We start from the raw sequence: 115,343 nt of genomic DNA on the forward strand, positions 1-115,343 counted from the left end.
AACTTTTTGAGTATTTAAAACTTTGTTTTTAATAGAATTTGATGAAAAATTCTATTAAAAAATTTAAGTTCTTTTTATACACCCCTTGTCAAATATGAAGACTTTTTAAGTATAAAAAATTATAACTGAAATACGGTATTTATAAATATTTTTAAAAAATTCAAACTAAATAAATCAATGTTTCAGTATCGTTTCAAGTTGTTCTATAATATGCACTCCAATAGGTAAAGCAGAAGTGGCGGCAGGAGATGGGGCGTTACAAACATTAACAGTTCTTTGAGTATTTACAAATAAAAAATCCTCTATTAAGTCTCCGGAATCACTAACAGCTTGAGCTCTTACCCCAGCGGGATAAAAAGTTAAATCATCAAGTTTTAAAGAAGGACAATATTTTTGCACCAAACGCAAATAAGAACTTTTACTAAAAGAATTTTTAAACTCTATTAAACCTGTTTTAAAATTTTTTGCGATCACCTTTCTAATACCCTTGTGAAAAAGCATTTCTTTTACATCAAGTAAACTAAAATCCTTTTTTGTATAACCTTCTCGTTTCAATGCTAAAACCGCATTAGGACCAACGGTAACACTCCCATCAATCATTCTAGTCAAATGCACTCCCAAAAAAGGTACACTAGGATCTGGGATAGGATAAATCAAATGTTTGACTATATCATTATGTTTGGCATTAAGTTGGTAATACTCACCTCTGAAAGGACAAATGATAAATTTTGGGTTAATGCCTAGCATTTTTACGATTTTATCAGATTGTAAACCACAGCAAGTAATTAAAAATTTACCAATAAAATTTGATTCCTGCGTTGTAACTTTTACATCGTGTGTTTGTTCATTGAGACAAAGTACTTCATTATTATAATAAATTGCACCGCCATTAGCCACGAAACGTTGAGCCATTGCTTTTGTTACTTCTGTATAGCTTACTATACCACTTGTTGGAAAAAAAATACCGCCTAGACCTACTATATTTTTTTCTTTTTCTTTTAATTCTGTAGCATTAAGTCTATACCGTTCAAGTTTATTTTCTTTTGTTCTCTCCCATAATTCCTCCATTCTCTGCATCTCAAGTTCATTAGTAGCTACAAGCAATTTTCCACATTCATCATATTTAATACCATTTTCATTGCAAAAATCTTTTGTTGCTTTATTTCCCTCATAACAAAAATGTGCTTTCAAAGTACCGGGCGTGTAATACACTCCTGCGTGTATTACACCACTATTATGCCCTGTTTGGTGCATTGCACTTGTCTTTTCTTTTTCAAGCAAGGCGATTTGAGAATCTGGATATTTATCAAGCAATTGCATAGCAACGGAATGCCCTAGAATACCTCCACCGACTACTATAAAATCATAAACCAAACAATGTCCTTTTTATACATTATGAAAATTTTTGTAACGACTAAAAGGATTCGTACCAAAAGAAAAATAACCTCTTTGCCTCATTAACTCTCTTCTTAATTCAGGATGGGGTTGAAATTTATCCCTACCGTGAAGCCAAAAAAGATTATTGATAAGCAAAAACTGCCCTATTGGTACAGGAAAAGAAATTTTTCCCTTACTCCTCTCTAAAGAATCTCCCATATCTGCCAAATAAGTACCTTCTTCATAGTCTTTAGGTTGAGCGAACTGATCAATATAAAGCATAACAGGTTGTGCAGAAGAGTCTGCTTCAAATACAGGATGATAAGCATCAACGGTGACATTTTTGCTTGGAGGTGCTGACCAACGCATAACTCTTTTAGCAAGATAATGATTGTAGAATTTGTCAAGTTCTTCCCAATCATCAATATGCAAAAGTTGAGAATCACCTCCTTGCATATTTTGTTCATCAATTTTATACATTAGAACATAATCAGTAATTTCATTCACATAAGTACCATCATTATGTAATTCTAAAGGCTTTTGCGGTTGTCTAAGATAACTGTCTGAATTATCTGTATTAACAACAGCCCATCTTGCATAAAATTTACCCGTCATCGAATCAAAATTTGAACGCCCGATTAAATGGACAAAAGCAGTGGCTATTTTAACCATTTCATCTCCTTGTTCCACTCTTTCAATACCTTGAGGGTTGATTAACAAGGCTCCAGTCTGTCTGTCGCTTAAAGCTTCTTGTAAAAAATCTTTAAGTTTGTTTCCACAGAGTCTATTTAGAATTTCAGCTATTCTAAAACGCAAAAATGATTTATACTCTAAGGCTTGCACAGGATATTTTTCAACCTGTTTTAAAAAGTCATCAATAACTTCTTTTGTCAAAGTTACTTGCAAAAGCCTTTTAGAATACTTTGTAGGCTGAACACTAAATTTATCTGCTGTAAAATGCATATGCGACATAAAAAATCCTTTCTTAAAGTAATTCTATTCCGTATTAATATTTTATTATACAAAAATAAAAAAATTTTCAGTTGGTTTCAAAGAGATACAAAATATAAAAAATAATTTATCATTTTGTTACTATATGTAACCTAAAATATCATAAAAGAGAAGATTAGCTCATTTAAAATTCCATAATGACTTAAAACAGAACCTAAAGTAGCACTTAAATAAACAATAATTATCAAAAATTTTACAAACCGATTTGTTAAAAATTTACTACAAATATATTTTGTTTTTTTCTCATTCATTTTTCTCGAATTATGCAGAAGTATTATAGGAAAAAAAGACAAAATGAGGGCACCAACGACCCCGGGCCAATACAAAGCTTGATCTACACTTTCTACCGCATTACAAAGTACGAGTACTAAAGGTGGAATTACAACAAGAAGCAATATAAAAAAACGGACAATTAAATTTTTATCTGCATTTACATTAATATAATTTGCAATATTTGTTACAAACATACCCCCCAAACCCCAATATGAAGTTAAAATTGCGCACAATGCAAAAAGATTTGCTAGATAATATGCCCATTGTCCTATTGCTTTACCCCAAGAAAGTGTTACCACATCAGAAATATTTTGCAAACCTTCTATAGATATAGCTGAAAGCGGGATCAATGCAAGCATACAAAAAGTGATGATATTACCAATAACAATAGCCTTTGGCAAAAGATCAGGTTTATGTGAAAAACCTTTTGCCATTTCAGGGACTATATATTGACTAGAATAAACAAATACAACAACATTAAAAATTGGAATTGATGCGATAACATAATGCTCTCCAAATTCAAACAAATGAGAAAAATTTGTACTTTCTTTAAACAAAGTAGCAATAATTAATACGCAAAGAATACCAAACATTACACCTACAATTTGTTTTTCACCTCTGCCAATAGCTTTTAATCCCAGCCACAAGACAAAAGCAGCTGGAAAAAAAAATACAATACTTCCAAGAGAATTTGAAATACTAAAAAGCTCATTTAATATCCTGCCGCTAGCTTGCTCATAAGCCACCAAAGCACCGATAGAAGTTACTGCTGTTGATAAAAACATCAACCATTTGGCACTTGTTCCCATATACTTACTGCACAATCCTGTAAGTTGCAAATGTTGTTTTGTTCTCATACTTGTTTCAGCAATGTAAAGCATTGTTATAGTTGATAAAATTCCAGCTAAAACTAACCAAAACAAAAGTGGAAAAAAACCTGCGTTTTTAGAAGTATAGGCTATGGATAGAATCCCTATACCTATATTTGTTCCAACAAGCATAGCTACACCTTCAAGAAAGGTTAATTTTTTAGTTTTAGGATGTCCTTTAAGTTCTGATAGAAATTCTTGCCGTACTTCTTTTAGTTGCATCGTATTCCTTTTGACTTTATTGTGTAAAATTCACACACATATATTTAAGCTCTAAATAATCATCAATACCATATTTTGAACCCTCTCTGCCTAAACCACTTTGTTTTATTCCCCCAAAAGGAGCAACTTCGGTTGAGATAATTCCTGTATTTACACCGACTATACCATACTCTAAAGCCTCACTCACTCTAAAAATTCTTGCACTATCATTTGTATAAAGATAAGCAGCCAAACCAAATTCGGTATTATTAGCCATTTGAACAACTTCATCTTCATTTTCAAAACAAAATAAAGGAGCTAAAGGACCAAAAGTTTCTTCCTTGGCAACAAGCATTTGAGAATTTACCCCACTAAGTAAAGTTGGCTCAAAGAAAGTAAATCCTAATTCACTTTCTTTTCCACCACAAAGAAGTTTCGCTCCTTTTGAAAGTGCGTCATTAATATGTTGTTTTACTTTTTCTACCGCCTGCGAATCTATAAGAGGACCTTGAGTAGTGTTTTCATCTATACCGTTACCGAGTTTTAAGGATTGTAATTTTTCTTTTAAAGCCTCACTTAACTCATCATAAATTCCACTTTGTATATAAATTCGATTTGCACACACGCAAGTTTGACCACTATTTCTAAATTTAGAAAGCATAATCCCTTCAACTGCTTTTTGGATATTTGCGTCATTAAAAACGATAAAAGGAGCATTACCACCAAGTTCTAAAGAAAGCTTTTTAATAGACTTTGCACTTTGTTGCATTAAAAGACGTCCGATCTCTGTCGAACCTGTAAAAGTGAGCTTTCGTATAAGATTGCTTTCACAGAGTTTTTTTGAAATCATATGAGTATTTCCGCTAACAACTTGCAAAACATCATTTGGAACTCCGGCCTTATATGCTAAAACAAGCATAGCATACGCACTAAGCGGAGTTTGACTTGCTGGTTTTACTATCATAGCACAACCACAAGCAAGTGCAGGGGCTACTTTTCTTGTTATCATAGCACAAGGAAAATTCCAAGGAGTGATAGCACCGCAAACTCCTATTGGCTGTTTTAAAACAAAAATTTTTTGATTGTAAGCTACCGGCTGAATAATATCTCCATCTATTCTTCTACATTCTTCGGCAAACCAACGCAAGAAATTTGCACCATAAATAATTTCTCCTCTTGCCTCATTAAGAGGCTTTCCCATTTCTTTTGTAAGGATAATCGCCAAATCCTCTTTATACTGAAGCATAAGCTCATACCATTTCAACAAAATATTTGCTCTTTCTAAGGCAAGCAAAGAAGCCCATTTTTTCTGAGCCTTAGAAGCTTGCAAAATAATGTGATCTAACTCTTGCTCACTTATACTTTTTACAAAAGCAAGCTCTTCTAAAGTAGCAGGATTGCTTACAACATTAAATCCTTCTTTTTTTCTTTCACTTACAAAGGGATGTTCTAAAAGCATAAAATTCATTGGGCAGCCTTTTTAAGAGAATCACAAATCAAGCTTAAAGCTTTATCAAACTGCTCTTGCGGTATAGTCAGCGGATAAAGAAAACGTATAACATTTCCATAAGAACCACAAGTTAAAAGCACAACCCCTCTTTGCATAGCCTCCTTTTGCACTCTTTTTGCAAATTCAGCACTTGGTACATCCTTTTCAAAAAATTCTACAGCCACCATAGAACCCAAACCTCTTACTTGAGCAATTTGCGTAATATTTTCTTCAATTTGAATTTTTTTTAATGTATTTTGAAGCTGTTCGCCTAATTTTTGCGCTCTTTCATTAAGCTTTTCTTCTTCTATAATTTTAAGCACTTCCAAAGCAGCAGTAGTAGCCAAAGGATTTCCTGCATAGGTTCCTCCCATTGCACCGGGATTTTGTGTATCCATAATATCAGCTTTTCCTACAATACCCGAAAGAGGAAAACCTCCACCTAAACTTTTTGCAATACAGATAAGATCAACACTTTCATCAAAGTATTCCATAGCAAAAGTTTTACCAGTCCTTGCAAATCCTGTCTGTACTTCATCAGCAATCATAACAATGCCATATTCATCACAAAACTTCCTTAGTTCTGTAATGAATTCTTTAGGGGCTACATTAAATCCTCCTTCGCCTTGTACAGGTTCAAAAATTATCGCTGACACATCATAAGGAGAAATAGAACTTTTACAAATATGTTCTATACTTCTTAAGGAGTCTTTTACGCTTATCCCATACAGTTTATTTGGATATAATGCGTGATACACTCCGGGCATTCCCATACCAATTTCAGATTTATAAGGCGCAACTTTTCCTGTCACACTCACAGCCATTGAAGTTCTGCCGTGAAAAGAACCTCCAAAAGCTATAACACCATATCTTTTAGTATAAGCTTTTGCTATCTTAATCGCATTTTCCGTTGCTTCACCCCCTGTTGTAAAAAAACATGTTTTTTTCTTTGAATGGATAGGTGCAATTTTATTGATGGCTTCTGCAAGTTCAACATAACTTTCATAAGGAGTAACCTGATAAGCACTATGAGTAAATTTATCAAGCTGCATCTTAACCGCTTCAACGACTTTTGGATGTCTGTGTCCAACATTTAATACAGCAATTCCTGAAGCAAAATCTATAAATTCTTTTCCATCTGTGCTAATTAAAGTAGCATTATTAGCTTCTTGTATAAACCAATCACAAGTTATACCTATAGCTTTTGGTGTAGCTTCTAATCTCCTTGAGGTTAAATCTTTCATTTTTACTCCTTAATAATTGAATATCATCATAAAGATACAAATCGTAACTTTTATTTAAATAATAACTATAAATATTAAAGAATGTTTTTTAAAACACATCAAATTTTTTCATAATGTTACTTTTTGTAAAAAATAACAAGAGAGATTAAGAAAGAATTTTTCAAGAAAAAAATAAAAAAATCTTGTATAATAAAAATACTTTATAAGTTTTAGGAAAAAAAATGAACACATTTATTAAAATACTCATAAGCTCTGTATTTACTTTCTTCTTAACAAGTTGCACAAAAACACAAAATGATACTGTTAAAGTTGGCACTTCACCAAACTATAAACCTTTTAATTATAAAGAAAACGCAAAACTTACGGGTTTTGATATAGATTTATTGAATGAAATTGCAAAAAGACAAGGAATAAAAATTGATTGGATTGAAATCAGTTTTGATGGCTTAATTCCTGCGTTAAAAACAGGTAAAATCGATATGATAGCATCATCAATGAGTGCAACTGAAGAAAGAAGACAAAGTGTAGATTTTACAGAAGTATATTACACAACAAAAAATCTCTACATAAAACAAAAAAACAACACTGAACTTACTACAAAAAATGATCTTCAAGGAAAAAACATAGGAATTATGCTTGGTACTTTGCAAGAACCTGCTGCAAAAGCTATCCCAAATTCAAAAGTGCAAAGTAATGAAGATTTAAATATTGCTATTTTAGGACTTAAAAATGGTAAATTGGACGCTGTTTTAGCTGATAAAGATGTAGCGAGAGATTTTTTAAAAGCAAATCCCGATCTTGTTGCTTTTTTTGAAGAAGATGATGGAAGTAGTGGATTTAGTTTCGCTTTTGATAAAGGCAAAAGACCAGAACTTCTACTGCAAATTAACAAAACTCTTGAGCAACTTAAAACTGATGGCACCTATGACACACTTTTAAAAAAATATGATCTTGAGTAAGAATTTATATTATTATCTGCGTAATTTTTGAATGCTTTTGTTAAGGGCATAAAAAAAATACTCAATATCTTCTTTGTCGTGCGTGTAATGTAAACTTACTCGCATCCATCCCGGTTTAAAATGAAGCTTTTCATTATCTTTAAGATTCAATAAATCGTGTCCATAAGGTCCCGCACAAGCACAACCAGCTCTTGTTTCTATATGAAATTTTTGACTCAATTCAAAAGCTAAATCAAAAGGCGAAATACCTTCTACATTAAAAGAAAAAATTGGTACTCTCTTTTTTAAATTCGCAGCATAAATCTTTATATTAGGTACAAGTTCAAGTTTTTTGAAAAAATACTCTTTCAAAATCTTTTCTTTTTTGTATCTTTGCAACTTTGGAATACTTTCTTTTACTTGAAAAGCCAAAGAAGCACGGACAAGCTGTAAAATTCCCGGAGTACCACCCTCTTCCAAAGCTTCTTCATTGCAAAGATAATGCTGATTTGTTCTTGATACATAACTTACAGTACCACCTGCTGCAAAACTTGGTTTGATACCACAAAGCTTTTTTTTAATTACCAAAATTCCACAACCTCCAACTCCTCCCAAAATCTTGTGTGAGCTTATAAACAAAGCATCATAAAACTGACAAGGAATATCTCTATAAGGAATAAAACTTGAAGCATCAAAAGCTACTATCCCTTTATAAAAACGTACAAGTTTGCAAATACGTTTAAAATCGCTTAAAATACCGGTAACATTCGAAGCTAAAGAAAAACTTGCAATAATTGAACGTTTTTGGTTTTGCTTTAAAATCTTTTTTAAAATGCTAAAATCAATCTCTCCTCTTGTATCTAAAGGAATGCGAATACACTCACAAAGCCCCTCCCGAAAGGAAAGCTCATTAGAATGATGTTCATACGGACCTACAAGTACCAAAGGAAGGGAACTTTTTTCAACATTGGAAAAATATTTTTCCTTTAAAACAGGTGGTATATAAATTCCCAAAAGCTCCTGAAATTTTTTAATCGCTCCACTCGAACCTGTTCCGCAAGCAATAAGTGCAAATTCGTCATTTAAACCTAAACTTTTTTTTATATCTTGACGTGCCTTTTCATAAATTTCTTGCATTAAAAAAGAATTTAAAGAACTATCAGAATGCGTATTTGCATAATTTTTAAGAATTTTAAGAATGTGTTTTTCAACGCTTTTTAAAGCTAAAGCACTTGCAGCAAAATCGAAATAGAGGATATTTCTTTTAAGAATTATATCTTTTTTCAAATCCGAAATTTTCAAACAAAATCCTTTAAAAATTTGCTAAAATTATACAAAAAATAAACTTTAAAAGGAACAATATCACATTTAACGAATTTAGAACTTTACACCCCAAACTTCAATTTAATGAACTTTTTGATTTTTACAGCGTTTTTGCAGGATTTACACTAGAACAGATTGATCCTCAAAAAAATCTTTTTGAAAATATAGAATTTGTATTACTTCAAAACTATGAAAACATTAAAAACATCTTTGAAATTGATTCTCACAGCTCTTACGCGCTTTCACTTTTTGCAAAAAACAATAGAAAAAGATATTCTATCAATAGAAGAATTCACCATTTTAAAGCTCTAACTCTTCTTAAGAAACTTCTAAAAACAGGAATTGTAAAACTCGAAAAAAGTAAGGAACAAAAGATCATTAGGAGAAAAGGACAAAAACTAAAAAAATATTTAAGAACATATACAATACAAGATAAAATCATTTTTAAAGATAATTTTACACGTTTTTTCTTCCGTTTTTTAAAACCAAATGAAACTCTGATTATTCAAGGCAAGCATAAACAACTCTTAGAATTAATCAAAGAAAACCTAGAACACTATCAAAGTTTTTGTTTTGAACAATTTTGCCGAGAATTTGTAGAAAAATATTTTAGTATCAAAGATGTACAAAGCTATTGGGATAAAAAAACAGAAATTGATTTATACTACAAAGATGAAAAATTGTGTCTCATCGGAGAGGTAAAATTCAAAAAGAAAAAAATTTGTAAAAATATTTTTACTCTTTTAAAGACCAAAACAAAAGTTCTTAATATCAAACCAAACTATTATATAATTTGTTCAAAAAATGGCTTTAGCAAAGAAATTATAAAACTTAAAGAACCAAATTTGCTTTTATTTGATATGAATGACTTTAAACAATTTAAGGACTTGTGATGAATGAAAATATTTTAAAAAGTTTGGATTCAAATGAAAAAGAAACCTTACAAAAAGGTCTTCAAAGCTTAATTGAACAAACCTATGTTATAGAAAACGAATACAAAATCCTCAATGAAAACTACAATTCCTTAAGAGCTATGGTAAGCGACATCATTGAAGTTTTACCAACTGCTCTTTGGATACTTGATGAGCAAAAGAACACTCTTTTACAGAACAAACAAGCTTTAAAAAATCCACAACTTCTGCATAATATAAAACTTGAAAAAAAACAAGATGAACTTGAATTTGACGGCAGCTTTTATACTGTTACCATCATAAAACACAATCAAAAAATAATCATTAGCGCAACAGATATTAGCCACGAAAAACATAAAGAGAGGCTCGCGAGTATGGGAAGTGTTGCGGCTCATCTCGCACACGAGATACGCAATCCTATAGGATCTATTTCTTTATTAGCTTCAACACTGTTTTCCAAAACAGAATTAAAAAATAAGCATATTGTTTTAGAAATACAAAAAGCTATTGCAAGGGTTGAACGTATAGTTAATTCTACCTTGCTTTTTACCAAAGGAGTGTATGTTAATGCAAAAGAGTTTAACCTTTTAGAACTCAAAGAGGAATGCGAACAAGCCATTTCTTCATATAATTTTTCTTTAAATATCAATTTTAAAATTGCTTTTTTTGATCTCATTATCAAAGCAGACAAAGCTCTTCTAAGTCTTGTTTTACAAAATCTCATTTACAACGCAATTGACGCACTCGAAGAATCTGAAAATAAACAAGCTCAAATTACAATAAAAGCTTTTCTTAAGAAAAAGAATCTTTGTGTTCAAGTTTTTGATAACGGTTGTGAAATCAAAGATAAAAAACTTGTCTTTGAAGCCTTTAAAACAACAAAGCTTAAGGGTAACGGTCTGGGACTTTCTCTTTCAAAAGAAATTATTCTTGCTCATAGAGGAAAAATTGGCTTTGAAACAAAACCGAAACACTTTTATTTCACTTTGCCTTTGTCTTAAAAAATAATTTTTATTTTACTATGTTTTGAAAAAATCAAAAGCTAACTATCCGGCGTATTTGTTTGAAATCTCCTCACCTATGCTATCAGAAATAACAAAACCAGTATGATACAACAAGCACGAACCTAAGCTTACAACTTTTAAAACAAGTTTTTTATTGTTTTTTTCATTTGGATTGTGAGCATTTCGAGCCAAATCGTGAATTTCATAAATAAGTTCTCTATTAAGCTTAGTCAAATCAAGTTCTATAATATTATTCTCAAATTCTTTAGGTTCAGCAAGATGATTGTGTGTTTTATTCGAATGAAATTTCTTTACTGCCTTAACATCTCCACTTTTTAGTTCATTTAAATCCTTAATAGCTTTTAAAGAAAAATTAATTTTTCCATCATCTGTTTTATAATTTAACAAAAATCCAAAAGCTTTATTCTTCATTGTCTCATCTCTATAAAGTTCTTCAATTTCATTAACATACGATTCAAAAACAGTTGCTTCAAATGAAGAATAAAAATCCAAAATTGTAAGTCTTCCATAGCGTTTATTATTTTTACTTATTAAAGACTTAAATTCCTCTATCTTTCCTATACTCAAAAGCTCTCCATTGCCTTTAAGTTTTGAAAAATCTATACTCTTTGTATAGTCTATATCTTTAAATTCCTCATAATATTTTTCAAGCGGATGTCCTGAAACATAGATTCCTAAAATCTCTTTTTCAAATCCTAGTTTGTCCATAACTTCAAATTCTTTTTCACTTCGTGGCAAAGAAATTTGGAGTCCTGAAGTTAAGTCCTCATCAGCAAATAATGAATTTGCTGAATTTTTTCGCACTTCAGACATTTTTCGAGAACTTTCTGCAAGTAATTCTAGATTATCAAACAAACATTTTCTTGTATAACCAAACTCATCAAAAGCTCCAGCTTTTATAAGACTTTCTAAAGTACGTTTATTAATTTTACTTGGTTCAATCTTATTCAAAAATTCCTCTATACTCTTAAATTCACCTTGTTCTCTTACTTCAAGCAGGTTTTCAACAGCAGGAATTCCAACACTTTTAATGGCTCCAAGCCCATAAACAATAGCATCTTTATTATTCTCAAGAGCTATGGCGCTGAATTCGCGCATAGCTTTGTTAATAGAAGGTGGCATTAGTTTAATATCCATTCTTTTCATTTCATCAATATACAAAGCCACTTTCTCTACATTGTTTTCCTCACTCGTCAACAAAGCAGCCATAAATTCACTAGGATAATAAGTTTTTAAATAGGCTGTTTGAAAAGTGATAAGTGCATAAGCAGCTGAATGGGATTTATTAAATCCATACCCTGCAAACTTTACAATAAGCTCCCAAAGTTCTTTAGCTTTAGCACGATTATATCCTTGTTTTTCAGCTCCATCTGCGAATTCACTTTTTAGTTTTTGCATTTTTTCTGGATCTTTTTTTCCCATAGCACGACGAACAACATCAGCACCACCTAAAGAAAAACCGCCGATAATTTGTACAATCTGCATAACCTGTTCTTGGTACACTATCACTCCGTAAGTAGGCTCTAAAACATTTTCTAAAACTTCAAAAGAATATTGAATTTTTTTCAAACCGTGTTTTCTGTCTATAAAATCGTCAAGCATTCCAGATTCCATAGGACCGGGTCTGTAAAGTGCTAAAACAGCAATAATATCTTCAAAACGTTCCGGTTTTAATCTAGCATTCAAGCTTTGCATTCCAACTGATTCTATTTGAAAAATACCTAAGGTATTGCCACTTTGTATAGTTTCATAAACCTTAGAATCGTCAAGTTCTATTGTCTCCCAAATAATATCTGTGTTGTATCTTTTTTTGATAAGTTTTATCGCATTATCAATTACTGTGAGAGTTTTTAATCCTAAAAAGTCAAATTTTATTAAATCCACATCTTCTAAATGATCTTTAGAATACTGAGTTACTAAATGTTTTTCATCATTTTTGCTTTGCCGAAAAAGCGGGGTTTTTTTCCATAAAGATTCATTTGAAATAACAACACCAGCAGCGTGCATACCTGCATTTCTATTTAAGCCTTCTAAAGCTTTAGCATATTCCCAAACTTCGTGACCTTTTGGATGTTTGTCTATAAATTCTTTTATTTTTGGCTCTTTTTTAAACGCTTCATCAAGTGTGATCTTAAGCTCCTCTGGGACAAGCTTGGCAAGTTCATCTGCATCAGCTATACTCATATCACAAACTCTAGCAACATCACGTATAACTCCCTTAGCAAGAAGTTTGCCAAAAGTAATTACTTGTGCAACCTTATCAGCCCCATATTTATCGATCACATAATCAATAACTTCAGAGCGTCTCTCTTGGCAAAAATCCACATCAATATCAGGCATAGAAACACGTTCGGGATTTAAAAACCTTTCAAAAAGTAAATTATAAGGAATTGGATCTAAATCGGTAATTTTCAAACAATACGAAACCAAACTTCCAGCAGCCGAACCTCTACCGGGACCAACAGGGATAGCTTTATCTTTTGCAACTTTAATAAAATCATGTACTATAAGCATATAACCTGCAAATTTCATATTTTTAATGATTTGCATCTCTGTTTCTAATCTTTGTCTGTATTCTTCGTGTTTCTTTCTATCAATAAACTGAAGTCTTTGCTCAAGTCCTTGTCTGCAGAGAAAATCAAAAACGACATTATCATTTTCAAAACTAAATTCTTTTTGCTCTTCTGGTAGCGGTATTTTGTACTCTCTTGCATAATCACGAGTAAATTTAAAATTTGGCGGAGTAGGATTTCCAAGATTAAGATCTAAATTGCATTTAGCAGCTATTTCTTGCGTATTTTCAATAGCTTCTGGAATATCGGCAAAAAGCTCACTCATTTGCTGGGGAGTCTTTACATAAAATTCGTGCACACTATGTCTCAATCTATTAGGGTCATTAAGCTTTTTTCCCATAGCTATACACATAAATACTTCGTGTGCAGCTGCTCTTTCTTTAAAAGTGTAGTGAGTGTCATTGGTAGCAATGATTTTAATATCAAGCTCTTTAGAAAGTTTAATGATATTATCATCAATAGCCCGTTGATCAACTATTCCGTGTCTCATAAGCTCTAAATAAAAATCATCTTTAAAAACTTTTTTATACCAAAGAGCGACTTCTTTAGCCGCTTCATATCCTTTAGCACCAAAACGAATATTTTTTTCACTGCGAACATTTAAATGCCAATTAATCTCCCCCTGTAAGCAAGCCGAAGAGCAAATTAAACCCTCACTGTATGTTTCTAATAACTTCTTATTGATACGAGGATAATAATACAAACCTTGTATATAGCTTTGTGAGCTAAGATACATCAAATTTTGATACCCCTTTTCATTTTTTGCATACAAGCACAAATGAAATCTTTGCCTTGAACTTTTATCTCCTATATCATCGTGATTATGCAAATATGCTTCAAGTCCTATAATAGGCTTAAGTCCGTATGCTTTCATAGTTTGATAAAAGTCAATAGCTCCAAACATATTACCATGATCTGTCATAGCAACGCTTGTAGCGCCTTGTTCTTTTAAAGTTTGAGCGAGTTCTTTTAATTTATTCGCTCCATCAAGCAAAGAGTATTCTGTATGTAAATGAAGATGGGTAAATTGACTCATAGTACTTCTTTCGAAACTTTATTTTTGATAAGAATTATAAATTCATTTGGCTGAATTTCAAAGAAATTTTCAGAGATTTTCTCAAATATGATTTCAAAATCATTATGAAATTTCTTCGAAAAGTTCTACAATAAATTTTGGCAAATCTATTTGCGATGAGTAATAAAAATACTTCGCCAATACTAAGATTCCTATATAAAATTCTTTCTTTTCATCTAAAAATTGACTAAGATAATTGTGTGCATTTTGAATGATTTCTAAAGCTTGTTTAGTATGTAAAGAATAATATTCCACTACCTCTTCTAAATTCGTCTCATCGATAAGGACAAAATGTTCATTTGGTTTTAATTGTGCTTCCATAAACCAACTTTCACATTTATGCTTCGTAGCTAAAACTAAAGAATTTGAGCTTAAAGCCCATTTAAAATTACTTGCAACATCATTGCCTTCTAAAGAAATAAGAAATTTGTATTGTAACTGTGCTTGTTTGCTTAAAAAAGGCTTTTTATACTGCTCAAATCCTTTTCCTGTATGTCCCAGATCACAGCTTTGGGAAGAAAAATAACATTGAAAAAAATCCTGTCTGTGTTGTTGATAAATAGCTCCTCTAAACAAAGCTTTATTTTTTTCTTTTCAAAACTTAATCTATCTTTAAGAAAGCAAAAATGCCTATTTGAATCAAGTTTTAAAAGTATATTGTTATAATTTTCATTTGTTAGAGGTCTGCTTTTACAAATGGTAGGTTTTTCAAAAACATAATTAACATCGTTGTAATCTTTCAACCACAAAAAAGTATCGTTAAAATATTTACTAAGCTTATAACCATCATAAGCCAAAGAAGTTTTTTTAAAAGGAAATCTCCCTATTATTTCACAATTACTCTCTGTTTTAATGTCAAAATCACTCATAATTTTATTGTAATAATTGACACGAAAAACTATTTCTTCTAAAAGCGAATCATTGAAAGTACCGATTTTATCAAAAATCCTAAAAAGTTTTCTTTGAAAAAAAAATCGCGGTATGAAACTTATACTAATACCTTTAATATTCATCATCAATCTAGAATCAGCCATTTTTTACTCTAACTCATTTCAAGACGCATAAGATACATTTGCTCGCCCTCAAGTACTTCAATATCTATACTTTCACAATAAGGACATTTAAAAATATTCTTCAAAAGAATGGATTTTTTTGCACAAGCTTTACAAAAAATCTCAAGTTCGGCAAGTTCAAGTTCAAGTTTAGCATTAGCGCATAATTTTGAATTGAGCTTAAAAGTATCAAAACAGCTTTGAAATAATTCGCTTTCAACTCCACTCAAACGACCTATTTTTACAAAAATTTTTTCTACTGAATTTGCATTGTGAGAAAGGGCATTTTCTTCACAAAGCCCTATTAAAGATTCAACTATACTCAACTCGTGCATTTTCGTAGCTTTAATTTATCAGCAAATTCTTGGTAATAACTCACCTTTAGGGACCTCTAAAAAGCGTTTTCCTCCAAAGGCATTTTGTAAAACCACCCGCGATCTTTTTTCACTCTTTACTTCACCTATTATGCTTGCATTTTGATTAAAATTTTGCAAAAATTCAAGAGCTTTTTTTTCATCCTTTTTTTCAACACAAAGCACAAAAGTGCCTTCATTTGCAAGTTCATAAGGTTCATAACCAAAAAGCTCGCAAAGCCCTAAAACCTCCTCTTGTACTTTAATTTGTTCCTCATAAATTAACAAATCATTTCCGCACTGCATTGCCCATTCATTTAATACAGCACTTAAGCCGCCACGAGTAGCATCTCGCATAGCTACAACCTTAATATTTTGCTGCAAGAGTCCTAAAACCTCTTTATCTAAACTTTTACAGTCGCTTTTAATATTTGCTTCTAAATGATTTCTTTTCACAAGCACACTTGCACCGTGTCTGCCTATATCTCCAGAGAGTAAAATACTTAATCCCTCTCTAATATCCTTTGTCTCTTTTTTTGTAATGATTTCGCCCAAAACCGTAGTATTAATATATATCTCATCGCCTTTGCCTTTTGGCACTACCTTTGTATCCCCGCAAACAACCAAAACATTCACTTTCTCACATTCTCCCTTTATACTTTGAAGAATGCTTTCGAATTTTTGTCTCTCAAAACCTTCTTCTATAATAAAAGCAAGACTTAAATATAAAGGTTTAGCCCCAACCATTAAAACATCATTAACACTTCCGCAAACACAAAGTTTTCCAATATTAATATCATCATCTAAAAACAAAGGATTTAAAGTAAAACTGTCTGTACTGAATGCTAAATTTCCTAAAATGGCTGCATCATTTGCCTTACATAGAATTTCATTATCAAAAAATTGAAATACAGTACTTAAAAGTTCATTCATTTCCTCACCGCCACCACCGTGTGAGAGTAAAATCTGTTCCATATATCTCCTTAAACAATTTTATTATATCACAGAATTTCCGCTAGCTTCATCATTCACTCTAAGAGTTTTTACAAGAAATTCATATGTAAAATTAGAACTTTTTTTACATAGTCCTAGCTACCTTCTAAAAATAAGTTTAAAACAATACATCTAGTCTTAGAAATTTTAAGTCATCTAAGTTAAACGAATCTGCTTTGACTATAATGAAAAAACAAAAATTTGTTACACAGCAACAATTATTTTAAGTGCCTCATACAAATATATACGAGTAAAGTGTTATTAGAATAAGAAACTTGCTCCGACATTCTTTTACACAAGCTATTTTTTAAAAAATTCTTAAAAATAACTATTGAGCTTTTGCATATTTATAGTACGCAGCACAAGCACCTTCTCCAGAGACCATACAGCTACCTATTGGATTCTTTGGGGTACAGGCTTTGCCAAAAACTTTACATTCATAAGGTTTTGCCAAACCTCTTAAAATTTGTCCGCAAATACAGGCTTTATTTTCATTTTTACTTTGTACTGAACAGTCAAATACTTTACTCGCATCATAATGACTAAATTCATCTTTAAGTTTTAAGCCACCATTCTTAATCAGTCCTAAACCTCTAAATTCAAAATCACAAAGCTCAAAATATTTTTTTATCAATTCCTGAGCCTTTATATTTCCTGAAAAACTCACAGCTCTATTGTATTGATTATATACTTCTGCCTTATCTGCATTTATTTGTTCTACTATATTTAAAATGCTTTCTAGTATATCAACAGGTTCAAATCCACTCACAGCAATAGGAGTATTAAATTTCTTAGACAAAGGTATGTAAATATGATACCCGGTAATCACACTCACGTGTGAAGGTCCTAAAAAGGCATCTATTTTTACATTTTCATCATTCATTATTGCCTCAACAGGAGCCGGTACTGTAATATGATTGATATGAAAAAAAATATTTTTTATATTTTGCTCCCTTGTTTTTTCCAAAAGTAAAGCCGTCATTGGAGTTGTTGTTTCAAAACCTATGGCAAAAAATATAATTTTTTTCTGTGCATTTTCTTTTGCAATTTGAAGAACATCAAGTGGAGAATAAAGTGCCCTTACATCAGCACCTCTAGCTCTTAAATCAAGCAAAGAAAAACTACTCCCGGGCACCCTAAGCAAATCACCAAGTGTACAGAAAATAACATCTTGCATAGAAGCAAGTTTGATTGCTACATCTATTCGCGATCTTGGCATTACGCACACGGGACAGCCTGGTCCGTGTATAAAATTAATCTCTTTTGGCAACAAAGCAGGTAAAGCGTATTTCATAATACTATGAGTATGTCCCCCGCAAATCTCCATAATATTAATAGTACGAGTAATTTTTTGAGCTATAAGCTTTTTTAAAGCAAAAAGAGTTTCTTTAGCCCTAAAATCATCGATGAAATTCATTTAAACCTAAATCTCCTTCATTAGCAGATATTTCCCCATTTCTCATCTTTTCAACTATATCTCTGTATGTTTTTATACTTTCAAGTGCAGATTCTTTATCAATTTTTTCCATAGCTACCCCAACGTGAATTAACACAAAATCGCCTTTTTCTAAAGGTTCGCTAATCAAATCTAAATTCACTTTTCTTTTAACCCCTAAGGTTTGAACTAAAGCATTATTGTTTTCATCAATATCTAAAATTTCAGAAGGTATAGAAAGGCACATTAAAACAATTCCTTTTTTAAACGTAAAAACTTATACCAAAGCTGTATATTTGTCCCATTTTTAGAATCAACAAAAAGAATATCAGCTCTTGGGTTTAGCTCTTTAACCAAAGAAGTAGCTTCTTCAAAATTAAAATCAAAATGCTGTGCCACATCAGATTTGGTAATTAAAACAACATCAGCTTTTCGAAACATCACAGGATATTTTTGCGGCTTATCACTCCCTTCAGTACTAGAAAGTAAAACTACATTTAAATGCTCTCCCAAATCGTAACTCGCAGGACAAACAAGATTGCCAACATTCTCTATAAAAAGCAAATCACAATCTTTTATATCTAAATGATGCAAAGCTTTATGAATCATAAAAGCATCTAAATGACAGCTTTGTCCTGTTGTGATTTGATACGCTTTAGCTCCCGCTTGTCGTATCCTCTTTTCATCATTGTTTGTTTCTAAATCTCCCTCAATCACGGCAATATTCAATTCGTTTTTTAAAGCTTTGATAGTCGCTTCAAGCAAAGTTGTTTTACCACTTCCGGGTGAGCTCATAAGATTGATACAAAGGACTTTAGCCTCATTAAAATGTTTTCTATTGTGAGCTGCTTGATGTTCATTTTTACTCAAAATCGTACTTAAAACTTCAAGAGTTTTTTTCTCTTTAAAACTAGGATTATCATACATATGGTGCTTATTGTCATAGTCGTGAGTATGTGAGTTTATGGAACAGCCACAATCTTTACACATTATAACTCCTTTATTTTTGTTTCTATTATAAATTATATTACTTTAAAAATTGATGAGTTTGATTTTTCTCTAGCAAAGTTAAAAAATGCGCCATTTGTCCTAAGGCGATAGAGCTATCATTACAAGGAAACTTTAAAGGCACATAAAAATTGAAATTTTTACGTTGTAAAATTTCAAGCAAGGTTTTATTTTGAAACACTCCTCCACTTAAGACAACTTTTAAATCATACTCTTTACTCAAACGCACAATCAAATCAGCCAAACCATTTAATAAACCTGTTGCTGCTTTTCTTTTATCGTGTTTTAAAGCTCCTTGTATTAATTCTTTAAAAGAAATTTTTCCATTTTCAAAAGGCAAATCATAAGAGAAATGCAGTTTAGAATCATAAAAACTTTCACACATTAAACCAATTTGTGCCTCATAAGAAAGTTTTGAAACTCCAAAAACTAAAGCCCCAAAAGCGTCGATAATACGGCCAAGTGAGCTGGTTGTGAGTGAAGAATTTTGATAAATTAGTGAAAGATTCTTTAATTTTACATTTGGAATGGTAGCAAAAAAACTCTCAGCTTCATTTTCCAAACCATAATGCCAAAGAACACTCAAGGCAAGATTTTGTAAATTTGCAATATCACTATTAATAAGTTTAAAATATTCAAAATGTCCTATCCTTTGGTAAGAATTCAAATCGCCAATAAAAAGTTCTCCTCCCCAAATTTTTCCATCATCTCCATATCCTGTACCATCAAAGATAAAACCAAGTGCTTTTTCTGTAATACCATACTCAAATAAAGCAGCACAAAAATGAGCATAATGATGAGAAATTGCATACTTTCTTTTAGCTTTGTTTTGCTTTGTATAGAAAAAATGTGGATGTTTATCACACAAAAGCACTTCAAAGTCAAGTTCGTAAGTGCGTTGAAAAAATTCAAGTAGAGTAAAAAATCTCTCATTTACATCAACACTTTTCATATTGCCTATATAAGGTGAAAGAAGGAGTTTATTATGAAAAAGAAGAGCAAACTGATTTTTAAGTTCAGAACCTAATGCTAAAACGTTTATACTCGTATCTATTTTGTCTTTAAGGTCTATATAGCAAGGATTTAAGCCCCTAGAAGTACGCAAAAACATTGTTTGTGTGCCGACAACTTGAGCGATACTATCATCACTTGAATGAAGTATCTCTCTTTCGTAGCTAAGATAGAAATCAAACACTCCACAAAGCTTCTCACACAAATCTTGCTCTTTATAAATAATGCTTTCACCACTTAAATTAGCACTCGTTGCTACAAGCACACCTTGAAAATACTCAAAAAGCAGCAGATGAAAAGGAGTGTAAGCAAGCATAATACCTATTTTATTCATATGAGGTGCAAGCAAAGGGAAAGATTTTTTAGCTTGTAAAAGTACAATAGGAGCAAGCTGGCTTTGCAAGAGATCTGCTTCAGTCTCATTAATACAAGCAAGTTCTTGTGCGCTTTTTAAATGTGGGCACATTAAAGCAAAAGGTTTTAAAGGTCGGTTTTTTCTTAATCTTAATTCGCTCACAGCTTTAGAATTAAAAGCATCACACATCAAATGAAAACCACCCATTCCTTTGATTGCTATGATCTTGCCTTGCCTTAAAAATTCTGCTGTTTTCTTAAAAGCTTCTGTTGAACTTGCAAGAATTGTACCTGTTACATCTTTTAAGTATGTATGAATTTCGCATTTTGGACAAGAAATTGGTTGGGCGTGAAAACGTCTGCTTGAAGGATTTTCAAATTCACTTTTACAAAATTCACACATAATAAATTTGTCCATACTTGTATTTTTTCTGTCATAAGGCAAAGTTCTTATAAAAGAAAATCTTGGACCACACAGCGTACAAGTAATAAAAGGATAAAGATGTCTTAAATCTTGCGCAGAGTAAAATTCCTTTTTACATTCAGAACAAATACCAAAATCACTTAATAAAGGTGCTGATTTTAAATTATACTTTGAAGGAGTAATACAAAAATCATCATAAATCTTAGTTTGAGTTTGATGTATTTGAATTGAATCAATCCTTGCAAGATATGGTAAATCTGCCTTTAAAAGTGCAATAAATTCTTCACATTTTTCAAGCCCGCAGCACAATAAAACAACAACGCCAAAACCATCATTATAAACTTCGCCTTTAAGATTCAAACGTTGAGCAACTGTATAAACAAAGGGACGAAAACCAACCCCTTGAACAAGTCCTGAAATTTCGAGTCTAAATCCTAAGTGCGACATCACTAAGCTTGCAGTCTTTAAGGTGTTTGAGAGTATTTTTTAATAAGGCTTTATTTTCGAACAAAGATCCGCTAATAACAGCGATCTGCGCCTGTTTCTTTTCACGCAAATCATCATACAAATCACGTAAAAAATACGCCAAACTTTCAAGTGCTCCATAAGCAATATTGACACTTTCAACGCCTGCTAACATAAAACTCATCGCTGAACGTAAAGTACGAGTGTAATCAAATTCTTTCTGCTCATTTAAACGATAGTCAATTTTTACCCCACGTGGAAGTTTAGCACTTTGTGCAAGTTCTAAAAGTTCTACTCCAGCCTTATGAAAATCCTCATCTAAATTCAAAATCCGACCGAGTATGCACAAGAGAGAAAAAAAATTGGCTTTGCAATCAAATTTTTCATCTAAAAGAGGAAATTCTTTAGAAAAATTTTGCAAAAGTTTTGCAGCAGTTTTATCTTTTCTCATATCTTCATAGAATTCTTGCGCACTTTGAGGCAAAGTAAGTTTTAAAATATTAAGCTCTTTTCCAACAAGCAAAATATCATCATATTCTTTGCTAAGTTCTAAGATAAAAGCCTCCTCTTTGAAACGCGAAATCAGATAAGAAAGTCGGGACATATTTTTGTCTTCTTTTGAAAAAAGAAGTGTTCTTGCCCTCTCATTGATAAATTCAAAACCTTCAAGTACAACAATATTGTTTTCAAAACTAAAAAGTTCAAAGTCCTTTTGAAATTCACAAAGTTTTTTAACACTAAGAAATTTATATCCTTGTTGCCAAAGCTTTAAACACAAAGCAAAAGTAAATAAATCTTCTGCAAGCTTAATCTTAAATTCATTAAACATAAGATTATGATTTTTACGAAATATCGCGTTAAAACGTAGTCTTATTAATGGTTTTTCAAGACTTGCAAGCAGTTTAAGATTCTCATTAGAACATACAAAAACAGAAGCAATAGCTTTCATATCACAGGGAAGTAAAAAATCACATTCAAAATGAATATTATTAAGATTAAAAATATGAAATTCATAAACTCCTTTATGATTTTTAATCCAAATTTTTTGTCCATTTTTAATGAGTGTATCAACTTGTTCTAAAAGAGAGAAAAAATTATCTTTGTCAATTTTGATAAATGTGTCTTTATCAAATGAAATTTCAAGTTCACAAAAAACGCTCCATTCATTTTCTTGTAATTGATTGTTTTGGAGATAATTTTGAGAATTTAAGTAGGTAAGATAGCGGAATTTTTCATTGTGAATTTCTGTTGTAACAGCTTCTGACAAGCCAAATTTTTCAACCGCTTTTACATCAAATTTCCGTAAAAAAACACTATTACTAATACCATTTAAGCTCTCACAAAAAGCTTCTAAGATTTCAGGTTCTGCTTGAATTTGAAAAATTATCTTTTCGTCATTTCGGCTTAAACAGTATTCATAGCCTTTTGCATAAAAGTGTAAAAGATGTTCAAAAATATTATTATCAGCAATGTACTCAAAATGAAATTCTAAAATCAAAATTTTTTCCTTACATAAAACTAAAAACTACAACTATACCATTTTTTCAATCAAAAACAAAACTAGAATTCTTTCTCTCTCTGTCTAAAATCACTCATAAAACCCTCTATAAATTGATAGAATTCTTTACTATGATTTGCATATTTAAGGTGAGCAAGTTCGTGTAGAATAACATATTCAATGGCTTGCAAGCTTTTTTCAAGCAATCTGATATTAAGATTAATGTATGCTTTCTTTACATTACACGACCCCCAACGCGTTCTCATTTTTTTAATGCTCAAATGTGTAAAACAAAGTCCGGTGCGCATACTCCATTTTTTTAAATAAAAACCAAAAATAATGCGAGCATTCATCTTTAAAAATCGCTCTAAGCATTCTTTAGAAGTACTCTGTAAAGAATTTTTATACCAACGAGTTTTGCAAAAATTTGCATCAATAATTACATTGTATTTTTTTCCTAGAAAATACATTTCATTCTCTTGTTTTCTTGCTTGTATATTTTGATAATTTTGCCAAATTTTCTCCATCCAAGCTGTATTCTTTGTTAAAAAAGCAAACACTTTTTCTTGACTGCAATTTTTTGGAATATTAAGATGAAATTCTCCTTCTTCATTCAATTTTAAAAGCAAATTTTTTACAGACTTTCTTTGATAGAAAATTTCCCACTGAAAAAATTGCAACACTCCTGCACTAATCTTTTGCTTTGCCATTTTCGCTCTTTATAAAACCAAACTCATTCAAACATAAGCTAATCGTAGAATTTTAAATTTTATTGCACACAAAATAATGAGTATGCCTATAAAATTCTTTAAAAGAATCTTGATACTATAAAGCATTATAAATACATTCTCTATGGGCATTGAAAATCATTTAATGCCAAATTTTCAACATATAAATCTTTTAATAAATTCCAAAATTTGCTAAAAGTATTCCTACTGCCAATGCCAAAATAGGAATAATAACCGCAACAACACAAATATCTAAATAACTTTTTTTGTGCGTCATAGCAGTGATAGCAAGTAAGGTTAAAACCGCTCCATTATGAGGCAAGGCATCAAGTCCTCCTGAAGAAATAGAAGCTACTCTATGAAAAAGCTCTAAAGGAATGTTTTCTTTTAGAGCAATTTCTTTGTATTTTTCGCTTAAAGCCTGTAAGGCTATACCCATACCACCAGAAGCTGATCCTGTCGCGCCTGCTAGTAAATTTACAGCAACAGCTTCAGAAATCAAAGGGCTACCTTTAATACTTAGTAAATCAGTCAAAGTTTTAAAATCCGGAACATTTTTTACAACAGAACCAAAACCTACTGCTGCACTTGTGTTGATAATCGCTATAATAGAACTTTGCGCACCTGCATTAATAGCAGTGATAAAATGCTTATATCTAGTTATATTTAACAAAAGAATTAAAATAATGCCACAAATCAAAGCCGTAACAATCTCAAAAGAAAAAATATTTAAAAGCAAAACCACACATATTAATGGTAGCAAAGAAAGGATAAAATATGGCACTTTAGTATTGTCTAAGGGCATATTATGCTTTTCATCAGGATCATCATAAACATAGCCTAAATTTCGCAAAGAATTTTCTCTCAATTTAAGATAAAAATAGCCCCCAACAAACATAATAACAGAGGCCACCAAACCCATAATCGGTGCTGCTAGGGCGGTAGTGTCAAAGTATTTAATAGGAATAAGATTTTGAATTTGGGGACTTCCCGGAAGTGCTGTCATAGTGAAAGTAAAAGCTCCTAAGGCAATTGTAGCAGGGATAAGCCGCCTTGTAATATTCGCTTTTTTAAACAAAGATAAAGCTAAGGGATACACGGCAAATACAACAACAAATAAACTCACTCCTCCATAAGTCAAAACAGCAGCTGAAAGAATAACACCCAAAATCGCCCTTTTTTCACCGAGTATTTTTCCTAAAGCCAAAGAAACCGAACTTGCCATATGTGTTATTTCCATAAGCTTTCCAAAAATAGCACCTAGCATAAAAACAGGAAACCAATCTTTTGCAAAATCCACAAAACCACTCATATATACATTGGTATAAGCATCAAAAAGATCAAGCCCACCACTAATCGCAACCACACCGGCAGCAATAGGAGCTACCCAAATGATAGACCAACCAAGATACGCTAAAACCATTAAAGAAATTAAACCTAAAAAAATTCCTATCATATCAAACTCTCACTGCGCTGTATATCCGGCGTCAATAACCATATTTTGTCCGGTAATATTCTTAGCTGAATTTGAAGCTAAAAATAAAGCTAAAGAAGCAATATCATCAATATCAACAAGCTGTTTTTGCGGTATCAAAGGATAAAGCACCTCATCCAAAACCTTTTCCACGCTTACGCCTCTAGTTCTAGCTAGATCTTGCATTTGTCCCCTTACTAAGGGAGTATCAACATAACCAGGACAAATAGCATTTGCTGTAATACCAAAAGTAGCACATTCTAAAGCGGTTACCTTAGTAAGACCTATGAGTCCGTGTTTAGCACTATTATAAGCCGCCTTTCCTGCAAAACCTATAAGCCCATTTATAGAACTCATATTAATAATGCGTCCAAATTGTTGTTTTTTCATTATTGGCAACACATATTTTGTACTGATAAAAGCACCTACAAGCATAATAGAAAGCATTTGCTCAAATTTACTCACAGGAAATTCCTCAATAGGAGCTACAAATTGCAAACCTGCATTATTAATAAACACATCAATACGACCAAAGGTATTTGTTGTTTTTTCTATTAAATTTTTTACTTGTTCTTCCTTGCCAACATCACAAGTTAGAGTTAAAATTTCAGATTTTAAATCAGATGAAATTGAATTTTTTATATTATTTAAAGCTTCTTGATTTAAATCAGAAAAAACAACCTTATAATTTTCTTGCAAAAATTTTTGAGCTATACTCAAGCCTATTCCACTAGCACTACCTGTTACGATAACAACTTTTTTCATATTCTAATCCTTATACCAAAAATAAAAAGCCCAAAGATACGACTATGCCAACAAAAAGTAAGGTTATCACACAATAACCCATAATATCTTTTGCACCAAGACCGGCAATAGCAAGCGCAGGTAAAGCCCAAAAAGGCTGTATCATATTAGTCCAAGCATCGCCCCAAGCGATAGCCATAGCTACTACACTAGGTGAAACACCTAATTTTATTCCAGCAGGAAGCATTATAGGAGCTTGCACAGCCCATTGACCACCTCCTGAAGGAACAAAAATATTGACTAATCCAGCACTTAAAAAAGTGAGTATTGGAAAAGTATCGTGAGTAGCAATACTTGCAAAAGCTTGTGAGAGCATACTTGCAAAAGAAGCACCGCCATCGCTTGTCCCAGTCATCATACCCATAATACCAGCATAAAATGGAAATTGAAGCAAGATTCCAGCGGCTGATTTTGCAGAATGATTTATAGCCTTTACATAAGCAACAGGCGTTTTATGAAGTAAAATTCCAAGAAATAAAAAGATCATATTGACTATATTTAAATTTAAAGAACCACCTTGTGAAAAATAATAAATCAAATACACCAAACCGGGAACAGCTATGATAATGCTTACCAAAACACTATTTTCTAAAAAATGAGCTAAGGTTTTATCTTTGTTGTGATTGATAAGCTCAATATCTTGTTCTTCCAAATTTAAAAGCTTAGAGTCAATTCCTATAATTTCTTCTTTTTTTGGATGAATACAGGCAAGTAAAAAAGGTAAAAAAAGAACTATAATTGCTGTAATGATAAGATTATAAGAAGAAAAAATCGTTTCAGATATAGGTATGGCTTCGGTTATAACTCCAGCACTTATTTTAGTTAAAGACTCAGAAGCACTTGCAACACTTAAAGGTATAGAACCAGACAAGCCGCCGTGCCAAATTACAAAACCAGAATACGCACTTGCTATCAATAAACGGTAATCCACCCCTTTAACATTCTTCGCAATCTCTTTAGCAAAAATAGCACTAATTACAAGTCCAAAACCCCAATTTATCCAATTAGCAAATAAAGATAAGAAAGTAACCAAAACTATAGCGCTAAAATGTCCATTTGGCAAAGATGAAAGATATTTTAAAAAAGAAGAAATAAGTTGAGCACTTGCCAAAGCCTGCCCTAAAACAAGCACCAAAGCCATTTGCATAGAAAAGTCAAGTAAAGACCAAGCTCCATTCCCCCAATTATTGACTATAATAAGCGCATCTTGCCCTGTAACAAAATACGTTAACAAAAAAACAAAGAGTGTTAAAATTCCAACCAAAACAAAAGAATCTGGCAGACATTTTGACGCTAAAAAAACACAGACTCTTGTTAGTGAATGCAACCAAAACATAAAAAATCCTTACAAACACACTTCAAATTCAGCCTCTGTTTTCACCCGAAGTTCTTCTAAACTCACCTTAGGTTGCAATTCAACAAGTTTCATCTTTCCTTCTTCAAAATCAAAAACACCAAGTTCTGTAATTAAACGATTTACAACAGCCTTACCTGTTAAAGGAAGTGTGCATTCTTTTTTTAATTTACTCTCTCCAAATTTGTTTGTATGCTCCATAACAACAACTATTCTTCTAGCACCAACAACCAAATCCATAGCCCCGCCCATACCTTTAACAAGCTTACCCGGTATCATATAATTTGCCAAATCTCCATTTTGAGATACTTCCATAGCTCCTAAAATAGCTAAATGAATATGTCCCCCGCGAATCATAGCAAAGGATTGAGCACTATCAAAAAATGAAGCTCCCTTAACGATAGTAATTGTTTCCTTTCCTGCATTAATCAAATCAGCATCTACTTCATTTTCTCTAGGATAAGCACCTATACCCAAAAGACCATTTTCTGATTGCAAAAAAACTTCTAAATTGAAATTTTTAATCTCATCAGCAACTAAAGTTGGTATGCCTATGCCAAGATTAATATACATTCCATCTTTTACTTCTTTTGCGGCTCTTTTAACAATGAGTTCTTTTGACATACTATTCCTTTCTTGTGATAATTTTTTCTATTCTTTTTTCGTATTTAGCACCCTTATAGACAAAATCTACATAAATTCCGCTCAAATGCACACTATCAGGTTCAATTTCATCAACTATTTCTTCAACCTCTGCGATAGTTATTTTTGCAGCACTCGCACACAAAGGATTAAAATTTCGTGCTGTTTTATTAAAAACTAAATTTCCGTATTTATCAGCCTTTTGAGCTTTAACCAAACCAAAGTCCCCTGTAATTGCCTGTTCTAAAATGTATATTTTCCCATTAAATTCTTTATGTTCTTTCCCTTGTGCAACTAAAGTTCCTACTCCTGTTTGAGTATAAAAACCAGCTATTCCAGCACCACCTGCTCTTAACTGCTCTGCCAAAGTGCCTTGCGGAGTCAAAATTACTTCTAATTCGCCATTAATAAATTGCTGTTCAAAAGTTTTATTTTCACCAACATAAGAAGCGATGATTTTCTTAATCTGTTTATTTTGAAGTAAAATTCCTAAACCACAATCGTCAATACCGCAATTATTGCTTACAATAGTAAGATTTTTTACACCTAAATCCTTAAGCTTAGAGATAGCAAATTCAGGTATGCCACACAAGCCAAAACCACCAACTAAGATCGTTGCTCCGTCTTTTAGATCCGCAAAAGCCACATTTAAATCTGTAATAATTTTATTCATTTTCTAATCCTACTCATCAATTTCCACTAAAGCACTTATCCCTTGTCCTCCACCTACACATAAGGTAGCTAAACCGAGATTTTTCTTTTCTTGTCTTAGAGCATAAATAAGACTTGTAAGTATCCTTGCACCACTTGCTCCAATAGGATGTCCTAATGCTATAGCACCACCATATATATTCACCCTACTTTCATCAGCTTGTAATTCTTTCATCGTTGCTATGCTTTGAGCAGCAAAAGCTTCATTAGCTTCAATTAAATCTATATCTTTAATATTAAGTTTATTCTGCTGCAGAAGTTTTTTCGCAGCAAAGGCAGCACCTATGCCCATTATGCTAGGCTTTACCCCTATACTTGCAAAAGCCTTAAGTTTTGCAAGTATAGGCAAATTTAGCTCTAAAGCCTTTTGTTTTGTGCAAAGTAAAAGCATAGCGGCTCCATCATTTAAACCGGAAGAATTGCCCGCACTTACACTACCCTCTTTTTCAAAAGCCGGCGGAAGTTTTGCTAAAGTCTGTAAGCTAATATCCTTTCTTACAAATTCATCCTCTTCAAAAAGGAATTCTTTTTTTCTTTCTTTTAAAGTCAAAGGAAGAATTTCTGTTTTAAATTTCCCTTTTTGTATGGCACTAATTGCTTTACGATGGGAATTGAAAGCAAATTCATCCTGCTCTTGTCTTGAAATTTTGTATTCTTTTGCCAAATTTTCAGCTGTAATTCCCATATGATAGTCATTAAAAGCACACCATAAGCCATCTTGTATGATAGAATCAATCAAGGTTTGATGTCCCATTTTTATCCCGGTTCGTGCATTTTTCACAAGAAAAGGTGCTAAAGACATATTTTCACTACCTCCAGCCAAAATCATAGAAGCATTTCCAAGTTTAAGAGCATTAAAGCCTAATTCAACTGCTTTTAAACCAGAACCGCAGACCATATTAACCAAAAAAGCAGTTTTTTCTTGTCCACCTCCACAATCAATCAAAGCTTGTCTGGCTATATTTTGCCCACCTCCACTTTGTAAAACTTGACCAAGTATCAACTCATCAATATGCTCTGCTTGTAAATTTAAACTTTGGATTATATACCTTGAAAGTATGCTTGCCATATCGGAAGCTTTTGTGTTTTTAAGACTTCCTAAAAAAGAACCTATGGCTGTCCTTTTTGCCGAAACGACAACAATTTCAGACATTCATTTTCTCCTTGATAAAGATTAATTTATATTTAACTTATATTTGAAGTTTGTTTTGAGTGTATAATAAAAACTATGAATTAAAAATATAAAGATTGAGTTTTATTAAAGCTTTAAGAAAAAATGTTACTTTTTGTATACAAAAGCTTTTTTCTTAAGATAAATTTAAAAGGGCGTCTCTGCTAGGAATATAATTGAAATAAAAAGCCTCATAAGTACAAACACCTTTATAAGTATTTAACCCTTCTAAGAAGGAAGGATTTTGCAATAAAACGTCTTTGATGCCAAATTGAGCAATTTGCAAACCAAAAGGCAAAGTAGAATCTATCAATGCTAAACAACAAAGCTGACATATTAGCTACGCAGTAATGTATAAACTCATAAATTTGTGCGGCATTAAGTCCAACAATAACAATTTTAGCCTTTTTAACTCCAGCAATACCACTTAAAAGTACCCCTCTGCCTCCATAAATTTTTGATTGCACTTTGCTATTTCAAAAACAGACAAACGTCCAGCTATGGCACTCATTGGAGCAAGACAAGGTAAAATATATTTTGTTTAATTGTCTCATAGACTATACTGAAATTTTTTCTCTAAAATGACTTCTGTAAAATTTTCATTAGCAGCCAAATGCAAATAGGTATAAAATTTGTCCCTCTTTATAGTCATTTGTAAAACCAGCACCAATTCCAGCATCTTTTTCAATAAAAACCCTATGTTCTGCTTTTACATATTCTTTTACATTATCAGGTGTTAAAGCTACTCTGTATTCTTGAGTTTTAATCTCCTTTTGGCAACCTACAATCATTGTTTCTCCTTTATACAATCCCACTAATAAAAATAGCACAAATAATAACGGGCACAATATATTTCACATAATAAAACCATAGATTCACAAAATTTTTCTTTTGAAAACCTTGCAAAAGTTCTTTTTTAGCGTCTTCTTGTAAAACCCAACCTACAAAAATTGAAGTCCCTAGTGCAGTCAAAACAAAAAAGATGTTTCCACTGATGAAATCAAAAGTATCAAAGATATTCCTCCCAAAAATCATCACTTCTCTCCAAGGTCCATAAGCAAGAATGCAGGGGAGATTTCCTAGAAAAAAAGTACAAACAAGCACTAAAAATACAGCCTTCTTTCTTCCAAAACCAAATTTTTCTTCAATGACAGTAATAAGCGGCTCATAGAGCGTAATAGAAGTAGTAAAAGCTGCTGTTAAAAGCAAAATAAAAAAACTTAAAGCAAAGAAAGCACCAAAATACATTTTTGAAAAAACTATCGGTAAAACCTCAAAAACAAGACGCGGACCAGATGACGGCTCTAAATCAAAAGTAAAGAGAGAAGGAAAAATCATAAAACCAGCTAATAAAGCGATTAAAGTATTTATAAATCCAGTAGTTACGGCAGTTTTAACCAAATTCTCATTTCTATTAAGATAAGAAGATAAAGTAATCATTACAGCAAAACCTAAGGAAAGGGCAAAAAAAACTTGTCCTAAGGCTTCTAAAAAAACCTTTGCAGAAATTTTAGAAAAATCCGGGTACAGATAAAAAATAATGCCTTTTGAAGCACCTTCAAGAGTGAGATTGCGTAAAACAACTGCAACAAGACACAATGCAAGCAAAGGCATTAAAAGTTTCATCGCTTTTTCTATGCCTTGCGAAATTCCACGCACCAAAACACAGTAATTCAACACAACAAAAAGCAAAGTATAAAAACTGATAAATAGAGGATTATGTTCTATATTTTCGCTATAAAATCTTTGAGTAATTTCTTTATCAATAGGAATTGAAAGGTCTAAAGAACCTGAAAAAATGTGGAAAATATAAGTAAAAACCCAACCACCTAAAACCATATAGTAAGCTATGATACCAAAACAACCAATAAGCCCTATATAACCGATAATTTTCCACAACTTAGAAAATTCTTTCCTCTGAAAGTTTGGATCAAAAGCATCAAGAGCATTTTTTTGAGCTTTTCTACCTATCACATTTTCAACTAAAATCATAGGAATTCCTATAAGTATCATCGCCACTATAAAAATACATACATAAGCACCTCCCCCATTAGTACCTACTAGATAAGGAAACCTCCACGTAGCCCCAAAACCAATAGTAGCTCCAGCCGTTACAAGTATATAAGTCAGAGTATTTGACCAAGAATGTCTCATAAGCTGTCCTTTTTTTATTATTTACCTATTTTTACACAAAAAATAAGAGATTTTAAAAAAAACAAGAGAATTTTCAACAAAATATACTTTTTATGTTACTATATTTCAAAAAACATAAAAGGTTTAAACTATGAAAAAAGTTCTTATATTGGGCGGTGGGTATGCAAGTTTGTCTTTCATAAAAAATCTTCATTTTGAACAATTGCAAGATTTTAGTTTTACTTTAATTTCTCGAGAAAACAGGCATTACACAAGTGTTTTACTTCACGAAGTTGTCAGCAAAGCAAAAAATATTACTGTAGCATACACAGATATTTTGCCAAAAAGAGTACATTTCATACAAGATACAGTAAAAGAAATTAAAGAAAAAATCGTCTGCACAGAAAAAGGTGAATATGAGTATGACATTTTAATTGTAGGACTTGGATTTGCTAGTGATGATTTTAAAATACCAGGAGTAAAAAAATACTGCCATACTATAACAAATTATGAAGATTGTTTGAGTATTTATCAAAAAATACAAGAGCAAAATCGTCAAAAACAAAAATATGAAATCATTGTATGTGGTGGTGGTTTTAGTGGTATAGAACTTGTAGGGAATTTAATCAAAGACTTACAATTTAAACATACAATTACAATTAAATGCATAGAAGCTATGCCTACGATACTTCCTATGTTTAGTCAAAACTTGGCTTTAGAAGCAAAACGGTATTTAGAAAATTTGGGCGTAGAATTTTATATTCATTCAAAGATTGTAGAATGTCAAGAAAATAAGGTAATCATAGAAAGAAATGGACAGCAAGAAACAATTCACGCAGATATAATACTCTGGACAGCAGGGGTAAAAGGGAATGAAGTAATAGAAAATTCAAGCTTTTTTCATTCACAAAGAAGCAAAATTGAAACCGATGAATTCTTACGACCTCTTCATCAAAACAAAACAATGCAAAATATTTTTATACTCGGAGATTGTAGTGCCTTTAAGGACCCTAAAACAGAAAAAATTGTGCCGCCAACTGCACAACTTGCACTCCAACAAGGAAAATATCTTGCCGAAACTTTCAACAAACACGATACAAAATTTAGCTATCAAAGCAAAGGGACTTTGTGTTCTTTAGGAGATGACTACGCATTAGGTTTTATCGGTTCAAAGGAGATAAAAGGCAAAACAGCATCTTGGATAAAAAAATTTGTAGAATTTCAATGGCTTTTTAAACTTCAAGGAATAAAGGCTCTTTTTTAATTTCAAGCAAACTTTTTAAAAAAATCCATCATATACTCATAAGGTTATAATTCTTTTGCACTTTTCAAGTGCAAAAGAATTACTTATTCCATTGTTTTGCTACAACTTCTTCATTTTCTTCTCTTAAAAAATGCAAGTATTATAAACAAAAGCCTCTCCATTCTTCAAAGCAGAATGCAATAGTTTTTTTGCATTCGTGCTAAATGAGCAATTTCTGTCTTTGATCTCTTCGCACTCAAATCTGTTTTTTATAAAAGTAAAACAAGAAGAATCAAGCAATACGAAGTAAAATTTTTCATAAAACATTTTCCATTCCCAAAACTTTTGAGAAAATTCAAAATAGCTTTGTCTTGTCATTAAAGAAATAATAAAATTCATCTTGCTTTCTAAAAGACAAAACTAAAGCGGTATATTCATTCTCAAATTCTTCGTTGAGTATATTTCAAATGATTGATAAACACGCAGACATTTTTATAGACTTAAAAGAAATAAAAAATTCTCTCTAATCCCTTACCAGTATAAATTTCATCAGAATCAAAGTCCAAAATATGTCCTTAGCATAATTAAAGCAGACAAAGAATCAAGTCTTCCATCTTTAATACGTGTTTTTACTCTTCCAAATTTGAGAGCTTCCTTGCTTGTAAAACTTTCATCAACAAAACAAATTTCACCTTCAAATTCAAGCAAAGAAACAAAATGTTTAATGCGAGAAGTCATTTCAGTTTCACAAGAACCACCACAAGGAATACCTACAATGAGTAAAGAAATTTGATATTCTTTTAACAGAATTTGTAATTCTTTAGCAGCCTGCTTACGATTCTTTCGCAATACAGCTTTAAGAGGAATAGCAACATTCCCATCAACACAAAGGGCAACTCCGATACGTTTTAATCCCACATCTATAGCCAAAGCTTTCACACCAAAACCCTTATACGAACACCATCAATCTCAATCTTTCCTTCAAGTTCATATTCATAAAGTTTGTCTCCATAAAGTTTTAAAGCCTCTTCTACACTCACGCCTTTCCTACAAAATTCCAAAAATTCATCATTTTTTTGATTCACTAAAAAACCCATTTTTTGTGCAAAAATTTCAAAATCACTAAGAAGTTCAGCTTTGTGTTCCTCAATCAAAATATTTGTACCTTTGCTCTCATTCATTCTCTGTGGTAAAACAAAAAGCGGTTTTTTAAGTTTTTCACACAATCTCGCACTTTGCATAGAGCCGCTTTGTAAATCAGCTTGAGCGATAATGACTGCTTCACTTAAAGCAACAACAAGACGGTTTCGCAACAAAAAATCATACTTTTTTGGGATATAATCATCAATATTTTCACTTAGAGCTAAACCATTTTGATAGATTTGCCTAATGATTTTTTCATTGCTTTTTGGATAAATGTTGCCAAGTCCATTTGCAAAAATAGCTATACTTGAAGGCATTGAAGCTTGTAAAGCTGTAATATCTACACCTAAGGCTCCTCCACTTACAATACAAACACCAGCTTGCCTCAACAAAAAACCGAGCTCTAAAACACAATTTCTTGTATAAACACTCATCTTTCTTGAACCTATAAGGGCAATTTTCCTTTTATGCAAAAGCTCTATATTTCCTTTATAATAAAGCCTTTTTGGAGGATTCTTTGCTTTGGCAAAAAATTTTAAAAATACATCAGAGAGAATTTCACTCGCCATACACTTCACTCAAATATACAAGCTCAACGCTTGAAAGAAGTTCTTTGCTTTCTTTTAAAGCTTTAAAGGTATTCTTTCTAGGATGTCCTATAGCAATAGCAAAACCTTTTTTATGGGCTAATTGTACAGCTAATTCTAATTGTTTTTTTATGGAAGAAAGATCATTATCATTGTCTAAAAAAACATCTCTTTTAATATAAACTTGCCCTATTTCTTTAGCAATTTCAGCTGCCTTCGAATTGTGTATAGTCCTTGAATCAACAAAGACAAAATCCTGTGCTCTCAAAGCCTTATAAAGCTTTTTCATTGCTTCTTTATCACTGGTAAAAAGACTACCTGTATGATTATTAATATATTTTAATCCTTTAAAATCTTTTTTAATGCTTGCAATTTTCTGATTGATTTTCTCTTGAGTGTCTTGTGGATCTAAAGTATCAAGTTCAGGTTTATCATAATTTAAGGCTGCCAAAGGCAAATGTACCATAAAAAATTGGAATTCACTTGCATATTGGACTGTATGTTTATGATTTGCATCAGGTGGAAAAAACGAAGGAATAAGTTTTAAATTCAGAGCCTTAAAGTTTTTAACATGACTGTAATGCGCCATATCATCAATAATAATCGCAAGCCGTGCTTTTTGTTTTTTTGAATCTAATTTTGCAATATCTTGATCTTGTTTTTGCACATCTTCTTGTTTAAGATTTGGATATTCTTGTGTTGGGTTTGTTTCTATTGGAATTTCAATAGAATTTTGATCTTGCTGCGTACGATTTTGTTCTAAAAATACTTGACCTTCTAAGAAAGCAAGTTTCTCATTGACAGTGCTTGTATTTTTTTCTTCGCTAAAAAAACTTTGAAAAGGGCTAGGAAACTCTGGTTGTATTTCATTTTCAACATAAACCCAACCAAAAAGACTTTCTTTTAGTTGGGCTTTTCCTTGTTGTACTTGCGTACTTTGTTCTATTTTAGGCTTGGAATTAGGTATTTTTTCATATTTTAAAAAAACCACCAAAACTAAAGCTATACAACTTAAAGAAAGTATAGCTACGATTAAAAAATAACAAATTCGAGTTAAACTTTTTTTCGACAAATTAATTTTTATCTTTATCAATTAATTTTTTAGCACTAATCCAAGGCATCATTGCACGTAAATTACTTCCTGTTTTTTCTATTAAAGAATCATTCATCTTTTTGCGTTCAGCATTCATTCTAGCAAAACCTGCTCTTCTTTCTAAAATAAAATCTTTCGCAAAGACACCATTTTGAATGTCTTTCAAAATTTGCTTCATTGCTTTTTTTGTCTCTTCGGTGATAATTTTTGGACCTGTTATATAATCACCATATTCAGCAGTATTTGAGATAGAATACCTCATATCAGCTATACCACCTTGATAGATCAAATCTACAATAAGTTTCATTTCGTGCAAACATTCAAAATAAGCCATTTCAGGCTCATATCCTGATTCAACCAAAGTTTCAAATCCTGCTTGAATCAAAGCACTTAAACCACCGCAAAGCACAGCCTGTTCTCCAAATAAATCTGTCTCTGTTTCAGCTTTAAAAGTAGTTTCTATAATACCCGTTTTCCCTCCGCCTATTGCACTCGCATAACTTAAAGCAATATTCTTTGCATTCTTAGTTTCATCTTGAGCTATGGCAATTAAACAAGGAGTACCGCCACCTAAAACAAATTCATTCCTCACAGTATGACCCGGTGCTTTTGGTGCTATCATAATCACATCAGTACCTTTTGGAGCAACAATTTGTCCATAATGAATATTAAACCCGTGCGCAAAAGCCAAAGCTTTTCCTTCATTTAAATTTGGCTTAATATCATTGTGAAAAATATCAGCTTGGAGTTCATCAGGAGCTAATATCATAATCACATCAGCCACTTTTGTCGCTTCACTCACAGAAAGAACTTCAAAGCCAGCCTCTTTAGCTTTTTTCCAACTTGAACCACCCTCACGCAAACCAACGATAACTTTAACGCCACTATCTCTTAAATTCATCGCGTGTGCGTGTCCTTGAGAGCCAAAACCAACAACAGCAACTTTTTTTGACTTTATCAAATTGATATCACAATCCTTATCATAATATACCACAACAGCCATATTTTCTCCTTAGAAATGAAGTTACAAAGTTTGATTCTAGCTTAACTATACTAAAATTTTATTAAAAACTCCAAAAGAAAAATAGCAGAATTTTAAAATGCTACATACAGTGGGAAATTATTTATTTTGCAAGACATTTTTTTCAAACCGCCTATAATATTTCCATTTTTGCACTATATCAGGACGGTGCTTTGAAATGACTGCGAGCTCTTTTGCAAATAATTCTTCATAAACTTGCAAACTTAATTTCGGTCTTTGTTTTAAAAAATCTAAAAGCTCTTCCTCTTTTAACATAGTTCTTTCGCTCTCATCAACCACCTCTTTAATTTTCTCCATAAATGCTTGTATATAATTTTTACAGCTTCTATACAATGCTGTATCTTGACGTAAAATTTGAAAGTGTTCCTTGCTAATATAAATTCCCATATCATCATTTAAATAACTACGATGAAATTCATCAAGTATATTTATCTCTTCGCTTTTATGTTTTCTATTAAAAGTAAAAACAATACTTTCAAGAGTATCAATAGAATGATTGAAATGATTGTTTGGTTTTGATAAAGAAAAGATATTTTTAACATCATTTTTATTTGCATATAATTTTAAAGGAAACATATAACGAAGATACCCTCGAAATTCTTGTATCTTAAAAAGCTCCTTACTTGTTGGTGAAGGAGGAGAAAAACAAAAATCAACAGCAAGACTTGATAAAGTATCATAAGAAAATTCACTCATATCTATAAAACGTATTGAAGAAAATTTATCAAGCAAATTGTGAAGCATAAAGCTGCTCTGTTTTAAAAGCGTAAAATCAATTTCTATATCAGGCTTTCTGTGTCGCAAAAATTCTATAATCTTTCTAAAATCATAAGTGAGATTTATATTTGGTTCAAATTTCCTCTCTACCTTACTCCAATCTCTTCCAAGACAATGTTTAAGTAAAGATATAGGATCTCTTACCCCGCAAATAATTTTAACCTCTGAATCAAACAGACTAAGATATTTACCAAAATCTTTCACATCAAGCTCTGAAATATTAAGAGCTTGTTCTTGTATGTGTGTGCTATTTAAACACATATATTGAAAGCAGTATCTTTCTTTAGCATCATTAGGTAAAACCCAAGACGCTTGACAAAAAACATTACAGCACTCATTAAGATACCGAAGAAAAGCTGCCGCACCAACTCCGTGAGGTGAGACATAAATAAATTTATATTTTTTTGGAAGTGGTAGGTTTAAATTCCACGCAAGATTTGCACAGTATTGACTTGAATCAGAATCAATAAAAGCAGGATTTAATAGAGGTGGATAGCTAGGGGGGGGGATTGGACATTAAGATACATATGTTCAAATTCCTTAGAATTAAGCCAAACAATAATACTTTCTAAATTTTCAAGTACAAAAGCAAAAAAACTTTCATCATTTGAATTTTGAAGAGCCGTTAAAAGTATTTTGGCACACTGCGGTTTTAAATTCTTTTGAAGTGTCTGTAGTAATTTTTCCACGCTTTCACCTTAATCAAATTTCAAAGCATTTACAATCTTTTGCACTTTTTCATCAAGTAAATCGCATTTTGTATTATCAATGAGTAAATCAGGCTTAGGTTCGTCATAATTGATATCCATACCTACTACATTAGAGATTTTGCCATTTGTAAAACCACTATATAAACCTTTTTTATCCCGTCTTTTTAATTCATCCAACTCACATTTAACATAAATTTCAAAATACTGCTGAAGAGTTTCGCGGTTGTAACGATACACCTTATTCCACATTGAGATAGCGCTGACGATAACAAGCATTCCTTGTGAGCTTAAGAAGTGAGCAAATTGAGAACGTTTCAAAGAAACTTCAATACGACTTTCTTTGTCATATGCAAAATTTTCCAAAAGTTCTCTGAATTTATCTCCATCTAATAAAATAATAGTATTCATCTTTCTTCGCAAATTCTTATATAAAGCTTCAGCGATAAAACTTTTGCCACTTCCAGCAAGTCCATTAAGCCAAAGTACCCCGCCTTTTCTTAAATCCATTTTTCTTCCTTATTTTTGTAAAATTATTAACAAAATTAAAGCAAAAAAAGCTAAAATCTAGCAAAAAAATAAAGTGAAATGCTATGCAATACAAGAGATATAAAACCAAACAAATTAAAATAGGACAAGTTCTCATTGGCGGGAATGCGCCCATTTCAGTTCAATCTATGCTCTTTAGCAAAACTAAAGATATAGAATCTTCTTTAGAACAACTCAACCGTTTGTATTTTGCTGGAGCGGATATAGTGCGTTTAGCTTGTCTTGATATGGCTGATGCAAGGGCTTTAAAAGAAATTAAATCAAAGAGCCCTCTACCTTTGATTGTTGATATACATTTTAACCATAAACTTGCTGTGTTTTGTGCGCAATTTATTGACGGAGTGCGTATAAATCCCGGTAATATAGGTTCTAAAGAAAATATAAAAGAAGTAGTGAAAGCCTGCAAAGAAAGAAATATTCCTATAAGGATAGGAATCAATCACGGTTCAATAGAAAAGCAATTTAGCGATAAATATGGATATGGTATTGATGCTATGCTTGAAAGTGCCAAATACAACATAGGTCTTTTGGAAGATCTTGATTTTACAGATATTAAAATTTCTATGAAAACTTCAGACACACAAAAGACGATTCAAGCTTATGAAAGACTCAGACCTCTTTGTGATTACCCTTTTCACTTAGGTGTAACAGAAGCTGGAACAAAATTTCACAGTACAATAAAAAGCTCTATTGCACTTGGAAATCTCCTCTTAAAAGGTATAGGTGATACAATGAGAGTTTCAATGACAGGAGAACTTGAAGAGGAAATTCGCGTTGCAAAAGCTATCTTACAAGACAGCGGAGTACAAAAAAGCGGTATTAATATTATCTCCTGTCCCACTTGCGGACGAATACAAAGTGATTTGGTGAAAGCAATTGCCATTGTTGAAGAAAAAACAAAACACATACAAGAACCTTTAAATATTAGCATTATGGGTTGTGTTGTTAATGCTTTAGGTGAAGCAAAAGGAGCTGATGTTGCCATAGCTTTTGGAAAAAAACAAGGTTTAATCATCAGACAAGGCGAAGTTGTAGCCAAACTAAAAGAAGATGAGCTTGTAGAGAGATTCTTGCTTGAAGTTGAAGATGAACTTAAAAGCAGAACAATAAAAGAATAAAATTACAAAACAAATCAATTAAACTCAAATGTACAAGCTAGAGTTTCAGATTGTATTTTGTATAATACAATACTTAAAAATAAAATCTAAACCAAAGAAGTATAAATGCAATATAATGAACATTTTGATTTAGACCTAGAACGTGCTATTTTAAGCGCGTGTATAAGTAGCGAGGAAACGTATTTAAGCATAGCTGAAGATATTGAGCCTCAAGACTTTAGTCTCAAAGCACATCAAGACATTTTTAAAGCCTTAATAACTTGTGCAAACGCTAGAGAACCCATTAGCATAAGTTTTTTAAAAAAACACAAAAATTTAGATGAAAACATTCTCAATGAAATTCTCTCCACTCCTTCTATCATTGACATTGCCTTATATGTAAAAGAATTGAGAGAAAAATCTCTCAAAAGACAGTTACTTCATTTCGCCCATCTTCTTCCAACACGTATCAACCAAATGCGTCCTGTCAATGAAATTACTGATGAATTAAGCAAAGAACTTTTTAATCTTACCAATCGTATAAATACAAGGGATATTAAAGATATGCAAATAGTTCTTGAAGAACTTCTTGAAGATTTTAAAAAACAAAAACTGCTAGAAAATAAAGATATAATAGGACTAGACACAGGTTTTAGCGAATTAAATAGTATGACTAAGGGTTTTAAGGGTGGTGAGCTTATTATTATAGCGGCACGTCCGGGAATGGGAAAGACTTCTTTATGTCTTTATTTTATTGAAAGAACTCTAAGACAAAACAAAGGTGTTGTAATGTTTTCACTTGAAATGCCAGCAACACACATTATGCAAAGAATGCTTTCAGCTAAAACTTCAATCCCTTTACAAAGAATCCTCACAGCTGATTTAAATGATGATGAATGGGAAAGAATAGGACACGCTTGTGATGAATACGCTCAAAATACATTTTTCATTTACGATAACGGATATGCAACAATAACAGATATTCGAGCGATTTTAAGAAGATTAAAAACCAAAGACCAACAAATAGAACTTTGCGTTGTTGATTACATAGGACTTATGATGAGCAATTCAACCTTTAATGACAGGCATTTGCAAGTTAGTGAAATTTCAAGAGGCTTAAAACTTTTGGCACGAGAACTTGATATACCTATTATCGCTCTTTCGCAACTTAATCGTTCTTTAGAATCAAGATCAAATAAAAGGCCTATGCTTAGCGATCTGCGTGAAAGTGGTGCGATAGAGCAAGATGCAGACAGTATTTTATTTGTTTATCGTGATGAAGTATATAGAGAGCAAGAAGAAAAAGAAAGAGAGAATAAAGCAAAAGCTGAAGGTAAAGAATATAATAGAATTTTTATGCCAAATCCAGTTCAAGAAGAAGCCGAAATTATAGTTGGAAAAAACAGAAATGGTCCAATTGGTACCGCAGGAGTATTATTTTTTAAAGAAAAATCTTGTTTTGTTGATAAGCCTCGTTTTACAAGTACAGAATTTAAAGACTGATTTCAAATTGTTACAAAATTATTGCAAAATATACAGAAAAACAATAAAATTCGTGTGATTTGCTTAATTTCTTAATCTAAAATCCATAAAAATCGTTATAATTTCATTATTTTAATAGGAGTAGAATGTTATGAAAAAGATAAGCGGCTCTGCAATGATTTGCGAAGCCTTAAAAGAAGAAAAGGTACAGATTGTTTTTGGCTATCCCGGTGGTGCAGCCTTAAATATTTATGATGAAATCTATAAACAAAAATACTTCAAACATATACTTGTAAGGCACGAACAGGCTGCTTTACACGCTGCTGATGCATATGCAAGAATGAGTGGTAAAGTTGGAGTTGCCATCGTTACAAGCGGACCAGGCTTTACAAATACCATCACAGGACTTGCTACAGCATACAGCGATTCTATTCCTTTAGTACTTATTTCCGGCCAAGTAGCCAATTCTCTTATAGGCACAGATGCTTTTCAAGAAATTGATGCAGTAGGAATTTCTCGTCCCTGTGTAAAACATAATTATCTTGTAACCCATATAGAAGAATTACCTCGTATTTTAAAAGAAGCTTTCTATCTTGCAAACACAGGAAGAAAAGGACCTGTACACATTGATATTCCAAAAGATGTAAGTGCAGTTTTAGGTGAATGGTACTATCCTAAAGAACTTATTATGAAAACTTATAAACCTGTTTATAAAGGAAACACAAAACAAATAAAAAAATTTGCTGAACTCTTAAAAGAAGCAAAAAAGCCTTTGTTTTACCTTGGAGGAGGTTGCATTTCTTCAAATGCAAGTGAAAAAATACGAGAACTTGTCAAACTGACACAAATTCCAGCTATTGAAACCTTAATGGCTTTAGGCACTCTACGAAATGATGATGCTCTCAATCTCAAAATGGCAGGAATGCACGGAAGCTACACTGCAAATATGGCTATAAGCGAATGCGACCTGCTTATAGCTATTGGAGCAAGGTTTGATGATAGAATCACCGGAAAAACAAGTGAATTTGCCAAACAAGCAAAAATCATTCATATTGATATAGATCCAAGCTCTATTTCTAAAATCATTAATGCACATTTTCCTGTTGTTGGTGATATTTTGCAAGTTATCACACAACTTTTAAATGAGTTAAAAAAAGAAGATTTTATTCCACAAACGCAAGAATGGCTTGAAAATCTAACACACTATCAAAAACTCTATCCATTAAGTTATGAAGATAGTGACGAAATTCTAAAACCACAATGGATTATTGAGGAAAGTGCAAAACTCGCTCCAAACGCAAGAATTATTACTGATGTTGGACAGCATCAAATGTGGGTTGCACAATTTTACCCTTTTAACTATCCAAGACAGCTAGCTACAAGCGGAGGACAAGGGGCGATGGGATATTCTGTACCTGCTGCTTTAGGAGCAAAACTTGCGGTGGGAGAAAAAGAAATTGTAGTCAATTTTGTCGGAGATGGCTCTGTTTTAATGAATATACAAGAATTAATAACAGCTTATGAATATAATATAGCAACTATACACATCATACTCAACAATGCTTTTTTAGGTATGGTGCGACAATGGCAAAGTATGTTTTATCAAGAGCATTTTTCAGAAACAGACTTAACAGTACAACCTGATTTTATAAAAATTGCTGAAGGTTTTGGCTGCTTAGGCTATCACATTCATACAAAAGCTGAATTTAGACAGGCTTTCAAAGAAGCTTTACAAGCAAAAAAAACCGCCCTTTTAAATGTTGTCATAGACAGATTCGAAGATGTTTTACCTATGGTTCCAGCTGGTGGGGCTATTTATAATATGATTTTACCAAAAGCAAAGGAAATACAATGAGAAGAGTTTTATCAGCTATTGTATTAAATGAACACGGAGTTTTATCTCGAATTGTAGGGCTTTTTTCAGGTAGAGGATACAATATAGATACTCTTACAGTTGCTCCTTTGCCTAATAGTGAATTTTCTAGAGTGAATATAGTAACCTACGGAGATGAAAGAGTATTTGAACAAATAGTCAAACAGCTTCACAAACTTATACCAACCTACAAAGTGATAGAAAGTGAGGATTTTATAGAAAAAGAAATGGCTCTTGTCAAAATTCCTTTAAATGAAAATTTAGGGGGTCTTGATGCTGTTTTAAAAGCTTATAATGGTACTATTGCGAACAGCAATGAAAATTTCTTATTTGTAATGGTAGCTGATGATACAAATCGGATTGAGAATTTTCTTAAAACAATCAAAAAATACAATCCAACAGACACAGTTCGAAGTGGTTCTGTTTTAATGGAGATAAAATGAAATTAAAAGAAATTGCAGAATTTTTAAGCCTAGAATACAGAGGTGCTGATAAAGAAATTACTGCTTTAAATTCTTTATTGAAAGCCAACTTCACAGAATTAAGCTACTGTGAAAATAAAAAAAACGCAAAAGATATTCCAAGTACTAGCGCAGCAGCTATTTTAATTACAAAAGAATATGAAAATCTTGTTCCTAAAAATACAGAAATTCTTATCAGCCCCAATCCTCGTTTAAGTTTTGCTTTGCTAAGCAAACTTTTTGCAAAAACACTCATCAATGAAAAATTGCCTCAAAAACAAAGTATTGCAAAAAGTGCAAAAATTATGCCTAATGTGTATCTAGGAAATAATATTACAATAGGAGAGAATGTAATAATAATGGCAGGTGCTTTCATAGGCGATAATGTCATCATAGGAGATGAAAGCATTATCCATCCTAATGTCGTCATTTACAATGATTGTCATATAGGCAAAAAATGCCATCTATTAGCAAATTGTGTTATAGGAAGTGATGGATTTGGATATGCACATAATAATAATGGGGAACATTATAAAATTTACCATAACGGCAATGTAATCTTGGAAGACTGCGTAGAAATAGGAGCGTGCACAACTGTTGATAGAGCTGTTTTTGATTCAACTCGTATCCAAGCTGGAACAAAAATAGATAATCTTGTTCAGATTGGACACAACTGCGATATAGGACAAAATTGCATTATCGTAGCTCAAACAGGACTTTCAGGCTCAAGTGAGCTTGGTCGCAATGTGATAATGGGTGGTCAAAGCGGTACAAGCGGACATCTTAAAATCGGCGATTTTAGCACAATAGCCGCAAGAGGTGGAGTAAGCAAGAATTTACAAGGTGGAAAAGTCTATGGAGGTGCGCCTGCTATGCTGCACAAAGATTGGCTTAAAATTCAAGCAAAAATTATAAAAATTTGTAAAGAATAGGATTAAAGAAACTATTTCTCTATCTTTTATCAAATAAAAAACAGAAATTAAACAATACAGGAACAAGAACTAAAGTTAAAAGTGTTGAGTTTATAAGCCTGAAAATAATAGCTATTACCATAAGTAATTTACTTCATATCCTGCTTCACACAAAAATATTATTCTTATATAAAAATTGTTCCTTTTTCACAAAGCAAACTTGTTTTAAGTTTTGATGAAAAATATAAAATCAAGTAAAAGACAAACATTCCCTTACACTCTTAATGTCAATGTTACAATCTTAAGTGGTACAATAGCACTTATTTATCCAAGTATAGAATCTAATATACGAAAAAATTTATGCTGAAGTTTTGACAAATACACTTCTAGTCTTTTGGGTAAGGAAAGATTAAAAGAAATGGTGCATTAACACCACTAACACCCTCACCAATTTAAATATTTTTTGCAAGAATCCATCATAAGATACTTACAACTCTTTTTTGACAAGCAAAGTATATTCTATATTTATCTTTGCTTTTTACAAATTTAAATCTGCAACTTCAGTTCGAATTTATCTTTTGAAGACAGCTCAACCTGATAAAATCTTTCAAGCCTTTAAAGAGAATTTTGCAAAAGTACAACTTTTTGCTTATTTGCTTTGAGAAGTTCTTTAAGATTTAAAATGTTAAAGTAACACTTAAAGCAAGAGAATTTTTGCTTTCGATTTGCATTAAAGCGCTAGGATCCTTTTTTGACTCTCTAGCATATTTAACCTCGACCCTCTGCCACCTTCATCAAAAAGCAAAAACCGAAACGAAAAGAAAGCAAACAGACTTTCTCGCGGATAGCTATATATCCATTTTTAAGACTAATATTTAGCATATAAGAAGCAAAAACATTTTCTTTTTCAAAATACCCTTCATATATTCAAGTTACTTGATAAGATATTGTTCATTTTTAAACTCGAAGCAATCAATTCTTTCAAATTTGAATCAAAAACAGACAAAAGTAAAAGCATTATAAGAGATATTTTCATTCTGCTCAAACTAAATATAATTTAATTATAATAGATTTTAGCAACACTCAATTTCAAATTTAGTTGTTTTAAACCTTATATAAGTTACAATTTTTTATTTTTTAGGATGTATTATGAAAAATATTCGTAACTTTTCCATCATCGCTCATATAGATCACGGAAAAAGCACTCTTGCAGATAGAATCATTGCTGAATGCGGTGCTATTAGTTCCAGAGAGATGAGTGCTCAAGTAATGGATACTATGGATATAGAAAAAGAAAGAGGCATTACAATCAAAGCCCAATCTGTACGACTCGAATACAACTATAAAGGGCACAATTTCATTTTAAACCTCATCGACACACCAGGTCATGTGGATTTTTCTTATGAAGTAAGCAGAAGTTTAGCAAGCTGTGAAGGAGCTTTGCTTGTTGTTGATGCAACTCAAGGAGTGCAAGCACAAACAATTGCAAATGTTTATATAGCCCTAGAAAACAATCTTGAAATTCTCCCTATAATTAACAAAATTGACTTGCCTTCTGCTAATATTGAAAGAGTGAAGAATGAAATTGAACATATTATAGGAATAGACTGCACTGAAGCTATTTGTGTAAGTGCAAAAACCGGTGAAGGTATAAAAGAACTTCTTGAAAGCATTATTAAAAAAATTCCCGCTCCACAAGATAATGATCAAGCTGCGACAAAAGCTTTGATTTATGATTCTTGGTTTGATAATTACCTAGGAGCTTTGGCTTTGGTAAGAATCTATGAAGGAACCATTGCAAAAAATGATGAAGTTTTCATAATGAGTACAGAAAAAAAATATCTTGTTCAAGATTTATTATATCCTCATCCCTTAAATCCTATCCACACGCAAATTTTAAGTTCTGGAGAAGTGGGAATTGTTGTTTTAGGACTTAAAACACTAGGAGAGCTTGCTGTTGGCGATACTCTTACTTTAAACAAAAACAAAGCTAAAGAAGCTATCAGCGGTTTTGAGCAAGCAAAGGCTTTCGTCTTTGCAGGACTATACCCGATAGAAACAGATAAATTTGAAGATTTACGAGAAGCTTTAGATAAGCTTAAGCTTAATGATAGCTCTTTGAAGTATGAACCAGAGACTTCTTCAGCCTTAGGTTTTGGTTTTAGAGTTGGTTTTTTAGGACTTTTACATATGGAAGTGATCAAAGAAAGATTAGAACGTGAATTTAAACTTGATCTTATAGCTACAGCACCAAGTGTTACCTATGAAATTTATCAAACAGATGGAACACTTCTGCAAATTCACAATCCAAGCGACCTGCCACCTACAAACAAAATCGAATATATAAAAGAACCTTATGTTAAAGCTACTATTATTACTCCGAGTGAATTTTTAGGAAATATCATCACGCTACTCAATAAAAAAAGAGCTGTACAAACAAAAATGGACTATATTACCACAGAACGTGTTTTGCTTGAATATGATATACCGCTTAATGAAATTGTTATGGATTTTTACGACAAACTTAAGAGTTTAACAAAGGGCTATGCAAGTTTTGATTATGAAGCAAGTGAATTAAGAATTGGAGACTTAGTGAAACTTGACATAAAAGTAGCAGGAGAAAATGTGGATGCGCTAAGCATCATCATACCGCAAGAAAAAGCTTTAAACAAAGGCAGGGAACTTGTAAAAGCAATGAAAGAAATAGTACCAAGACAACTTTTTGAAGTAGCCATTCAAGCGAGTATAGGAAGTAAGATTATCGCTAGAGAAACAGTGAAGTCTATGGGTAAAAATGTTACAGCTAAATGTTATGGCGGGGATATTACACGTAAAAGAAAATTGCTCGAAAAACAAAAAGAAGGTAAAAAAAGAATGAAAGCTATAGGAAAAGTCAGTTTGCCACAAGAAGCCTTTTTAACCGTGTTAAAACTTGATTAGAAGTTTAAAATAAAATACAATTTTTACAAGTTAAACAACTTATCTGTTTTAAGCAATGCCAAAGAATGAAATTGAAGATTTATTTTCTTATTAGCATACAGACTATGCTTTTTTCAATTTCAAAAATGGGCTAATATCTAACAAATCCTTTATCTCATTTACACAACAAATCAAAATATCCCATCTTTGTTAAAACCAGAAGAAATACGCCAAGATTGCAATAATTAAAGAACAAAAAATATTCAAATATATTCCCACTTTTATCATTTGTGTCTGTTGAATATAACCTGTTCCAAAAACTAAAGCATTTGGAGGTGTAGCTACGGGAAGCATAAAAGCACAACTTGCACCTATACCTATAATCAACGCAAGAGCTAAGCTTGAAACGCCTAAAGAATCCGCTATGGAAATAAAAAATGGTACAAGTAAAGAGGCTGAAGCCGTATTTGAAGTAAATTCTGTCAAAAAAACAATAAACAAAGAAACTAAAAGAGCTACAAAAAATAAATTAGTATTTTTAACTAAAGCAACCATTCCATCTGCCATTACCTTACTTGCACCAGAATCTTTTAAAATGAAACTTAAAGTTATACCACCTCCAAAAAGCATTAAAACACCCCAATCTGTATTTTTTTGTATCGTTTTCCAATCAACCACTCTAAAAGAACATACTAAAATAGCAGCCAATAGAGCTATAACACTATCAAATGAACTTATTTTCTCAAGTCCTGCTAAAGCTGAAAAAAAAGGCTCTAAATAAGCAGAAAAAATCCAACAGCAAGCAATAAAAGCAAAAATTGCTAAAGTAATATACCTTTGAGAATTCATTTTAATAGTTTCATCATTACGCATTATATCAATATGATAGTTCAATTTAGGTCTTAGTACAAAATACAATACTGCAATCATTAAAGGCATAAAAAGAAGTACAACAGGAATCCCATACCAAAGCCACTGTGCAAAAGTAATGCCTAAATTTGAAGCTACAATAGAATTTGGAGGTGTTCCCACTAAAGTTCCTATACCTCCAATATTAGCACTAAAAGCTATTCCTAATAAAACAAAAACATAGGTATTTCGATTTGCATCAATTTTAGAAAGAATCCCAATAGTCAATGGAAGCATCATTGCTGCAGTTGCTGTATTACTCATCCACATTGATAAAAATGCAGTAGCTAAAAAAATAGACAAGACAGAAAGAGCAAAATTGCCTTTAGCTAAATAAAGTAATCTTTGAGCTATGATTTTATCAATCTGCTGAAAATGCAATGCCGCTGCTAAAGCAAAACCACCAAAAAATAAAAAAATATTTGGATCTGCAAAATTTGCAAGAGCATTTTTTGTACTTAACAAGCCTGTACCTATAGCCAAAACAGGAATTAATATCGATGTGATGGTAACGTGTAAAGCTTCACTAAGCCATAAAACAGCTGCAAAAATTAAAATAGCAAGACCTGAATTCACTTTATGTTCGAAAGGAAGAAAACAAAGCAATAAAAAAAATATAATAATATCCACAATAACAATGGCTGTTTTTAAAAGATTTGACACAAATAACTCCTTTTTCTTTATATCTCAATATTTACAATAATAACATTAAGCTGCTTTGATTGTATAGATTTGAAAGCTCTTTTTTGCAAGTTTTTTTTAAAATTTACAATATTACACAATCTCTTTTGCTTTTATCCGATATTCTTTTTTATAAAAAGTACTTTCTTATTAGTTAAGAAAATTATATACTAACTTGAAAATTACTTTATTTTTGACTACAATTTCACAACTTCGAAAAAGGAGAAGAGAATGAAAAATCTTATAATTCTTATTGTATCAGCTTTACTATTAAATGCTTGTGCAAATAAAAGTACTTTCGCACAGGTTCATCAAATTTCTAAAAATACCGTTTGTTCCCCTTGCAGTACTGATAGTAGTTTTGAAGCACGAATTAAAGGGCTTTTGTATGTAAGTGATATTGGGATTCAATGTTGTCCAAATAAACGCACTTTGGATACAAACATCGCCTTGAAAAAAGTGTATTTACACCGCTTTTATGACTTAAAAGAAGATCAAAAAATTCTACTTTTTAATGACAAAAAACTTTTTGTTGATGTGCAATTTAATGCTGTTTTCTATACCTACCTTGAGCAAGAACTCAAAGCAAGAGGTATTGTTATAGTTGATAATAATCAAAATAATTCACCATATATATCAAAAATAGATTTAAACTTTAGTGCTTACAGTGCAAGAAAAGACTCAACTGGTTTGCATTCAAAACTCGTTGGAGTGCTAAAAGTCAGTGATATTAATAAAGATAGAAATTTTACTATACGTACAAAACAAGATGTAGAAGGTTTTAAGAATATAAAAGAAATTACTTTTTATACCCATTTGCTTATCAAACAAATGGCAAATAAAGCAGCAAGTATTATTAGCGAACTTTGAAGTGCTTCAACTGCCAAAGCTTTACACTTTTGTCTTTTTGCGATAGGTGCATAAAAGAACTTGAGGAATTGTCTCTAGGAAAAAGAGAGCTTGAAAACAATTTTAAGGTGTATTCTTTTTATAAATATTATGAAATTAAACACCTTTTACATTCTAAACATCATTTTTATGGGTATTTTGTATTCAATACCTTAGCACAATTAAGTTTTGCTAAATTGAAGGATTTTTTCAATCCTCCAGTTTGCATAAATGCGATTGCTTTAGATGATAGAGTCGAAAATACGCTTTATTCACATTCAGCAATTTTAACTAAATATTTAAAAAGCAAAACTATCAAACCTATTTTTAGTGCTTTACAAGCTCAAAATCAGGTGAAATATTCCGGAAAAAGTCTGGATTTTCGTCAAAAAAATAAAAGAAACTTCAAACTTTTAAAAGAAATAAAAAACCCTGTCATTTTAGTTGATGATATTCTTACAACTGGCTTGAGTCTACTTGAAGCAAAAAGTGTGTTAGAAAAGAATAAGATTCGTGTACTTTTTGCTTTGGTTTTAGCTGATGCAAAAGTTTAATTTGTTACAATAAATTTTTTGATTAATTATAAGGATTTATATGCAGAGTATTTTTAATAACAATTCTGACACCCAACTTATAGATATAGAAACTTCTATTAAAGCAAGTTATCTTGATTATTCAATGAGTGTCATTATCGGTCGGGCTTTACCTGATGCAAGAGATGGTTTAAAACCTGTACATAGAAGAATCTTATATGCAATGAATGATCTTGGTGTTGGAAGTCGAAGTGCGTATAAAAAATCCGCACGTATTGTGGGTGATGTCATAGGTAAATATCATCCTCACGGCGATACTGCTGTCTATGATGCTCTTGTACGTATGGCTCAAAATTTTTCAATGCGCTACCCAAGTATCGATGGACAAGGCAATTTTGGTTCTATCGATGGAGATGGGGCTGCTGCTATGCGTTATACAGAAGCAAGAATGACTATCTTAGCTGAAGAATTGCTAAGAGATATAGACAAAGACACTGTTGATTTTGTGCCAAATTATGATGATTCTTTAAATGAACCTGATGTATTACCTAGCAGAGTACCTAATTTACTTTTAAATGGCTCTAGTGGAATTGCTGTAGGTATGGCAACAAACATACCCCCACACAGTCTCAATGAACTCATTGATGCATTGTTACACCTTCTTGAAAATAAACAAGCAAGTTTAGAAGATCTAATGCAACACATTAAAGGACCGGATTTTCCAACAGCTGGGATTATTTATGGAAAAAAAGGCATTATAGAAGCCTATCGTACAGGACGCGGTAGAATAAAAATTCGAGCAAAAACTCATATAGAAAAAAGATCAAACAAAGATATAATTGTTATTGATGAACTTCCTTATCAAACCAATAAAGCAAGACTTATTGAGCAAATCGCGGAACTTGTTAAAGAAAAACAAATAGAAGGAATTTCAGAAATTAGAGACGAAAGCGATAGAGAAGGAATACGCGTTGTTATTGAACTCAAACGCGACGCTATGAGTGAAATTGTTTTAAATAATTTATTTAAATCCACTGCTATGGAAAGTACTTTTGGCGTAATTATGCTTGCCATTCACAACAAAGAACCAAAAATCTTTTCCCTAAAAGAATTATTACATTTGTTTTTAACACATCGTAAAACAGTAATCATAAGACGCACTCTCTTTGAACTTCAAAAAGCAAGAGCAAGAGCTCACATTTTAGAAGGTCTAACAATTGCTCTTGATTTAATTGATGAAGTTATTGCTTTAATTAAAAACAGCCCTGACAATACAGAGGCAAAAAATGCACTTATTTCAAATTTTAAGCTCAGTGAAATACAAGCGAATGCTATTTTAGATATGAAACTTGGTCGTTTGAGCGGTCTTGAAAGGGAAAAAATAGAAAATGAATTAGCAGAACTCATTAAAGAAATAGCAAGACTTGACGAAATTTTAAAAAGCGAAAGTTTGCTTGAAAATTTAATACGTAGTGAGCTTGAAGAAATTCGTGCAAAATTTGATGTACCTCGCATTACTCAAATAGAAGATGATTATGAGGATATAGATATTGAAGACTTAATACCAAATGAAAATATGGTCGTAACTATCACTCATAGAGGATATATCAAAAGAGTTCCAAGCAAACAATATGAAAAACAAAAAAGAGGAGGTAAAGGCAAACTTGCTATAACCACTTATGAAGATGATTTCATAGAAAATTTCTTTACAGCAAATACTCACGATACCTTAATGTTCGTAACAGATCGAGGACAGCTTTACTGGCTTAAAGTCTATAAAATTCCAGAAGGTACTCGTATAGCTAAAGGTAAGGCTGTTGTCAATTTAATCAATCTCCAAGCTGAAGAAAAAATCAGAGCAATTATTCCTACAATAGATTTTGACAAAAGCAAATCCTTATGCTTTTTTACAAAAAACGGCATTGTAAAGCGAACCAATCTCAGCGAATATCAAAACATACGAAGTGTAGGAGTTAAGGCTATAAATCTTGATGAAGATGATGAACTTGTAACTGCAATCATTGTCCAAAAAGACAGCAATGAAGATATATTTGACAATGACGAAGAATTCACAGACAACGAAAAAGATATTCAAAACAATGATGGGGAAAATCTTATACAGGAATTCGAAAGCGGAAAAATGCTTTTTGCTGTTACAAAAAAAGGAATGTGTATCAAATTTCCACTTTTTAAAGTGAGACAAACTGGTCGGGTAAGTCGAGGTGTAACAGCTATTAAATTTAAAGAAAAAAATGACGAACTAGTAGGAGCAGTTGTCGTAGAAAATGATGAACAAGAAGTTTTGAGTATTAGTGCAAAAGGCATAGGAAAACGTACAAATTCTGGAGAATATAGACTTCAAAGCCGAGGTGGAAAAGGTGTTATTTGTATGAAGCTCACCGACAAAACCAAAGAACTTATTGGTGTAGTAATTGTCGATGAAAGTATGGATTTAATGGCTTTAACAAGTAGCGGGAAAATGATTCGAGTTGATATGCAAAGCATACGCAAGGCGGGACGCAATACAAGTGGAGTGATTGTCGTCAATGTGGAAAATGATGAAGTAGTGAGTATAGCTAAATGCCCAAAAGAGGACAATGACAATGAAATCGATGAAAATTGATTGTAAATTAAGAAGTACAAAATTGGAACGATTTTTGCTTTTAATTTCGTAATTACAATATTTTGAAGGTGTAACAATGAAAAATTTATTTTTTATGCTGGTCATAGCATTTATTTTTGGTGGATGTACTCCAAGTATCAATAAAAATGCTTCAAGTGCAACCAATACAACAAATCCAGATGTTATCGTACAAAAGGTCGATAAAGATGATGTGCGCGATATAATTAGAGAGGAGAAAATGCTTGCTCCTGATGTAAGCGAAAGCGAGCTTAGTTTTACAGCAGTTGGTGAAGGTATAGCTCCACTTAACACTGTTTCAACAGCTCAAGCTTTAGCTTTAGCCAAAAGAGCAGCTTTAACTGACGCTTACAGACAGCTTGCAAGTAAGCTTTATGGTGTCAAAGTAAATGGCAAAGATACAGTAAAAGATGCTATGCTAAGAAGTTCAACTATTACAGCACAAGTCAATGGACTCATTAAAAATGCAAGTGTTATTGATGAGAATTTTAATCAAGGACTTTATAGAGTTAATGTAGAGCTTAAAATCGATGCAGACAAGTGGAAAGAATTATTTGCATATTGATATTTTTTCATCTCAAGCTTTTTGCCCAAGATGAATTTATTTTTTGGGCTGAGCTTTCGAGTAAAAATTTCATTCTTTTTCATCAAAGTCAAAATCTCTCTTTAGCAATGACAAAAAGCGAAGAGAAACAAAGAGAATTTCTGTGTGAGCTTTTTTATACTCAAAAAGACATTCATACTCTGCCACGTACAGAATTAGGACTGATTGATGATGAAATGCCAAAAACAAGAAAACTTGAATTCTTAAATGCGCACAAAAACGAACTCAACGACTGTTTTATTGGAGCTAAAGTAAGTGTTAAAGACATAACAAAAACAGAATTCGCTAAAGCACATAATGAAACATATATAAAAATTCTCCCTTTGCGTTTTACAATAGAATTTAATGAAAACGCTGTGCTTATTTATCAAATTCAAAAAAAGTAAATTTAAGTTCATTTTGCTATCATTGAGACAAAAAATTGCAAAGGTTTTTGTATGAATTTGGTCATAGTTGAAGATGATATTAATATGAGAAAATCACTTGAAATTGCCTTAGCCGAATACAAAGAATTTAAGATCAAATCTTACAAATCAGCCACAGAAGCTTTAAAAAAAATAGATAACGATACAGATTTAATCATTACAGATATTAATATGCCCGGGCTTGATGGGATTGATTTTGTTAAAGCTTGTCAAAACAAGTACGATTTTATTATCATCACAGGAAATGCAACCCTTAATAGAGCAATAGAAGCTGTACGTTTAGGCGTTAAAGACTTTCTTACAAAACCTTTTGACATTAATACCTTAGTGCAAGCCATTAAACGTGTAAAGATTATTCGAGAAAAAACAAGCAAGAAACAAACAGATACGCAAAAAAACAATGAAGATTTTTTTTGTACTTCTGAAAAACTAGAACAAACTCTAGTTCTAAGTCAGAAAGCTGCAAAAACAGATGTATCGGTTATGTTTATAGGCGAAAGTGGAGTGGGTAAAGAAGTTTTCTCAAAATATATCCATAAAAATAGCAAAAGAACTTTGAAACCTTTCATAGCTATTAATATGGCAGCCATTCCAGCTAATCTTATAGAAAGCGAACTTTTTGGCTTTGAAAAAGGAGCTTTTACCGATGCAAATACAACCAAAATAGGACTTTTTGAATTAGCAAATGAAGGCACGCTCTTTTTAGACGAAATCGGCGAAATGCCTTATGAAATTCAAGCCAAACTTTTAAGAGCTCTTCAAGAAAAGGAGATTACACGGTTAGGTGGAATAAAACCTATAAAAATTGATGTAAGAATCATTAGTGCAACAAATGCAAATTTAGAACAAAAAATTCATAATGGTGAGTTTCGAAGTGATTTATATTACCGCTTAAACACCATCCCTATTCACATTCCACCTCTAAGAGAGAGAAAAGAGGAGATTTTAGGCATTTCAAAAATTGTACTTGAACAAACTTGTTTAGAATATGAATTTGAAAAAAAAATCTTAAGCAAAGAAGCTGAAGAATCATTACTTCAATATGATTTTCCCGGAAATATTAGAGAATTAAAATCTATCATACAAAGAGCGTGTATCCTAAGCGAAGGAAATGAAATTTCAAGCAAAGACCTATTCTTAGAAGCAAGAACTCCAAAAAAAGATTTCAAAAATCTAGAAAAAGAATTACTTTATGAAGTATTACAAAATGTTCAATTTGACAGACAACAAGCAGCAGATACCTTAGGCATAAGTCTTGAAAATTTAAATGAAAAAATAAAAAGATACAATATCAAAGGATAAAAATGTCAAAAAATAATACTTTCACTCCTCAGAAAATAGCTATTGTTGGTGCGACTGGTGCCGTAGGAGAAGAGCTTTTAACTATCCTAGAAGAGCTTGATTTTCCTGTAAAAAGCATTCTGCCTTTAGCAAGTGCAAAAAGTGCAGGCAATGAAATTTTTTTTCAAGGAAAATCTTACAAAATTCAAGAATTAAATGAAAAAATTTTTAAAGAAAATCCAATAGATATAGCTTTTTTTAGTGCGGGAGGAGAAGTTTCAGCACAATTTGCTCATTATGCTGTAAAATATGGAGCTTTAGTAATTGACAATACAAGCCATTTTAGAATGGATAGCAATATACCTTTAGTCGTACCTGAATGTAATGGCGATGATATTAAATTATGGAAAAAAACAGGCATTATTGCAAATCCAAATTGCTCCACAATTCAAATGGTACATATCTTAAAACCGCTTGATGATGTTTTTGATTTAAAAAGAGTTGATGTCAGTACATATCAAGCAGCAAGTGGAGCAGGAAAAGAAGGAATGGAAGAACTTATTAAAGCAATGCAAAGTTTTTTTTCTTTTCAACTTGATGAATTTAAAGCAAAAACTTTTCCTTACACTTTGGCTTTAAACCTCATCCCTCAAATTGATGTTTTTAACGAAGAAAATTCATACACCAAAGAAGAATTAAAAATGGTCAATGAAACCAAGAAAATTTTACACAAAGAACTTGAAATTTCGGCAACTTGTGTACGTGTTCCCGTATTGCGAAGCCACAGTGAAGCCCTTACTTTACATTTTAAACAAAATATTGATGTCCAAAAAGCAAGAGCAGTCCTTAAAAAAGCACCAAATGTCAAAGTGTTTGATGATATTAAAAAGAAAAAATATCCTATGCCTCTTTTTACAAGCAACACAAATGAAACATATGTTGGTAGAATTCGCGCTGATTTGTATGCTCAAAATATCCTTCATCTTTGGTGTGTGGCTGATCAAATCCGTGTTGGCGCAGCGACAAATGCTGTTCGAATTGCACAAAAGTGGCTTGAATTAGAAAAAAAATAATAATTCGCTAATACAAAAGCTCGAAATGAAAAATAGTGATTTTATATAGTTATTTTATTTTGCTATAATGTATTTTATTTCACAAAAATTTTTATAAAAAGCTTTGTGAAAAATGAATGTGTTACAAAATTGGTATTATTACTTGAAATTTAGTAAATAAAAAGGTAAAAAAATGTTTCGTTGGATATTTTTAAGCGGAATTTGTATTATGTCCCTCTTTGGTATTAACTTAAAATCTTTTTTTGACTATACTTTTGATTCAAACAAACAGTATGATATGATTGAAGCTAAGAAATTATATTTCCAAAAAAAATGCAACACCTGCCACGGGGAACAGGGTCAAAAACGTATAGCTAACTCTAGGATTTTGCAAGAAATGTCTGCAAGAGAACTTAAAGCAGCATTAATTGACTACACTCTCAATTCAAAGAATTCTGCAAGTGCTGTACAAATGGCTTTATATGCAAAGAATTTAAGCCATAATGATATGGATACAATTATCGCATACCTTAAAGGAAAAGATTTTGCCCTAGAAACTGAAGCACAAGATTTTGAAGAACCATTGAAAAAAACTAAAAATGGTACTTTTCTTAAATAAATTCAAAAGAAAGGAATTGTTATGAAAAAAATATTTTTCTCACTCACTACTCTAACTTTAGCCGGCCTTTTATATGCTAAAGAAATTAATTTAGGAGTTGTTTTGCCCCTTACGGGTCCTTTAGCTGCTTATGGACAAGATGTTTTAAATGGTATAGAACTTGCTAACAAACTAGATTCCAAGCTTTCAAATGGTGATAGCATTAAAATTATCACTGTTGATACAAAAGGAGACAAATTAGAAACATCTAATGGTGTTACTCGTCTTATCTCTCAAAACAAAGTCTTGGGGCTCATAGGTGAAGCCATTACTCCAAATACTATCCAAGCTATTTCTATTGCAGAAGAAAAGCAAATTCCCCTCATTGCACCTGTAGCTTCAGGCGATAGACTCTTAGAAAAGAAAAAATATGCTGCTCGTGTATGTTTTCAAGATAGCTTTCAAGGAGAAAAATTTGCTATCTATGTTTTTGAAGAATTAAGTCTTAAAAATGCTGCCTTAATTGTTGATCAAAGCAATGTGTATTCTTTAGGACTTGCAAAAGCCTTTGAAACAGCATTTCAAAAAAGTGGTGGCAAAATAGTAAAACAGATTAATATTAATTCAGGTGATAAAGATTTCAGAGCTATCATTTCACAACTCAAAAATATCAAGCCAGATCTTGTTTATATGCCTATTTATCATCCAGAAGCAGCTCTTATAGCACGACAAGCAAAACAAGTAGGTTTTAATACACTTCTAACAGCTGGAGATGGAATTAATAATAAAACCTTTATTGAACTTGGAGGCGAAGCAGTAAATGGTGTTATTTTCACAGATAGCTTTGATTATAATAATCCTACGACACAAAGAGGAAAAGACTTTATAAAAGCATATGAAAAAATAAAAGGTTCAAAAGAACTTCCTGCATTTTCAGCTATGGGTGCTGATGCGTATTATGTAATGTTCAATGCTATGAATACTTGTATAAATACTTTTACAAGCGAATGTATCAACAATGCAATTCATAAAACACAGAATTTTGAAGGTGTTGGCGGTGTTATAAATATTGATGAAACAGGTAATGCTGCACGTCCTGTTGTGATTAAAGAGATACAAAACTTACAGCAAAAGTACAAAACAACTCTTAACCCCTAAAGGATATGTGGCAATGAAAAAAAGTATAATCTTTGCTAACATATTATTTGCATTAAGTCTCAACGCTGCCGAAGTTAAACTTGGCGTAGTTCTTCCGCTAAGCGGGACTACTGCCGCTTATGGACAAAGTGCTTTAGATGGTATTAAACTTGCTCATTCAATGCAAATGGATTTGAAAAATGGGGACAAGATTAAACTTGTTATTATTGACACAAAAGCAGATAAACTTGAATCCTTTAGCGGGACACAACGTCTCATTTCACAAGAAAAGGTCTTAGGACTTATAGGAGAAATGGTAACGGCTAACACTCTGCAAGTAATGCGTGTCGCCGAACAAAACAAAATTCCACTTATAGCACCAGCAGCCACGGGAGATAAACTTTTAGAAAAAAAAAGTTATTCTTCGAGAGTATGTTTTATGGATAGTTTTCAAGGTTCTTCTTTAGCAAAATATACAAATCAAACACTAGATTTAAAAAAAGCTATCATTATTACAGATCAAAGCACTGATTATTCTTTAGGTTTAAGCAGGGCTTTCGAACAAGAATTTAAAGCACAAGGCGGAACAGTGCTTCAAAAATTCACAATTAACTCAGGTAATAAAGATTTCAAAGCCCTCATCTCTCAAATCAAAAGCTTTAATGCAGATTTTATTTATATACCTGTGTACTATAATGAAGCTTCTTTATTTGTTAGGCAAGCGAAAAATGCCGGTTTAAATACTCTTATGGGTTCAGCTGATGGAGTTGCTGATATGGCTTTCATTACTTTAGCTGGAAATGCAGGTGAAAATTTCATTTTCACTGACAGCTTCGATTCAGACAATCCAAGCACACAGCTTGGTAAAGAATTTACTATCCTTTATAATAAAGAAAAAAATACAAAAGGAGTTCCAAATTTTACGGCTATGGGTGCTGATGCATATTTTGTAATGTTTGAAGCTATGAATACTTGTACAAATACCCTCACAAGCGAATGTATCAACAATGCAATTCATAAAACACAGAATTTTGAAGGTGTAACTGGCAAAATCAGTATAGATAAAAGCGGTAATGCGATACGTTCTGTTGTTGTAAAGGAAATAAAAAATCAAAAACAAAGTTACAAAGATACTATAAATCCTTAAGGAAAATTGTATATGAGTATAGATTTCGTTTTATTTTTACAACAACTCATTAACGGTTTGAGCTTAGGAAGTATGTATGCCCTCATCGCCACCGGTTATACTATGGTCTATGGTGTTTTAAGATTGATTAATTTCGCCCACGGTGATATTATGATGGTTGGTGCTTATGTAGCACTTTTTTGCATTAGCAATTTAAATATACCTTTCTTGAGTGCTGTATCATTAGCAATGATTTTTGCTGCTTTCATAGGTATAATAACTGATAAAATAGCTTATAAACCTTTAAGAGAAGCTCCGCGCATTTCTCTACTCATCACAGCCATAGGAATAAGTTTCTTCCTACAAAATCTCTTTAATATGCTCTTTACTTCAGAACCTAAAACTTTTCCTGTACCAAATTTACTTGAAAGACTTGTCAGCTTTGGACAAATCAAACTCTCTTTAGGAAGCATACTTGTACCAATCATTACTCTAATTATTATGTTCTTTGTACTTTTTATCTTGCATAAAAGTAAATATGGTGTAGCTATTCGTGCTTTGGCTTTTGATGTTAAAACAGTACATCTAATGGGAATTGATGCAAATTTAATTATAGCCATAGTTTTTGCTTTAGGTTCTGCTCTGGCTGCTATTGGTGGTATATTTTGGTCTGTCAATTATTATTCTGTCGAACCAACTATGGGAACATTGATGGGTTTAAAAGCATTTGCAGCTGCTGTTTTGGGAGGAATAGGCTCAGTAATTGGGGCTGTTTTAGGAGGACTTATTATAGGACTAAGTGAGGTTATAGCTGTAGCTTTTTTTCCAGAACTTTCTGGTTTTAAAGATGCTTTTGCTTTTATTTTTCTTGTTTTTATTTTACTCTTCAGACCAACAGGAATTTTAGGTATTAACTTTGAGAAAAGTAGGTTTTAATGAAGCAAAATACTCTTTTACATTTACTCTTCCTCTTTATGTCTCTTGGTTTTCTCTTTATTTGTCCTTATATTTTTAGCGATTATGGTATGAGTATAATTAATCAAATAGCTATTTTTATAATATTTGCTGCAAGCTACAATCTTATTAATGGTGTTACAGGTCAATTTTCTTTAGAACCTAATGGTTTTATAGCTGTGGGAGCGTACATTGCAGCTCTTATTCTTTTAAGCACAGAGGCAAAAAACGAACAATTTTATTATGTAGGTATTAATCCTTTTATTTTAAATCTCCATTCTTCAAGCTTTATTGTAGCTTTGCTTGCCGCTGGAATAGGTGCTTGTTTCTTATCTCTTGTACTTTCTTTTGCTGTTTTTCGTGTCAGAGGTGATTATTTAGCTATTGTAACTTTAGGATTTGGTATTATTATTAAACTTTTAGCTCTTAGTTTTCCAACTTTTACAAATGGTTCTAGAGGGCTTGTTGATATTCCTCAATTTTCAAATATCTACTATATAGGTTGTTTAGCTATTATTAGCGTGATTGTAATTTTGAATATAGTTTCATCAAAATTCGGTAGAGCAATGAAAGCCGTGCGAGACGATGAAGATGTTGCAAGTGCTATGGGAATTAACACTTTTTGGATTAAAACTCTCGCTTTTGGAACTTCAGCTTTTTTAGAAGGCATAGGAGGTGGACTTTTGGTCTGCCTTTTAGGTACTGTTTCACCGGAACAATTTGGATTTGAACTGACTTTTCTGCTTCTTATTATTATCGTTTTAGGGGGGCTTGGTTCTACAACTGGTGCTGTTTTAGGTGCTGTTTTAATTATAGGTGGCAAAGAATGGCTACGTTTCTTAGATGAAAATATGAATATCTTTGGTTATCAAATACAAGCAATGCCGGGTTTTAGAATGCTTATATTTTCTCTTATTCTTATTTTGGTAATGCTTTTTGCAAGAAAAGGAATAATGAAAGACAAAGAACTCATCGATATTTTTCTTTCTCTTAAAAAACATTTCAAAGGAAAGGAATGATTTTAAAAGTAGAACATATTTCAAAAAGTTTCGGTGGAGTCAAAGCTATCAACGATACTTCTTTTAGTGTAAATGAACAAGAAATTCTTGCCTTAATCGGTCCTAATGGAGCTGGAAAAACTACTCTTTTTAATATCATCACAGGCAATTACAAAGCCACAAGCGGACAAATTTTTTTCAAAGATGCAAATATCACTCATTTAAAACCACATAAAATAGTACATTTAGGCATAGCAAGAACTTTTCAAAACATAAGACTTTTTTCAAGTATGTCTGTATTAGAAAATGTACTTATAGGTTTTCATCATCAAATCAAATACAACGTTATAGAAGCTTTTTTACATTTAGGTCGTTTTAAAAAAACAGAAAAACAATTCACACAAAAAGCTTTAGAACTCTTAGATGAACTTAGGTTGAATGAATTTGCCCAACTTAAAGCTGTGAATTTAAGCTATGGACAACAAAGAAAAGTGGAACTTGCAAGGGCTATGGCTACAAATCCCTCCTTGCTTTTACTTGATGAACCTGCTGCTGGAATGAATAGTAAAGAGAGTAATGATTTGGCTGAACTTCTTTTACATTTAAGAACAAAATATAAAATTGCTATTTTACTGATTGAGCACGATATGAAATTTGTTGGAAAATTATGCGACAAAGTTGTAGTACTTGATTACGGAAAAATGATTTTTGAAGGCAGATTAGATGAAGCTGTACAACAAAAAGAAGTTATAGCCGCCTATTTAGGGGACTTTAATGTTAGCAGTTAAAAATTTACATGTTTATTATGGCCTTATTGAAGCTGTAAAAGGCATTGATTTTACAATTCAAACAGGCAGTATTGTTTCGCTTATTGGTTCAAATGGAGCTGGCAAAAGCTCTACGCTTAATGCTATTTTAAACGCTGTTAAAAGAACAGGGGAAATCAATTTTTTAGGTTTTGAAACAAGCAGACATTCAACACATACTTTAGTAAAAAATGGTATAAGTTTAGTACCTGAAGGCAGACGCATTTTTGCAAATTTAAGCGTCGAAGAAAATCTAAAAATTGGCGCCTTCAATAATAGCGAAAACTATGCCCACCTCAAAACACAAATGTACAAACTCTTTCCGCGACTTGCTAGCAAAAAGAAAAATCTTGCAGCTATGCTAAGCGGAGGAGAAGCTCAAATGCTTGCCATTTCAAGAGCTCTTATGAATGAGCCGAAACTTTTAATGCTTGATGAACCTTCTTTAGGACTTGCACCTAAAATCGCTATGGAGGTATTTGATATTATAACACGACTCAAAGAACAAGGCATTACTATACTTTTGGTTGAACAAAATGCGTATGCTGCATTAAAAATTAGTGATTATACTTACGTTTTGGAAAATGGACTTATAACAATGCAAGGAAGTTCTGAAGAACTTATTCATAATAATGAAATTCGAAAAAAATATCTAGGGATGTAAAACACAATGAAAAATATTATAAAAAGCGTCGGGGATTTAAAAATCTCCATAATTTTATTCTTACTCTTTGCACTCTTATGTGCTTTAGCAACTTTCATAGAAAGTGCTTATGGAACTCCTACAGCTTGGGCTATGATATATGATACTTTTTGGTTTGAATATATTCAAATTTTACTGGGCGTTAATTTATTATGCGGAATGTTCCGTTACAAAATGTTTCAACTTAAAAAACTTCCTGTAATCACCTTTCATCTTTCTTTTCTTTTCATACTCATCGGCTCTGGGATAACACGTTATGGAGGATTTGAAGGAAAACTTCCTATACGAGAAAACACCCAAAATTCTGTCGTACAAAGCACAAAAACTTCTTTACGAATCTCAGCCATTAAAGACGGACAACGTTACTTAGCACTAAATGACCGATACATAGGAGTTTTACCTTTTGCGAATTCTTTTACACTTCATTTAAATATGGGAGATGAAAAAGCATCTTTAAGTTATAAAGACCTGATCCTAGACGCAAAATACGAATACAAAGAAGATAGCACAGCACAACCTTTACTTGTACTTATGCTTTCAAAAAAAGGGTCTCAAGGAGAAGAATTAAAATTTCAACAAGGAGAGGTAAAAAATATACAAGGTGTCAATTTTGGCTTTTTAAATAGCGAACTCAAAGCTCCTTTTGTAAAGATTGATGAGAATTTACAATTAAGCTCAAGTGAAAATTTGGATTTCTTAACTATGGCAAATGGAGAAAATGGACAATTAAAAGCTAAAGAAAAAGTCGATGCTAAGGAAAGAAGACTGTATGAACTTCAGAATTTAAATTTTGTCATAAAAACAGTTTCTTTACATACAAGCGAAGAACTTGTAGGTGCAAACAGACCGCAAGATGAAAATTTTTTCTTATGGTTTAAAAGCATTTGGTTAGAGTTTGCAAGAACTCTACTTGTCTCCTTTTTTGGCGAACCTCAACACTGGAAAGCTTCTGCACTTTTACCATTAAAAAATTTTGCTATGAGTACTGAATATCAAGCCTTAGAACTTAAAGGAAAGAATGCATTAAAACTTGAACTTTCTTATAAAGGAGAGACAAAAGAAATAGATATTTTTGAATATGAAAAACCCTTAATTACAGAACTTCAAGGACAAAAATTCTTTATCTCTTGGAATTCCTCTTTCAAAGAATTGCCTTTTAAAATATACTTAAAAGATTTTGAACTTCAAAGATATCCCGGTTCTCTATCACCGGCTTCATATGCGAGTGAAGTTACAATAAAAGATAAAGACAAGGATTTTGATTATAGAATTTTTATGAATAATGTTTTAGACTATAAAGGCTACCGTTTCTATCAAGATTCTTTCGATCAAGATGAAAAAGGCACTATACTCTCTGTCAATAAGGACCCGGGTAAAATTCCAACCTATATAGGGTATTTTTTACTCTGTCTTGGAATGTTTTTCAATTTTCTCAATCCTCATTCACGTTTCCAAACTCTAGCAAAACTCATCAACAAAGACGTGCTAAAGCATTCTACCTGTATGTTTATACTAACCTGTATAGTACTTCTAAACAATACAAGTTTGGCGCAAGATTTGCCTCATATTGACAAAGAACATTCTAAAAATCTAGCCTCTTTGGTAGTGCAAAAATCATCAGATGGCAGAATGGCACCTTTTGATACTTTAGCAAAAGAAATTTTAGAAAAAATCCACAAAAGCACACATTATAAAGGACAAGATGCCAATGCTATAATGCTTTCTATGTTAATTGATGTTGAAAAATGGGAGAAAGAACCCTTTATCATAATGCCAAAAAATAAAACAGCAAGAGATGAGATTGCTCGAATTTTAGATATTCAAAGTGCAAATTATATCTCTTACAGAGATTTTTTTGATACAAAAGGAAATTATAAACTCCAAAAATATGTTGAAAATGCTAACCGCAAAAGCCCTAACGCAAGAGGAATTTTAGATAAAGAACTTTTATATCTTGACGAAAGAGCTAATATTGTTAATCTGGTCTTTAGAGGAGAGCTTTTTAAAATCATTCCGCAACAGAACAATCAAAGTAATACTTGGCTCTCGCCTTTCATTGCTTTAACTACGCTCAAAGGCGAAGAAGGGCAGTTTGTACTTGCTTTAATTAGAAACTATTTCAGTTCAGTAGAACAAGCATTTACAGATAACAACTGGAGTAAAGCAGAATTAGGTTTAAATCTTATTAAACAGTATCAAGAAAAAGTGGGATATCAGGTAATGCCAAATACAACAAAAATTACCACTGAAATTCTTGTCAATAATTTAGAACTTTTTGTCAAACTCATTCCTGTATATCTCTTAGCTGGTTTTTTATTGCTAGCACTTGTCTTTGCAAAGATGATTAAGCCAAAACTTCGAATTTCACATATTTTTTCATTTGTTTATTTTTTGAATATACTAGCCTTTTGTATCCATACTTTAGGGCTTGTTTTACGTGCCTACTTAGCAGAGCACGCTCCTTGGAGTAATGGTTATGAAAGTATGATTTACATCTCTTGGGCTCTAGCACTTTCTGGTATTTTCTTCTCTCGCAAAAGCCCTATTGCCCTTTCACTCACTTCTATACTCGCTGGTATTGTTTTAGCTGTAGCACATTTAAGTGAGATGAATCCACAAATTACAAATTTAGTTCCTGTTTTAAACTCGTATTGGTTGAGCATTCACGTTTCAGTTATCACTGCAAGCTATGGTTTTTTAGGACTTTGTGCCTTGCTAGGAATTTTTACTTTAGTTTTAATGTGTTTTCTTAAAAAAGATGGAAAAAATCAAGAAAATATATTAAGAAATATTACAGAAGCAACTCGTATTAACGAAATGGCTATGATTTTAGGACTCTGTCTTTTAACAGTTGGAAATTTTTTAGGTGCTATTTGGGCAAATGAAAGCTGGGGAAGATATTGGAGTTGGGATGCTAAAGAAACTTGGGCTTTAATTAGCATACTAGTCTATGCTGCTACACTGCATATACGAATGATTCCAAAATATTCAAATCAATTTATTTTCGCAATGTGGAGTATGCTTGCATATTGGGCTATTATTATGACCTATTTTGGAGTAAATTACTTTTTAGTAGGTTTGCATTCTTATGCAGCTGGTGAAGCTGTTCAAATACCTGATTATGTATATTGGGGTTTTGCTCTTATGATTCTTATAATACTTTTAGCAAGAAGAAAAAGAGATTTGGTAGCTAAGCTGTAAATTGATTCAGCTACTACTCAAAACTCTTGCAATTACAAAAATTGAAAAGTTTTTTCAAGTAAAATATCAGCTCCATTTTTTTGGACTATTTGGCTTAAATTTTCAGAGCATTCTTGTATGTTAAAATTAAGAATTGCTTTAAAAACATCTTGACATTTTGCCTGTTCTTGTAAAAAAATACAGCATAAATTCCTCTCTTGTAAAAATTTTGCATTGAAAAATTGATGATTTTTTGCTGCGTAAGGATAAGGGATAAAAATACAAGGAAGTTGATTCGCACAAAGCTCAAAAAGGGTACTAGCTCCTGCACGAGAAAGAGCTAAATCAGCTAAAACCATTTTTTCTTCTAGTTGATGATGAAAGTCAAATAAATCCACTTCAATATCTAATTCTTCATATGTTTTTTGACACAATTCAAAATCATTTTTTCCACATTGATGGATTATACCAATACCTTGTTTATCAAGCATAGGGGCAAGTTGAAGAGCAAGTAAATTAATAAAATTTGCCCCCGCTGAACCTCCTAAGAATATTACTCTTTTTAGTTCTCTTCTTACTCTAGCATTTTGAAAAAAATTTTCACTCACTGGATAAGGAGTGTATTCTTTTTCAAAAGCACTAAAAAAACCTTTACAGAAAGGTTTTAAAAGAGTGTTTAAACTTCCACTTTTTGAATTTTGCTCGTGAATAAAAAGTGGAATGCCGCTCATTAAAGCTGCAAAAGAAGCTGGAGCAGCACTATAACCGCCTACACTAAAAACAGCCTTGATTTTATGCTTTAAGAGAATTTTTTGAACCTGTCTTGAAAGCATAACAATAGAAAGAAAAGAACTCATTTTCTTTAACAGATTTTGATTTACAACGGCTTTAGAGTTTAAAAAATATTTTGCTTTGAAATTGTTTTCATTTTCAAACCAAACCCTATCCTGTCCATTTTCGCTTCCTATGTATATACAGTCCAAACCTCTTTTTAAAGCACTTAAAAGCAAGGAACGTACTATACTTAAATGTCCTCCTGTACCTCCACCTGTTAAAGCTATCATAATACAACCTTTTTTGAAATCATTAAGACATATCCAAGCCCTACACAAATTGCCCACATAGAACTTCCACCATAACTCAAAAGCGGCACAGCAACCCCCTTCAAAGGAGTAAGAGAGATAATTCCAAAAGCATTCATAAAAAAAGAAAAAAGCAAGAGCAAAGCTATTCCAGAACAAAAAATAAAGTCTTCTTTTTTTTCACAACGTCCAGCTATGCGAAAAATTCTTAAAATCAACCAAAAATATAAAAAACAAATAATCCCGAGTCCTAAAAATCCTATTTCTTCTGTTATCCCGGAAAGTACAAAATCAGTATGCACTTCACTTAAAAAACCAAGCTTAAAAGTACCAAGCCCTAATCCTTCACCAAAAAAACCTCCATTAGCAATAGCATTCAGCGAATGAGAAATTTGATAAGGCTCGCTATTGCCACTAACGCGTAGAACATTAGCTAAAACATCAGGCAACATAGGCAAAAAAGCATCTTGTATATTGCTCCACCAACTTACAATTCTTTGAATTCTGCGTTGATTACTAAAGATAACCATTATACCAACCATCATAATAAATAAAATTCCAAAAGCAAAAAGTCTTTTACTTGCCCCAGCAAAAAAAGCAAGAGCAAGAATAAGAAAGAAAGAAATAACACTTTGACCCAAATCATTTTGCGTTATATAAATATATCCTATAACTATGCTTGCGACTATACAGTAAGGTAAAAGAATAAGAATTTCGTGCTTGATGGCTTTTTTACTTTCATCAATGCGTCGTGTATAACTCCAGGCTAAAAAATAAATCAAACCTATTTTAAAAAATTCCATAGGCGAAAGAGACACTATCCCAATTCGTATCCATCTTTTTGCACCACCACTTGTTGTAGCAAGCGACTCTGGTAAAAAAGGTAAAACAAGGATACAAAGAAAAGAAAACAGCAAAAGAGCAAGAAGAATTCTCTTTGCATTCTTTTGTTCTGGTTCAAAACGAGAAATGAAAAACATAATCATAATACCACTTACTCCAAAAAAGAGTTGGCGTATAAAAAAATGGAATTCGTTATAGTTAAAATAAAGTACTGTAAAAGCAGTAAGAGAATATGAAAATACTATGCCTATAATAATCAAAACACAGCTTAAATAAAACAATTTCTTGTCAGCTACCATTTCACCTGCTTTTTAGCTAAAAATTAAGAAGATTTTATTATAACGAAAATAAATTAAATTTTTTGCTAATATTTTCTAAGCTTATTTTGCTACAATGTACTTTCAATTTCCTTTTTTGAAGGCTAAACTATGATACAAATTCACAAAATTTTAATTGCAAATCGTGCTGAAATAGCAGTTAGAATTATACGTGCTTGCAGAGATTTACATATTAAAAGTGTAGCAGTTTTTACTGAACCAGATAGAGAGTGTTTACATGTAAAAATTGCTGATGAAGCTTATAGAATAGGAACTGATGCTATACGAGGGTATCTTGACATAGCAAGAATCATTGAAATTGCCAAAGCTTGTGGGGCTGATGCTATACACCCCGGTTATGGTTTTTTAAGCGAAAACTATGAATTTGCTAAGGCTTGCGAAGAAGCTAATATGCTTTTCATAGGCCCGAAATCTGAAGTAATTTATAAAATGGGAAATAAAAATATAGCAAGAAATTTAATGGCACAAAATGGAATTCCTATTGTTCCGGGTACTGAAAAATTGAATGCTTATTCCATCAAAGAGATTGCAGTTTTAGCAGAAAAAATTGGCTACCCTGTTATTTTAAAAGCAAGCGGTGGTGGAGGAGGAAGAGGCATTCGAGTTGTATATAAAGAAGAAGAGCTTAAAAATGCTTTTGAATCGTGTAAAAGAGAGGCTTTAAGTTATTTTAATAATGATGAAGTTTTTATGGAAAAATATATAGTTAATCCTCGCCACATTGAATTTCAAATTTTAGGTGATAATTATGGCAATATCATTCATCTTTGCGAAAGAGACTGCTCTATACAAAGGAGACATCAAAAAGTTTTAGAAATAGCACCTTGTCCTTCTATTTCCGACAATCTTAGAAAAACTATGGGTGTTACAGCCGTAGCAGCTGCAAAAGCTGTAGGCTATACAAACGCGGGCACAATAGAATTCTTACTTGATGATTATAACCGATTCTATTTTATGGAGATGAATACAAGAATTCAAGTCGAACATCCTATTACAGAAGAAATTACCGGACTTGATTTAATTGTGCGACAAATTCGTATTGCTGGAGGTGAGATTTTAGATTTAGAACAAAGTGATATTCATCCAAGAGGTTTTGCTATAGAAGCAAGAATTACAGCTGAAAATGTATGGAAAAATTTCATCCCTAATCCGGGAAAAATTGGTGAATACTACCCTGCTTTAGGACCTTCTGTACGAGTTGATAGTCATATCTACAAAGACTATACCGTGCCGCCGTTTTACGATTCTTTGCTTGCAAAACTCATAGTCAAAGCAACAAGTTATGATTTGGCAGTAAATAAACTTCAAAGAGCTCTTAAAGAATTCCTTATTGATAATATAAGAACAACTATACCTTTTTTAATTGCAATTACAAAGATGAGAAAATTCCGAAGGGGATATTTCGACACTTCCTTTATAGAAACTCATATGCAAGAACTTTTAGAAAAAACAGAAGATAGACATCAAGATAATAAAGAAGAAGTTGTCGCTGCAATTGCTGCAACTTTGAAAAAAATTAGAGAAAGTAGAGAATGATGAATTTTTTTGATGACCTAATGCAAATAAAAAATCAAATGCAAACACCCTCTGAAAAATCTATCATAACTACACAAACACAATGTCGTGATACTAAACAAGAAAGCTGCTCTCAAAAAGAACAAAGACTAATAAAACAATTCTCAAAGCTTATCGCAAATACAAAAATTAAGAAAAACTAATGCAAGAAATAGGATTTTGCACCCTAGAAGAACAATGTCCATACCTCAAAGAAAAACGTACAAGAATAGAATACAAATACCTACAGAATTGTTCAAAGAAACTCAATAATGAGCTTATAAAAAGAGGTTGGAGACGATTTGGTCGGTATTTTTCTCGTCCAATATGCGCACAGTGCAAAGAATGTCTCAGTCTTAGAATTCTCGCTCAAGAATACCAATTTTCCCGTAGTGAAAGGAGAATTTTTCACAAAAATACCAATACAAAAATTCTTCTAAGAAGACCAAATTTAAGTGATGAACATCTTTATTTATATGATAAATACCATCGTTTTATGGAAGAAAAAAGAGCTTGGAAACGTTATGATTTAAATTTTAGACAGTATTATAATCTTTATATCGATGGAGAGATGGATTTTGGTTATGAGCTTGCTTTTTATAAAGATGACAAACTGATTTGTGTCGATTTAATCGATATTTTAGAAGATGGAATTTCAAGCATTTATTGTTTCTATGATCCTGATTTTTCATATTTGTCTTTAGGAAAATTTTCTTTACTCAATGAAATAAAAATAGCTCAAAACAAAAATTTAGCTTATGTTTATTTAGGATATTTTGTTAAAAAGTGTCAATCTTTGTCCTATAAAGCCGATTATACACCTAATGAAATTTTAAAAAGTGCAAGTTTGCTTTGCGAAGACTTGCCTCTATGGGAGAAAATGAAATGCAAGTAATACAAACTTTAGAATCTATCAATGTCAATACTGATGATATTACTGTTTTTCACTATTTTAAAAATTTAATTTCAAAAAACTTTTCAAAGGTAGTAGGAAGAAAAAATAAAATTTTTTCTTTCTTCACAGAAGATGAAATCCCGCAAAGAAGATACTTTTTGAAAGTTTTAGAACAACGTTATCGCAAAAAAACAAATACAAGCATACAAAATCTTCAAGATGCACATTTTAAAACTTTCAAATTAAATTTTGAACAAATTAATATGCCAAAAACTCTACTATTTATCAAGGTGGAATTTGCTTATCCTCACATTCTAATCAAACTTAACACAAACGAAAAACTCTTTATGAGCTATATGGGAAATTATTTTAAAAATCATATCAGCAAACAAAACAACGGTCTTCTAATACTTGAATATAAAGATGAAAATACACTAGAGCTCTTTGAAGCTTTCGCAAATGAAAATGAACATTTAAGATATTGTGTTAATTTTGATATAAATCGAAACGAATATAAAGATTTTCGCCAAAAATTGCATAATAAAGTAAATACTCAATGGAAATTTAATGCTTTAGCTAAACTTTTCAGTTCATACTTCAAGATCTTAGAGTGCACTCCACAAAACGACTTAAGCGAAATTCGTCATAAATATCTTATTTTAGTTAAACTTTATCACCCTGACTTTCATCACAATAAAAGTGCAATAGAAAAGGCACATTGCAGAGAACAATTTGAGAAAATACAAATTGCTTATGATAATCTTAAGGCTTTATATAAAAATAAAGCATAGCAGAATTAGTCCATTTGACGGCGAAGAAAAGTTGGTGTTTCAATTTGAGCCATAATTTCTTCATCATAACCACCGCTTACTTTTTTAAGATTAAGATAAGGATTCTTTCTAGGAGTTTCCTCTATATTTTTTTTGGTAGCACTTTCTTTATCTTCAAAACCTGTAGCAATAATAGTTACTTCGACTCTATCCTCCATAGCATCATCAGTAGTTGAACCAAAAATAATTTTTGCATTTTCATCAACAATCTCCTCTATACTATTTGCTGCGGCTGAAATTTCAATTAAAGAGCAATTCGAACTTGTTTTAAAGTGAAGTATAACACCTTTAGCACCTTTAATATCCATACCATCAAGTAAAGGAGATTCGATAGCATTAGAAAGAGCTTCCTCAATAGCATTTTCGCCTTGCGCACTTCCTACTCCCATTAAAGCAAGACCGCGATGACTCATAATTGTTCTTACATCAGCAAAATCAACGTTAATATCACCATTATCTAAAAGAATTGAAACCATACCTTTAACAGCACGTGCCAGAATATCATCAACAAGCTTGAATGCATCTTTAATACCTGCTTTTTTATCAATAATACTTAAGAGTTTCTCATTTTGTATTACAAGTATAGAATCGCTTTCTTTTTTAAGCTCCAAAAGACCATTTTCAGCAAGTTTCTTTCTTTGTTTTCCTTCAAAACTAAAAGGCATAGTTACAACAGAAACTGTCAAAGCACCAATTTCCTTGGCAGCTTGAGCTATTACAGGAGTAGCACCCGTGCCTGTACCTCCACCAAAACCTGAAGCAATAAACACTATGTCACTTTGACTTAAAGAAGCCTTAATTTCTTCAAAACTCTCTCTAGCACTTTCTGCACCTACTTCTGGCAACATTCCAGCACCAAGCCCTTTAGTTTTCTTCTCTCCGAGTTGAATTTTAGTCTTTGCTAAGGAATTTGAAATAGCTTGTGAATCTGTATTAGCTGCTATTAAATCGAGTTCATTTAAACCCATTTTTACCATATGGTTAATCATATTACCGCCACCGCCGCCACAACCTATAACTTTTATTTTAGCACCCTTATTATGCTGCACTTCTTCTACTAAAAATTCACTCATAAAACTTTCTCCTTTAAAATTGATTCATAATTTTATGCCAAATACTGGAAAATACGCTAGATTTTTTTTCTTTTGGTTTCTTATATACCTCTTGCTCTTGTATTAAAATTGTATCATTTTCTTGTAAACTTTCATCAAAAAAATGAGATTTTATTTCACTTTCGTTTTCTCTATAAGTAGCAATTTCTTGTCGAATTTGTCGGTTGAAATTTTCCACTTCACCTTTATATCGTAATTTTTCATTTGAATCAAGTTCATAAGGTGTAAAATATCCAGCTCCATAAAGACATAGACCTATGGCGCAAGTGTTTTCAGGGTCATTAAAAATTTCACTAAAGCCGGTAATAATATCTTTTCTAGGTGCTGCAAGTCTTACAGAACGGTTGTCAAAAGTTGCAGGAGCAAGCTCATCAATCCCTGCAAGTTTCGTCATACCACCGGTTAATATAACTCCACCGCCTATTATATTGATGTAACGATTATCACTTAAAATTTTTGCCAGTATCATCAATGTTTCCTCTGCTCTAGCATAAATAACATTCGAAATAATGTCTAAAGAAACTTCATTTACTTTTCTCTCATCACCCATAGAAGGAATTTGAATAAGGGCATTAGGTTGTTGAGAAAGAGCTGCATAGCTCAATTTAATTTTTTCAGCTTCTTTTAATGGAGTATGCAAAGCCATTGATAAATCCTGAGTAATATTAATAGAACCAATTTGCAAACAATCATTGTAACGTATGGAATTTCCGGTATGGATAACTATATCGCAAATCGCTCCACCCATATCAATAAGTACAGCACCGAGCTCTTTTTCACTGTCATCAAGGCAAGCTATGGACGAGGCATAACCTGAAAGGACTATATTATCAACCCTTAAATCTGCTAATTCCACAGCTTTTTTTAGATTTTTGATATGAGATTCTTGCGAAATTACTATATGAGTAGAAACCTCTAAACGACTACCACTCATTCCCAAAGGATCATCAACATGTTCGAGGTCATTGACTTTAAAATTATAGGGTAAAACGTGAATAATTTCATAGCCACTTGGTAAATTCGCTGTATGTTTTGCAGTACTTACAGCACGGTGGATTTCCTTAATACCTATTTCGTGATTTGGGATATTAACAACTCCTATACTATCAACACTTTTAGTATAAGCACCAGAAATAGAAACAACAACTTTATCATAATGGACGCCACTCATCATTTCAGCATTGCTTACAGCTTCTTCGATTGATTTTGAAGCAAGTTCAATATTAGTAATAGCCCCTTTTTTTACCCCATTCGTTCTAGCTTTTGCAAAACCTATAACTTTTAAACCTTCTTCATCTTTTTGGACTATAATAGCACAAGTTTGAGTTGAACCTAAATCAATTCCTAATATATTCAAAACTACTTCCCTTTATAATAAATTTTCACTCTATATCTCTTTTCAAGTTCTTTTAGAAGTTCTTGTTTTATCTCATCACTTTTTAAAGCTTGTACATTTTGTTTTAACATTGATTCATATTGTTTAAGAGTATTAGGACTTACCTTAAGTTTTTGTTTAACAATTTTATACAAAATAGCCTTATTATCATTAAGCAATACATAAGAGCTGTTTACATCTGAATTAAAAACATTCATTAAAAAATAACTCAATTCAGAATCATTTAACATCGCTTCATCTATTTTGGTCGAAGATCTTAAAGAATCTCTACTAACAAAACCTATATTAGCACCTTTAAAAGTATTCAATCTCTGTTTAGCTCTCTCTTCTAAAAGTTCTCTTGCTTCTTTACTTTTATAAAGAGGTATAACTTCAGCCCTAGCTTCTTCAAAAGTTTTAACTCTTGGAGAAAAAACTTCGTTTAATCTTGTAATAATATATCCATCTTTATATTCAAAAGGCCTCAAAATTTCACCTTTTTTTGCTTTAGATAAAAGCTCAAGAGGATAATACACATCACTTTCTGTGATATTTTCGTCTTTTTGAAAATGTATTTGTGCATTTTTCAATTCTATAAATTTTGCATTTGCTTTTTCTTTAAGTTTCTCAAGCATATAATCACGTGTAACTTCTTTTTTAGCATCTACAAAACTTAAAATTTTGCCATTAAAATCTTTGTATTTTAGCTTATTACTTCCTTCATTGTAAAAATTTTCAAGCTCTTCGTCATCAAATTTCTCATCCTTTCCAGAAAGAAAATAACTTGAAATCTCATATCTTTTTTTGGTTTTATATTCATTTTTATTTTCTTGCCACAAATCCTTCAATTTTTCTTCATTAACAGTAATATTTTCCTGTTTGTACTCAAGCTTCTCAATATTTAAAGAATCTCGCATAAAATAACTTGAAGCAAGCATATCAAGCTCTTCTTGTCTAGGCGTAAAAGAAAAAAGTTGGAAAAGTTTCTCAAGAATGATTTCATTTGAAAGACTTTCTTCATAATGCTTAGGAGTTAATCCATTAAGACTTAAAAGCTCATAATACATACTTTTGTTAAAATCGCCATAAGAATCTTGAAAAGCCGCGGTACTTGCGAGCTTTTGAACAACTTCAGTCTCACTAGCATTAAAACCAAGCTCTTTTGCAAAACTCAACAGAAGTTTGTCTTCAATTAAAGATTTAAGTGCAAATTGTTCTATCCCAATTTCTTGAGCACTTTCTTCGTTTAAAGCTCCATTGCTGATTTGATTATAATAACTAAAAATTTGATTGTATCTAGCATTAAATTCATTAAAACTGATTTTTTCATCATTGACAACTGCAACCGATGAGCTTCGATTTGTATTAAAATCATACGCTCCCCAACCGACAAAACCCGCACCTACAAAAGCTATGACACTAACCCATATAGTAACAACGAGATATTTTTTGTGATGTTGCATCCAAGTAAGCATACTATTCCTTGAGCCAAATTAACTCTTATATTATAGCGTAGAAGTGTTAAATAGAGTTGAATTAATTTTTTTAACAAAATATTTTTTCATTAGCTAATTCTTCGTTATAATTACACTATTTTTCTTGCTTAGGACACAGTTGTGAAAATTCCACACCAACCTGTTTTACTAAATGAAGTCGCCCAAACTTTTGCAAATCTTGATGAAGGTATTTTTTTAGATTGTACTTTAGGTTTTGGCGGACATAGTGAGCTTGTACTCAAAACTCATCCTAAAATCAAACTTATAGCGTGTGATTGTGATGAACAAGCTTTAGAATTTGCTAAAAAACGCTTAGAACCTTTCAAGGACAGAACTCATTTTATTTCTAGCAATTTCAGTGAAATTTTTGAATACATTTCTTGTTCTAATCTACGAGGAATCTTAGCAGATATTGGAGTTTCTTCTTTTCAGCTTGATACCAATGAAAGAGGCTTTAGTTTTCATTCTGACTATCTTGATATGAGAATGAACAGACACAACATACTCTGTGCCTTTGAAATTGTCAATTCATACACCAAAGAACAGCTTGCCCATATTTTCAAGGAGTATGGCGAACTTCGCGACAGCCATAGGATAGCCCAAATGATATGCACGGTACGGACAAAGAAACCTATACAAAGTGCAAAAGAACTTTTTAACCTCATAGGAAAAGAAAAAGTAGGCAAAAGAAAAATTTTAAAAGCAACTTTAATATTTCAAGCTTTAAGAATAGAGGTTAATAAAGAATTACACAACCTTCAAATTTTTCTCCAAAAAGTACAAGATTTAAAACTAACAAATTGCATCTTAGCCATAATTTGTTTCCATTCTTTAGAAGACAGAATAGTAAAACAATTTTTTCAAAAATGGAGCAAAAATTGTATTTGCAGTACAAAAGCTTTGCGTTGTGAATGCGGTGCAAATCATAGCTTAGGGCAAACACTTCATAAAAAAATACTCAAAGCAAATGAAACAGAAAGAAAAGAAAATTCCCGCTCAAGCTGTGCAAAAATGAGAGTTTTTTATTTTAACAATAATGGAAAGTAATGCTAGAAGACGATTTTTTAAAAGAAAAACAAAATATAAGAGAAAAGATGCTTCGGTTTTCTCGTGCCATAAATCAAGGAAAACCTTTAGATAATGAACTTCAAAAAGAACTCACAAGTGATGATATTTTAAGAAAACGTTTTACAAAACGTCGCATTAAAACATACAGTGAGTTTGAATATGAACCACCGTATTCTAAAAAATCAAATATTTACCTTAAAGAAGATTTGATTAACGTTAAACTTGAAGAAAAACGTTCTTTAGCTTCAGTTATCCTTTCGCGTTTTAAAAAAAAGCGTAAAAAGAAAAATAATGAATTAGCCCATAAGAAAACAAAGAAAATCTTTGCTTTCTTAAAAAAATCAGCAAAACCAACAAAACAAATTCTAAACAATTCTGAAGAAAAAAACTCCTCTGTAACTTCTGATATAAGGCAATCAAAGAGTACTATAAAAACAGAAAAACAAATAAAAGCTCAAGAATTAACACAACTTAAAGAAATTAACATCGCCCAAAGCTTAAAAAATTTACAAAAAGAGATGGACACTCAAGAAATTCCAAAAACTCAAATTTTAAAAAAAGAATCTCAAGAAAATCAAGAAGATAAGGAAAAAACAAAAAATATACTCCTTGAAGGTTTTAGCGGCGCTATCAAAGAAGAAAGGAATTTAAGTTTTAATCATCTTCTTTTTGCAATTCTCGCCGTTAGCTTTGCTCTATTTTTATTTGCTCCTCAAATTTATATACGCAATCAAATTTATTATCTTAGTCGTGAAATTGCAGGATTAAAAACAGAAGAAAATGTACTTGATGAAGAAAATAAAGAATTAAACAGACGTCTTGAAAAGATGCGTTTTCAAAATCAAATATTAGACTATTTAGAATGAACTATCTTTTCTAAAACATAATTTTCTAAGTTGGCTTTTGGAATTTCATCTTTTAAAGCTTGCTTATAAATTTCTTCCACTATTTTAGAATATTTTTCATATGCAAAGCAAGGAAAATGATTCTTCCAAGCTCTTTGAATAAGCTTTTTAGAAATATTTTTTCTTACATAAATTTTAAACAAATCATACCCTATAAAAATACAAGATGTTACAAATACAGCACTAATAATGCTGATATGAAAATCAAGCTTTGTAAAAAAATAATGCGTAAGAGCAAGTAGAGGAAGTAAGATAAGTACGCATAAAATTCCATAATACACATAGGCATTGAAAGTTTTAAAGCGAAAATTAAGTTTTGCTGGGTCAATAAGCATTCCTTCATTAAATAAAATATTTGCCTCAAGTAAATCCCGTAATAACACTGGTTGGTGTGAAACTTTAAAAAGAAAATTAAAGCTTAATTCTTGAAAATTTTTCATCATCTTTACCGCTTTATTTTTTTTAAAATTGTATCTAAAATTTCTAATAATTTTTCAATACAATTAAGCTTTTAAGATCCTTGAAAGTTTTAACAAGCTTGAAAGCAAAAATTCTTTTTTTATAAGCTTGCTCTGTGTTTTCAACTCATACTCGCTTTGAAGCAAAAGACTAAAAATCTCTTTATACTGTTCTACTCTAATATTAAAAGCTTGCTGACTCAATGTTTGCCTCACTTGTACAGGAGGAATGTAACCAAGAAGTTCTTTAAAATCAACACTGCCATAAATTTTAGCATACAAGGCTATCTTAAAGAGTCGGTAAAAGTTGCTATAAAGAAGATTAATCAAAGCTATTTCATTAGTATTTTCAAGCAATCTCTCAATTTCATCCTTACAATCAATTTTTTGTAACAATTTTTCAAAAAAACTTTCAAAATTCGCACCATTTAAGCTATAACAGTATTTTTCAATCATTGCCTCATCAACACTTTGACCTTGAAATTTATTAAGCTCTGCTGCTGCAAGATATAAATTCTCATCAAAATTTTTCAATAATAAAAAAAGTGCATTCTGTGTAAGAGTTATTTGAAGTTCTTTTGCTTTCATTGTTAAAAGTTCAATACCTTCTTTCATATTACTAGGCTTAAAAAATCGCGCAAAATTATTTCCAAAAATCTTCTCAAGCTCATTTTGTTTTGAACCTTCATCATATAATTCAACAAGCAAAAAATTCTCCCTGCTACTACAAAGCATTATTAAATTTTTTAACTCTTTTGTAGAAAGTTTTTTAGAGCATTTAATTTCTAAAAGCTTTTTTTCACTAAAAAGTGAAGAAAGTGCTAAAAAATCATTTGCACGAGCATAATCATAGTCTTCAAAAAAGACCTGAAAAACTTCATCAACATCCCATTTTTTTTTAATACAATTTGCATACAGTTCAATTTGAAAATTATCAGCCCCGTACAATAAAAAAAAATGAGGAAAATCTGACTTTGTCAGCAAATTTTGTAAATCTTTTCTATACATTTTACTCTCCTAATTTTCCCACGCATCTTGCATAAATTTTTGCCATTGCTATATCAGCCTCTATAAGTTCAACTTCTATGTATTCAAGTAAAGTCAGATTATTTTCATACACAAACACATTAGCCCCACTTATCTCACCGTAAAGTTTTGCTTTACATATACTATCATTTTCTATTACAAGGGCTTTAAACCTTTTACCTATATTTTTAGCCGCCCATCTTGCGAATTTTCTGTCCATAAATTCATAAGCAACTTTATCAGCTTCTCTTTCGAGCAAACTTAAATTTTCACAAGTGCTTTGTATATTTAAAAGCAAATATCTAAAAAGTTTCTCATCTTTTTTTTGTTTGGCTTTTAAAAGTCTGTGCAATAATAAATCAGAATATCTTCTAATAGGACTTGTAAAATGGGTATAAGATTCAAAACCTAATCCAAAATGTCCAGCATTTTCACTTCCATATTCTGCTTTCTTATGGGCTTTAATAATAAGCTTATCAACCTCTGCTCTTAAATGCAATGTATCGGCTAAAGCTTGTATATCACGTATTAGTTCTGGTATATTTGGGTTAAATTGTACATCTATGCCAAGACTTAAAAGTTCATCAAGCAACTTTATAATTTTGCGCGAATCAGCACTCAAATGATTCCTAAAAATACCAATATCAATAAGTTTTGCAGCAGCTTTATTAGCTAAAAGCATACATTCTTCGATTAAATTATGCGAAAAAGTATCTCTTTCATATATGGTGCTTTCAAGAGCACCACTTGAATCTAAAACTATCCTCAGTTCTTTAGTACGAAATTCAAAAGCATTTTTCAATCTTCTCTTGCGTATTATTTTTGTCAATTCAAAAAGTGAATAAAGCCAAGAAAAATCATTTAATTTTGGCTTTTTTTCAAATAAAATATCAACCTCGTCATAAGTGTATCTTTTTTTTGAAGTAATCAAAGCTTCAAAAAGCTCCTCTTTAAGAATGTGTGCTTTTTCATCAAAAGAAATTACAAAGCAATACACCAAACGATCCAAACCCGGTTTTAAAGAACAAATATTCTCACTCAAAGCTTGAGGTAGCATAGGTACAGCCTTATGTGGAAAATAGATAGAAAATCCTCTTGCTCTTGCTTCCTTATCGATAGCACTGTAAGCAAAAACATACTCACTAACATCAGCAATGGCTACATAAAGCTTTCTTGAACTTTCATCAAAATAAATTGCATCATCAAAATCTTTAGCGTGTAGAGGATCTATAGTACAAAATGGTAAAGCGCGTAAATCTTTGCGATTTGGATACATAGTTGAATCGACTTCTTCACCATTTGATAAAGCTTCATTATGACATAGTTGGCTAAAAGTATCATTTTTATTGAACAAAGCAAGAGCAATCTTTTCATCTACGCTTTCATCATTAATATGTCCTAAAACTTCGACAATAGCATTTTCTTGACTTCGAATCTTTAAAACAGTACCTAAAGGCAAAGCTTTTAAAGATTTTTGCGAAGCTTTTAAAGGAAGAAGAAGACCTGTTTTAATATTCATTCCAAGTACTGTATTGCGGTGCTGTTTTGTAACTACCAAAAAAGTTTCATTTGCTCTTTGCAAAACCAAAAATATTTTTGCACTGACTCTTTTTCTCTTAAAAGATAAAAGCTTCGCAACAACTATATCTTTATAATTTGCTCCTTGAAAATGCTTACTTTGTACCAATAAATCCTGTTTATAATATTCATCAAAACATTTTAAAAAACCTGTACCCGAACTTGAAATATCAAGAGTGCCAAAAACAAAACCATTATTACGATAAAAAACATTTTTATACTCTCGTACCACACCATTACTTGCAAGTTCTCTTAAAATATGTTTGAATTCATTGTTTAGATCTTGAGAACGAATACCATATTTAAGATTTTTTAAAAATTCTTTCACTTAATTTTCTTTATCTTTTGAAGTCTTATGAGTGAATTTTATAGTAAAATTAATAAATCCATTATGAAAAACTTAATCAAAGTGCTTTTAAGTAAGTTGTGCCACAGTCTATCATATCTCAAATTTACATAACTGCAATCTAAAATGCGAATTATTTTTTCAAAGCAAATTTTTAAACAAAAAGCATAAAATGCTTTTTTTAAGTAAGATTGAGTTATAATTTATATTTTCACAAACACAACAAATAAAAGTTAATTTCAAATGCAATCGCTGTTACAGAATATAATTCAAACAAGGAGATACTTTAATGAAACAAGGTGATTTCACAGAAGTTGCAAAACACTACCACAATAGACCTGCTTATAGTGCTTTTTTACTCAAAAAACTTTTAGCTTGTATCAATGATACAAAAGCAAATGCCCAAGAATTACACATTGTAGAAGTTGGGGCTGGTACAGGTAAATTAACAAAAATGCTCAGCGAATTTGGAGCACAAATTACAGCAATTGAACCTAATGAAAATATGAGAAAAGAAGGTATTGTTTTCACTCAAGAATGCAGCAATATCACTTGGAAAAAAGGAAGTGGTGAAGACACTACTATGCCAAACAAAAGTGCTGATTGGGTAATAATGGCAAGTTCTTTTCATTGGACTAATCCTCAGAAATCTCTACCTGAATTTGCTCGAATACTTAATGGGGGGGGGATTGCCAAAAAACAGGATATTTTACAGCACTATGGAATCCACGTCATATAATAGAAGGTTCTCTTTTTGATGAAATTGAAAAGGAAATTAAACATATTATACCAAATCTTACTCGTATAAGTTCTGGTACGCAAAATACAAAAAAATGGGAAGAAATCCTCACTTCAACTGGGGATTTTACAGACTGCTTTTTTATGGAGTGTGATTATAAAGAAATTTGGACCAAAGAAAGATATATAGGTGCTTGGCACTCTGTAAATGACATACAAGCACAAGCAGGTGAAAAAAAATGGAAAGAAATTTTAGAAATGATAAAAAATAAAATTTCTTCATTGCAAAATATAGAAGTTCCTTACAAGATAAGAGCTTGGACGGTTAAAAAAGTGTAATTTTGTAGCAACAATCCTTTGCCTTTAAGCTTGTATGAAAATGGAAGTAAATTGCTTTTTAATTAAAGTAAAAGAAAAGGATGAAAATGCAAAAATTAGTAGAACAAATATGGGATTACACTCAACATGCGAAATTTTATTCATACAGACCAAATTATGCCCCAAAAACTATAGATATGCTTATAACTTTAGTAAAAAGTGGGGAATTAAAGGAATTAAAAGTGGCTGATATAGGAGCCGGAACAGGAAATTTAAGTCTTATGCTTGAAGAAAGAGATTGTGAAGTTATAGCTGTTGAACCAAATGACGCTATGAGAGAAATAGGCATAGAAAGAGCACAAGGCAAAAAGATACATTTTATTCGAGCAACAGGACTTGAATCAGGCTTACAAAGTGCTGAATTTGATTGGGTGACTTTTGGTTCTAGTTTTAATGTTATGGACAGAAATAAAGCTTTAAACGAAGCATACCGCTTACTTAAAAACAAAGGATATTTCTCGTGTATGTGGAATCATAGGGATTTAAATGATCCCATTCAAAAAATAGCAGAAGACACTATACTCGAATTTGTACCACATTATACGCGTGGAATAAGAAGAGAGGAACAAAGACCTGTTATAGAAAGTCGAAAAGACCTTTTTGACTGCATTGTTTATATAGAAGAAGATTTTTATTTTCATCAAAGCTTAGAAAATTATCTCAATGCTTGGAAAAGTGTAAAAAATCCATACTGGGATCTAGAAACTCAAGAAGGCAGAGAACTTTTTGAAAGAATTAGCGAAACACTTTCGCAAAGACTCTCCAAAGAATTTGATATTAAATATACAACCCGTTGTTGGAGTGCAAAGAAAGTATAAAAAATGGCATTACAATTCCAAAACAAAGCTAAAAATCTAGCTTCATTGCAAAATATACTCACCTCGGCTAAAATTCTGCCTTTAGTAGTCAGCAATTTAAAAGAAATACGACGCGATGAAGAAAAAGTTTTACAAAAAATCCAAAAACTTGGAGCAAAAAAACTTATTATTCGTAGCTCTTCATCAAACGAAGACAACGAAAACAATTCTAATGCCGGTGCTTTTTTATCTTTAGCAAATATAGATTCAAAAAACAAACAAGAACTTCTTAATGCTTTAAAACGTGTTGGTGCTTCTATGCCTTACAATCGCGATGAAATTCTCATTCAAGCTCATCTTGAAAATATCACCCTGTGCGGAGTCGGTTTTAGTGTAGATAAAGATAATTTTGCTCCATATTTTTGCTTACAGTATGACAAAAGTGGTTCAAATGCTTCCATTACAGATGGTAGCAGTAAAGAAAGTTTAAGCTATTTTCATTACAGAGAATCATCAGTGTTTAAAGATAAATACACACAACAAATCATTACTCTCATACAGGAACTTGAAACTCTTTTTGAGTGCAATTTTTTAGACGTAGAATTTGCCTTTGCAAGACACGAAGAAGAGGAAGAATTATTTTGTCTGCAAGTACGCCCTTTAGTAATGCAAGGCAAAATAAATCTTTTCAAAGCTCTTCCTAAAGAAGCTTTGGAACGTCTTTATAAAAGATTTCATTCTTTAAAACAAACAGGACCTAGAGTCTTGGGCAAAAAAAGTATGTTTGGAGTAATGCCTGATTGGAATCCGGCTGAAATTATAGGTTTAAAACCAAAAAGACTTGCTTTTAGTCTCTACAAAGAAATCATTACTGATTCTATTTGGGCTTATCAAAGAAATGCCTATGGATACAGAGATTTACGTTCGCATCCTCTTATCCATTCCTTTTTAGGAATTCCTTATGTCGATGTACGACTTTCTTTTAACTCTTTCATACCAAAGAAATTAGATGAAAACATAGCTTCAAAACTTGTTGATTTCTATCTCGACAAACTCGATACAAATAATGAATTTCACGATAAAATAGAATTTGATATTGTCTATTCTTGTTATGATTTTAACACTCCAAATAAACTCAAAGAACTTTTACAAAATGGCTTCAATGAAAATGAAGTTAAAAGACTTGAATTTAGTCTTTTAGAACTCACAAATACCATCATCAATCCTCAAAGCGGGCTTTACCGCAAAGACATTGAAAAAAGCAAAGTTTTAGAAGAAATTTACGAAACAATCATTAGCTCAAAATTTTCTCTTATTGATAAAATTTATTGGCTTTTAGAAGAATGCAAACGTTATGGGACTCTACCTTTTTGCGGAGTAGCAAGAGCAGGTTTTGTCGCTATACAAATGCTTAATTCTCTTGTAGAAATTGGTTTTTTTACAAACAAAGAAAAAAATATTTTCTTAAATTCCTTAAAAACTATAAGTAAAAATTTAAGTGAAGATCTTTCAAAACTCAATCCGAAAAATAAAAAAGAATTTCTAAACAAATTTGGACATTTAAGAGCTGGTACATACAACATACTTTCACCAAGGTATGATGAGGATTTTGAAACCTATTTCAACCAATGCAACATAAGCACTAAAAAAGAAAAAAAATTTACTCTTAATGAAAAGAAAAAAAATATTTTACAAAAACTGCTTAAAGAACACGGATTGCATATAGAAACACAAGATTTCTTTGTTTTTTTAAAAGAAACTATTGAGGCAAGAGAATTTGTTAAATTTCAATTTAGCAAACTCCTTTCACAAGCTCTTGTTTTCATAGAACAACTAGGTGAATATTATGGTATAGACAAGGAGGATATGGCGCACCTTGATATACATCGCATTTTAAATTTAAATTCAAGTTTATATTCGCAAAATCCAAAAACTCTTTTTTTAGAAGACATTGCACATAATAAAAAAGAATATGAACTTACTCAAGCAATCAAACTGCCTTCTTTGCTAAGCCAATCAAGCCAAATCTTTGCTTTTACAAGTCATTCTATTGTACCAAATTTCATTACACAAAAAAGCGTTGTTGCAGAAACAGCAAAAGAAAATGAAAGTGAATTAAAGGGAAAAATTGTGCTTATTTACGCAGCTGACCCCGGATATGATTATTTATTTACCAAAGAAATTGCAGGTTTTATCACTTGCTATGGCGGGGCAAATTCGCATATGGCAATACGTGCATCAGAGCTTGCACTTCCTGCCGTTATTGGCGTGGGCGAAGAAAATTTCGCAAAATATCTCAAAGCTAAAAAAATTAGAATAGAATGCGAAAGTGAGCAAATATTTTGTTTATAGGAATCACTCAAAGACTTATTATCAATAAAAGCTACTATGAAGAAAGAGAAACCTTGGCACTTGACTGGGGAAAGCTTTTTGCAAATGAAAAACTTTTTGAAGGTTTTTTGCCTCTGCCTTTAAGCTATGAGCTTGATTTTAAACATTACATCGCACATTTAAAAGCTGTGATTCTAAGCGGGGGGAATGATTTATACTCATACAATAGCAATGATTTATCAAAAAAAAGAGATGAATATGAAAAACATATCATAGCTTTCTGTCTTAAAAACAAACTGCCTTTACTTGGAATTTGTAGAGGTGCTCAAATTATTGCATCGTTTTTTAACTCGACACTCAAACAATGTAAAAATCACTTAAACGAACATCAAATTTTTACAAACGAAGGATTGCAATTTAGAACAAATTCCTTTCACAACTATCACATTAGCTCTTTAGGCAAAGACTTATCTGTCTTAGCTAGTGCAAATGATGGAAGTTGCGAGGCTTTTAAACATAAAATCTGCCCTATTTATGGTTTAATGTGGCATATAGAAAGAGATAAGGGACTCGAAAATACACATATTCTCAAAGAATGGCTTGATACAATCAAAAGGTAAAAAATGAAAGCATTAATTTTAGCAGCAGGTTTTGGCTCAAGACTTATGCCCTTGACTAAAAACAATCCAAAATGTATGGTAGAGTATCAAGGAAAAAAAATTATAGAGTATGAGATTGAAGCCTTAAACAATGCTGGAATTGAAGAAATAGCAATAGTCGGTGGGTATTGCTTTGAGCTTTTAGAGCAATTTGTACGCACACGCTACAATATAAAAAAAATCTTCTATAACAAAGATTACGCTGATACAAATATGGTTTGCACTTTGTTTTGTGCAAAAGACTTTCTTTATGAATGTATAGAGGATAAAGAAGATTGTATTATTTCTTATGCAGATATCATTTATTTTAAAGAAAGTGTGGAAAAACTTGCGAAAAAAAAAGCACCTTTAGCCATAGTTATTGACAAAGAATGGAAAAAGCTATGGGAAAAGAGATTTAAAAATCCTCTTAATGATCTTGAAAGTTTAAAACTTGACTCAGAGGGAAAAATCAAAGAACTTGGAAAAAAAGTGTATTGTTATGATGAAATTCAAGGTCAATATATAGGATTGTTTAAAATATCGTATGATTTGTTACCAAAGCTTATAGAACTATATGAAAGTTTGGATAAAAACACGCTCTATGACGGAAAAGATTTTAAAAATATGTATATGACAAGTTTTTTACAAATCTTAATACAGAAGTTTGGCAATGCAAGCGCAATTGAAATTTATGGAAAATGGTGTGAAATAGATTTTAAAAGTGATTTAAGTATCATTATTTGAGGAAATAAAATGCAAAATAGTGCAAAAAAAAGAATACAAAACCATTTAGCTTATAAACTTGGGCAAGCTATGATTCACTTTAATAAAGAAAAAAAAGGGGGGGGGGATACTGGAGCTATATCAAACTCATTATAAAACTCTATTCTTTATCATACACTCATAAAAAACAAAAAAAACTTTATATGCAAATTACAACACTCTTTCCAAATCTTTCTTATCCGAATTTGCAAAAATGCAAAGATTATAAAGAAGCTACGGTATATTACACTCATCTTTCTTTTTTTCTAGGACAAGCCTTAATTGAATGTCATAAAAATTGGTATAAAGGTGGCTATTTACATATTTTTAGTAAATTTAAAAAAGCAAAAAAGCATTTTTTATATCTCAATCATTTAAAACAAAAATACTCTCCTTATCTCATAGCAGATCTTTTTAATACTTTTACAATAGAAGATACAAAACGATTCTTTGCACTCGTTGAAAAATGGGCACACTATGAAGCTTTAAGCAAAACCTTAATAAAAAACGCACAATTTGTCATTGAACATTTTGAAAACGTCAATTCTTGGCTCGAATCTAAAGAATTTGAACATACATACCAAAAACAATTCTTTGCCTATCCTCCTTTACTAAACCCTCAAACACTTGAAAATATAAAAGAAAAACTGCACTATAAAAATATCCCTACCAATTTAGCTTGGGATTTAAATTTACCTTTACCAAAAGCACTGTGCATTTGTATTGGTTTTTCATTTTCAGGACACTGGGCTTTTACAAGAATGCTTAATAAATGTAAGATTACAAATTCGGGAGACCATAAAGGCATTGATGCAAAATGGCATTACGAAACAAATTACAAATTAGCACTTGAAAATAAAAACCACTGCTATAATATTTTTTTATATACACACAATTTAAATCCGGTCAAAGCTCTTCATAAATTTATCTGTATGCTTAGAAACGATCATACTGTTATTTGCCTCACAAGAGATCCTTTTAGTCGTATCAAATCAGGTTTAAATAATCAATGGAAAATTAAAAATTGCAACGATCACTTTAATACAAACACAGCTTTATATGAATTCCTCTTACAAAGGACTCATTTTTGGCTTTCTCATCCTTCTTTACCTTTAAACACTAGAATTGAAAAACTTATTAAATGGCATCTGTTTTGCTTGAATACAATTTTAGATTTGCTCTGCAACCTAGAATTTAGCAATTTTCTTTTTATAGACACAAAAGAGTTAGAATATCCAAAAGTCGATACAACAATGCAAAAAATCGCCTCTAAGCTTGATGTAAAATTACCCAAAGATACAAACGCTTTTAACATTTCTTTTCCTAGTACATACTATGGTACTCTTCCGGCAGTCTTTACTAGCAATGATATTTGCATTTATATTGAAAGCACTCCTCGTTTATATACTCTTAATGCAATGCTTAATATAAACACAACTCTATTACCAAAAGAAATATATTTCAATACTGAAGAAAAAAATCTTCATCTCTTAGAATGCAATCAGCAAATTCTTAAAGAAATAAAAGAAAAATTGTGCGAATTTACACAAACTCTTTTTCAATTTTACAATGATACAAAAACAAATGAAAAAGAACTGTTAAATCAATTACAAGAGAAAAAAGAATTAAGCTTAGAATTAGGAGAACTCTTGAAAAAGGAATTTGAAATTTTAAGTCGCTTTCGTCCTGATATAATCAATTCCTGGAGATACTATCAAGAATTTCTAAAGAATCTTAAGGAATATTAGACAAATTAGCACATACCTTTCTTTGAAAAGACGCCCATTTAATAAAATTTGACAAAACTCTCATCAAAAAAATGTCCAAAGGAAATGAAACAAAACTGCAAACACTATGAAAAATCAATAGGATCAATATCAGTGCTGACATCCTTAAAAGTGCTCACAAAATTTTGAGCAAAAAGAAGACTTTTATAAGAATAGGAACGCCATAAAACATAAAAACGATGTTTTGAATAAAGCATTTCTATCCCGCAAGCTCCATACCCTACAAGTTCTAAATCAGGAGTATTTTTTAAAGCCTTTACAAGTTCCTCGCAAAGTCCAAATGCAAAAGCTGGATCCTTATGCTCAATAATCATTCTCAAAAGTCTTTTAAATGGAGGGTATAAATCCTTTCGAAATTCAAGCTCATCTTTTAAAAATAAATCATAATTTTGTATATATTTTTGAAAAAAACTGCGATTGTTTGTCTGCAACAATACCCTAGCTTCACCCTTGCGCCCTGCTCTCCCTGCTACTTGCATAGCAAGAGCTAAAGTCTCTTCAGCAGCTCTAAAATCAGGTCGAAATAAATACTCATCAAGCCCTAAAATCACGCTTAAATCTACATTATGATAATCGTGCCCTTTGGCAAGCATAGAAGTTCCAACTAAAATATCAATCTCTTTTGCATTAAAAGCCTCTAGAATCGTATCAAGCTTTTTCACACTGCTAATCTCATCGCTATCAAATTTCACAATTTTTGCTTGTGGTAAAGCATTTTCAAGTCTTTCTTTTAATTCTGCAGTTCCCATTTTTCTTGCCTCTAACAAAACCCCCTTACAATTTGGACAAAAAGTGTCAATTTTCTTTATATAATTACAATAATGGCATTTAAGCACTCTTTTATGTTTATGCAAACTCATAGCCACAGAGCAGCGAGGACAGTTAATAGTACTAGCACAATGCTTACAAAAAACCTGCCTAAAATTAGCTCTTGTAGGTAAAAAAACTATGGCTTGCTTCTTTTTTTTTAAACTAAGCTCAAGCTCGTGAAGTAAAAAAGGAGTAACAGCTAACTCACTCTCATCATACAAAAAACACTTCTTGCTCTCAAAAAAAGTACCTTTAAGCCTAAAAAACTTTTGTCTATAAAAACTCGTTAAACTAGGAGTTGCAGAACCTAAAATAACTTTAATGTCAAATTTTTTTCCCAAAAAAAGACTTAAATCCCTTACATTAAAATATGGCTTATTTGAAGCTTTATAAGAATTATCGTGTTCTTCATCTACTATAATCAAACCTAAATTACGAAAAGGAAGAAAAAGAGCCGATCTTGCTCCTGCAACTAAAAGACTTTCTGCATTGGTAAATTTTTCTAAAGCTTGAGCTTTTCTTTTTTTTGAAATTTTTGAATGCCATAAAAAAAAATTGTCTTTAAAATATACTTGCAATCTTTTTTGCATTTGTGAGCTCAATGCAATTTCTGGCATTAAAAGTAAAACTTGTTTGCCTTGCTCTAAATATTCTTTGATGAGAGTAATATAAATTTCAGTCTTTCCACTCCCTGTATCGGCAAATAAAAGAGAGTTTGATTGGCTTTTTAGAAAATTCAAAGCCTCTTGTTGGTCTGGACTTAAATTTGGCTGAGGAAATTTTTCTAGCTTTACACATTCATAAGGCTTGCAACCTTGAAAAAAACCAAGTATAAACCCAAGCTTTCCTCCATAATAATATGAGATAAATCGAGCTAATTCAAATTGTAAAATACTAAGAGAACTCGGGAGAATTTGAAGTATAGGTGAAGTCTCAAAATGAGGTTTTTGACATTCTTTAATCACAACAGCACGAATAAGTTTAGAATTTCCCTTTTCAAAAAGATTGAAATACTCTTTCTTTTTAACATTTAAACTCACAAGGACCTCATTTAAAGGGTACAATGACTCCTCGCTATGAAAGATTAAATTTTCTAAATACAAACCACACAAAGCAAGTTCATAGTATTTCACAATTCTTTACACCTTTTAGAATGCAAACATTCTAAATTTCCAGTTTGTGCGTTATAGAAAAAATCTATACTTTCCTTTGGAGTAAGAAAGAAGCGGTATAAATTGTTTTCTATTTTTATCCAAGCCTTATAATTTGAATATATAGGATTTTGCAGAAGTGAATATGAACATAAAATACTCAAATTTTCGCACACAAAGAGTTTTTCTTTACTAGAGTGTATTTTAGCTGTATCAAGTTGCGGGGTAAATTCTTTTAAATCTTTTATTTTTGCCTCATTACGCATTAAAGCTAAAGCTGAAGTAAGCATTTCATAATCCATTTTAACTCTTAAAAACTTTGCATCATCTTTACTCTGTCCAAAGAAAGGAAAAGAAAGACTTGCTAATATCCCTAATACACATACGACAAAAACAAGCTCAAGAAGAGTAAAAGCCTTATAGAAATTCATTATTTGACTGGGAGTTCTTCGTTAATAGCTTTAATGAGTTTTTTCAGTTCTCTTTCCAAAATATAATTTTCATAGCTTTTTTTGACAAAAGCATCGACAAAAGCTCGTAGTTCAATTTTTTTTGTTCCGCCAGAAATTAAAGCAATATCATCTTCTAAAAAATTCGCAAATTCTTCACTGCATTTAACAATAAAATCTTTCGCAGAAACATTAACAATTACCTGTTTTAATTTGTCATTTACCAAGTACTGCCTCTATACTTTTTACTATATCTATGCTTTCTTTATTTTTGTTTTTTAATTCTTCTTCTAAACGCATAATTTGATTACTTTTGGCTTCATTTTGAGCCTTAACACTTACAAGCTCGTTTCTTAAATTTTCATTTGCTTCACATATTTCGTTATATTTTACTAAAAGCTCATTGACTTTATCAGCCATAGTGTTAATAATCTTTTCATCATACATATTCTTTTGCCTTCTTTTTGAAATTTTTGAGTGAAATTTAATTTTATTATAGCGAAAAGTATTTAATTTTTATGTTTTTCTAAAGTATTTTTTTTACAATTTTTCTTTGATGTTATAAAAATGAAAAAGACAAAAAAATGTTTCAACTTAAAAGCGAATTTAAACCAAGTTTTGACCAAAAACAGGCTATTGAGGGTATTGTAAAAAGCATTCAAGCTGGAGAAAAGTATCAAACTCTTCTTGGTGTTACAGGAAGTGGTAAAACTTTTACAATGGCAAATATCATCAAAGAATTAGCTCTGCCAACCTTAATAATGTCTCATAATAAAAGCCTCTGTGCGCAACTTTATAGCGAATTTAAAGGTTTTTTTCCACACAATCACACTGAATATTTTATCAGCTATTATGACTACTATCAACCTGAAGCTTATATTCCAAGAACTGATGTTTTTATAGAAAAAGACAGCTCAACAAATGAGGACTTAGAAAGATTAAGATTAAGTGCCACTGCTTCACTTTTAAGTTATGAGGATATTGTATGCATCGCTTCAGTTTCAGCAAATTACGGACTTGGCAACCCAAATGAATATATAGGAATGGTGCTTATTTTTGAAGAAAAAATGCAAATTTCACAAAAAAAACTCTTAAAAAAACTTGTGGATATGGGTTATAAAAGAAATGATACTTTCTTTGATAGAGCTGACTTTAGAGTTAATGGTGATACAATCGATATATATCCAGCATACTATGAAGATGAAGTGGTAAGACTTGAATTTTTTGGCGATGAGCTTGAAAAAATGTATCATTATAATATTCTTGAAAATAAAAAAACAAAAGATTTGAAGAAATTTATTCTCTACCCTACAAGCCAATTTAGCGTAGGGGAAACTAGACTCAAACAAGCTATTAAAGATATTAAAACCGAATTAAACTCTCGCTTAGCGTATTTTGAAAATGAAAACAAACTTGTAGAGTATCAAAGGCTAAAACAAAGAGTTGAATTTGATATAGAAATGCTTGAATCCACAGGAATGTGCAAAGGAGTAGAAAATTATGCTTTGCACCTAACAGGTCTCAAAAGCGGGGATACACCTTATACCCTTTTTGACTATTTTGCTATAAAAAAAAGGAAATTTTTAGTTATTGTTGATGAAAGCCACGTCTCTTTGCCGCAATTTCGAGGAATGTTTGCAGGGGATAGAAGCAGAAAACAGACTTTAGTGGATTATGGTTTTAGACTTCCATCGGCTTTAGATAATCGTCCTTTGATGTTTGACGAGTTCATTAACAAAAACTGCCAATTCCTCTTTGTTTCAGCAACTCCTTCTCCGCTTGAGCTTACATTAAGCAATAAGAATGTTTTTCATCAAATTATGCGTCCTACGGGACTTTTAGATCCTATCATAGAACTTAAAGACAGTGATAATCAAGTTGAAATCCTTTTTGATGAAGCAAAAAAAGTCATTAAAAAAAATGAAAGGGTTTTGGTTACCGTTTTAACAAAAAAAATGGCTGAAGAGTTAAGTCGTTATTATTTAGAACTTGGAATAAAAGTAAAATATATGCATTCTGAAATTGATGCGATTGAAAGAAATGAACTTATACGAGATTTAAGAAGTGGTTGTTTTGATATGCTTATAGGTATTAATCTATTACGAGAAGGACTTGATTTGCCCGAAGTTTCACTTATAGCTATAATGGATGCTGACAAAGAAGGTTTTTTACGAAGCACAACAAGCCTTATTCAAACAATGGGGAGAGCTGCAAGAAATGTTAATGGAAAAGTCTTACTCTTTGCAAAAAAGATTACAAAATCGATGCAAGAAGCCATCGATATAACACAAGAAAGAAGAAAATTACAAAATGCTTATAATAAAAAACATAAAATTATTCCAACTTCGGTAAAAAGAAATTTAGAACAAAGCCTTAAAAACGAACTTGATACTGCAGAAATTTATCGCAAGGCAGAAAAATTCGAAAAAATGCCGACACAAGAAAGAACAAAGTTTATTAAAGAATTAAGAAAACAAATGCTAGAAGCTGCTAAGGCTTTAGAATTTGAAAAGGCAGCGATGTTGCGAGATGAAATCAAAAAACTTAAAGTGTTATGAGCTTGAAAAATCTTAATACAAGTAAAAAAAGAGGTTAAAAATTCATTGTTTTCTATCGCTAAATGCAAATCTTTTACTTCTATTGCATTATTTAAAAACAATCTACATTCTTAAAAATGAAGCGTTTATAAACTTGCTAGATACCAAGAAACAAAGATATTAACAAGCATTCCTATGAGCAAGAGTGGCATTGTACGTTGAATAATATCCTTAGGAGAAACTTGTGCGAAACCAGCAAGAGCTAAAATCCCACCAGCAATAGGCGAAGCAGCTCTGCCTAAACAAGAAGCTATTTCTATCGGTAAGACTAAAGCAATAGGAGCAACCCCTAATTTATTTGCTATATCAGGAACTAACCTCCCAAAAGCATTAAAAGCAGCTATTCCACTTCCCATAATCATACTAAAACAATAAACCAAAAAACTTAAAACAGCAATGCTAACAATTAAAGCCCAAGCACCTACATTCGACACTATATTCGCTAATTGTCCAACTCCTCCTAATGCTTTAATCCCTTCAGCAAAAATACCAGCAGCTACGATAATACTTACAACACTAACAAAAATTTCAGCCATAGCCTTTAAAATCACAAGCATATCTTCACCCAATTTTCTACCATTCCCATGTCTTATAAATTCTACTAAAAAAACTAAAGCTATGCTTAAAAAATTTGCAGTTACAACATCAAGTTTGATCTGTAAAAAATATGCACAAAATAAAAATACTATGGGAAGCCACGGAAATACAATATAAAAAGCTGGACATTTTGGATCGACAATCTTTATGAATTTCCCTTCTTGTTGTAAAAGCCCTTTTTTTTTGTCTTTTTTATCTATCCAAGCAAAATAAACAGGAATTAAAATAGCAATCACAAGCACATAAGCTAAAACAACCCAAAGTTGGTAATTTAAAAATAAACTGATGACATTTTCTTTTTGTCCTACCATATCAGCCATATTAATAGAATTTGCATCTTTTGGACCATAATCAAGAGCGATGAGAGAAAGAGTACTTACAGCAATAATAGGACGAATTCCAAGAGCAATTAAAACAGGATAAATACAAGCAAGCAATAAAAGCAAAAGACCTGTATAACTTGAAATAACTATTTTTAAAGCCATACCAATGATAAAAGTACCACTTAAAATAAGATATTTATTTTTGATCTTGCTTAAAGGTTTATTGGCTAAAAATGCCAATTTCGCAGAAGCATTAATATGTTTCATATAAGCTGCAAAACCTGCGACACTCATAATAATAAGTCCAACCCCTGCAAGTTGCTGTTTAAAACTTTCTGTGATAAAAGCAAAACTATCGAGCAAAATAGTGAAAAAAGTCATATCTTGAGGATTTTTTCTTTCAGTTAAAGGCACAGGAGTGTCTGTAAGATAAAAAGAAAAAATCAAAACAATGATACCTGAAAATAAAAATACAAAAATAGGATTGTACTGCCTTAAAATATAATACGTTACAACTGCTACCACAATAAGCGTTGAAAAAATCATCAACAAATTCATTCAATTTTCCTTAATGCAATAAAGACCAATTATATTAAAAAGATAAATTTTGAACATATAGAATCTTAGCTAAAAAAGAATAAAAATTGAAATTATCTGTATAAAAATTTATAAATAAAAACAATAAAAAAATTATAAATTATTTATCAATCAAGCAAAGTTTTAAATTTATAACGTTCAATCATACTTTCATTACCCAAAATTCCGCCTTGATGGATATATAAAAGCGGTTTGTTCCATTTATGCCTTAAAACACAGTGAAAACCTATCATATCATAAAGCAAATCAAATTCAACACCACATACAGACTGAAGCTCTTTATACAAAGCAATCAATTCAGCATAAGGCTTTGCAAAATGATATTTTTTAGTAGGTTCTAAAAAAAATAAATTTGAAAAATTGTATTCAGGGAGCAAATTCTGAATTTGTTTTTTTAGATACTGTGTTGGACCAACACAAGCACAAGTAAAAACCCGAAATTTTGAATATTTCGCTAAAAAAGCTGCAGAAACACCTGTTCCTGATGGTAAAAAAATATCAAAGTCCAAACCATTACTTTGTTCTTCTATCTCATTAGCAAGGATTTTAAAACCCCACTGCGCTTGCTCATTAGCTATACCTTCTTTAATAAAAATATCTCCTTGTTTGTATAAAGAAAGTGCGAATTCTTCATTACTTTTATTGCTTGTATTTTCTACAAATTGTGCTCCATTTTTCAAAGCCAAAGCATAGTTTGCACAAGGATTATGTTTTAAAAAAGTTGGAATCTTCTTGCATACAAAACGAAAATTTAAAGCATAAGCTTTACTAAAAATACTAAGTGCGGCTAAAGCATTACTCTGTGCTCCTCCATAACTAAGAATACTTTGATTTTTTGTATAATGTTGAGTCATATAAAAGCTAAGTTTTCTAGCTTTATTGCCATTAATACTCCCGAGCAAATCGTCACGTTTAAGAAAAAAATCAAAGCCTCTAAAAGAAAGTTTTTGAATGGGACTAGGGAGATTTAATTGAAGAATTTTCATAAAAATTGTAAATTTTTAACGAAATTCAAGAAAATTTTGCACTTCTTTGATAGCTTTATCGGTTCTAATGCTAAATTTTATTTCTATGCGACGACTAAGACCCTTATCTTCAACTCCATTTCTAAAAACAGGTTCAGAAAAACTCCTCCCGCTTGCCATTAGAATTTTTTGAAGTTTCGGATCTTTATAGAAAGTATAAATAAAACTCATCACCTCATAAGCTCTTTTCTGCGAAAGATCAAGATTATACATATACGAACCATCACTATCTGTATGTCCTTCTATAATGATATTTTCTATATTATCAAGAATTTGTTGGTCATTCATTATAGCTGAAAAATATTCATTTAAAATTTTTTTCAAATGTGATTTTGTTTCATCTTTAAGCACATATGAATCTTTATCAAAAAGCACTTCCGTAGGTAAAGAAATTGCGCCGGTTTCTGAATTAATGCTGATATTATCATCAAGTTTGCTTTGTAATCTTTGGCTTAAATTCTCTCGTATAAGAGTAAATTTTTGTATTTTTTGCCTTGCCTGTTTTAAATCCTCTTGCAAAATTCCAAGCTCTTCATCCTTCTTTTCAAGTTGTCCAAGTAAAATAAGAATTTGCTTGTCTTTGGCATCAAGACTTAGACTTAAATTTTCATTACGTTCATACGAATTTGTAAGATTAGTTTCAAGCATATTTTTTTGACTTTGAATGTCATTTAACACAGTAGCGGCATTGCTTAATTCAGAGCTTAACTTAAATACAACAGCTTCTTTATCTTTAAGTTCTTGTTTGCTTTCTTCTAAGCGAAGTTCTTGTTTGGTAAGTTTTTTTTTAATTTCCCTTAAATCAGTTTGGGTAAGAACATATTTTACCACAACAGCTCCGATTAAAAGAATAAAAACAAAAAGCAAACCAGCCATTAAATCAGCATAAGCTATCCAAAAATTATTTTCTTCTTGACTCTTCATTCATTTTCTTTGTTTTCATTCTGCGGTGTTTCTGTTTTGCTTCTTTGTATTTCTTCATTGTCAAATTTTTTCACAAGCTCATTGGTTTGCTCTTGTAACTGTTCAAGTTCATTTCTAAAACCCTGCATCATTTCAATTTTTTCATCAATACTCTTTTCCTCTGTATAGACTTCCTTAAACTGCTGCATACCTTCAAAAATACTAGATTTAAATCCTTCAAACATTCTCTGTTGATTTTCAAGTAAAGCCTTCTCATGTAAACGAAGAGTGTCCATAAACATCACAACTTTTTGATCAAAACTTGCTAAAGTTTTATCAAGGTGCCCTATTGTATTGCTACTTACATCAAGCAAACGATTATACTGTTCTGACATTTTAATATTAAGATCTCGAAAACTGTGATTCAAATTCCCAACTGCATTAAGCATTTCGCTATATAGTTTTCCTATATCACGGTGTTCTCTTTGCGCCTTGCTTAATTCTCCCATAGTTTGCTTGACATACTCACTACTTAAACGCACAGCTTTTTCTTCAACATTTAGCATATCTTGAAAGAGTGCAAACTTCCGCTCAATAGCGTGATCAAGTTCAGTGAAAAAATCTTTATTGCTTACTTGCTTAAAAATTGCTCCTATATTTTCAAAATGCTGCAAACTTTTACTTAAATATCTTTGGTCCAATTCCTCTTTAGTCCAAAAAAAAGCTGTTGTAGAAATTTTTTGACGATTAAGAAGTCTCATCATCTTGCTCGTTCCATATTTTTCAAAAAACATCCACCAAAGTGCAAGAAAAATTCCATAAATAGAAACATAAAAAGCCGTTGCTACTCCATTTAAAAGGATAGCTATTTCTGTTTCTAAACCTTCAGTATCGTTTGAATTAAAATGAGGCATAGAAAAAGCAATGCTAATAAATGTACCTAAAATCCCCATCATAGGAAAAATAGTTGAACCTATAGAGGCAAAATTTTCATTTCTAACATTTTTGATATACAAAGAAGCAAAATCATCAAATTTCGCGTTTGATTTTGTATATTTACCAATAGTAAGAAAATGTTTCATAATGTAACTTTTAAGCGCTTGTTTAAATTCGTCTTTTTGTTGCTCAAAAATACTAAAAGCATATTCGGCACTATGTCTTGCAAAAATAAGGGCTGTAAGAAATATAACACCCATTAAAAGCACAGAATGAATTGGAATTTTGTAGTCAAAATATCCAAAATATACAAGCAATACTAAAAAATACAAAAAAGCGGGAAAAAAGATGATTTTAAAATAAACAAAAAAACTTTTTCTTTCTTTAATCTCCGGTAAAATAAGTTCTGAAATTTCTTCTGATTTTATCTCCATCTATAACCTTAAGAAGTTTTATTACAAAAAGAATGGTAATTCTCTTTACAATAAAACAAGCCCTCTAAAATTAAAGAAGGCCAAAAATTCTAGTTAAACTTAGTTTTTATTAATACAATTTAAGTCTTCAAAAGCAATTTCTAAACGCTTTATCATACTTTCTTCACCAGCTCTTAACCATACTCTTGGATCATAGTACTTTTTATTTGGCTTGTCTTCGCCCTGTGGATTACCAATTTGAGCTTGAAGATAAGACCTATTTGCCATCTCATAATGACGCACTCCATCCCAAAATGCCCACTGCGTATCTGTATCGATATTCATTTTTACAACACCGTAACTCACAGCTTCTTTGATATCTTTAAGCTCACTTCCACTTCCACCGTGAAAAACAAAATTAATAGGTTTATCACTTTGAAGATTGAATTTTTCCTTTACAAATTGTTGAGAATTTTTCAAAATTTGAGGCTCTAAACTTACATTACCAGGTTTATACACTCCGTGTACATTACCAAAACTTGCGGCAATAGAAAATTTATCACTTATTCTTTGAAGTCTTTCATAAGCCAAAGCCACATCTTCTGGTTGGGTGTACAGTCTGCTGTTATCAATGCCTGTATTATCAACTCCATCTTCTTCCCCTCCTGTACAACCAAGTTCTAATTCTAAGCAAATTCCTAAAGAATCAAGCTTATTAAGATATTCTTCACAAGTGGATAAATTCACTTCGAGTTCCTCTTCACTTAAATCAAGCATATGAGAGCTAAAAAGAGCCTGACCGTGAATTTTTTTAAATTCAGCATTCGAAATTAAAAGCGAATCAATCCAAGGTAAAAGTTTTCTTGCTGCGTGATCGGTATGTAAAATCACAGGAATTTTATAAGCTTTAGCAAGTAAATGTACATGTTGTGCCCCGCTAACAGCACCAAAAACTTCAGCTTGCGGACAATTCTTACCTGCATAAAATTTAGCTCCACCATTTGAAAATTGGATAATGACAGGTGAATTAATCTTTTTTGCTGTCTCTAAAACAGCATTAATTGAATTTGTTCCTACAACATTTACAGCAGGTATGGCAAAATTCTCCGCTTTTGCATATTCATAGACTTTGTTAAGCTCATTTCCACTTACAACACCGGGTTTGACTATATCTAAAAGTCTCATTTATCTAATTTCCACTTTAGCAGCATTTAATAAGGCTTGGCCTTTTTGATTCATTACTTTTTTAAATTCTTCAAATTTAAGTCCATTTTCTATACCTTGTTTTACCTCATTAAAACTAGCCTGTTTTTTTGATTGATAATTTTCTTTTAAAATAATATGATAACCAAAATTCGTTTTTACAGGTGTTTTAGTAATTTCACCATTTTTAAGAGCAAAAGCCGCATCTGTAAATGGTTTTACCATAACAGATTGGTCAAACCAACCTAATTCTCCACCTTGTGCTGCCGAACCTGTGTCAATGGATTTCGCTTTCGCAATTTCGCTAAATTTTGAATCTAAATCTTTACCTTTAAGATTTTTCAACTGATTGATAATATTTTTAGCCTCTTTTTCGCTATTCACTAAAATGTGCTTAGCTTGTACTCTTGCAGGCTGTACATATTGCTCTTTGTTTTTATCATAAAATGCTTTTACTTGAGCAGAATCAACTTTGATCGTATTCAAAATTTTTTCTTGATACACATTTACCAAAATTTCATCTTTTGCACGTTCAAGCTGTTTAATATAAAGAGGATCTTTATCTAAGTTTTGCTTCTTAGCATCTTCAAAGACAAGTTCTTGTATGATGTATTGCTGAACTAGAGCCTTTTTTTGATTGTCAGGTAAATTCCTAAAATCTTGCCCATTGAGCACAGGAGCAAAAAATTCACCTACCTCAGAATCGCTAATATTTTTACCATTAACAGTAGCCACAGTAGCAGCATTTGCACCTAAAACCGCACCAGCAATAAAAGCAGCTGCAACGAAAGAAATTTTTTTCATTTAGATTTCCTTTGTATTAAAATATCTACAAAAATAATTATAACTTAACTTGGTTTAAAGCTAATTAATCTACAATACAAAAATGAAAAGAAATTTACAAATAAAAGAACTTTTTTTAAAAAATTACTCCAAAGCAAAAACGGAATTGCAGTTTTCAAATCTCTACGAGCTTTTAGTGTGTGTAATGCTTTCTGCCCAATGTACAGATAAAAGAGTCAATAGTATCACTCCAAAACTCTTCGCAGCATATCCAAATATTCAAAGTCTTGCAAAAGCAAAACTAGGAAGTTTAAAAACCTACATTCAAAGTTGCTCTTTCTTTAATAATAAAGCCTTGAATTTAATAAAAATGGCACAAACTGTCTGTGAAAAATTCTCAGGACAAATTCCTCTTGATGAAAAAAATTTAAAATCTCTAGCAGGAGTTGGACAAAAAACAGCTCATGTTGTTTTAATAGAATGGTGCGGGGCAAACTATATGGCAGTAGATACACACGTTTTTCGAGTTTCGCACCGACTAGGACTAAGTAAGGCAAAAACTCCAGAACTTACAGAATTTGACCTCAATACAATTTTCAAAGATAAGCTTAATATTTTACATCAAGCTATGGTACTCTTTGGTCGTTACACTTGTAAAGCAAGAAATCCTCTTTGTGGAGAGTGTTTCTTGCAACAATTGTGTAAGAGCAAGGATAAAAAGCTTTGAATCAAACAAAAATGCGATTTTATGCTTTCGTTTTAAAAATACAATAATGCTCCTTACTCTACTTTATATCATAGGAATTTCAGCAGAGGGGATGAGTGGAGCCTTAGCTGCAGGCAGACATAAAATGGATCTCTTTGGAGTAATGTTTATAGCTCTTGTAACTGCCATAGGGGGCGGAAGCATACGAGATATGCTTTTAGGACACTATCCTTTAACTTGGGTGAAACATCCTGAATACATCTTGCTTATTTGTTTTTGCGCCCTTTTTGCAACACGTATTCCAAAAATAGTAAGCAAACTTGAAAGCTTTTTTTTAACTCTTGATGCTATAGGACTTGTTGTTTTTAGTATTTTAGGTGCGCAAGTCGCAATCGAACAAAAACACGGTTTTATTATTGCCACAGTTGCTGCTGTAATTACAGGGGTTTTTGGTGGAATTTTACGCGATATTTTTTGTATGAGAATCCCTCTTGTCTTCCAAAAAGAAATTTATGCAGGTGTCGCACTTATTGCAGGAGGGCTTTACTATGGCTTAATAGTATGGTTTGAATTCAATGTATTCTTTTGTACTCTTACTACTCTTTTGATTGGAGTGGGTATAAGACTTTTGGCTCTCAAATATCAATGGTCGTTACCTATTTTTTCATATAATGAAGAAAAATAATAAAGTTTTAAAATGTGCTATAATTTCTCTCATTAGGATAGAACAAGGAAATGAAAAATGAAAGTGCAATTTTTTATCTTAGGTTTTTTACTTCTTTTTTTAAATGCTTGTGAACAAACTAAAAGCGTACAATACTATCAAGAACACCCAGAAGAAGCTAAAGAAAGATCTTTAGAATGTCGGGATAAAGCTATTATTTCACAAGACTGTATTAATGCCTATACGGTAGGATTTCCTAAAGATGAGGATGAGACAGAAGAAGAATGATTTTTGGTTTTAAACTATTTAAATGCTATAAAACTCTCAAAATTTGCCCATTTAAAAATACTTTCAATCTTTCTAAAGCCTGCTTTTTGAAGTAAAGCGATATTTTCTTTCTCACTATACGGAATAAGCACATTCTCCAAAGCTTCTCTTTTTCTAGCTATTTCAAGACTTGAATAGCCCTGTTTTTGTTTGTATTCAGTATAAATTTCTATCATATTTTTTGCTAAAAGGGGATCTTCATAAAGTATCTTTTCACTCAACAAAAAAATGCCATCTTTATTTAAATTATCATAAATCTTATCCACAACACTTTGTCTTTGCAGCGGTCTAACAAACTGCAAGGTATAATTTGCCACAAAAACATCACAAGAAAAAAAGTTAAAATTTTCTAAAGCCTGTTCAAAAAAAGTGATCTTTAAACCACAAGCTTTGCTTTTAGTCTGGGCAAGCTCGAGCATAGAATGAGAATTATCAATCCCATAGAATTCAAAATCTTTTCTTAAATTGGCTAAATACAATAAAAAATTTGCACTTGCACAACCCAAATCACAAATTTTTGCATTCTTAACTACGAGTTTAGAAAGCAAATCGGCACAAATTGCTAAACTTTCTTTATAATAAGGCACAGAACGTACTACCATATCATCAAAAACATTTGCGACATTCTCATCAAATTCAAACTGCTTGTTTTGTGCTTGCTTAAAAAGTTCATCTTTCATCAACTTTCCTTAAGATTTCTCTAGCACAGGCAATATCTTTTATTATCTGTTTTTTTAAAAGCATAAAATCATCAAAATGTTGATTTGATCTTATAAATGCGATAAATTGAAGCTCTATATGTTCTGCAACATCAAGTTTTTCATTAAAATCTTCTATAATATGACTTTCCACAGCAAAATGTGAATCGCTTGAACGAAATCCTATAAAACTTACACTTTTATACATTTTTTCCTTAATCTTGCTGAAAGTAGCATACACTCCATTTTGAGGTAAAAAATACTCACTACAATCTAAATTCAAAGTCGCAAAAAGTTCCTTTGAACCTATACCTTGCCCTTTTACTAACTCTCCTTTGATAGCATAAGCTCTCCCTAAAAATTGTTTTGCTTTATCAAACTTAGCCTGATATAACAATTCTTTAATCAAACTTGTATGTACTCCTATGCCATCAAGTTTAAACTCTGAAACCACAGTCGTTTTTATCCCACTTAAATTTTGTATATCTTCTGCTAAATACTTCCTATCCTTACCAAAACAAAAATCATATCCAACAATGATATGCTGTATTTTATTAAAAGTATTTTTTAAGGCTGATAAAAATTCTTTTCCATCTAAATTTTTTATTGCGTCAAAATCAAGCTCTATAACCTCTTTTTTACTTAAAAGAACTTTATCATTATAGGTGCAAAGCTTTCTTTGATTTTTGAATTTATCAATTACTAAAAGTGCTCCATTTGTATCCAAATATTCTATAAGCTTGAAATGTCCTAAATGAAGTCCATCAAAACACCCTATAGCAAGAGAAGAAAAATCATTTTTTATAGTGGTAGAAATATTCAACATTTCCTTCTTTTCCTTTTATGCTTGATTCTGTGGAATTTTGCAAAATCCATCCAAGCTTCCCACACGATTTCTCAAATTTTTTTCTTGCTTGCTGCACAGCTTTTTCATCTAAAACAACTCCTTTTTTATTTCTTTTTGCTTCCCTACCGACTTCAAATTGAGGTTTAAAAAGCAAAACTATGTCGCAAAGTGCCAAGTTATCAATGCAAACTAGTAAATTTTGCAATGAAATAAAACTCACATCAACAGTAACACAATCAAACTTTGTATCACTTTTAAACACTCTTATATCAGTATTTTCAAACAACTTTACGCGTTTGTCCTGCCTTAACAGACTGTGAAGTTGTCCTTGTCCAACATCTAAAGCACTGACAGATCGTACGTTATTTTCAAGCAAAACCTGCACAAATCCCCCAGTGCTTGAACCTATATCAAGACAGGTTTTTTCTTGAAGCTTAATATTCAAGTTGCAAAGAAAATTCTTAAGTTTTAAAGCCCCACGACTTACATACACTGTATTGAAAAGCTCTAAATTCAAATTCTTCATACGCAAAAGCTCTTCATCGCTTAAACTTGACAGATGAAAAGTATTTCGTGCATATTGACTTACATCAAAAGCGGCTTTAAAAAAGCTCTTATTAAGCATAACTTCTTCTTTTTGTATCAACTCTAAAGCTTTATTTCTACTTATTCGCAAGGTTTTTGCAACAAAAAGATCATAACGCATCATCAAATCGTATGAGTTTTTTAAACTCGTTTTCATTCAAACACACAAGACCTAGATCTTTAGCTTTTTGAAGTTTTGTTCCTGCTCCTTCACCGCAAACCACAAAATCTGTTTTTTTAGAAAGAGATGAATTAACTATACCGCCAAGTTCTTCTATTAAAAGTTTGATCTTATCACGTGAGAGCCACAGAGTACCTGTGATGACAAAACTTTTTCCAAAAAGTACCCCCGTTTGTGCAAGTGTATGTGGAATTTGTATATGCAAAAGAGTATAAAAATTTTCTATCCTCTCTAAATTAATACGTACAAATTCACTCAAGCTCATAGCCATTTGCTCACCGAAACCTTCCAAATTCCGATAGCTTTCTAAATCCTGCTTATACCACTCTTTACCAAAAGCAAAGGCAAGTTTTTTCGCAGCAACCTCTCCGATATGTTCTATACCTAAAGAAGTAATAAAACGCCAAAGCTCGCAAGTTCTTGCATCTTGTATGGCATTAAGCAGATTGTTAATTTTCTTTGCTTTAAAACCCTCTAAATTTTCAAAATCACTAAATTGTAAAGCAAAAATACTCTCCAAACTAGTAATTTTTTTCTCTCTCAATAAAAGCTCTACTATATTCTCACCAAGCCCATCAATATTAAGGCATTTCTTTGAAACAAAATGGATAATAGAATTTGCAAGCCTTGCTTCACAATCAATATTTTGACACTTTATCAACACTCCTTCATCAAGAAGTTCATATCCACAAACCGGACATAATGTTGGTCTTTCTATATCAAATTCTAAACCCTCTCTTCTGTCTTTAAAAACATTCGTAATTTTAGGGATAACATCACCACTTCGTATAACAGCAACTGAGTCATTTATTTTCAATCCAAGTCTCTTTATTTCGTCAAAATTATGTAAACTTGCTGATTTTACTACTACTCCATCCAAATTTACAGGTTCTAAAACAGCCACAGGAGTAAGCACCCCTGTGCGACCAACCTGCACGTTTATCCCTCTTAAATACGTAGTCTTTTCTAAAGCCGGAAATTTAAAAGCTACCATAAATTTTGGAAACTTCACTGTATAACCTAACTCTTCACAAACATTTCTATCATCAATACGTACAACCATTCCATCCATCATCATAGGTTTGCAATCTCTTAAAGCTACAAGCTCTTTATACGCTCTTACAACCTCATCGATATTCAAACAAAGTCTTACAAAATTATCTTTTAAAAAACCAAGCTCACGTATAAAATCCATAACTTGACTGTGCTTTTTAAGTTCAAGTGTATTCTCACCCACCCCCCAAGGATAAAATTTTAAATTCCTTTCGCGAGTAATGCTTGTATCAAGCTGTCTTAGACTGCCACTTGCTGCATTACGAGGATTAGCAAAAGGTGGGTATCCAAGCTCTTTTCTCTTTTCATTAAGAAGTTCAAAATCATCTTTTAAAATGACAACCTCTCCACGAATTTCTATTTTTCCTTTATAAGCTAAGGTTTTGGGTATATTATCAATCTCTAAAACATTGAAAGTAATATCCTCGCCGATTTCACCATCACCACGTGTCGCACCGCTTATAAGTCTGCCCTCATCATAAAGCAAATTCAGACTCGCTCCATCAAATTTTGCTTCAATAAAAAAGCCTTTTTCACATTTAACTCTTTTGCTCCAAGCTCTCAATTCCTCCTCATTAAAAACATCTTCCATAGACCACATCTTACTCAAATGAGCTTTTTTTTTAAATTCACTTTGTATATGAGCAGCAACCTTTTGTGTAGGAGAATCAGAACAAATATTTTGGACATTTTTTTCTTCAAATTCACGTAAAGCTCTTAAAAGCTTATCGTATTCCTCATCACTTGCTAAAGGAGAATCCTTTTCATAATAAGCCCTAGCCCACGAATTTGCTAAAGCTACCTTTTGTAAATATTCTTCTAAAGTCATATTCCTACCTCTTGCATAGCTTGTTGAAGTGAAAAAAGCTGCCTGTGTTCATACAAATCATGAACCCTTAAAATACTTGCCCCATTTTCAAAAGCCTGTAAATGTAAATACAAACTTCCTGCTAAACGTTGCTCGACCTCACTTGCAAAAAAAGCATTTATCACACTTTTACGACTTGCTCCCACAAGCAAAGGTTTGCCAAAATGCAGAAAATGTCCCAAATGTTTTATAAGTAAAAGATTATGATCCGCACTCTTACCAAAACCTATACCTACATCTAAAATACTCTCTTTAACTCCATAGTATTTCAAAATTTCAAGTTTTTGAGTAAAAAAAACATCAAGTTCTGTAAATAAATCTTCATAGTGTGGATTATTTTGCATAGTTTCGGGGCTACCTTGTATATGCATTAAACAATATTTTGCATTATATTTTGCAGCAAGTTTTGCAATGTTTTCATTTTTTAAACCGCTAATATCATTAATACAACCAAAACCTCTATCTAAAGCAAATTCTAAGCAGTACTCATCAAAACTATCAAGACTAAAACAGGTTTTTTCGTAATATTTTTTTTCATAGATAATATTAAGACAAGTTTTTAATCTCCTCATCTCCTCCTCCATTCCGCAGTAGCGACTCCCTGGACGGGAACTTACAGCGCCAATATCAATAAATTCGGGCTGAAATTCTAAAAGTTCATTCAATCTTTTCTCAAAATCTTTTTCATTAACCCTTGAAGCTAAATGAAAGCTGTCTTCATTAATATTTAAAACAGCCATTAATTGAGCTTTCTTTGGCTGTATAATTTCTTTTTTTAAAAACAGAGCAAGCTGTTTTAAACCAAAATCTTGCATACTCTCTTTTTGTATTAGCTTTTCTAACTGCTCCTTAGTTGCCATAAGTAAAGCATTAGAAAAAGAAACATTAGCACAAATGACTTCTTTGTGTGTTACAAGTTCAGCACCAACTCTTAAAGCGTCTTGTTTTAAAATATTTGCTGCTGGAGCGCTAATATCTTTAAGAAAAATAAATTGCAAAGCACTTTTTTTACTCATAATTTTTTGTCCGACTGTATGCGGAGAAATCACAGAGCAAAGCTTTTGAAAATCAGTGTTTGGATTTAATCTAAAGCAAGTCATTTTTCTTTTGTATAAAAATTCAAAAGAAGTGAAGCTAAAAGCACTCCACTTTTACAATTAAGTCCTGCAAGCTCATATGCTTCATAAAAAAACTCAAGCTCTCTTGCATTAAAATCCTTAAGCTGCATACTTTGTTGTGCCAAAAGTGAAATTGTATCCATAAGTTCATTTTTATCTAAATTTTCATTTTCTCTTAAAAACTCAAAAAGAGTTTGAAGATCAAGCCTCTTTAGATCAAAATTTAAAACTCTTTTTTGTTTCTGACTTTTTATTCTTTCGCATACTAAACGGGATTTGATTGTAGGCAAAAGTAAATTTTTTGATGGAACAACTAAAAGGAATTTAATATTTCGTGGCGGCTCTTCTAAAAGCTTAAGTAAAAAATTTTGTGCTTCATTTTTATACAAATAAGCCATCATAATGATAATTTTCTCACTTGATTCTGCTATATAGCTTTCTCTCTCCACAGCCCTTGCATCTTCAATCAGAAATTCATTTGCAGGATTTTTTGGGATAAAACGTAAAGAATTAACAGAAAATTCTTGTACCATCATAGTTCGCACAGCTTCAAAATCATCACTAACAACAATTTTACTCCGAAAAGTCATTAAAACCCTTTAAATGCTCACTTTAGAAAACAAAATAGCATCTAAACTCATATCAAAAAGTTTATAAAGAGTAATAAGCTTAGCGTCTAAATCTTTGTCTTTAGAATTAAGATAAAAGCTATTTTGCAGCTGTTCATCAAAAAGCCAAAGCAAACTTTCATTTTTTGATTTTGCAATTTGAGCTTTCTGATCTGAAGCACTTCCTATATAAAAATATACAAAACCATTTGGAAAACTTAATTCCAATAAATCATTCACCAAAGCTATATCTTCAACACTTTGTACTTTCTTTCGACAAAGGCAGTTAAAAGAAACAAAAGGCAACATAGGTCTCATTGCTTTAGAATTAATATTTTTTAGAAAATACTCCTCATACCAAGTCCTTTGCTCATCGCACATCAAAATAAAAGTGCGTCCCTCTAAAAGATATTTCAATCTTGCTGCTATTAAAGGGGTCCATTCGAGCCTACGACTTTCTATCCAAGCCATAAAAGTTCCGCCATTTCTAATGTTTTCTAAGGTCCAACCAAGAAAATCGCTCATTATTTATCAAGCCCATAAATTTCGTGCAAAGCTCTTACTGCAAGCTCTCCGTATTTTTCATTCACTATCATAGAAATTTTAATCTCGCTTGTAGAAATCATACCTATATTAATATTCTCTTGTGCCAAAGCTTTAAAAGCCTTAGCAGCTACTCCAGAATGTGATTTCATTCCAACACCAACAACAGATACTTTTACCACAGCATTATCGCTTTCTATCACAGCCCCACTAGGTAAAATTTTTTGCATTAATTGTTTGGCTAATTCGAGTTCATTTTCAGGTACAGTAAAACCTAAATTAGTCGCTCCATCAACACCTACATTTTGAATAATCATATCCACATTAATATTCTCTGCTGCCAAATTTGAAAAGATCTCAGCTGCAATACCCGGTTTATCTTCTATATGCCTTAAAGTTATCCTCGCTTGATTCTTGTCTAAGGCTATCCCATTGACTAGAGCTTGTTCCATACTCTCCTCTTTCATAATCATAGTTCCTTTATTAGTATTAAAACTGCTTCTTGTTACAAGATTCACTTGAAGTTTTTTCGCCATTTCCACAGAACGATTTTGCAACACTTTCGCCCCTAAACTTGCAAGCTCAAGCATTTCATCATAAGAAATTTTTTCAAGTTTCTTTGCCTTTGGCTCTATACGAGGATCGGTAGTATAAACACCATCTACATCAGTATAAATTTCACACAAATCAGCTTTTAAAGCTCCAGCCACAGCCACAGCACTTAAATCACTCCCCCCGCGTCCCAAAGTAGTTACATCCCCGCTCTCATTAACTCCTTGAAAACCGGCTATAACAACTATTTTTCCTTGTTCAAGCTCATTTATAAGAGCACGGGTATCAATGAAAGAAATACGCGCCTTTGTAAAAACGCTATCAGTTACAATCCCGGCTTTTCTTCCAGAAAAAGACACAGCACTGTATCCTTTTTCATTTAAAGCTATCGACAAAAGTGCTGAAGTAACCCTTTCACCTGTACTTAAAAGCATATCCATATCTCTGCCACTTGGATTTTTACTAAAAAAATGCGCATCTTCAATAAGTCTGTTTGTTACCTCACTCATAGCAGAAACTACAACGACAAGCTTATGCCCTTGCTTAGCACTTTCTATAATCCGTTTTGCAACAGCTTCAATACGTTCTAGGTTACCAACACTTGTGCCACCATATTTTTGGACTATAAGCATTCAAATATATCCTTTCTCTTCAAAATATTTAAGCACTTTAATATAAATATTTCTTTTAAAATGTTTTACAAGGTCAAAAATTTGTTTCAATTCTACAAATTGATACGCATCAAATTCTGGATGCTTTGTATGAATATTAATTTTGGATTCGTGTTTTAAACGTACAAGAAAATATTTTTGATTTTGTCCACTATAAGGCTGCATTTTTTCTGCTACTTTAACAGGAAAATTATAACTAAGCCATTGTGGATATTCAGCAATAATTTCAACCTCATCAGTACCTATCTCCTCTTTAAGCTCTCTCAACAAAGCACTCTTAACATCTTCGCCCTCATCAATTCCTCCCTGTGGGAATTGCCAAATATTTTCCATATCACTTCTTTTGGCTATGAAAATTTTGCATTCAAAAGGATAAGCACTTGAAAGAATGACAGCAGCAACATTAGGTCTGTATTTTTTTTCTTGTTTCATTCTTTTCCTTGATTTTAGAATTCTATTTTAACCTAATTCAAATCAATTTTTTATTAAAATTATTCTATCTCTTAAAAAAGGTCTTCTGTGCATTTATATCTCCACATTCCCTTTTGCGAAAAGAAATGCCATTACTGTGCTTTTACCTCCTTGCAAAAAAGAGACTACGAAAAAGCTTATTTTGAAGCTTTGTATAAAGATATCAATTTTCAATTCACACAACATAAAATAGCAAAAAAGAGTATTCAAACAGTTTTTATAGGTGGAGGTACGCCAAGTGTAATACAAGTACAGCATTATGAAAAACTCTTCCATTTTTTAAATGATTTTCTTGCACACAATGCTGAACTTTCGATAGAAGCAAACCCAAATTCAAGCACCTTTTTATGGTTAAAAACACTGCGTGAATTTGGGATAAATCGTATTTCTTTTGGTATTCAAAGTTTCAATGAACAAAAACTTCATTTTTTAGGACGAATTCACAGCACACAAGAAATTTTTCACTGCATAGAAAATGCGTATAAAGCTGGATATAGAAATATCAATGCTGATCTGATTTATGATACAAAATTGGATACAAAAAAAATGCTGCATTTTGAACTTGAACACTTGGCTCGATTGCAACCTTTATTAAGCCATATTAGTGCCTATTCACTCACTCTTGAACCAAACACTAAATTCGCAAAGAAAACACAGTTCAAAAAAAATGCTACAAATTTGATGAAGTACTATATAAAAGGTATTCAAAATTTAGGTTTTACTCAATATGAAATAAGCAATTTTGGCAAAAACTGTCAGCATAATCTTGCATATTGGCAAGGAAAAGAATATCTTGGCTGTGGCTTGAGTGCGATAAGTTTTTACGATAAAAAACGTTTCTATACAGCAAAAAATTTAAAGCAGTATTTACAAAATCCTACTGCAAGAAATGTAGAACACTTAAACACTCAGGATTTGCATTTAGAACATCTTTTTTTAGGTTTAAGAAGTATTGTAGGTATAGAAAAAAAAAGACTCAATCCGCAACAACTTACTAAAGCACAATTCCTCTGCAAATCAAAAAAACTTCTAGAAAAAAATGAAAGGTTTTATAATACAAATTTCTTACTTAGCGATGAACTTGCTTTATATCTTTACCCATAAAAATATGCAAAATTAAGTATTTTTTTGTACAATTATCCATCAACAAAAACTTCGATGCTGGAAAATGGTGAAAGAATGGGTATTAGTGAAATTTTAGTAATTCTCATTGTTGCAATTTTAGTTTTAGGACCTGACAAACTTCCTGATGCTATTATACAAGCAGCCAAATTACTAAAAATACTAAAACGCAATATAGACGAAGCAAAATCAAGCATAGAAAAAGAACTAAGAATTGACGAACTTAAAAATGAAACTCAAAAATATAAAGACGAATTGGCAAATGCCAATGAAAATATACGAAAAAAATTGAGTTTTGAAGAATTTGATGATTTAAAAAAAGATATTCTTAACAAAACAAAACCAACTTTAACTTTTGACTCTTCTAATGAACAAACAGATACTGATACAACACAGGGTGAAAAAAAAGAAAATGTTTGAAGAATTACGACCTCATTTAGTAGAATTAAGAAAACGAATTTTTATCAGCTTTTCTTGTGTAATAGTACTCTTTTTTCTCTGTTTTGCTTTTAACGAATATATCCTAAATGTCTTAAAAAAACCGGTAGAAGCGGTTTTGCCAGAAGTTTCAAAACAAATCACTTTTGTTGAACTTCAAGAGCCTTTATTTACAGCAATGAAAGTTTCATTTTTTACAGCTTTTCTCATTTCTTTACCTGTTATTTTTTGGCAATTTTGGAAATTCGTAGCACCGGGTCTTTATGAAAATGAAAAAAAACTTGTTATACCTTTTGTAAGCTTTGCAAGTTTTATGTTTGCTTTAGGCGTTGTGTTTTGCTATTTTATAGTCATTCCTTTGGCTTTTAAATTTTTAATTGATTTTGGAGTACAAACACAGGATTTCAAACCTCTTATCAGCATAGGTTTATATGTGAGCTTTTTTACAAAACTTGTACTAGCTTTTGGACTTGCTTTTGAAATGCCTGTGCTTACTTTTTTCTTTTCAAAACTTGGACTTATTGATGATGCTTTTTTAAAAAAACATTTTCGTGTAGCTGTACTTGTACTTTTCATCTTTTCGGCAATGATGACTCCACCTGATATTATCTCACAATTTCTTATGGCAATACCTCTTTGTGGGCTTTATGGACTTTCAATCCTCATAGCAAGCAAAATCAATCCAGCACAAAAAGAGGATAATGGATAAAAACCTTCTACTCTCAAGCTATGATTATTATTTACCTAGCGAACTTATAGCCTTCTATCCTGCTTCTCCAAAAGAAAAAGCCCGTTTGCTTGTATATGAAAGAAAAACGCAAAAAATAACACATAGTACTTTTGAATATTTGCAAGATTTTTTGCCACCTTGCGCTATCGTTTTAAACGACACAAAAGTTATTAAAGCACGAATTTATGGGCATAAGAAAAGTGGAGGTGTAATAGAACTTTTTGTACATTCAGCCCTTGCTGATTCAAATTTTCTTGTTCAAATTAAAGGGAGAGTCAAAAAAGGAGAATTTCTCTTTTTTGAACAAACTTTACAAGCTGAAGTTATAGAACTTTTAGAAAATGGAATGAGGAGAGTACGTTTTTGGCAAAATGGCGTAGTGCTTCAAGCAAACCAACTCTACGCACTTTTAGAACACATAGGACACCTTCCTTTACCTCCCTATATTAAAAGAAAAGACGAACAAAGCGATCTAAAAGATTATCAAAGCGTTTTTGCGAAAAATTTAGGCGCTATCGCTGCACCTACTGCGAGTTTGCATTTTAGTCAAGAACTGCTTGAAAAACTTTCTAAAAAACACGAAATTCATTTTTTAACCCTGCATATAGGTGCAGGAACATTTAAGAAAGTGGAATGCAACAATATAATATCACATAAAATGCATAGTGAATTTTTTATCTTAAATCAAAAAACAGCTGATCTCATTGATTCAGCAACACCGATCTTAGGAATAGGCACAACAGTAACACGTACTATTGAATACTATGCAAGAACTAGCTTGAAAGAAGGATTTTGTGATTTGTTTTTACATCCTCACAATAAAATACTAAGGCAAAACTATCTTCTGACAAATTTCCATTTGCCAAAATCAACGCTGATTATGCTTGTTTGCGCCTTTATAGGGCGCAAACAGTGCCTAAAACTCTACGAACTTGCAATACAAGAAAAATACCGTTTCTATTCTTATGGCGATGCTATGCTTGTCTTATGAGCTACTTAAAATAACCAAGCTCTGCCATTTTTCGATAAATTTGTGCCGTAGCCTGACCTGCACTAATAGTTCTTCCACCGTGTTCAATCAAAACAGTTACAACATAAGCAGGTGCATTATAAGGTGCATAAGAAGTAAGCCAAGCGTGTGAGCGTGTGTAATATTCAAGCTGTGTTTCATCAACCCTATTTTTATCTGCTTGAGAAAAACCTATAACTTGAGCTGTACCTGTTTTGGCTGCAACTTTAACCGGGAGATTATGAAGATACCGATATGCCGTTCCTCCTTGTTCATTTGCGACAGCTTGCATAGCATCGCGTATATAAGGGAGTTGGCTTTTTTCAAAGAGAGTGAAAATATCTCTGTTTGTCTCATTCTTGTCTGTATGCTTTAGAAAATGAGGTATTACCTCTGCACCCTTAGCAATATTTGCCGTATATTTGGCAATTTGCATAGGAGTTACTAAAAAATTTCCTTGTCCTATGGCTGTGTTAAGTGTTTCACCTTGATACCAAGGTTGTTTAAACCTCTGTATTTTCCACTCTCTGCTTGGAACAACACCTACAAATTCATTTGGCAAATCAACCCCTGTTTTTGCTCCAAAACCTACACGACCCAAAGTTTGACTTATCAAATCAATACCAACACTTAAGCCCCCTTCATAAAAATAAATATCGCAACTTTCTTTTATAGCGTGCCTTAAATCAACATATCCGTGTCCATTTCTATTCCAACATCTAAATTTTCTTCCACCAAATTCAAAATTTCCATCACAATAAAAACTTGTGCGCGGATTAATAGAATGCGAGTTAAACAAAGCTAATCCTACACCCATTTTTACAACAGAACCTGGCGGATACAATCCATTGACAAGTTTATTAGTAAAAGGATGGTCTAAATTATTCGACAATTCGCTCCATTCTTTAACAGAAATTCCTGTAACAAAAGCATTGATATCATACTCTGGAAAACTTCCAGCAGCTAGAATTTCGCCATTATTACTATCCATTACAATGACAGAACCAACATTTCCATCAAACAATTCCGCTATAAAAGATTGAAGTCTAATATCTAAACTTAGCCGTATATCTTGAGAATTTGCTTGAGTATAAGAAAGCTGCTCAACTTCCTTATTAAAAGCATTTACCTTATAAACTCGTACGCCTTTTTGTCCTTGTAAAATATCATTATAATACCTTTCTATACCGCTTTTCCCAGTATAATTAGTAAGTTTTGCAATTTCATTTTCACTGACATCTTCAAGATTAGCCTTACCAACATAGCCTATGATATGAGATGCCAAATTTCCAAAGGGATATTTTCTTTTCACGGTAGGCTCTATACGTATATTTTCATTGAAACTAAGTTCTGAAAAATGCGGTATCATTAAATCATAAGTAATAAAATCTACAACAGGGATAAAATTTTGATTATAATAGGAATCGTTTCTTTGGTAATTTCTTGCCAAAACAGATACATTTAAATCAGGAAAAAGTTCAACAAGCCTTTGAAGTTCTCTATCTAAAATGTCTTTATTTGCCTTTTTAATACTTAAATAAGGTTTTATAGAAATGTTAAAACCCAAATCATTAACAGCCAAAAGCGTACCATTTCTATCAAAAATTTGCCCACGAATAGGAGCAAGAAATTCTGTTTTAATTGCATTTTGATTCGCAAGTTCTTCATAATAAACGTTTGATTTTATACTAAGATAATACACTCTG

At 31.8% G+C, this 115,343-nt stretch carries 109 protein-coding genes and 1 pseudogene (1 of these 110 running past the window's edge); 47 read left to right on the top strand and 63 right to left on the bottom strand.

Going from position 1 to position 115,343, the window contains the following annotated elements:
- Positions 1-174: 174 nt before the first annotated feature.
- The 5 genes from lhgO to gabT all read right to left on the bottom strand — a co-directional run bounded on the left by lhgO (position 175) and on the right by gabT (position 6,464).
- Complete coding sequence (gene lhgO, locus OQH62_RS00005) at positions 175-1,374, bottom strand: L-2-hydroxyglutarate oxidase (protein WP_266012198.1); 1,200 nt, start codon at positions 1,372-1,374, stop codon at positions 175-177.
- 12 nt (positions 1,375-1,386) lie between these two features.
- Positions 1,387-2,349, bottom strand: coding sequence for a glutarate dioxygenase GlaH (glaH, locus tag OQH62_RS00010; protein ID WP_266012200.1), 963 nt, complete (start codon positions 2,347-2,349; stop codon positions 1,387-1,389).
- 131 nt (positions 2,350-2,480) lie between these two features.
- Complete coding sequence (locus tag OQH62_RS00015) at positions 2,481-3,752, bottom strand: aromatic amino acid transport family protein (protein ID WP_266012202.1); 1,272 nt, start codon at positions 3,750-3,752, stop codon at positions 2,481-2,483.
- A gap of 16 nt (positions 3,753-3,768) precedes the next feature.
- Positions 3,769-5,199, bottom strand: coding sequence for an NAD-dependent succinate-semialdehyde dehydrogenase (locus OQH62_RS00020; protein ID WP_266012204.1), 1,431 nt, complete (start codon positions 5,197-5,199; stop codon positions 3,769-3,771).
- The gene (gabT, locus tag OQH62_RS00025; RefSeq protein WP_266012205.1) at positions 5,196-6,464 is read right to left on the bottom strand and encodes a 4-aminobutyrate--2-oxoglutarate transaminase; all 1,269 of its coding nucleotides are present in this window, start codon (positions 6,462-6,464) and stop codon (positions 5,196-5,198) included. The genes OQH62_RS00020 and gabT overlap by 4 nt, the downstream gene beginning before the upstream one ends.
- Before the next feature lie 221 nt (positions 6,465-6,685).
- On the opposite strand from gabT, the gene OQH62_RS00030 reads away from it, so the two are divergent.
- Complete coding sequence (locus OQH62_RS00030; protein WP_266012207.1) at positions 6,686-7,423, top strand: basic amino acid ABC transporter substrate-binding protein; 738 nt, start codon at positions 6,686-6,688, stop codon at positions 7,421-7,423.
- A gap of 12 nt (positions 7,424-7,435) precedes the next feature.
- Here OQH62_RS00030 and OQH62_RS00035 read toward each other — a convergent pair whose 3' ends face one another.
- Positions 7,436-8,704, bottom strand: coding sequence for an aminotransferase class V-fold PLP-dependent enzyme (locus OQH62_RS00035; protein WP_266012209.1), 1,269 nt, complete (start codon positions 8,702-8,704; stop codon positions 7,436-7,438).
- Between the two features lie 38 nt (positions 8,705-8,742).
- On the opposite strand from OQH62_RS00035, the gene OQH62_RS08730 reads away from it, so the two are divergent.
- Together OQH62_RS08730 and OQH62_RS00045 are read left to right on the top strand one after the other, a co-directional pair.
- Positions 8,743-9,618 (top strand): DUF234 domain-containing protein, encoded by an 876-nt coding sequence (locus OQH62_RS08730; protein WP_416333341.1) that lies wholly within the window; start codon positions 8,743-8,745, stop codon positions 9,616-9,618.
- Complete coding sequence (locus OQH62_RS00045) at positions 9,618-10,637, top strand: sensor histidine kinase (protein WP_266012211.1); 1,020 nt, start codon at positions 9,618-9,620, stop codon at positions 10,635-10,637. The genes OQH62_RS08730 and OQH62_RS00045 overlap by 1 nt, the downstream gene beginning before the upstream one ends.
- A 45-nt stretch (positions 10,638-10,682) precedes the next feature.
- On the opposite strand, the gene dnaE is transcribed toward OQH62_RS00045, so the two are convergent.
- The 20 genes from dnaE to OQH62_RS00145 all read right to left on the bottom strand — a co-directional run bounded on the left by dnaE (position 10,683) and on the right by OQH62_RS00145 (position 31,940).
- Positions 10,683-14,270: a DNA polymerase III subunit alpha gene (dnaE, locus tag OQH62_RS00050; RefSeq protein ID WP_266012213.1), complete on the bottom strand. Its 3,588-nt coding sequence runs from the start codon at positions 14,268-14,270 to the stop codon at positions 10,683-10,685.
- Between the two features lie 102 nt (positions 14,271-14,372).
- A complete protein-coding gene (locus OQH62_RS00055; protein ID WP_266012565.1) occupies positions 14,373-14,870 on the bottom strand; it encodes a glycosyl transferase family 90 in 498 nt (165 codons plus the stop codon).
- Positions 14,762-15,343 (bottom strand): hypothetical protein, encoded by a 582-nt coding sequence (locus OQH62_RS00060; protein WP_266012590.1) that lies wholly within the window; start codon positions 15,341-15,343, stop codon positions 14,762-14,764. Before OQH62_RS00060 ends, OQH62_RS00055 begins: the two co-directional genes overlap by 109 nt.
- Before the next feature lie 8 nt (positions 15,344-15,351).
- Entirely contained in the window at positions 15,352-15,696 is a 345-nt protein-coding gene (locus tag OQH62_RS00065; protein WP_266012215.1) for a hydrogenase maturation nickel metallochaperone HypA, read from the bottom strand.
- A gap of 18 nt (positions 15,697-15,714) precedes the next feature.
- Complete coding sequence (hypE, locus tag OQH62_RS00070) at positions 15,715-16,689, bottom strand: hydrogenase expression/formation protein HypE (RefSeq protein ID WP_266012217.1); 975 nt, start codon at positions 16,687-16,689, stop codon at positions 15,715-15,717.
- 346 nt (positions 16,690-17,035) lie between these two features.
- Entirely contained in the window at positions 17,036-18,124 is a 1,089-nt protein-coding gene (gene hypD / locus OQH62_RS00075) for a hydrogenase formation protein HypD (protein ID WP_266012219.1), read from the bottom strand.
- The gene (locus tag OQH62_RS00080; protein ID WP_266012221.1) at positions 18,108-18,389 is read right to left on the bottom strand and encodes a HypC/HybG/HupF family hydrogenase formation chaperone; all 282 of its coding nucleotides are present in this window, start codon (positions 18,387-18,389) and stop codon (positions 18,108-18,110) included. Before OQH62_RS00080 ends, hypD begins: the two co-directional genes overlap by 17 nt.
- On the bottom strand, positions 18,389-19,132 hold the full coding sequence (gene hypB, locus OQH62_RS00085; RefSeq protein ID WP_266012223.1) for a hydrogenase nickel incorporation protein HypB: 744 nt from the start codon (positions 19,130-19,132) through the stop codon (positions 18,389-18,391). Before hypB ends, OQH62_RS00080 begins: the two co-directional genes overlap by 1 nt.
- Before the next feature lie 37 nt (positions 19,133-19,169).
- A complete protein-coding gene (gene hypF / locus OQH62_RS00090) occupies positions 19,170-21,386 on the bottom strand; it encodes a carbamoyltransferase HypF (RefSeq protein WP_266012225.1) in 2,217 nt (738 codons plus the stop codon).
- Positions 21,367-22,902, bottom strand: a complete 1,536-nt coding sequence (locus tag OQH62_RS00095) for a hypothetical protein (RefSeq protein ID WP_266012227.1) — start codon at positions 22,900-22,902, stop codon at positions 21,367-21,369. The genes hypF and OQH62_RS00095 overlap by 20 nt, the downstream gene beginning before the upstream one ends.
- A gap of 62 nt (positions 22,903-22,964) precedes the next feature.
- Positions 22,965-23,612 carry a M48 family metallopeptidase gene (locus OQH62_RS00100; protein WP_266012229.1) on the bottom strand — a complete coding sequence of 216 codons (648 nt, stop codon included), beginning with the start codon at positions 23,610-23,612 and terminating at the stop codon, positions 22,965-22,967.
- Positions 23,613-23,802: 190 nt separating this feature from the next.
- On the bottom strand, positions 23,803-25,086 hold the full coding sequence (locus OQH62_RS00105) for a GntP family permease (protein WP_266012231.1): 1,284 nt from the start codon (positions 25,084-25,086) through the stop codon (positions 23,803-23,805).
- A 9-nt stretch (positions 25,087-25,095) separates the two neighbouring features.
- Positions 25,096-25,869 carry a 3-hydroxybutyrate dehydrogenase gene (locus OQH62_RS00110; protein WP_266012233.1) on the bottom strand — a complete coding sequence of 258 codons (774 nt, stop codon included), beginning with the start codon at positions 25,867-25,869 and terminating at the stop codon, positions 25,096-25,098.
- Positions 25,870-25,879: 10 nt separating this feature from the next.
- Positions 25,880-27,244 (bottom strand): TIGR00366 family protein, encoded by a 1,365-nt coding sequence (locus OQH62_RS00115; protein WP_266012235.1) that lies wholly within the window; start codon positions 27,242-27,244, stop codon positions 25,880-25,882.
- A 9-nt stretch (positions 27,245-27,253) separates the two neighbouring features.
- The gene (locus tag OQH62_RS00120; protein ID WP_266012237.1) at positions 27,254-27,886 is read right to left on the bottom strand and encodes a 3-oxoacid CoA-transferase subunit B; all 633 of its coding nucleotides are present in this window, start codon (positions 27,884-27,886) and stop codon (positions 27,254-27,256) included.
- Between the two features lies 1 nt (position 27,887).
- On the bottom strand, positions 27,888-28,577 hold the full coding sequence (locus OQH62_RS00125) for a CoA transferase subunit A (protein WP_266012239.1): 690 nt from the start codon (positions 28,575-28,577) through the stop codon (positions 27,888-27,890).
- Positions 28,578-28,586: 9 nt separating this feature from the next.
- Positions 28,587-29,768 carry a thiolase family protein gene (locus tag OQH62_RS00130; protein ID WP_266012242.1) on the bottom strand — a complete coding sequence of 394 codons (1,182 nt, stop codon included), beginning with the start codon at positions 29,766-29,768 and terminating at the stop codon, positions 28,587-28,589.
- A gap of 227 nt (positions 29,769-29,995) precedes the next feature.
- Positions 29,996-30,253 carry a hypothetical protein gene (locus OQH62_RS00135; protein WP_266012244.1) on the bottom strand — a complete coding sequence of 86 codons (258 nt, stop codon included), beginning with the start codon at positions 30,251-30,253 and terminating at the stop codon, positions 29,996-29,998.
- 135 nt (positions 30,254-30,388) lie between these two features.
- A complete protein-coding gene (locus tag OQH62_RS00140; RefSeq protein ID WP_266012246.1) occupies positions 30,389-30,577 on the bottom strand; it encodes a hypothetical protein in 189 nt (62 codons plus the stop codon).
- 10 nt (positions 30,578-30,587) lie between these two features.
- Positions 30,588-31,940, bottom strand: a complete 1,353-nt coding sequence (locus OQH62_RS00145) for a sodium-dependent transporter (RefSeq protein WP_266012248.1) — start codon at positions 31,938-31,940, stop codon at positions 30,588-30,590.
- A gap of 130 nt (positions 31,941-32,070) precedes the next feature.
- Between OQH62_RS00145 and OQH62_RS00150 the strand changes: the two genes are divergently transcribed.
- A complete protein-coding gene (locus tag OQH62_RS00150; protein WP_266012250.1) occupies positions 32,071-33,183 on the top strand; it encodes an NAD(P)/FAD-dependent oxidoreductase in 1,113 nt (370 codons plus the stop codon).
- Between the two features lie 123 nt (positions 33,184-33,306).
- On the opposite strand, the gene OQH62_RS00155 is transcribed toward OQH62_RS00150, so the two are convergent.
- From OQH62_RS00155 to OQH62_RS00190, 8 genes are all read right to left on the bottom strand, one after another.
- Complete coding sequence (locus OQH62_RS00155) at positions 33,307-33,561, bottom strand: hypothetical protein (RefSeq protein ID WP_266012252.1); 255 nt, start codon at positions 33,559-33,561, stop codon at positions 33,307-33,309.
- A 156-nt stretch (positions 33,562-33,717) separates the two neighbouring features.
- The gene (gene ruvX / locus OQH62_RS00160; protein WP_266012254.1) at positions 33,718-34,101 is read right to left on the bottom strand and encodes a Holliday junction resolvase RuvX; all 384 of its coding nucleotides are present in this window, start codon (positions 34,099-34,101) and stop codon (positions 33,718-33,720) included.
- Positions 34,098-34,874, bottom strand: a complete 777-nt coding sequence (locus OQH62_RS00165) for a DNA-processing protein DprA (RefSeq protein WP_266012257.1) — start codon at positions 34,872-34,874, stop codon at positions 34,098-34,100. Before OQH62_RS00165 ends, ruvX begins: the two co-directional genes overlap by 4 nt.
- Entirely contained in the window at positions 34,864-35,964 is a 1,101-nt protein-coding gene (locus tag OQH62_RS00170) for a divergent polysaccharide deacetylase family protein (RefSeq protein ID WP_266012259.1), read from the bottom strand. The genes OQH62_RS00165 and OQH62_RS00170 overlap by 11 nt, the downstream gene beginning before the upstream one ends.
- A gap of 1 nt (position 35,965) precedes the next feature.
- Positions 35,966-36,988, bottom strand: coding sequence for a ketol-acid reductoisomerase (ilvC, locus tag OQH62_RS00175; protein WP_266012261.1), 1,023 nt, complete (start codon positions 36,986-36,988; stop codon positions 35,966-35,968).
- A 117-nt stretch (positions 36,989-37,105) separates the two neighbouring features.
- A complete protein-coding gene (locus tag OQH62_RS00180) occupies positions 37,106-38,065 on the bottom strand; it encodes a DUF2972 domain-containing protein (RefSeq protein WP_266012263.1) in 960 nt (319 codons plus the stop codon).
- A 218-nt stretch (positions 38,066-38,283) separates the two neighbouring features.
- The gene (locus OQH62_RS00185) at positions 38,284-38,493 is read right to left on the bottom strand and encodes a hypothetical protein (protein WP_266012265.1); all 210 of its coding nucleotides are present in this window, start codon (positions 38,491-38,493) and stop codon (positions 38,284-38,286) included.
- A gap of 9 nt (positions 38,494-38,502) precedes the next feature.
- A complete protein-coding gene (locus OQH62_RS00190) occupies positions 38,503-39,021 on the bottom strand; it encodes an adenylyl-sulfate kinase (protein WP_266012267.1) in 519 nt (172 codons plus the stop codon).
- 83 nt (positions 39,022-39,104) lie between these two features.
- Between OQH62_RS00190 and ispG the strand changes: the two genes are divergently transcribed.
- The 7 genes from ispG to lepA all read left to right on the top strand — a co-directional run bounded on the left by ispG (position 39,105) and on the right by lepA (position 47,824).
- Complete coding sequence (gene ispG, locus OQH62_RS00195) at positions 39,105-40,178, top strand: flavodoxin-dependent (E)-4-hydroxy-3-methylbut-2-enyl-diphosphate synthase (RefSeq protein WP_266012269.1); 1,074 nt, start codon at positions 39,105-39,107, stop codon at positions 40,176-40,178.
- Between the two features lie 105 nt (positions 40,179-40,283).
- Entirely contained in the window at positions 40,284-41,660 is a 1,377-nt protein-coding gene (locus tag OQH62_RS00200; protein ID WP_266012271.1) for a replicative DNA helicase, read from the top strand.
- Between the two features lie 130 nt (positions 41,661-41,790).
- Positions 41,791-43,494, top strand: coding sequence for an acetolactate synthase large subunit (locus tag OQH62_RS00205; RefSeq protein WP_266012273.1), 1,704 nt, complete (start codon positions 41,791-41,793; stop codon positions 43,492-43,494).
- Positions 43,491-43,955, top strand: coding sequence for an acetolactate synthase small subunit (gene ilvN, locus OQH62_RS00210; RefSeq protein WP_266012275.1), 465 nt, complete (start codon positions 43,491-43,493; stop codon positions 43,953-43,955). Before OQH62_RS00205 ends, ilvN begins: the two co-directional genes overlap by 4 nt.
- Positions 43,952-44,905, top strand: a complete 954-nt coding sequence (lpxD, locus tag OQH62_RS00215; RefSeq protein WP_266012277.1) for a UDP-3-O-(3-hydroxymyristoyl)glucosamine N-acyltransferase — start codon at positions 43,952-43,954, stop codon at positions 44,903-44,905. Before ilvN ends, lpxD begins: the two co-directional genes overlap by 4 nt.
- 214 nt (positions 44,906-45,119) lie before the next feature.
- Positions 45,120-45,251: a hypothetical protein gene (locus OQH62_RS00220; protein ID WP_266012279.1), complete on the top strand. Its 132-nt coding sequence runs from the start codon at positions 45,120-45,122 to the stop codon at positions 45,249-45,251.
- A 782-nt stretch (positions 45,252-46,033) separates the two neighbouring features.
- Positions 46,034-47,824 carry a translation elongation factor 4 gene (gene lepA / locus OQH62_RS00225; protein WP_266012281.1) on the top strand — a complete coding sequence of 597 codons (1,791 nt, stop codon included), beginning with the start codon at positions 46,034-46,036 and terminating at the stop codon, positions 47,822-47,824.
- Positions 47,825-48,013: 189 nt separating this feature from the next.
- On the opposite strand, the gene OQH62_RS00230 is transcribed toward lepA, so the two are convergent.
- Positions 48,014-49,375 (bottom strand): SLC13 family permease, encoded by a 1,362-nt coding sequence (locus OQH62_RS00230; protein WP_266012283.1) that lies wholly within the window; start codon positions 49,373-49,375, stop codon positions 48,014-48,016.
- A gap of 249 nt (positions 49,376-49,624) precedes the next feature.
- Between OQH62_RS00230 and mapA the strand changes: the two genes are divergently transcribed.
- From mapA to ccsA, 15 genes are all read left to right on the top strand, one after another.
- Complete coding sequence (mapA, locus tag OQH62_RS00235; protein ID WP_266012285.1) at positions 49,625-50,263, top strand: outer membrane lipoprotein MapA; 639 nt, start codon at positions 49,625-49,627, stop codon at positions 50,261-50,263.
- A complete protein-coding gene (locus tag OQH62_RS00240; protein ID WP_266012287.1) occupies positions 50,260-50,835 on the top strand; it encodes a ComF family protein in 576 nt (191 codons plus the stop codon). Before mapA ends, OQH62_RS00240 begins: the two co-directional genes overlap by 4 nt.
- Before the next feature lie 40 nt (positions 50,836-50,875).
- Complete coding sequence (gene gyrA / locus OQH62_RS00245) at positions 50,876-53,437, top strand: DNA gyrase subunit A (protein ID WP_266012289.1); 2,562 nt, start codon at positions 50,876-50,878, stop codon at positions 53,435-53,437.
- A 76-nt stretch (positions 53,438-53,513) separates the two neighbouring features.
- Positions 53,514-54,020: a flagellar assembly lipoprotein FlgP gene (gene flgP / locus OQH62_RS00250; RefSeq protein WP_266012291.1), complete on the top strand. Its 507-nt coding sequence runs from the start codon at positions 53,514-53,516 to the stop codon at positions 54,018-54,020.
- Positions 53,996-54,445: a hypothetical protein gene (locus tag OQH62_RS00255; RefSeq protein WP_266012293.1), complete on the top strand. Its 450-nt coding sequence runs from the start codon at positions 53,996-53,998 to the stop codon at positions 54,443-54,445. Before flgP ends, OQH62_RS00255 begins: the two co-directional genes overlap by 25 nt.
- A 51-nt stretch (positions 54,446-54,496) precedes the next feature.
- Entirely contained in the window at positions 54,497-55,786 is a 1,290-nt protein-coding gene (locus OQH62_RS00260) for a sigma-54-dependent transcriptional regulator (RefSeq protein ID WP_266012295.1), read from the top strand.
- Between the two features lie 2 nt (positions 55,787-55,788).
- Positions 55,789-56,838 (top strand): aspartate-semialdehyde dehydrogenase, encoded by a 1,050-nt coding sequence (locus OQH62_RS00265; RefSeq protein ID WP_266012297.1) that lies wholly within the window; start codon positions 55,789-55,791, stop codon positions 56,836-56,838.
- A 172-nt stretch (positions 56,839-57,010) separates the two neighbouring features.
- A complete protein-coding gene (locus tag OQH62_RS00270; RefSeq protein WP_266012299.1) occupies positions 57,011-57,436 on the top strand; it encodes a c-type cytochrome in 426 nt (141 codons plus the stop codon).
- A gap of 21 nt (positions 57,437-57,457) precedes the next feature.
- Positions 57,458-58,573, top strand: a complete 1,116-nt coding sequence (locus OQH62_RS00275) for an ABC transporter substrate-binding protein (RefSeq protein WP_266012302.1) — start codon at positions 57,458-57,460, stop codon at positions 58,571-58,573.
- A gap of 13 nt (positions 58,574-58,586) precedes the next feature.
- Positions 58,587-59,699, top strand: a complete 1,113-nt coding sequence (locus OQH62_RS00280; RefSeq protein WP_266012304.1) for an ABC transporter substrate-binding protein — start codon at positions 58,587-58,589, stop codon at positions 59,697-59,699.
- Between the two features lie 18 nt (positions 59,700-59,717).
- Complete coding sequence (locus tag OQH62_RS00285; protein ID WP_266012568.1) at positions 59,718-60,614, top strand: branched-chain amino acid ABC transporter permease; 897 nt, start codon at positions 59,718-59,720, stop codon at positions 60,612-60,614.
- Positions 60,614-61,651 carry a branched-chain amino acid ABC transporter permease gene (locus OQH62_RS00290; protein WP_266012306.1) on the top strand — a complete coding sequence of 346 codons (1,038 nt, stop codon included), beginning with the start codon at positions 60,614-60,616 and terminating at the stop codon, positions 61,649-61,651. The genes OQH62_RS00285 and OQH62_RS00290 overlap by 1 nt, the downstream gene beginning before the upstream one ends.
- The gene (locus tag OQH62_RS00295; protein WP_266012319.1) at positions 61,648-62,418 is read left to right on the top strand and encodes an ABC transporter ATP-binding protein; all 771 of its coding nucleotides are present in this window, start codon (positions 61,648-61,650) and stop codon (positions 62,416-62,418) included. Before OQH62_RS00290 ends, OQH62_RS00295 begins: the two co-directional genes overlap by 4 nt.
- Positions 62,405-63,100, top strand: a complete 696-nt coding sequence (locus OQH62_RS00300; RefSeq protein WP_266012321.1) for an ABC transporter ATP-binding protein — start codon at positions 62,405-62,407, stop codon at positions 63,098-63,100. The genes OQH62_RS00295 and OQH62_RS00300 overlap by 14 nt, the downstream gene beginning before the upstream one ends.
- A 6-nt stretch (positions 63,101-63,106) precedes the next feature.
- On the top strand, positions 63,107-66,340 hold the full coding sequence (ccsA, locus tag OQH62_RS00305) for a cytochrome c biogenesis protein (protein ID WP_266012323.1): 3,234 nt from the start codon (positions 63,107-63,109) through the stop codon (positions 66,338-66,340).
- Positions 66,341-66,372: 32 nt separating this feature from the next.
- Here ccsA and OQH62_RS00310 read toward each other — a convergent pair whose 3' ends face one another.
- Complete coding sequence (locus tag OQH62_RS00310; RefSeq protein WP_266012570.1) at positions 66,373-67,386, bottom strand: UDP-N-acetylglucosamine--N-acetylmuramyl-(pentapeptide) pyrophosphoryl-undecaprenol N-acetylglucosamine transferase; 1,014 nt, start codon at positions 67,384-67,386, stop codon at positions 66,373-66,375.
- Complete coding sequence (gene ftsW, locus OQH62_RS00315; RefSeq protein WP_266012325.1) at positions 67,380-68,543, bottom strand: putative lipid II flippase FtsW; 1,164 nt, start codon at positions 68,541-68,543, stop codon at positions 67,380-67,382. Before ftsW ends, OQH62_RS00310 begins: the two co-directional genes overlap by 7 nt.
- 129 nt (positions 68,544-68,672) lie before the next feature.
- Here ftsW and OQH62_RS00320 point away from each other — a divergent pair, with 129 nt between their 5' ends.
- From OQH62_RS00320 to OQH62_RS00335, 4 genes are read left to right on the top strand one after another with little or no spacing between them, the layout of a single operon-like run.
- Positions 68,673-70,118, top strand: a complete 1,446-nt coding sequence (locus tag OQH62_RS00320; RefSeq protein WP_266012327.1) for an acetyl-CoA carboxylase subunit A — start codon at positions 68,673-68,675, stop codon at positions 70,116-70,118.
- Complete coding sequence (locus OQH62_RS00325; RefSeq protein WP_266012329.1) at positions 70,115-70,300, top strand: hypothetical protein; 186 nt, start codon at positions 70,115-70,117, stop codon at positions 70,298-70,300. The genes OQH62_RS00320 and OQH62_RS00325 overlap by 4 nt, the downstream gene beginning before the upstream one ends.
- Complete coding sequence (locus OQH62_RS00330; RefSeq protein WP_266012331.1) at positions 70,300-71,031, top strand: arginyltransferase; 732 nt, start codon at positions 70,300-70,302, stop codon at positions 71,029-71,031. Before OQH62_RS00325 ends, OQH62_RS00330 begins: the two co-directional genes overlap by 1 nt.
- The gene (locus OQH62_RS00335; RefSeq protein ID WP_266012572.1) at positions 71,022-71,822 is read left to right on the top strand and encodes an adenylosuccinate lyase; all 801 of its coding nucleotides are present in this window, start codon (positions 71,022-71,024) and stop codon (positions 71,820-71,822) included. Before OQH62_RS00330 ends, OQH62_RS00335 begins: the two co-directional genes overlap by 10 nt.
- Before the next feature lie 5 nt (positions 71,823-71,827).
- Here OQH62_RS00335 and ftsZ read toward each other — a convergent pair whose 3' ends face one another.
- From ftsZ to OQH62_RS00350, 3 genes are read right to left on the bottom strand one after another with little or no spacing between them, the layout of a single operon-like run.
- A complete protein-coding gene (gene ftsZ, locus OQH62_RS00340) occupies positions 71,828-72,934 on the bottom strand; it encodes a cell division protein FtsZ (protein WP_266012333.1) in 1,107 nt (368 codons plus the stop codon).
- Positions 72,935-72,947: 13 nt separating this feature from the next.
- The gene (gene ftsA / locus OQH62_RS00345; RefSeq protein ID WP_266012335.1) at positions 72,948-74,330 is read right to left on the bottom strand and encodes a cell division protein FtsA; all 1,383 of its coding nucleotides are present in this window, start codon (positions 74,328-74,330) and stop codon (positions 72,948-72,950) included.
- Positions 74,331-74,332: 2 nt separating this feature from the next.
- On the bottom strand, positions 74,333-75,823 hold the full coding sequence (locus OQH62_RS00350; RefSeq protein ID WP_266012337.1) for a peptidylprolyl isomerase: 1,491 nt from the start codon (positions 75,821-75,823) through the stop codon (positions 74,333-74,335).
- Between the two features lie 141 nt (positions 75,824-75,964).
- Between OQH62_RS00350 and rsmH the strand changes: the two genes are divergently transcribed.
- Positions 75,965-76,891 carry a 16S rRNA (cytosine(1402)-N(4))-methyltransferase RsmH gene (rsmH, locus tag OQH62_RS00355; RefSeq protein ID WP_266012339.1) on the top strand — a complete coding sequence of 309 codons (927 nt, stop codon included), beginning with the start codon at positions 75,965-75,967 and terminating at the stop codon, positions 76,889-76,891.
- Positions 76,891-77,778: a hypothetical protein gene (locus OQH62_RS00360; RefSeq protein WP_266012341.1), complete on the top strand. Its 888-nt coding sequence runs from the start codon at positions 76,891-76,893 to the stop codon at positions 77,776-77,778. Before rsmH ends, OQH62_RS00360 begins: the two co-directional genes overlap by 1 nt.
- Here the strand turns inward: OQH62_RS00360 and OQH62_RS00365 are convergent.
- The 3 genes from OQH62_RS00365 to OQH62_RS00375 all read right to left on the bottom strand — a co-directional run bounded on the left by OQH62_RS00365 (position 77,766) and on the right by OQH62_RS00375 (position 81,207).
- Positions 77,766-78,257 carry a hypothetical protein gene (locus OQH62_RS00365; RefSeq protein WP_266012574.1) on the bottom strand — a complete coding sequence of 164 codons (492 nt, stop codon included), beginning with the start codon at positions 78,255-78,257 and terminating at the stop codon, positions 77,766-77,768. The two genes, OQH62_RS00360 and OQH62_RS00365, sit on opposite strands and share 13 nt — an antisense overlap.
- A gap of 63 nt (positions 78,258-78,320) precedes the next feature.
- Positions 78,321-79,283, bottom strand: coding sequence for a hypothetical protein (locus OQH62_RS00370; protein ID WP_266012343.1), 963 nt, complete (start codon positions 79,281-79,283; stop codon positions 78,321-78,323).
- Between the two features lies 1 nt (position 79,284).
- Entirely contained in the window at positions 79,285-81,207 is a 1,923-nt protein-coding gene (locus OQH62_RS00375; RefSeq protein WP_266012345.1) for an RNB domain-containing ribonuclease, read from the bottom strand.
- 307 nt (positions 81,208-81,514) lie between these two features.
- Between OQH62_RS00375 and OQH62_RS00380 the strand changes: the two are divergent.
- From OQH62_RS00380 to OQH62_RS00410, 7 genes and pseudogenes are all read left to right on the top strand, one after another.
- Positions 81,515-82,302, top strand: a pseudogene (locus tag OQH62_RS00380) (class I SAM-dependent methyltransferase).
- 86 nt (positions 82,303-82,388) lie between these two features.
- Positions 82,389-83,159 carry a class I SAM-dependent methyltransferase gene (locus OQH62_RS00385; RefSeq protein WP_266012347.1) on the top strand — a complete coding sequence of 257 codons (771 nt, stop codon included), beginning with the start codon at positions 82,389-82,391 and terminating at the stop codon, positions 83,157-83,159.
- Between the two features lie 3 nt (positions 83,160-83,162).
- Positions 83,163-85,490: a PEP-utilizing enzyme gene (locus OQH62_RS00390; RefSeq protein WP_266012349.1), complete on the top strand. Its 2,328-nt coding sequence runs from the start codon at positions 83,163-83,165 to the stop codon at positions 85,488-85,490.
- A complete protein-coding gene (locus tag OQH62_RS00395) occupies positions 85,481-86,089 on the top strand; it encodes a gamma-glutamyl-CDP-amidate hydrolase (protein ID WP_266012352.1) in 609 nt (202 codons plus the stop codon). Before OQH62_RS00390 ends, OQH62_RS00395 begins: the two co-directional genes overlap by 10 nt.
- Before the next feature lie 3 nt (positions 86,090-86,092).
- Positions 86,093-86,854, top strand: coding sequence for a phosphocholine cytidylyltransferase family protein (locus OQH62_RS00400; RefSeq protein WP_266012354.1), 762 nt, complete (start codon positions 86,093-86,095; stop codon positions 86,852-86,854).
- Between the two features lie 9 nt (positions 86,855-86,863).
- A complete protein-coding gene (locus OQH62_RS00405) occupies positions 86,864-86,989 on the top strand; it encodes a sugar transferase (RefSeq protein ID WP_266012356.1) in 126 nt (41 codons plus the stop codon).
- Between the two features lie 47 nt (positions 86,990-87,036).
- Positions 87,037-88,620: a DUF2972 domain-containing protein gene (locus OQH62_RS00410; RefSeq protein WP_266012358.1), complete on the top strand. Its 1,584-nt coding sequence runs from the start codon at positions 87,037-87,039 to the stop codon at positions 88,618-88,620.
- A gap of 104 nt (positions 88,621-88,724) precedes the next feature.
- Here the strand turns inward: OQH62_RS00410 and OQH62_RS00415 are convergent, their stop codons facing one another.
- The 4 genes from OQH62_RS00415 to OQH62_RS00430 are packed head-to-tail and all read right to left on the bottom strand — an operon-like array spanning position 88,725 to position 91,516.
- Entirely contained in the window at positions 88,725-90,602 is a 1,878-nt protein-coding gene (locus OQH62_RS00415; RefSeq protein WP_266012360.1) for a primosomal protein N', read from the bottom strand.
- Positions 90,599-91,051 carry a type II secretion system protein gene (locus tag OQH62_RS00420; protein ID WP_266012362.1) on the bottom strand — a complete coding sequence of 151 codons (453 nt, stop codon included), beginning with the start codon at positions 91,049-91,051 and terminating at the stop codon, positions 90,599-90,601. Before OQH62_RS00420 ends, OQH62_RS00415 begins: the two co-directional genes overlap by 4 nt.
- Positions 91,051-91,296 (bottom strand): hypothetical protein, encoded by a 246-nt coding sequence (locus OQH62_RS00425; RefSeq protein WP_266012364.1) that lies wholly within the window; start codon positions 91,294-91,296, stop codon positions 91,051-91,053. The genes OQH62_RS00420 and OQH62_RS00425 overlap by 1 nt, the downstream gene beginning before the upstream one ends.
- A complete protein-coding gene (locus OQH62_RS00430) occupies positions 91,286-91,516 on the bottom strand; it encodes a hypothetical protein (protein ID WP_266012366.1) in 231 nt (76 codons plus the stop codon). Before OQH62_RS00430 ends, OQH62_RS00425 begins: the two co-directional genes overlap by 11 nt.
- A gap of 137 nt (positions 91,517-91,653) precedes the next feature.
- On the opposite strand from OQH62_RS00430, the gene uvrB reads away from it, so the two are divergent.
- On the top strand, positions 91,654-93,627 hold the full coding sequence (uvrB, locus tag OQH62_RS00435; RefSeq protein ID WP_266012368.1) for an excinuclease ABC subunit UvrB: 1,974 nt from the start codon (positions 91,654-91,656) through the stop codon (positions 93,625-93,627).
- A 125-nt stretch (positions 93,628-93,752) separates the two neighbouring features.
- On the opposite strand, the gene dcuC is transcribed toward uvrB, so the two are convergent.
- The 6 genes from dcuC to OQH62_RS00465 form a co-directional block, all read right to left on the bottom strand.
- Complete coding sequence (gene dcuC, locus OQH62_RS00440; protein ID WP_266012370.1) at positions 93,753-95,144, bottom strand: C4-dicarboxylate transporter DcuC; 1,392 nt, start codon at positions 95,142-95,144, stop codon at positions 93,753-93,755.
- A gap of 146 nt (positions 95,145-95,290) precedes the next feature.
- A complete protein-coding gene (locus OQH62_RS00445; RefSeq protein ID WP_266012372.1) occupies positions 95,291-96,169 on the bottom strand; it encodes a 1-aminocyclopropane-1-carboxylate deaminase/D-cysteine desulfhydrase in 879 nt (292 codons plus the stop codon).
- Positions 96,170-96,184: 15 nt separating this feature from the next.
- Positions 96,185-97,132, bottom strand: coding sequence for an OmpA family protein (locus tag OQH62_RS00450; RefSeq protein ID WP_266012374.1), 948 nt, complete (start codon positions 97,130-97,132; stop codon positions 96,185-96,187).
- Entirely contained in the window at positions 97,129-98,481 is a 1,353-nt protein-coding gene (locus tag OQH62_RS00455) for a MotA/TolQ/ExbB proton channel family protein (protein ID WP_266012376.1), read from the bottom strand. Before OQH62_RS00455 ends, OQH62_RS00450 begins: the two co-directional genes overlap by 4 nt.
- A gap of 99 nt (positions 98,482-98,580) precedes the next feature.
- Complete coding sequence (fbaA, locus tag OQH62_RS00460) at positions 98,581-99,645, bottom strand: class II fructose-bisphosphate aldolase (protein ID WP_266012378.1); 1,065 nt, start codon at positions 99,643-99,645, stop codon at positions 98,581-98,583.
- The gene (locus OQH62_RS00465; RefSeq protein WP_266012380.1) at positions 99,646-100,467 is read right to left on the bottom strand and encodes a peptidylprolyl isomerase; all 822 of its coding nucleotides are present in this window, start codon (positions 100,465-100,467) and stop codon (positions 99,646-99,648) included.
- An 82-nt stretch (positions 100,468-100,549) separates the two neighbouring features.
- Here OQH62_RS00465 and nth point away from each other — a divergent pair, with 82 nt between their 5' ends.
- The 3 genes from nth to OQH62_RS00480 are packed head-to-tail and all read left to right on the top strand — an operon-like array spanning position 100,550 to position 102,104.
- Entirely contained in the window at positions 100,550-101,173 is a 624-nt protein-coding gene (nth, locus tag OQH62_RS00470) for an endonuclease III (protein ID WP_266012382.1), read from the top strand.
- A gap of 46 nt (positions 101,174-101,219) precedes the next feature.
- The gene (locus tag OQH62_RS00475) at positions 101,220-101,837 is read left to right on the top strand and encodes a trimeric intracellular cation channel family protein (protein ID WP_266012384.1); all 618 of its coding nucleotides are present in this window, start codon (positions 101,220-101,222) and stop codon (positions 101,835-101,837) included.
- Positions 101,838-101,894: 57 nt separating this feature from the next.
- A complete protein-coding gene (locus OQH62_RS00480) occupies positions 101,895-102,104 on the top strand; it encodes an EexN family lipoprotein (protein ID WP_266012385.1) in 210 nt (69 codons plus the stop codon).
- Between the two features lie 14 nt (positions 102,105-102,118).
- Here OQH62_RS00480 and cmoA read toward each other — a convergent pair whose 3' ends face one another.
- The 9 genes from cmoA to OQH62_RS00525 are packed head-to-tail and all read right to left on the bottom strand — an operon-like array spanning position 102,119 to position 110,299.
- Positions 102,119-102,823 (bottom strand): carboxy-S-adenosyl-L-methionine synthase CmoA, encoded by a 705-nt coding sequence (gene cmoA / locus OQH62_RS00485; protein ID WP_266012387.1) that lies wholly within the window; start codon positions 102,821-102,823, stop codon positions 102,119-102,121.
- Positions 102,813-103,667, bottom strand: a complete 855-nt coding sequence (locus OQH62_RS00490) for a bifunctional riboflavin kinase/FAD synthetase (RefSeq protein ID WP_266012389.1) — start codon at positions 103,665-103,667, stop codon at positions 102,813-102,815. The genes cmoA and OQH62_RS00490 overlap by 11 nt, the downstream gene beginning before the upstream one ends.
- Positions 103,636-104,394, bottom strand: a complete 759-nt coding sequence (locus OQH62_RS00495; RefSeq protein ID WP_266012576.1) for a TlyA family RNA methyltransferase — start codon at positions 104,392-104,394, stop codon at positions 103,636-103,638. The genes OQH62_RS00490 and OQH62_RS00495 overlap by 32 nt, the downstream gene beginning before the upstream one ends.
- Entirely contained in the window at positions 104,384-106,336 is a 1,953-nt protein-coding gene (ligA, locus tag OQH62_RS00500) for an NAD-dependent DNA ligase LigA (protein WP_266012391.1), read from the bottom strand. The genes OQH62_RS00495 and ligA overlap by 11 nt, the downstream gene beginning before the upstream one ends.
- A complete protein-coding gene (gene folP, locus OQH62_RS00505; RefSeq protein ID WP_266012393.1) occupies positions 106,333-107,475 on the bottom strand; it encodes a dihydropteroate synthase in 1,143 nt (380 codons plus the stop codon). The genes ligA and folP overlap by 4 nt, the downstream gene beginning before the upstream one ends.
- On the bottom strand, positions 107,472-108,083 hold the full coding sequence (locus tag OQH62_RS00510; RefSeq protein WP_266012395.1) for a DNA polymerase III subunit delta': 612 nt from the start codon (positions 108,081-108,083) through the stop codon (positions 107,472-107,474). Before OQH62_RS00510 ends, folP begins: the two co-directional genes overlap by 4 nt.
- Positions 108,084-108,092: 9 nt before the next feature.
- On the bottom strand, positions 108,093-108,626 hold the full coding sequence (locus OQH62_RS00515; RefSeq protein ID WP_266012397.1) for a HobA family DNA replication regulator: 534 nt from the start codon (positions 108,624-108,626) through the stop codon (positions 108,093-108,095).
- Positions 108,626-109,828, bottom strand: a complete 1,203-nt coding sequence (locus OQH62_RS00520) for an aspartate kinase (RefSeq protein ID WP_266012399.1) — start codon at positions 109,826-109,828, stop codon at positions 108,626-108,628. The genes OQH62_RS00515 and OQH62_RS00520 overlap by 1 nt, the downstream gene beginning before the upstream one ends.
- A complete protein-coding gene (locus tag OQH62_RS00525; protein WP_266012401.1) occupies positions 109,829-110,299 on the bottom strand; it encodes an RNA pyrophosphohydrolase in 471 nt (156 codons plus the stop codon). It abuts the gene before it with no gap.
- A gap of 87 nt (positions 110,300-110,386) precedes the next feature.
- Here OQH62_RS00525 and hemW point away from each other — a divergent pair, with 87 nt between their 5' ends.
- From hemW to queA, 4 genes are all read left to right on the top strand, one after another.
- The gene (gene hemW, locus OQH62_RS00530) at positions 110,387-111,442 is read left to right on the top strand and encodes a radical SAM family heme chaperone HemW (protein WP_266012403.1); all 1,056 of its coding nucleotides are present in this window, start codon (positions 110,387-110,389) and stop codon (positions 111,440-111,442) included.
- 75 nt (positions 111,443-111,517) lie between these two features.
- Positions 111,518-111,880, top strand: coding sequence for a Sec-independent protein translocase protein TatB (gene tatB / locus OQH62_RS00535; protein ID WP_266012405.1), 363 nt, complete (start codon positions 111,518-111,520; stop codon positions 111,878-111,880).
- Positions 111,873-112,607 (top strand): twin-arginine translocase subunit TatC, encoded by a 735-nt coding sequence (tatC, locus tag OQH62_RS00540; RefSeq protein WP_266012407.1) that lies wholly within the window; start codon positions 111,873-111,875, stop codon positions 112,605-112,607. The genes tatB and tatC overlap by 8 nt, the downstream gene beginning before the upstream one ends.
- The gene (queA, locus tag OQH62_RS00545) at positions 112,600-113,619 is read left to right on the top strand and encodes a tRNA preQ1(34) S-adenosylmethionine ribosyltransferase-isomerase QueA (RefSeq protein ID WP_266012409.1); all 1,020 of its coding nucleotides are present in this window, start codon (positions 112,600-112,602) and stop codon (positions 113,617-113,619) included. The genes tatC and queA overlap by 8 nt, the downstream gene beginning before the upstream one ends.
- 1 nt (position 113,620) lies before the next feature.
- On the opposite strand, the gene mrdA is transcribed toward queA, so the two are convergent.
- On the bottom strand, positions 113,621-115,343 hold the 3' portion of the coding sequence (gene mrdA, locus OQH62_RS00550; protein WP_266012411.1) for a penicillin-binding protein 2. 56 nt of this gene lie beyond the right edge of the window; only the last 1,723 of its 1,779 coding nucleotides appear in the window; the start codon falls outside the window, past its right edge; the stop codon is at positions 113,621-113,623.

Origin of the sequence: Campylobacter sp. MIT 21-1684, from assembly GCF_026241315.1 — a bacterium.
Taxonomy (GTDB): Bacteria; Campylobacterota; Campylobacteria; order Campylobacterales; family Campylobacteraceae; genus Campylobacter_D.

Bases quoted from the DNA above. Each gene is read 5' to 3' on its own strand.
- OQH62_RS00390 (WP_266012349.1), top strand. From the start codon at position 83,163: ATGGCATTACAATTCCAAAACAAAGCTAAAAATCTAGCTTCATTGCAA.
- OQH62_RS00155 (WP_266012252.1), bottom strand. From the start codon at position 33,561: ATGAATTTTATTATTTCTTTAATGACAAGACAAAGCTATTTTGAATTT.
- ispG (WP_266012269.1), top strand. From the start codon at position 39,105: ATGCAATACAAGAGATATAAAACCAAACAAATTAAAATAGGACAAGTT.
- OQH62_RS00110 (WP_266012233.1), bottom strand. From the start codon at position 25,869: ATGAAAAAAGTTGTTATCGTAACAGGTAGTGCTAGTGGAATAGGCTTG.
- hypD (WP_266012219.1), bottom strand. From the start codon at position 18,124: ATGAATTTCATCGATGATTTTAGGGCTAAAGAAACTCTTTTTGCTTTA.
- ccsA (WP_266012323.1), top strand. From the start codon at position 63,107: ATGAAAAATATTATAAAAAGCGTCGGGGATTTAAAAATCTCCATAATT.
- dnaE (WP_266012213.1), bottom strand. From the start codon at position 14,270: ATGAGTCAATTTACCCATCTTCATTTACATACAGAATACTCTTTGCTT.
- OQH62_RS00190 (WP_266012267.1), bottom strand. From the start codon at position 39,021: ATGGATTTAAGAAAAGGCGGGGTACTTTGGCTTAATGGACTTGCTGGA.
- OQH62_RS00145 (WP_266012248.1), bottom strand. From the start codon at position 31,940: ATGAGACATTCTTGGTCAAATACTCTGACTTATATACTTGTAACGGCT.
- ligA (WP_266012391.1), bottom strand. From the start codon at position 106,336: ATGACTTTAGAAGAATATTTACAAAAGGTAGCTTTAGCAAATTCGTGG.
- gyrA (WP_266012289.1), top strand. From the start codon at position 50,876: ATGCAGAGTATTTTTAATAACAATTCTGACACCCAACTTATAGATATA.
- lepA (WP_266012281.1), top strand. From the start codon at position 46,034: ATGAAAAATATTCGTAACTTTTCCATCATCGCTCATATAGATCACGGA.
- ftsW (WP_266012325.1), bottom strand. From the start codon at position 68,543: ATGGTAGCTGACAAGAAATTGTTTTATTTAAGCTGTGTTTTGATTATT.
- flgP (WP_266012291.1), top strand. From the start codon at position 53,514: ATGAAAAATTTATTTTTTATGCTGGTCATAGCATTTATTTTTGGTGGA.
- OQH62_RS00015 (WP_266012202.1), bottom strand. From the start codon at position 3,752: ATGCAACTAAAAGAAGTACGGCAAGAATTTCTATCAGAACTTAAAGGA.
- OQH62_RS00065 (WP_266012215.1), bottom strand. From the start codon at position 15,696: ATGCACGAGTTGAGTATAGTTGAATCTTTAATAGGGCTTTGTGAAGAA.
- OQH62_RS00455 (WP_266012376.1), bottom strand. From the start codon at position 98,481: ATGGAGATAAAATCAGAAGAAATTTCAGAACTTATTTTACCGGAGATT.
- OQH62_RS00125 (WP_266012239.1), bottom strand. From the start codon at position 28,577: ATGAATAAAATTATTACAGATTTAAATGTGGCTTTTGCGGATCTAAAA.
- OQH62_RS00130 (WP_266012242.1), bottom strand. From the start codon at position 29,768: ATGTCTGAAATTGTTGTCGTTTCGGCAAAAAGGACAGCCATAGGTTCT.
- hypE (WP_266012217.1), bottom strand. From the start codon at position 16,689: ATGGAACAGATTTTACTCTCACACGGTGGTGGCGGTGAGGAAATGAAT.
- OQH62_RS00495 (WP_266012576.1), bottom strand. From the start codon at position 104,394: ATGCGTTATGATCTTTTTGTTGCAAAAACCTTGCGAATAAGTAGAAAT.
- OQH62_RS00205 (WP_266012273.1), top strand. From the start codon at position 41,791: ATGAAAAAGATAAGCGGCTCTGCAATGATTTGCGAAGCCTTAAAAGAA.
- OQH62_RS00520 (WP_266012399.1), bottom strand. From the start codon at position 109,828: ATGCTTATAGTCCAAAAATATGGTGGCACAAGTGTTGGTAACCTAGAA.
- OQH62_RS00405 (WP_266012356.1), top strand. From the start codon at position 86,864: ATGCAAAATAGTGCAAAAAAAAGAATACAAAACCATTTAGCTTATAAA.
- mapA (WP_266012285.1), top strand. From the start codon at position 49,625: ATGAAAAATCTTATAATTCTTATTGTATCAGCTTTACTATTAAATGCT.
- OQH62_RS00400 (WP_266012354.1), top strand. From the start codon at position 86,093: ATGAAAGCATTAATTTTAGCAGCAGGTTTTGGCTCAAGACTTATGCCC.
- OQH62_RS00365 (WP_266012574.1), bottom strand. From the start codon at position 78,257: ATGAAAAATTTTCAAGAATTAAGCTTTAATTTTCTTTTTAAAGTTTCA.
- tatC (WP_266012407.1), top strand. From the start codon at position 111,873: ATGTTTGAAGAATTACGACCTCATTTAGTAGAATTAAGAAAACGAATT.
- OQH62_RS00465 (WP_266012380.1), bottom strand. From the start codon at position 100,467: ATGAAAAAAATTTCTTTCGTTGCAGCTGCTTTTATTGCTGGTGCGGTT.
- OQH62_RS00360 (WP_266012341.1), top strand. From the start codon at position 76,891: ATGCTAGAAGACGATTTTTTAAAAGAAAAACAAAATATAAGAGAAAAG.
- OQH62_RS00115 (WP_266012235.1), bottom strand. From the start codon at position 27,244: ATGTTTTGGTTGCATTCACTAACAAGAGTCTGTGTTTTTTTAGCGTCA.
- OQH62_RS00060 (WP_266012590.1), bottom strand. From the start codon at position 15,343: ATGGCTGATTCTAGATTGATGATGAATATTAAAGGTATTAGTATAAGT.
- OQH62_RS00515 (WP_266012397.1), bottom strand. From the start codon at position 108,626: ATGAGCGATTTTCTTGGTTGGACCTTAGAAAACATTAGAAATGGCGGA.
- OQH62_RS00260 (WP_266012295.1), top strand. From the start codon at position 54,497: ATGAATTTGGTCATAGTTGAAGATGATATTAATATGAGAAAATCACTT.
- OQH62_RS00280 (WP_266012304.1), top strand. From the start codon at position 58,587: ATGAAAAAAAGTATAATCTTTGCTAACATATTATTTGCATTAAGTCTC.
- OQH62_RS00265 (WP_266012297.1), top strand. From the start codon at position 55,789: ATGTCAAAAAATAATACTTTCACTCCTCAGAAAATAGCTATTGTTGGT.
- OQH62_RS00045 (WP_266012211.1), top strand. From the start codon at position 9,618: ATGAATGAAAATATTTTAAAAAGTTTGGATTCAAATGAAAAAGAAACC.
- OQH62_RS00525 (WP_266012401.1), bottom strand. From the start codon at position 110,299: ATGAAACAAGAAAAAAAATACAGACCTAATGTTGCTGCTGTCATTCTT.
- OQH62_RS00080 (WP_266012221.1), bottom strand. From the start codon at position 18,389: ATGTGCCTTTCTATACCTTCTGAAATTTTAGATATTGATGAAAACAAT.
- hypF (WP_266012225.1), bottom strand. From the start codon at position 21,386: ATGTCGCACTTAGGATTTAGACTCGAAATTTCAGGACTTGTTCAAGGG.
- OQH62_RS00300 (WP_266012321.1), top strand. From the start codon at position 62,405: ATGTTAGCAGTTAAAAATTTACATGTTTATTATGGCCTTATTGAAGCT.
- OQH62_RS00450 (WP_266012374.1), bottom strand. From the start codon at position 97,132: ATGAAGAGTCAAGAAGAAAATAATTTTTGGATAGCTTATGCTGATTTA.
- OQH62_RS00275 (WP_266012302.1), top strand. From the start codon at position 57,458: ATGAAAAAAATATTTTTCTCACTCACTACTCTAACTTTAGCCGGCCTT.
- OQH62_RS00510 (WP_266012395.1), bottom strand. From the start codon at position 108,083: ATGACTTTTCGGAGTAAAATTGTTGTTAGTGATGATTTTGAAGCTGTG.
- OQH62_RS00120 (WP_266012237.1), bottom strand. From the start codon at position 27,886: ATGTCAAAAGAACTCATTGTTAAAAGAGCCGCAAAAGAAGTAAAAGAT.
- lpxD (WP_266012277.1), top strand. From the start codon at position 43,952: ATGAAATTAAAAGAAATTGCAGAATTTTTAAGCCTAGAATACAGAGGT.
- OQH62_RS00105 (WP_266012231.1), bottom strand. From the start codon at position 25,086: ATGATAGGAATTTTTTTAGGTTTAATTTCTTTAATGGTTTTAGCGTAT.
- dcuC (WP_266012370.1), bottom strand. From the start codon at position 95,144: ATGAATTTGTTGATGATTTTTTCAACGCTTATTGTGGTAGCAGTTGTA.
- OQH62_RS00320 (WP_266012327.1), top strand. From the start codon at position 68,673: ATGATACAAATTCACAAAATTTTAATTGCAAATCGTGCTGAAATAGCA.
- nth (WP_266012382.1), top strand. From the start codon at position 100,550: ATGAAAAGAAATTTACAAATAAAAGAACTTTTTTTAAAAAATTACTCC.
- folP (WP_266012393.1), bottom strand. From the start codon at position 107,475: ATGACTTGCTTTAGATTAAATCCAAACACTGATTTTCAAAAGCTTTGC.
- OQH62_RS00270 (WP_266012299.1), top strand. From the start codon at position 57,011: ATGTTTCGTTGGATATTTTTAAGCGGAATTTGTATTATGTCCCTCTTT.
- OQH62_RS00480 (WP_266012385.1), top strand. From the start codon at position 101,895: ATGAAAGTGCAATTTTTTATCTTAGGTTTTTTACTTCTTTTTTTAAAT.
- OQH62_RS00430 (WP_266012366.1), bottom strand. From the start codon at position 91,516: ATGTATGATGAAAAGATTATTAACACTATGGCTGATAAAGTCAATGAG.
- queA (WP_266012409.1), top strand. From the start codon at position 112,600: ATGGATAAAAACCTTCTACTCTCAAGCTATGATTATTATTTACCTAGC.
- OQH62_RS00200 (WP_266012271.1), top strand. From the start codon at position 40,284: ATGCAATATAATGAACATTTTGATTTAGACCTAGAACGTGCTATTTTA.
- OQH62_RS00325 (WP_266012329.1), top strand. From the start codon at position 70,115: ATGATGAATTTTTTTGATGACCTAATGCAAATAAAAAATCAAATGCAA.
- OQH62_RS00295 (WP_266012319.1), top strand. From the start codon at position 61,648: ATGATTTTAAAAGTAGAACATATTTCAAAAAGTTTCGGTGGAGTCAAA.
- OQH62_RS00100 (WP_266012229.1), bottom strand. From the start codon at position 23,612: ATGGCAAAGCAAAAGATTAGTGCAGGAGTGTTGCAATTTTTTCAGTGG.
- OQH62_RS00220 (WP_266012279.1), top strand. From the start codon at position 45,120: ATGAAAAATATAAAATCAAGTAAAAGACAAACATTCCCTTACACTCTT.
- cmoA (WP_266012387.1), bottom strand. From the start codon at position 102,823: ATGAAAGATGAACTTTTTAAGCAAGCACAAAACAAGCAGTTTGAATTT.
- ilvN (WP_266012275.1), top strand. From the start codon at position 43,491: ATGAGAAGAGTTTTATCAGCTATTGTATTAAATGAACACGGAGTTTTA.
- OQH62_RS00290 (WP_266012306.1), top strand. From the start codon at position 60,614: ATGAAGCAAAATACTCTTTTACATTTACTCTTCCTCTTTATGTCTCTT.
- ilvC (WP_266012261.1), bottom strand. From the start codon at position 36,988: ATGGCTGTTGTGGTATATTATGATAAGGATTGTGATATCAATTTGATA.
- tatB (WP_266012405.1), top strand. From the start codon at position 111,518: ATGGGTATTAGTGAAATTTTAGTAATTCTCATTGTTGCAATTTTAGTT.
- OQH62_RS00335 (WP_266012572.1), top strand. From the start codon at position 71,022: ATGCAAGTAATACAAACTTTAGAATCTATCAATGTCAATACTGATGAT.
- OQH62_RS00350 (WP_266012337.1), bottom strand. From the start codon at position 75,823: ATGCTTACTTGGATGCAACATCACAAAAAATATCTCGTTGTTACTATA.
- OQH62_RS00330 (WP_266012331.1), top strand. From the start codon at position 70,300: ATGCAAGAAATAGGATTTTGCACCCTAGAAGAACAATGTCCATACCTC.
- hypB (WP_266012223.1), bottom strand. From the start codon at position 19,132: ATGTGTAAAGATTGTGGCTGTTCCATAAACTCACATACTCACGACTAT.
- OQH62_RS00150 (WP_266012250.1), top strand. From the start codon at position 32,071: ATGAAAAAAGTTCTTATATTGGGCGGTGGGTATGCAAGTTTGTCTTTC.
- OQH62_RS00385 (WP_266012347.1), top strand. From the start codon at position 82,389: ATGCAAAAATTAGTAGAACAAATATGGGATTACACTCAACATGCGAAA.
- glaH (WP_266012200.1), bottom strand. From the start codon at position 2,349: ATGTCGCATATGCATTTTACAGCAGATAAATTTAGTGTTCAGCCTACA.
- OQH62_RS00445 (WP_266012372.1), bottom strand. From the start codon at position 96,169: ATGAAAATTCTTCAATTAAATCTCCCTAGTCCCATTCAAAAACTTTCT.
- OQH62_RS00370 (WP_266012343.1), bottom strand. From the start codon at position 79,283: ATGTATAGAAAAGATTTACAAAATTTGCTGACAAAGTCAGATTTTCCT.
- gabT (WP_266012205.1), bottom strand. From the start codon at position 6,464: ATGAAAGATTTAACCTCAAGGAGATTAGAAGCTACACCAAAAGCTATA.
- OQH62_RS00030 (WP_266012207.1), top strand. From the start codon at position 6,686: ATGAACACATTTATTAAAATACTCATAAGCTCTGTATTTACTTTCTTC.
- OQH62_RS00140 (WP_266012246.1), bottom strand. From the start codon at position 30,577: ATGATTGTAGGTTGCCAAAAGGAGATTAAAACTCAAGAATACAGAGTA.
- fbaA (WP_266012378.1), bottom strand. From the start codon at position 99,645: ATGAGACTTTTAGATATAGTCAAACCCGGTGTTGTAAGTGGAAATGAG.
- OQH62_RS00410 (WP_266012358.1), top strand. From the start codon at position 87,037: ATGCAAATTACAACACTCTTTCCAAATCTTTCTTATCCGAATTTGCAA.
- uvrB (WP_266012368.1), top strand. From the start codon at position 91,654: ATGTTTCAACTTAAAAGCGAATTTAAACCAAGTTTTGACCAAAAACAG.
- OQH62_RS00475 (WP_266012384.1), top strand. From the start codon at position 101,220: ATGCTCCTTACTCTACTTTATATCATAGGAATTTCAGCAGAGGGGATG.
- OQH62_RS00490 (WP_266012389.1), bottom strand. From the start codon at position 103,667: ATGTTGAATATTTCTACCACTATAAAAAATGATTTTTCTTCTCTTGCT.
- OQH62_RS00020 (WP_266012204.1), bottom strand. From the start codon at position 5,199: ATGAATTTTATGCTTTTAGAACATCCCTTTGTAAGTGAAAGAAAAAAA.
- OQH62_RS00165 (WP_266012257.1), bottom strand. From the start codon at position 34,874: ATGGCGAGTGAAATTCTCTCTGATGTATTTTTAAAATTTTTTGCCAAA.
- OQH62_RS00420 (WP_266012362.1), bottom strand. From the start codon at position 91,051: ATGAATTTCTATAAGGCTTTTACTCTTCTTGAGCTTGTTTTTGTCGTA.
- ftsZ (WP_266012333.1), bottom strand. From the start codon at position 72,934: ATGAGTGAATTTTTAGTAGAAGAAGTGCAGCATAATAAGGGTGCTAAA.
- OQH62_RS00180 (WP_266012263.1), bottom strand. From the start codon at position 38,065: ATGTGTTTAAATAGCACACACATACAAGAACAAGCTCTTAATATTTCA.